The sequence below is a fragment of the Paralteromonas sediminis genome, from assembly GCF_003820355.1.
Taxonomy (GTDB): Bacteria; Pseudomonadota; Gammaproteobacteria; order Enterobacterales; family Alteromonadaceae; genus Alteromonas_F; species Alteromonas_F sediminis.
Genome location: NZ_RPOK01000003.1, coordinates 114310 through 229652, shown reverse-complemented (window position 1 = coordinate 229652; position 115343 = coordinate 114310). Strand labels below are relative to the sequence as shown.

Below are 115343 nucleotides of genomic sequence, written 5' to 3'. Positions count from 1 at the left end.
GTTCCAGCAGCAATCTTTGGAAAATCAGTTTTTAGATGAGAAAGCACGCCTGTTACAAACGCAACTCGCGCAAGAGCAGCAAATGAAGTCCAGACAGACGGTAACGATTGTCGCGTTATCCGTTTTTGCTGTTGTGGTATTGATGCTACTTATCCTGATTTATCGACTGTATCTCAACAATAAAAAACTGGCTGTCCAAGACCCGCTTACTTTGCTGAGTAATCGCAGAGAAATTCTAGCTCGCGGTGAGCATGCGTTTGCCATGTGCCAGCGATACAAACAAGCGATGTGTGTATTAATGATCGACATCGACAAATTTAAAGCCATTAATGACAATCATGGACATGATGTGGGTGATAAAGCACTCATACTGGCGGCCAACGCGCTTAAATCTGTATTAAGGAATACTGATAGTATTGGTCGGGTCGGGGGGGAAGAGTTTCTGGTTATTTTGCCTCATTGCACCCAAGATAAAGCAGAGGCCTTGGTCAATCGTATATTTACGGCATTGGGCGACGCCGTTGCAAGCAGTGATTTGCCGATAAGCAACATGACGATCAGCGTAGGGTTATCGATGCTCACTTCAACATCAACAAATTTTATTGAACTGGCTAAATTGGCAGACCAGGCTTTATTTAAAGCCAAAGAACAAGGGCGAAACCAGATGCAGATATATGGCCAAGTCGATGATTAACAGACGCTACTAATTTGAGTCTCTGTTAGGTTTACAAATGTCAATAAATTTTACATTAAAAAATCTTAACAAAATAAAATCTATATAAATTAGAGCTTTACCCTTTGGCATTTGACTTGCTTTCTTTTTGTTATCTAATTTATTTATCTTGTTTTGAGGGATTAAGCAGTTATGAAAAATGTTAAACTTACAATGGTAGCGGGCTTGGCTAGCCTGTTGCTGGCAACATCAGCCAATGCCGCATTGGTTTTTTCCACCACAGGCAACGGTGGAACGGATGGCACGGCTAACGGCGACATTACAGCCTCACCGGAAGGTGGCACTTTTAATTACGTTACCACTGATGGTGGTGTAGCTACTAACGGACTCGGGTTGGGTAATACCCAGGATGGTTCAGAGACGGTTGGATCAGTTATGACCTCTTCACTGTTTGATGTAGAAGCTGGAGATGACCTAACCTTTTTCTTCAACTATATCACTTCGGATGGTGCTGGTTACGCCGATTATGCGTGGGCGCAGTTATTGGATAACAATAACAATGTGGTAGAAACACTGTTTACTGCACGCACTACAGAAGGCGGTGACACGGTTCCTGGCTTCAATATGCCTCCTATTAGTGTTAATTTGAATCCAAGCTCAACGCCGATACTCGCCAACTTGACCACTTTTGATCTGTTGGGCGGAGATTCGGGTCGTTGTTATGATGATGGCTGTGGTAACACTGGTTGGATAAAATCTTCTTATGTATTTGCTGCAGCTGGCTCATATTCATTGTCATTTGGTGTCGTGAATTGGAATGACGGGCTTTTTGATTCAGCCCTATTATTTGACAATATTGCCCTTAACGATGTTGTAATCGACAAACCCCAGGTTGATGCGTCAGCACCGGGTATGATTGCACTATTGGGCTTGGGCCTTGCGGGCATTGGCCTTCGTCGCAGAATGAAATAAGCAATATTTTTAAAACGAAAAAGCCGGTATCTACCGGCTTTTTTTATGTCTGCGATACGTTAAACCTCTCGTTATCCTGAATTACATTTTGTATCACATTGCCTTTCAATCACTTGTTACTCTTTCGTTGGTTGCTTATTAAATCATCATAAGGGAAAAGGAAGTGAAAACTCGTTCTAGGTTTTATGTCATTGCAATAGTGCTGGCATTAGTCTACACCTGCACAATGAGTGCTGTGTTGGCAAACACAAAAGTGCTGGAAAACCGTTATATAGTGGAACTGCAAACGCCCGAGACTAGCAGTATGGCCGCTGGGATAAGTCAGAATGTTGCAGCGAAGCGCACCAGTATAGAAAGTATGCAGCACGTGTTTTTGCAATCTATGCAATCAAGCTTGCCCTCTGTCGCAGTGAAAAGGCAATTTTCCACTTTGATCAATGCGATTGAAGTAAAGGCTGAAAAGGACGATGTTGAAAAGCTATTGGCCCGTCCAGAAGTCAAAAACATCTACCCAGTAAAACTGAGGTATGGCCATCTCGATGCCAGTCACCAGATTATCAATAGTGTTGAAGCCTGGACGCTACTGGGCGGACAAAGTGAAGCTGGAAAAGACATAAAAATCGCCATTATTGATTCTGGTATAAGGCCTGAAAACCCCATGTTTGACGACAGTGGATTTACCGAGCCTGATTTGTCAGACAATCTTTGGCTTCAGCAAAACCCTGACTACTGTCGCAAAGACGGCGGCGACCCCAACTTCTGTAACAACAAGGTGATTATTGCCAGAGTTTTTGTGCCGACTGACGACGCGATATTTCCAATCGGGCCTGATGACATGACGCCGTTAGATATTAACCGCCATGGAACCCATGTGGCTGGGATCGCGGCAGGCAATCCGGTTTCCATCACTTATGAGGGCGTAGATGTGGATATTTCCGGTGTGGCACCGGGAGCGCGCTTAATGGTGTACAAAGCCCTATTTGATAACAGTGGCATAGTGATTGGGACGGATGCCATGCTGCTAGAAGCGTTAGAGGCCGCGGTTAAAGATGGGGCCGATGTGATCAATAACTCCTGGGGCTCTATTCAGACAGGGACGCCAGAAGACTCTGTGTTTGCCAGTGTGTTTGCAGAAGCAGAAGCGCAAGGTGTGGTGATTGTTAGCTCAGCGGGTAACAACGGCGGTTTTTCAACGGGCATTAATTGCCCTGGTTGCATAGAAGCCGGACTCACGGTGGCTAACAGTTTCCATGGTCGTGTTTTTGGTCACCAGATTTCGTATGGTAACAATTCGTTGGTTGGCTCAGCGGGAGAAACACTGCAAGTGTTTAGTGATTTGACCGGCCCATTAACCAGATTGTCAGCATCCGATTTCCCCATGAATAACGTATGCTCACCGTTACCGCCTCTGGCCCTGCAAAACCAAGTTGTGCTGATGGAATACAGTAACCAGTGCTTCTTTTTTGATTTTGTTAGTAATATCGAACAAGCGGGTGCCAAAGCATTACTGCTTTACGAATCGCCCTTGTTTGCTGGCAATAGCATGCGACCATTCAGGCAGTTTTCGCATACCGGGGAGTTACCTGTACTGGGTTTGACTCAAAAAGCGGCAAATGCGCTCATTGCACTTGATGGTAATACGGAAACCCAGATTTCGATTACCGGTACCCGTGAGGCGCTTGTCGATGCAGAGGCCGTCAACCAGCTCAATCCAGGCAGTTCGACAGGCCCAAATCTAAATCCTAATGTACTAAAACCAGATATCACGGCACCTGGCACGGATATCCTTTCCGCCGCCGCACCTGAGCCCGACATTGGCTTTCCATTTAATTCCCCTGCTTTACCACCAGGTTCGCCTCCGGTCGCTAGTGGCGAACCTGCTTATGCCATGCTTTCGGGTACCAGTATGTCTTCGCCTCAAGTTGCGGGAGCAGCGGCTTTGCTAAAGCAAGCCTTCCCGCAGTGGGATGCTGTGCAGATTAAAACAGCACTGACATCCACATCAGACAAAGTCGTACTGTCAGGCGATGGCTCAGCCACGCCATTTCAGCAAGGCGCCGGGCTTATGAATATTGCTGCAGCCATGAATACAAAGATGACGTTTGCACAGAGCTCCCATGCCAATGGTGCGTGTATAGGATCCTGCAGCTTTACCAACACCATTAAAAACGTAACCGATGAACCGCTTGAAATTAGTCTTGATGTTACGTTGGATACACCCGAAGCCGCGGTTTTTGTTGCCAATGGTTACTTAGCGCTAACTGAACAAAATGGCACATCGCCATCCGCAGATATTGCATTCACAATCGATACATCAGATGTGGCCCCGGGCACTTGGGTATTTGGAGACGTGACAGTGTCTGCCAATGGGCATGAACAAAGACTGCCGATTGCCGTGTTTGCCAATGATAATAGCGATACAGGGATACTCAGTACCAGCCTAACAGAGTTATCTAATGGGGAAGTAGAGGCCCGCACCCGCATCCGTAATTTAGGTTTTGAAGAGGCGCCGCGTCTTAACGTGACAGTGCCAGACTTTGCGGCAATTGATGCCTCTAGTCTCAATGTCACGCTAGAGAACGGCGAGTCGTCTGAGTTACGACTGTCTGATTCAGGTGAGTTGATATGGCAAGGGGAGTTAAACGCTGGGCAATTAGCACTCAATTCCACGTTACCATGGGGCAATCAAACACTCAAAGACAAGGGTGTTAGCCCTGTACAATGTGCAGAAGGCTGTATGAATTTTTCAAAGAACGTGTCGTTTTCTTTTGAATATTTAGGTGATACTTACTCAGGCCTTACTGTGTCCAGTAATGGTTTTATCGTGGTCGGTGAAACACCTCTTACACCGTTTGATATGGTTCCGCCTAATGCCTTTCCATCTGAAGATAATGTGAACAACATTATTGCGCCTCTATGGGCAAATTTTGATTTGAAAGACCCGCAAGATCCCTTTGACCAAGGCAATGGTGCGCTTTATATCGATACTGTTATACGAGACGGAAGCCGCTATTTGATTGTTGAATGGCATGGCGTTTCCCAATTTGGTTTTGACGATGCAGGCAGCGCAGAAACCTATACATTTCAGGTCATTATCAAAGAAAATTCCGACGAAATTACGTTTAACTACATCAATGTTAATACGCTGCCCTATGCCATTATCGGCGCTGAAAACCATGATGCCACCTTGGGGGTAACCTATTACAATGGTCAAGATAATAGCAACCTGCCTTTACCTATAGTACAGGACAGTGTATCGCTTGCTTTGTCTGGTCAACCTTCCGGCAGTGCGGAGATTAATTACATTATCTCATTGCCTGAGCAGCTTGTCACAACCGCGACCGATCAGTTCTTAATGGAAGAGGACACGATAGCAACATTTGATGTACTGCAAAATGACGGCACGCCATTGGATGTGGTGGTATCGGCGAATTTGCAGGCGTTGGCATTACCGACTACGGCTAAACGGCTTTTCAAGCGAACGTCGCCCACTCCGGATGAGAGTAAACTCACCGTTGTTGATGGTCCACTCAGCGGCACAGCAACCGTTGAAAGCGGGAAAGTTCGTTACCAACCTAATAGCCAATTTTTCGGTACAGACAGTTTCTGGTACCAGGTGAGTAGTGCAGACGATGTGCTCTCGTTGCCAACACAAGTGTTTGTTACAGTGACCCCTGTTAACGATGCGCCGGTTATTTTGCCTGTTGAAACACAAACCGTCGCGTTAGGAGATAGCGTGACGATCACGGTAAACGGGCAGGATTACGACGGTGATTCACTGACGTGGGGCTGGCAACAAACAGGCGGCCCTCAAGTCACCTTAAGTGCAAATGCCAATACGCTAAACGTGAGCACCGCTAACCTTGATGAAAGTACCACTTTGGTATTTTCGGTCACCGCTTCTGACGGTCAGGCTACAAGTAGTGCCGTGACAGCACAGGTGAGGGTGGAGTCACAAATTAGTGGCGGCGGATCGTCGTTCTGGATTCTACTTTTATGTATTGTAGGTTTCATTTTTGGCGTAAAGAAGGGCTTGAGCGAGTAATGTGATAGCGCTGGCGAGGATGCCAGCGCTATGTTGTGGTTATTATTCGAAGAACATTCTGACAGTCACACCGAAAGTGCGAGGCTGATTGGTTCGATACGCCAGTCTTGCACGCCCGCCCCTTTCTCTGTCGAATGATAATAGTGCATTCTCATCGAAGGCATTATTGATGTACACAAGGGCTTCCCACTCGTCGTAAACAAAACCTGCTGAGAGGTTGACAATATTATAACTGCCTAGCTCTAAATCTACATTGGTGACTTCAGCACCAGTTGCACCACCAAACGGCAATCCAGAAACAAATGCACCTGCACCTGGTACTTGATCACTGGGTTGTGTGTATCTATCTCCAACATACTGCCAAGACGCTGAAAGGTAGGATTCCTCTGAACCAAACAGCGGCGTGGACAGATTGTATGTTGATGACAGTGCGAACTGCAGCTCAGGAACAGAAGCAAGTCTATTGCCTGACTCAACACCACCTAAGACATTGCCAAATCCATCGATAACCGTAGAGTCAAACTCAGACTCTAACCAGCTACCCGCGAATGACACGAAGAGGTTTTCTGTCGCTTGGCGGGTGATTTCAAATTCGACACCACTACTGGTAGCTTCGGGTACATTGAAGACTACGCGTGAAGAGCATGAACCGGCATCTAGCGTTACCTGAAGGTCTTCAATATCGTTATAGAAGGCAGCGAAGTTTGCAGTCCAACCCCGAGAAATCGACTTTATGCCAACCTCATAATTGATTAGCTTTTCATCGTCGTAATCTTGGAACGCACCGAATACGTCGACGTCTTCTGGCTCACAAAGATTGACGTTTAAGGGGTCATTTACACCACCGAGCCTGAAGCCCTGAGAGACCTGACCATTAATACTCACAGTATCATTCAGCTCATAATTGGCGATAAGCCTAGAGTTAAAGCCATCTGAGGTGGTGGAATCTACCTGATCATCGCCCGCTGAAAACAGACCGCCCGACGTAAATCGTCTAGACTCTTCATAGTCATACCAGCGGCTGCCGAATGTAACGTCCAGTTTGTCGGTCATTTCATAGGTAAGCTCACCAAATACAGACATTTGTTCGAGATCATAAGGTAAATCCGCTGCATATGGAGAATCTGCTGGTGCGACTCCGTTTCTGATAGACGCAGAGAAACCTTCGCCAAAAGATGCATCAACCAATGCATCGTATCCAGGCGTGGGTAAGCGTTGGGTGTATGTGCGCTGTGTATCTGAATAAAAGGCACCAAATAACCATTGCAGTTCGTCGTCACCAGTAGATGCCGCTCTTATTTCAACAGTGTCTTGTTCTACTTCTGTGCGGTCTCGCAAATTGGAAGGTCTTACAACTTGGGCGGCGTCTGTAGTAAACAAATCAACGGTCACACTGCCTGTTAGGGCACTGGCGTCACGACTTACCAAGATGTCTCTGTCTGTATAGCTGTATACAAACGTATAATCAACATTATCGGTAGACAAAACAGCCGTCACATCCGCAATAAAAGTATCATCATTAAAGCCTTCGCGTTGCAATAGGTACTGCTCGCGTTCGCCGAGTTGGATCGCCGGTCGGGTAGTTGTATATGGGTTCGCTAACAGGTTATACACTTCTTGGCGGTTATAGCCGTCCATATCCAGCTCTTGGAAAACAATTCTTGGCGTGATAACTAACTCGTCGGTGGCCTGCCATACCAAGGCGATTCGTCCACCTGTTCTATCTCCCCCATTTACGTCTTCGACACGCGCACCATTCTCACCGAGAGCGTCAACAAAACCGGCATAATCGGTGCGATAAACCACCGCCCGCATGGCCAGTTTATCCTCTACTAAGGGACTATTAACCATGGCTTTGATATGCCCACCTGTATCGCCGTCGCTTAACGTGTTGAGATTTGCCTCGACCGATGCTTCGAAAAAATCTAATACTGGTTGATTGGTGATGTATCTCAACGTACCACCGATAGAACCTGAGCCAAATAGCGTGCCTTGTGGACCACGCAAGGTTTCCACCCTTGCCAAGTCATAAAGGTCCAAATCAGGTGTAAACAAAGATAACGAGATAACACTCTCGTCGAGGTACACACCTACTTGTTCTTTTACGCCTGGTTGGTCACGGATAACCTGCCCAGCTGACACACCGCGTATGGCTACTTGGCTTTGCCCTGGCCCTAAGTTTTGAATAGACACCCCCGCTACGTTGCGGGTTAAATCCTCAAGGCTATTTGCGCCCGAGCGTTCGATGTCTTTTTGCGTTTGTGCATTAATGGAAAAAGGCACATTTTGAATGCTGGTAGCCCGCTTAGTTGCGGTTACCATGATGCGCTCTAGGTCGGGGTCATCTTCAGCCTCTTCCTGTGCAAATACGGGTGTGGCGATCAGACCGCTTACTGCCAGCGCAAGCAGAGACTTTGAATATTTGTGTGGTAAGGGAAATGTAAGCATAGTGTTTCCTTTTTATTGGGCTAGGCCCTTTTTAGTTTTTTATGACACAACACATCACTCACCATCAGGTTAATAAGCTCAAGTTATTGTATGAACACCAAAACACACGATGGAAAGTGAAGAACTTTATTGTTAGTTATAAGGTTTAGTTGAAAAAACAGATTATTCCACTATTCCTGTAAGGTTTTATCTTAAAACTTAAGGGCTTGGCCTTACTTCTTGAGCAAAAGACCAACACTCTGTTTCACCGTTTGCACCTACGTGTAAAGGCCATGATGAAATTTATGAGGTAACGTGTGGCGACAAACTGATAGGAAGCGCGCATGTATGTTTAACCTGGTCAAGCACAAACAGGGTTTGTGCATCGCGAACTTCAGGAAATTCACGCAGTGTCTTAAGCAGAAAATGAGACAATTCTTTATTATTTCTTGCAACCACTTTCATCAAGTGATCGAATTGACCTGACAGTGAATAACATTCCAGCACAAGTGGGTGCTCCAGAACCGCTGTCTTGAACGAATCAAAGGCGGCTTCATTGCGCTGATTGATGTTAACCTGAACATAAGCCATAACACCAAACCCTGCTTTTTCGGCATCCAATAAAGCGGCATAGCCTTTGATGATTCCGCTCTCTTCCAACGCTCTTGTTCTGCGTAAACACGTTGATTCTGACATATTGGTTGCTTTCGCAAGTTCTACTATTGGCATGCGCCCATGTTGCTGCAAGGTTTCAAGAATAATTTTATCTTGTTCGATGGTCATGGTGATAAACGTCACTATCTTGTGCTTTTATGAAGAATAGCATCACAAAAGCTCGATTCAAGTGAGATTGTGATGACTCTCATCACCCTATTTGCAGTAGCATAGTGCCTTGAACAAACGGGAGAAAAACAAGATGTCACAAGAAAAACGTTATCGAGTGGGCGAGCTTAGTGCTGAACAGCCTGCTACTTCTCAGTACACGCCTTCTACTTTCTCAAAAGCGCACCATCCAGAACCCTACCGGTTCGAAGTAAACCTCAGTGCGGAGTCTGGCAATATGCAAAGTAAAACCGGTGTTGTATCAGTTAATATCCCAGGCTTTAGCCCTGTTAAGCTGTATTGTGATGAGCAACCGCCTGTGGGTGAGGATACCGCTCCACCACCGCTAGCTTTTTTTTCAGCCGGTATTGGATTTTGTCTTATGACACACCTCACGGATATTTTGACGGCCAGAAAAATAAAAGTAGACAGCTTAAAGCTGGAACAGCGTATTGTTTTTAAAACGAACCTTGGGCACATGCGAGAGCATGGATATATGACAGACGGCGGCTGTGACTTAGTTGAAACCCACGTCATAATTGATAGCCCAGAGCCTGAAGAGCGTATTAAAGATTTGCTCAATGAGGCTGAAAACGGCTGTATGGCCCACTTTGCCCTGAGAAATCCGATTCCCTGGTCAACACGTCTGGTTTATAACGGTAAAGAAGCTATCAGCCGTTCTGGCAGCTAACTGAGCGTTAGTCAAACAATCAGATGCTTACGTCAGTCGGTTCTCGGCAGCAAATTGTTGTAACTTCGTGAGCATTTGATCCAGTTCGCGCTGTAGTGCCCATTTCAGAATAAAATTGGGCACAGGTGAATTCGATGTGCAGGTGATGCTGTATTCAAAGAGACATCGACCCGTATCGCATGGCGTCCACTTAATTTTGCCCATGTGGTGTTTTACGGGCACGCGATCACCAATTACTTTATAGTGTAGCTCGGTATCGGTAACGAAGACTATTTCTTCTTTAAACTTCGCTATGCCAACGTCAACAAGGCGAATGGCTCCCAGCCCGTTAGGGTTTTCTGAATCAGATTTGCGGACTAATGAGAATTTGGCGTTAAAGAATCGATCTAAATTGATATGGTCCAAAAAAATCTTTTGCAACTGGCGAGGGGGTAGATGGACTTCGCCTTTCGTATACACTTCTATCATGAGGGCTTTTCCGGGCTAATTCCGCTCTTTAGTAACGATTGATGAAAAGGCGATACATTACTCATAGTTAAAACATGCGTATAGACTGTTGGCACGGTTTTTAGCTTCTCGTAAGCTTCCATATCAATTTTAGATATCTGCGCTAAACGTTTTGCGGTTAACGGGGTAGTTTCTGACTGGCATTTAATCGCATTGAGTTGGGTGACACAAGCTTCTACCTCGCCTTTTAAAACAAAGCCTGCAATTTGATGTCTGACTTTGCCAAACAAGAAGTTTTGTTCTGGAACAAAGATAATCTGCCGGTCTTTTTTTCGCATTGCATGAATGACCTGGGCGTCTTGTTCAGCTTGGCTCAGCATCCGATAGAGAATCTCAGATTTAGGTTTGGTCGCATCTTTGTCTGCCAAAAATCCATGTAGCAATACTTGATGATTGGTTTGTTCGAAGGGGTAGAGGTCGGTACACTTATTGTCTATATACACCGTGCGCAAGCGTGAAAATAATTGTCGGTGCTGCGTTATTAATACACACGCACAGGGCAAGTTACGAATGCTCAGTTCCCATAAAAAACGATGAATATTTTTCTGTTGGTTGGCAATGTCTCTCTGCTTGAAGTAGCCAGAATTTGAGCGCATTAATCCGTGTATACCGCTTTGTACATTGGTCGGTACTTTTAGTCTTACTACCTGAGTCGAAGTATCAAAATGAACAACATCATATTTTTGGTTGCGCAGCTTTAACTCTGGCACCGAAACTCTGATCTGCTGATCAAGCTTGGCCATGTTTTCACCTTCCAGTTTAAGCTTTAAACCAGAAATGGATAAATCCTGGAGTACTGCGCTGTGAGCTTTAAAAAATCCGCTTTTGACCGAGGCTTGTTTATTCATTATATATCTTGGCTCAGCGCGGCGGTCCAGCTCAGGTTCCATCACTATGGCAATGGGGTCTAAGCGTTCTTGGTCTATAATGGCCGACGGAAATGCTTTCATTTGGGTTGAGTCCGGCACCTTTAACTTACCTACCCATTGGGTGATATCTTTGCAGAATAAGATATGTGACAGCACACCGAGCGTAGGATAGTCCCGGCTTTGGATATCGTGAATAGAAAAGGCGGCCTCCCTGTGCTCAGCGGATATCTCGCACAAACGAAATTGCAACACCGTGTATTCATTTGACGCCATCACCATTTTAATAAAGGGGGCGAGCAGTTTGTTGGCAACCAGCTCTCTGTGCGTGGCACAGACGGTGACATCGCCTTTTTTAGTATTGAACGTGCCCTTGAGTAAAAATGTCTCACCAAATTTTTTTAGTTCCCGCATGATACGCGTCAGACTCTTCGTATTAGGGAAATGAGATAGCGTTTCAAATCCATGATTGAACTCAAAGTTCACTTTCGTCATCAGTGCCTTACTTACCTGATAAACCCCATTTTTACAGGTTAAAAAGGCCGGGATCCAGGGGCTGTGGGCAAAGATATGGTCGCGGTCCAAGTCCTGTAGTACGCGTTCTACTTCCAGTTCTCGTTCAAGGGGAAATTGGTTAACAGAGCGAGCTACAAATGTCTCAACGCGCTGTACAAGCTTTTTGTCTGTTTGGGGGGCTATTTCAAACTCTGTTTCAAAGCGATTACTGACTTGATTAAATTCACTACCGACTTTGCGAAACTTGAGTATGGTGCCGGCTGAACATAAGCCTTTCACTTCAGGAAATACAAAGGTAAATAAGTCGTCCTCCGGGGCCTCATGGGGCATACGTTTTGACTGCACTTTCATGCGTCGCCCCGACAAGGAAGACAGTATACACGCCTTATTTTTTTCAAAATGACTGGAAGTTACACTGAAGTTGGGCGAAATAGCCAGGTCACTGCCAAAGTCAATATCATCAAAAGATTGTGCTTGAACCGTAAATGCACTGACAATTTTTTTCTGCTGCTCTTGTTTAATATGAGACTGATAATGTTCAGAACTCATCACAGATTCGAAGACGCCAACAGTATATCTGTCAAAATATTTTGCGGTTTCTTGTTCTAGTATTTGCCTGCCCACCTTATCCAGGCGCATAGAAATACCAAAGTGCTTGAATTTTTTAATAGGAAAACTGGCAAACGCTGAATTGTCTGCGGAAGCATCGGTTAGGGAAGTGAGGCGTATCACCTCGTCACGAATAATGTTTCTGACTTTGGCGGGCAACCTTGAAGAAAACTTGTTAAGGCCTTCCAAGAGTTTATTCTCTTGTTGATAAGGAATTAACGCATCAATCAGTTTCTTATACTGTTTGATAATGTCTGCTTCAGAATTCGTGCTCATAGGTGCTTCAACAGTTACTACGTGCGAGATTACGCATTGACAACTCGCTTACATAAACAACGATATCGCAATCACAGTGGCATCACCACACTTTTGTTTGTTGTGTAGTCAATAGTACTTATCGTAGATAATATCCATCTAGACGCATTACGTAGGCGTTAGCCGAGTGTGTTGGTAAGCCCCTTTCATGGGGGACATTCTGTTGATGTGAAAATAGAAAAAACGTACTATGAACCAAGCTGTTTTAGGCTGCCTAATCAGGCCCTAACTATTACCCACTGTATCAGTGCAAGGAATTATCATGCAGATCATACTTCCGTTACTTGTTGGCGGAATACTTTTTTCTTCTACCGCTGTTGCTTCTGACTCACTGGCTGAAGCCGCAAAAAAAGCCGTTAACTGCAGCAACATCAGCGATGCAGATGCCCGATTAGCCTGTTTTGATGCAGCCAGTAAAAGACTCTCCGCGCTTTTGGCTCCTGAGATGGTCGCCAAGCCTGCTGAAACGCCAGTAAAACCCACCACGCCTGTGAAGCCCGCGCCAGCAAGAACTGAAACAGTTGCTGCGAAGCCTGATGTTAAGAAAAAGGCTGAGTCAATCGAGGAAGAAACCTTACCCACTTGGGCATCAGGGCCTCGTCACACTGAAGAAGAGCGAAAGCAGGATTCTGATGACTTTACAGCGACCATTGTACGTATCACCAGTAATAACCTTGGTAGGCACAGGTTTTACACTGAAGATGGGGCTGTGTGGGAACAGACCCAATTGGTAAAAGTAAGAAAACCTCGTTCGCTACCCGCCGTTGCCGAATTCCGCCGGAAAATGACGGGTAATCCAGTAATTTCCTTTGAAAATTCAGGCCGCTCATACCGCGTCAGACGAATTAAATAACGCAAATTGCTACGTTGATAAAACCCGCTATTCAATGGCGTATTCATCACCAAATTACTATTGATTGGTCGGTGAATGCGTCTTGGCGCGGTGCGTCTTTTCCGTTTTATTGATTTTGTGAACAAATAGGCTATTCCTTGTAGATACCAAAACACGAATTAGTGGGTCTATGATTAGCTTAAGCCAGTTATCTATACGCGGAAAGTTTGCTATTCCATTGGTCATCATTACCTTGATGGTCATTATAATTAGCGTGCTCAGTATCAGCAGTAGTCAGCGGCTGTCTGATGAAGCGAGTCAATTGTCTGAAATATTCGTGAGTGGCATCGATTTATCGTTGAATGCAGACCGAGACTTATACCAAGCGTTAACAGCCAGTCAGAGCTTTGTCATTGCCAGTGAAATGAACTCATCGACGTCATGCGTAATATTAGTGACGGTGAAGGTGACCTTAAGAGCCGTTTAGATGCTAATGGCAAGGATGAAATAGCAGAATTAGCTAACGTATTTAATCGGTTAATGGATAATTTACAGCAACTCATCATTGCCATTAAATCTGACTCTACCGACTTAAATAGTGCAGTTACCCAACTCAATGAATCTTCTTCACGAAATATCAACATCGTTAATGAGCAGAATGTAAACCTCGACCAGATTGCTACAGCGATCACTGAATTGACCCATGCTGTTCGCGAGGTGGCTCGTAATTCACAAGATGCTCTCACTGAAACGCGTCATACTAAAGAAGAAAGCGAAAAATCAACCCAGTCGGTGGTCCGGTCGGTTCAAACGATTGAATCACTGTCTAACGTGATGAGCCATGCCTCCGGCGTGATAGCTGAACTGGCTAATGAGTCCAAAAGCATTATTACAGTGCTCGATGTGATTCGGGATATCGCAGATCAAACAAATTTATTGGCACTCAATGCGGCAATAGAGGCGGCCAGAGCGGGTGAACAAGGACGTGGCTTTGCTGTAGTCGCTGATGAGGTAAGAACGCTTGCCAGCCGTACTCAGCAATCCACAGAAGATATCAATCGCATGTTGAGTGGCCTTGGGAACAGAGTTGGTGAAGCTGTCACTGCTATAAAAACCGGCAATGAAGAAGTGGTCCAGGTTGTGGATTTATCCAACCAGCTAAAAGAAACGTTAGATTCGGTTAGCCGCTCAGTGGATTTGGCCAATGAGCGTATCTATCAGATTGCCACTGCTACAGAAGAGCAAAGTGAAGTGACTGATGAAATTAATAATAATATGTCCTCCTTGCACAGTTTAAGTCAACAAGCCACGCAAACGATCAATGGTTCTACATCAGTAATGTCTTCAGTAGAAAAGACGGCAAAAGGACTATTTGGAAATATTGGACGCTTTAACGTTTGATATAAAAACCCCCTCATGCGAGAGGGGGTAGCTTTCTTAATCGGATAGTGTTGTTAATATTTACTAAAAACCACACTTAGTATCAAAGAACTCAAAGAGTTGTGGGAACCACTGCATATTTTGTTCAAACATCAATGGGCTGTGACCCATATCAGGAATTTCAATATACTGGTAATCTTTGCCTGCTTTTTCAAGCCCCTCTACAAAGCGTCTGCTGTGCTCTACCGGAACGGTTGTATCAAAGTCACCGTGTACGATGAGCATGGGTTTGTTCACTTTGTCTGTGAAGTCTACCGGAGATACACCATCAATAGTTGGCTTTTGGAATAAACGCAGGAAGCTGCTTCCTGAAAGGCCACCACGAATGCGTGTTAGGTCAGAAACGCCCGCACCAGAGACGATACAGTTAAACATGTCATTAGCACGAGTCGCGGCCACATAAGCGGCGTAACCACCATAACTCCATCCGAATATAGCAAGTTTGTCTTTGTCAGCAATGCCACGTTCTACCAATGCATTCATGCCATCTTCAATGTCATCCTGCATTTCATGGCCCCACTTTTTATCACCAGCCATCCAGAATGATTTACCCAATTCTGTCGAGCCACGGTAGTTAGGCTGGAATACGGCATAACCGCGGTTAGCAAGCATTTGCGCCCAGCGGTCGTAACCATATTCATCGCGAACCCAAGGGCCACCATGGGGCATAGCGATGGTGGGAAATGGTCCTTTCATATTGTTTGGCAAGGTAACGTATCCGGATACTTCTAAGCCGTCTCTTGCTTTGTACGTGATCACTTCTACAGGTGATAACGATTTCGCTTTGATTTCGGTAGATGCCGTAATTACAGGGGCAACTTTACCGTCTTTCAACAAGAACCAACTGCCTGGATCTTGCGGACCAGTGGTATAAATCAGAGAGGTTTTTCCATCTTCTGATACACGTTCTATTCTTACAATACGATCAGGGAATGCCTGCTGTAATCCGCGGTGCAGTGGGCCATAGGTCTCATCAATAAAATATTGCTGTGTACCTTTTTTGTCAGCATAGGTATAGCCTACCACTTTTGTACCGTCTGCCAGTCTGGGAGAACGTATCACGCTTAATGCATCAAAGCCTTCGGTTTTGAAGATTAATTCGCGTTTACCGTTGCGAATATCTACTGTGTATATACCTGTGTAGTTGCTTCCGTTCTCGTTGGAACGAATGGTCGCTAAATGTGGCTTGTCAGGATCAAAGAAGCCCAGTACGGCAAAATCATCACGAGCGGTTGCACGTAATCTGCCAACTTCTTTCCATTCATCTTCCGCTGACACACGAGCAAGCGAAACAATATCCACATTACTGGCGTCATACTCTTGTGCGCCGCGAGCATTACCTGAACGATCCCAAATATAGCTACTGAAACGGTCGTTGCCTTTTAATACCAGACTACGCGTTCCATCTTCCAAATTTACTTTATAATAGTTGGCAGGGCTGCCACGCTCTTCATTATGAGCAACCAACACGTGGTCAGGATCGTCGGCAAGAATATTCACCACCCTACCAATTCCCAGTCGGGCCATGATATTACCGCCTGTATCACGAATACTGGTGCGATTCGTAGTGCGAATCAATGACGTCCATTCTTTGGTTTTCACATTGTAAGACGCCGTTCTGCTGAGGTATACAGGGCGCCCGCCATTCTCGGTTTGAAAGTAGAAGTTAACAATTAAGAACGTATCGTTTGCCCATCGCAAGCTCTGAGGTACTAAACCTTCAGGCTGGATAGCTTGCAATGTGCCTCTGATATCGCTGGTTTCAAATATAAAAAGCTCGGGTAGTCCGCCGCGTTCACGACGCATCAGCATGGCCATACGCTCAGCATCTGGAGACATATCCAGATCGCGTACCTGCATAGTGTCTGCCCAGGCTTCAACGGGCACGGGCTCAGGCTTGGCCTGAGAGAAAAACGGCACGCTGCTAATAAGCGCTACCGTGAACAGTGTTTTTAAAATCTGCATTTAAACCTCTGTTTTTTGCTTAATGTTAAATTGCGCCGCATTAACGATTAAAGCCTTCCTTGTTAAATAAGCTTGGGACTTAAATACTGCAATAGGGCGATAAAAAAAAGGCCCACATTAATACGCGAGGCCTTTTGTTCAATCAGTGTACGCGCCCCCGTAAGAGGCGCGCTTGCAAAACGGCTCCTTAGAAGCCTACTGTGATGTTACCAAACACAGTTCTGCCACCTAGGTCGTAACCAATACCACCAATGCTGCTAAGCGCATTGTTGTTGGTGTACGGAGGCGCTTCATCAAACACGTTGTTAATACCAACACGAACAGTCATTTCGTCTCTGCTCCATGTTAGTGACGCGTCGTGCACCCAGTAAGGGTCTAGGTTGTCGTAAGACAAACAAGCTACTTCATCAGTGAAGTCATTCGCTTGACGACATGGGTTGAAGAATGATGTTTGTGCATCTTCTGGATCATCATTGTCTTCAATCATGCGGCTGATGTAGCGCGACTGCCATACGAAGTTAAAGTCACCAAGACTGAAGATGTTAGTCAAGCTAACACGCCATTCTGGGTTACCAAACTCCATCATGTCATTGTCGATAAAGGTTTCAGCAATACGAATTTCTTCTTCTTCGTCTGTTAGCATCTTAGTAGCACGAACAATTAAGCCGTACTCAACACTGTCTTCTAGGTCAAACGCATTAAACTCTGTGCTGAAGTCGATGTTAAAGTCGATACCTTCAACAATTTGCTTACCAAGGTTCAACTGAAGTGCTTCAACGAAGCTAATTTCACCAGACGTCGCGTCACCCGCAATACGTGGGTCACGAACAATGTACTGACATACTTCATCACTTAGTCCAACTGAGTTGTAGCAGCGACCAACGATAGTGTCTGCACCCAACTGGTCAACTTCGTTTTCGATTTCGATTTCGAAATAGGTGGTTGAGAAGTTGAAGTCGATGCTTTCTAACCAAGGCTGCTCGAAAACAATACCGAAGGTTTTAGACTCAGAGGTTTCTGCCTGTAGGTCAGGGTTAGAGCCTGACGCAACTTGCGTAGGTGCACCGAAGAAGATTGGGTTCTGTGTTCCCAAGCCTCGAGTACCCAATGCTTCAGGATCGGTAGCTGCTAGACCGTATGGGCCGCCACCGTTGCGACAATTGTCAAGCACAACCTGTTCACGTGGGTCTAGGTCTGGATTGTACAGACGAATCTCTGGCGTGTTCGGATCGTTGTCGTGGTCGACAAACGGTACTGCGATTCCAGGCACACGACACGGATCACTTGGATCTTCAAAACCAGTAACCTGTCCGCCGAACTGCTCACCTAGGTTAGGTGCACGGAACGATGTACCGATTGAACTACGAATACGGAAGTACTCAACAGGTGCGTACTGACCCTGAATACGGTACGTAGTTTCTTCACCGAAGTTTTCTTCTTCTGTGTAACGTGCTGCCAAGTTGAATGACAAGTCACTGATGAAGTCCATATCGCCTAGGATAGGTAAGTCAAGCTCTACGAAAGCCTCTTTCAATGTACGGTCACCGTTTGAACCTGGGTCACCAAAGAAGCCTTGGAAATCACCTGCAGATGCACCGGCGTCAGTATCAGTACGGATTTCATCTTTACGATATTCCACACCCAACACTAAGCTAGCAGGCGAACCTGAAGGCAACTCAAAGATTTCACCAGCAACGAACGCATTGAACAAAGATTGTTCAACAATAGTGTTGGTCATACGGTTCGGGAACAAGTAGTCGTTGTCTGCTTGATCAGGGAAACGGCCAGTAAGAATAAAGGTCGGATCGAAGAAGTTAAGCGGACGACAGTTAACGGTTTGGCCAACACCTGGTACGGTACGCGGGTCACACACTGCGTTGCCGTTAGCGTCAATACGCGTATTTTCCAATGTCTGCTGTAAACGAGGGAAGAAAGGAATACCTTTAACCTTGTCTTGACCACTAGAGCGCGAGTAGCTTGCATACGCATCATAGGTCCATAGTGAAAGTGAACCTAGCCCTTCAAGGAAAGGAAGATCACCTTTAACACCAGCCGTCAAACGCGTTTGAGCAACTTCTGTTCTGTTTTCAAAACGGTTGTTGAAGTATAGCGTTGCTTGTTGGCCAAAGTTGCCAAGTGCGTAATCGCCAGAAATACGAACGTTACCTTGTCCTGATGTGTTGGTGTATGTGTCACGAATACCCCAAGAAGCTTCGAAGTAAGTCGTTGCATCGCCATACCAACCTTCTGGTGAGTACTCACCATAGGAATAGAAAGTAGTACGTTCAAAGTCAGGGAACATTTGTGCGTTTAGCTCTTCAGGGAAAAGAAGTAGCGCCGCACCATTTGCACTGTCTGGCAATAGTAGGTCTGCAGTTACAGGAATACGGAAGAAACCTGGTGGTAGACCTTCTTCAACACGGCCAGGCTCGAAGCCCAAGAAACCTTGAGGCGCACCACTTACTGCACCCGCACCGAAGCTACCAGTACATGATTCATACAAAGTGCCACTTGCACCTTGTGTTACCGCACTTCGGCAGTTACCCGCATACGGGCTGTAGAAGTCGGCGAAGTCTCTTTCTGTGAAGCCGCCACGTCTGCTGTGCTCTAAAGCAAAGCCCATGAAACCACGGTCAGTGTTCATGCCCCAAGTTGCTGAGAATACGTCACGTCCACCGCCATTTACTGTTTGAGGGCTGGTAGTGAAAAAGTCTAACTGAAGACCGTCGAAATCGGTTCTTAGTACGTAGTTTACAACACCGGCAACCGCGTCAGAACCATAAACTGAAGACGCACCGTCTAGAAGAACGTCAACACGTTGGATAAGTGAACCTGGAACCAAGTTAAGGTCAGGAGCACTTGGCGCGCCACGTACACCAGCTGGTGCAAGACGACGACCATTTACCATAACAAGCGTACGACCTGGATCTAGACCACGCAAAGAAGCGGTTGCAGAACCCGGACCGCTGTCAGATAACAAGCCAGCAGAGGTAGATAACCCCGTGGTAAATTGCTGACCTTGAACAACCGTTGTTTGAGCCAATAAGTCTGCCGCGTCAACCAAACCTAGGTCACGAGCAAACTCGCCATCAATTACTTGTACTGGAGAAGCAGAAGAGAATTCGGCCTTAGCAACACGAGAACCTGTTACGACAACCTTTTCTACGACTTCTTCTTCCTTCTCAACTTCGTTTGTGTTTTCTTCTTGTGCACTGAGGGAACTACTGATCGAAAATGCGCTCAATAGTAGTGCACTTTGAACCGCCTTAGCGATTAAAGTTTTGCTAATCATTAACTTAGTCCTTGATTATGCTAATTATTTTAGTGGTAGCTACTGTGGAGTCTTAGTATATGTTTTCTTGAATAGAACCAAGCAGCACTGTTCTTTTAAACTAATTGGGGTAAGGAAACAATCCTTGTACGACTGAGAGGTCAAAAAATGAACAGTTGTAAATGCGGGAAAGTGTGTATTTGTGTTACAAATCGTAAATCGAAATAGCACATTTGAGATGAAACGACTCAATTTGACGGTCAAACTTGGAAAAAGGCTCTAAAAAATGGTTGTTTCGTACACATCTGCCAAGAGTATTGTCTACTTCTATATAAAAAAATGTCCGGTGTGACGAATTGATTACACAGATAGGAAAAAATTCAAATAATGAAGTAAATTGTTGTACGGGGGTGTAAATTAATATTTACACCCTTTGAAGGCCTGCTACAGTAGCCCTACGCCCTTATCTTTTCAAGGCGTCCTTCAGTGCTGCAAGGCACAATGCAATGTTTTCTTTACGTGCACCATAGCCCATTAGGCCTATTCGCCAAGCTTTGCCTGCAAAACCACCTAAGCCTGCGCCAATCTCGATATTGTATTCGTTAAGCATAATATTGCGGACCTTGGCGTCATCAATGCCCTCGGGAATATGAACAGCATTAAGCTGCGGAAGGCGGTCCTGTTCCGGTACGATGAACTCGATACCTAGTTTTTCCAAACCAGACCTGAGAATGGTGTGCATTTCTGCATGGCGTTGCCAAGATGCAGCAAGCCCTTCTTGATGCAACAAAATGAGTGATTCGTGAAGTGCATAGAGCGCATTGACTGGAGCGGTATGATGGTAACTTCGCTTGCCCTTATTACTCTCTGAAGAACTCCAATAGTCCATAACCAACGTTTGATCTAAAAACCAGCTTTGAACTTTATGTGAGCGGGCCTTCATTTTTTGTACCGCCTTTTCACTGAAGCTAATGGGCGATAGTCCTGGTGTACATGACAAACACTTTTGTGAACCAGAATAAATAGCGTCGATGCCCCATTCGTCCACATTTAATGCTATACCCCCTAAGGATGTGACGGCATCAACAATGCTAAGACAATCATATTGCTGTGCCAATTGACATAGAGATTGTGCATCAGAACGTGCTCCCGTAGACGTTTCTGCATGTACAAAAGCCAAAAACCTGGCATCGGGATGGGCCTTTAGCGCATCCTCGACTTTGTTGACATCGACCGCCCGTCCCCATGGAGAATCGACCACAATTGCGGTACCGCCTATACGCTCAACATTTTCCAGCATGCGAGAGCCAAAAACACCATTTCGGCAGACAATGACCTTATCGCCTGGCTCAACCAAGTTAACAAAGCAAGTTTCCATACCCGCTGAACCTGGGGCAGAGACCGCCATCGTAATAGGGTTGCTAGTTTGAAACGCATATTGAAGCAATGATTTCACTTCATCCATCATTGCCACAAAGAGCGGGTCCAAATGGCCTATTGTAGGTCGAGACAGGGCTTGCAGTACACGAGGCGAAATATCTGATGGGCCTGGCCCCATTAGGGTTCTAGCTGGTGGGTTAAAAGATGTATATTGCATGTTGCTACCTCAGTGTGCTGTTTTTTAAAATTTCAACATAGCAAGGCAATAAAGGCCAATAAAAGGCATTTATATTCGGGATGAGTGGAAGGCGTTTAACTTTGGCTTTAGCAGTAAATAGACGGTATCATAAAGAATTCAATCATCATTACATTTCATGCTATGTCTTTACCACCTTGCCCACAATGCCAATCTGAATACGTTTATCAGGACCAAAGTCAGTTAATTTGTCCAGAATGTGGGTTTGAATGGAATCCTCAGGAAATGGCTGAAGAAGCGCAACTGAATATCAAAGATGCAAATGGTGCATTACTTGCTGAAGGTGACAAAGTCACCTTTATCAAAGATCTAAAAGTAAAGGGAAGCTCTTTAGTCCTAAAAATTGGTACAAAAGCGGTAATCCGTCGTATGGTTGAAGGCAAAGACCACCAACTCGACTGCAAAGTAGATGGCGCAGGCGATATGATGATCACCGCGCATTTTGTCAAAAAAGCGTAAGGCCTACGACTGCGCGGTTTTACTGGATTGCGATACCGCGGCGTTTATTTGAGCCAGTTCTCGTTCGGTTAAATCACGCCACTGACCGGGCTTTAGCCCTTTAAGCGTGACGTTCATGATCCTGACGCGCTTAAGTTTAACCACCTCATACCCTAAAAATTCGCACATTCTGCGAATTTGCCTGTTAAGACCCTGAGTGAGAGTAATTGAAAAGGTATACTTACCGATTGCTTTGGTCTTACATGGTTTTGTAACTGTCCCGAGTATGGGGACACCTTTACTCATTTTACCGAGAAAGCGCTCACTGACCGGCTGATTAACGGTCACCTCATACTCTTTTTCATGCCCATTTTCTGCACGCAAAATTTTGTTCACAATGTCGCCATCGCTGGTCAAAAAAATAAGGCCTTCCGAAGGCTTGTCCAATCTGCCGATAGGAAAGATTCGTGCAGGATGTTTAATGGCATCAATAATATTACCTTTTACCTTTCGTTCAGTTGTACAGGTGATTCCTATTGGCTTGTTGTAGGCGATGTATATTCGGTCGCCCTTGTCTCGTGCGACGGCACTGATCACCTTGCTATCTACTGCAACGGTATCACCGTCTTCTACCTTTGTTCCTAGCTCAGGCACTGTGCCATTAATTGTGACGCGCTTTTGCTCTATGAGTTTGTCAGCTTCACGACGCGAGCAGAACCCAGAATCACTGATGTACTTATTCAGACGTTTTGACAAGTTTTTGTGCCCACTGCGAGGTTAAAGTTGAGATTGTATGAGGATTTTTCCTGAGATGGTAGTGATGATTTTTTTGAGATGGCCCAAGAAGCAGGGTATTGTGTTAACGAAAAAATAACAAAAGTAAAATGGGAACAATTAGACGTGTACTCGCTTATTAAACGCGTGGCAATTACTGCTATTTCATTAACAGCAATGCTGTCATTGTCTTCATATGCATGTGGTGCAGACAATACTCTGACAAAAGAAGAGGAAGAGGGCGGCTGGGAACTGCTTTTCAATGGTGAAGATTTGGGGCATTGGCGAAATTTTAAGAAGAATAGTCTCAGTGAAAAGTGGGTCATTGACAATGGTGCGATGCATCTGTCAGCCGCGGGTGGCGGCGATATAATGACTAAAAAGCGCTACCAGAACTTTGAACTGAAGCTGGAGTGGAAAATTTCAAAAGCGGGTAATAGCGGTATTTTTTTTCTTGTTTCAGAAGAAGGTAAGTACATTTACTCGCGCGCTCCCGAGGTGCAAATACTCGATAACGAACGCCATTCAGATAACAAAGTCGACTCACATCTTGCAGGGTCTGTTTATGGGTTGGTAGCCTCTCACACTCGTGCACACAAGCCAGCGGGAGAATGGAATCAGGTCGTTATTCGGCTACAGGACAGACATCTTCAGGTATGGCAAAACGGAGTGTCAACTGCCAGTGTTGTGATAGGCAGCTCAACCTGGAAGACGTTAGTTGCTGATAGTAAATTTTCGACCTGGGAAGGGTTTGCATCGGCACATGACGGGCATATCGGTTTACAGGATCACAGCGACCCTGTGTGGTTCAAAAATATCAAAATAAGAGCCTTATAAACATGGATGAAACTCAGCATGCTGTTCTGGTAGTGGGCCTCGCTCACGAGCTCAATACGCCATTAGGCACGGCGATTTGATCCTCAGTGGTGGTTAAAGTTACTCTGAACGAATTTGAAGACTACTATTCGGTTACCGTAGAAGACAATGGTGTAGGGATCTCCAGTGAAGAACAACATAAAGTATTTAACCCCTTCTATACACTCGCTAGACATAAAGGCCATGTCGGTCTTGGTTTGAACATCGTTTTCAATTTGGTATCTCAGGTTTTAGGCGGCACGATTAGCTACCAACCATCATCACTGGGTGGGGCAAACTTCAGGTTCACACTCAGCAAGACTCGCGAAGAAGTCGACGTATGACAATTGTCATCTTTGTTTGATGACAAAACACTCTTACTTGTATTGTTAGCGTAAGTCACACTGGTACTCAATCTTAAAGGGGGTGCCATGTCCGAAATCATTTCCGTTGTTGGTGTTAGTAAGAAATTCGATAAGGTTGCAGTATTAAAGAACATCAGCTTTCAACTGAGAAAGGGGGAGTTGCTGGCTTTACTGGGCGAAAACGGAGCCGGTAAAACGACATTGATTTCTATGATTCTAGGTCTGCTCAAGCCCGACCAAGGCAGTATAACAATACTAGAGCATCGCCCTGGCTCTTTTCAGGCTAAGCATCGAATCGGTGTTATGCTTCAGTCTGCATCCTTACCTGATAAGTTAACAGTTATCGAGCAGCTACGCTTATTTTCTGCCTACTATACTCATCCACTCGAACTTGAAGAGGTTATTGCATCAGCCAAAATTGGTACATTTTTAGAACAACCCATTGGCGTGTTATCGGGAGGGCAGAAACAAAGGCTATTGTTTGCCCTCGCCCTCTTAGGTAACCCAGACGCCCTTATTTTAGACGAGCCCACGGTCGGACTGGACGCTGAATCGCGACGTGTCTTTTGGCAATGCATCAACGATCTGAAGTCTCAGGGTAAATCCATTATTCTGACGACCCATTATCTGGATGAGGCAGAGGCCTTAGCAGACCAGGTTGTATTGCTCCATCGCGGCTCAGTGGTGTTAAACGACACTACGTCTTCAATAAAAGCGCAAATAAAGTATCGCGAAGTGCAGTTTGTTTCTGAACACACCCTTGATGCGCTCATAACCGCAATAGGTGAACAATCAATACAACAACAGGGAAAAACATTTAGCGTGCAAACCCTTGTCCCGGAGACACTGATAACGAACCTAGTCAAACATAAGGTCCCCTTTAACGATTTAGTAGTCAAACCGATTTCACTTGAAGACGCGGTTGATAGGGTTTCAAAATTAACGTTGGGAGTTGCTGTATGAGCCAATTAACTCACCGTATGAAAATAGTATATTTGGAAACTAAGACTGAAAATCTGAAAACATGGCGTACTTTGGGATTTGTATTGCCTAGCCTGTCGTTTCCTCTGATGTTTTATTTATTTTTTGGTGTGATATTTGCCGGTATGAATGGTGAAAACGACGCCGAGAAAGTGTCAGGTTATCTTTTGGCAACCTATGCAGTCTTTGGCGTTATTGGCCCCGCATTGTTTTCATTCGGTGCCGATATGGCGACAGAAAAAGATAAAGGCTTGTTAACACTGAAACAAGTCAGTCCAATGCCCGTGATTATATATTTTATCGCCAAAGCGTTAACGGCCATGGGTTTTGCATCAATCATAACATTAGCTATGTTTCTGATAGCGGCATTGCTTGGTGGTGTTTCCTTGTCTGCAGGGCAGTGGATAGGCACCTGGTTGGTATTAATCGTGGGTACTATACCCTTTTGCGCAATGGGCATCTGTTTGGGTTTAAAAGCCAAAGCTCAGGCTGCAGGTGCGCTTGTGAATGTAATCTATTTGCCGATGGCATTTCTCTCTGGCCTTTGGTTGCCCATTCAAATGATGCCTGCGGTCATACAAGATTTCGCAGGATTCATGCCGGCTTATCATTTGTCTCAATTGGTGTTAAAAATTCAGGCATTTGATGTGGGGCAAAGCCTGTGGTTACATGTCATGGCCTTGCTGTGCTTTACTCTTTTGTTTACGGCCTTGGCTTTGAAGTGGTTTAACTGTAATGATTAATCAAGGCGAATTACAACCATGAGTAGTCAATCAATGTGGCTCAAGATTCACCATAAATTGCTACCTCAGGACTCAGGGCAAGGTTATCTGCCCTATGTCTTGCTAGTCTATATGTGGTTCTTGTTTATTCCTTTTTTCTTTTACGCGCCTCCGCTGAGTACTTGGTTGATCACGTTGATTGGTGCTGGTTGTTTCCTTGTCATTTATTTCTGGACTCACTGGCAGCATGATGTGAGACGGAATTTATTGTCCATCATGCTTATATGCGTGATTGGTTCAGTGGTAGCACTTGAAAATACCGGTGCGTCGGTGTTTTTTGTTTATGCTTCTGCATTTGCATTTAAAGTGGGACCACCTAAAACCGCCATGTTAGTCATCGGCGTTATTGTGAGCTATGTGGGTGGGTATGCTTACCTCAATAGTCTGAGTTGGTATTTCACTTATCCGACCATGTTTTTTTCCACAGTCATAGGTGGAATTAATATCTATCAGACTGAAATTAACCGCAAAAACCGATTGCTCAAATTGTCTCAAGAAGAGTTGAGTAAAGTGGCGGCTATGGCTGAGCGAGAAAGGATTGCTCGTGACCTACATGACCTGATTGGTCATACGCTATCAATGATCACAATGAAAACGCAATTAGCCAACAAGCTTATCGACAAAGACATTGAAAGAGCAAAGAAAGAATTAAAGGAGCTCGAGACGATAAGCCGTGAGACATTAAGTGACGTAAGGGATGCGGTAACGGGATTTAAAAACAGGGACTTTACGTCAGAGTTGGCCAATGCCAAAGTCGTATTTCAGAATGCTGATATTGCGCTCAATACAGATATGAGAGCACAGGTCCCAAAGGGAGAGGTGAACAAGACGCTTACGCTAGCTTTACGAGAAATGGTGACCAATGTTATGCGTCACAGTAACGCGTCTGAATGCACTATTAATTTATTTGAAGAAGGAGATGACATTGTGCTGTCATTTTCTGACAACGGAAAAGTCGAATCATTGACCATGGGGAATGGCCTCAAAGGGGTGCAAGAGCGTGCCGAGTCCTGTGGAGGGAGCCTACGTTTGACATTTGAACATGGATACCAGCTAATCTTAAGGGTACCCGTATGACGCAACAAACAGTTAGCATCATTATCGCAGAAGATCAAAATATGCTAAGAGGCGCATTGGCATCGTTGCTTGAACTTGAAGACGATTTTCAGATCATTGGGCAGGCTAGGGATGGTGCTGAGGCGCTTGAAATGTCAAAGGCGACACTGCCAGATATCGTTGTGACTGACATAGAAATGCCAAATATGACCGGTATTGAGTTGGCAGAACACCTTCAAGTCGCGGGTTTGAAAACCAAGGTCATAGTGCTGACAACGTTTGCTCGCGCTGGTTATTTGAAACGAGCAATGCAAGCTGGCGTAAAAGGTTACTTGTTGAAAGATGCATCCAGTGATGATTTAGCTATGGCGATACGGAAGGTATTTCAAGGTAGAAAAGTCGTCGACCCTGAATTGGTCATTGACGCCCTAGAACACATAGACCCGCTCAGTGAAAAGGAACGCAAGGCACTTAAGCTTGCAAGCGAGGGAATGAGCACAGAAAAAATAGCAGATAGCATGTTCTTATCATCGGGAACTGTGCGCAATTATTTGTCAAATGCCGCAAGTAAACTGGGTGCAGAAAACCGTATTGAGGCAGCGCGAATTGCAAGAAGTAAGGGTTGGCTGTAGGCTGTTAAAAAAAGAAAGAGTAACCCCTGATGAAAGAACGCATTTTGTTAACTGCAGAATTCAACCCTTCGGTAAAGACCTATTGGGTGCTAATGGTCGTCATTGTATCTGGCTTTACGGTTATTGGTATTCCTTTACTCATCGTTACGTTACCACTGGCTTTCTTCATAAGTGGCCGTGTATTGAAAGCCATGTCTGCAAACCTTTATGAGAGAAAGCTGGTCGTTAAACGGGGCGTCTTTAATAAAGTCGAAAAATCTATTCCGTTAGAAAAAATTACTGATGTAGCCTTGATTCAGGGCCCCATAATGAGAGCGTTTGATCTTCAGCAGTTGAGTTTCGAAACCGCAGGGCAATCGGGAGAGGGGGCACTAGTATCATTGCTTGGCATAAAAGACGCTGAAATGTTTAGAGAGACCATATTGCAGCAAAAAGATGCGCTACTTTCTGTTTCCTCGCCTGTGGTAAGTGACTCGACAAATCGTGATGGTGATATAGTGGCGCTAACAGAAAGTGTACATAGGATTGAGCAGCTGCTGCAAAAATTAGTGGAACACAAAACCGCGAAATGATTTTTTGATATATCATTTTAATGACAGCCATAGACGTGTATCTGTCGGGTTTTTTTCACTCAATAACGGGTTGTTTAAACGAAAAATAGTGGCGTGCTGCCACTGTGATAAAGGATACAGGTATTGCATTGATGCGTGAGAACGGAATAGGGCCTGATAGCTGCCATCTTCGAGTGCAAGGTAAAGTCCCTTCTCAATTTCCTCAGCTAACTTTTGGTCAGACTTGCGCAGAAAAAAGTAGATTGGAAATTGGTATGACAGCATGACATGTCGAACTAATCGAATGTCTGGGTATTTGTCCTCGAGCCATTTAATTTCATTTAACCCTTCATACACGGCGCGGGGGAAGTAGTCACATCGTTTAATGTTAATTAGCCTTACTAATTGCAAATACTTGCTTGCTGTTGCAACTGTATAGCCATTTTCGGTCAGGATGTCCGTGTCTGGCCAACTGGTCCCCTGACAAGCGACCATACTCTTTAAGGTGTTTTCGGTGATGTTTTGAAACATCGGCAGATTATCTTTATGAGTTAAAAAATTTCGATAGCCCAATAGACCCCTAACTAACGGAAATCGAACAGCCGCATAATTACGCTGCCTTTGGTCAGATGCACCCTCCCAGAATATATCAATAATATTCCTGTCTAGCAGGGACAAGGTTCGTCCCTCGTTATTTTCAACATGATGCAGTGTTTCGACGTGAACGTCAGAGAGAGTAGGGTTTTTTTCTAACGCCAGCTTAAGGACGTCGGTGACGAACAGAAAGGTTTGTTGATCGGCAGCAAAATATCGCAGAGTCCTTGGGTGTTCTGGCGTTTGGAAGGGCTGTTGTGCCAGTGCGCTGACGCTTAAAAAAAACAAGAAAACGAAGAGATTGCGCACAAAAACAATACCAAATGAAGCATCAATAACACATTGGTTTAGTCTATCAATGCGCTTTTCTCAACTTTTTTGTGCGCCGGATTCAGTGTTTTTAAGCTTTTTAATCTTAGCGTCTAGGACTTTTTCCACATTTTTTCTACCTAGATATGCGATGGGCGCATAGGGATAACGACGTTTAAAAAAGCGCTTTAGAAACATGGTCTTCTCCTTTATGCCACTATATTATTGCCGTGTGTTAATTTGCGTGCTGAAGGAAGAATTTAGCGATTAACGCTGTCACGAGTACAGCCGCGATCGTTAGTCTGATTCCGCAGGCTTTGTAGTAAGATATGGTGCTCCTAACAGGGGAGCTTGAATGAAGCGTATTCATTGTTTTCATGTTTTTTCCTCCATTGGAGGGTTGCTTAAATCTTGATGTCAAGATAAATATAATGCAAAACTATCTTGATATCAAGGTAAGCGTTTTTTGGAAGTTGATATAATTTAAGGTTTTTATGGCTAAGTCGGCTGATTTTTTTGTTCAAACTGCTCTGCTCCAGGGTTTGCTATTTGGTAGTAAAATTGTTTCCAAACAGCTCGATGACGTTTTTTCAGAGATTGATCTTAAGAAATCCAGTTTTGACGTGTTAGCCGCGCTTTATCACGCACAACCTGACTGCGCATTGACGCCCAATGAGCTCATTGAACTGACACATGTTACTTCGGGTTCCATGACATCTAGAATTGACAAGCTCGCCAAGAAAGGCTGGGTTAACCGAGTGAGCAACAAAAGGGATAAAAGAAGTGTAAAGGTGTCATTAACCAAAAGCGGTAAGAAGGTCATAGAAGAGGCCTTGAAAACGCATGAATCTGCTGTGAATAGTATTCTGTCTTGCCTTACAGAGAAGGAGCAACATCGTCTAGCTAAGCTACTAGGTAAAATCGCAAAAAAAAATTAGTCACACTTTTATCGTCTGTGGTTACTAAGTAATAACACTAAGTACAAAGGACATTAATCACATGACAACTATTAATCAACACCTCGCTAAACACTATCACAAGTATCAGTTAATTGGTCTGTTAATTGGCTTTCTTATTGCCAGCTTTTCTATTGCAGCCCAGGAGACCTTCACGGCTTCACAAAAAGGAAAGGGGCCCGCTATTCTTTTTATTCCTGGGCTGATGTCAGATAGCTCTGTGTGGGACGATTTTGCAGAGCAGTTTGAACAAGCACACCAGGTGCACCAGATATCAATAGCCGGTTTTGCCGGTTCAGCGCCGATAGAGAACTGGTCTATTGACCGGGTAGTGGGCGAGGTAGCCCGCTATATTGCCGAAAACGACTTACAAGCGCCACTAATAGTAGGACATAGCCTTGGCGGGTTTATTGCTCTCAAGCTCGCTGTCGATTATCCTCAAGCCGTGGGTAAAGTGGTCTCGGTTGATGGGTTGCCATTCCTATCACCTATTTTCACCCGTGATCCTCAGACTAAGGCAGAAGATATGCGACAACGTGCTGAACAGATGAGACAGTATTATGCCGCACTCTCGCCAGGACAGGTACGGGAAAGCACCCGCAATGGCGTGTATATCCAAGCTAGGAACGAAGAGGCTCAGGAAAAAATATTGGCAATGGCAGAGCGTTCAGATCCACGTACCGTTGGTATTGCGATTAGTGAGTTAATGACCACTGATTTACGGGAAGATCTTACGACAACGCAAACACCTATATTGGTGTTAGGTGCCAGTGGCGCATTTTCCAGCGAGCAAGAACATCAATTTGCTGAGCGTTTATATCAACAACAGGTTTCTCAGGCGCCTACAGCAAAGCTTGTGATGAATAGAGATGCCAGGCACTTTATGATGTGGGAGGCGCCAGAGTGGGTGGCGTCACAGATAGCAAGCTTCATGTAATCTAAGGAAAGGAGAGAAGGCAACATGAATACGCTCGCCGCCGATGTTATCGAAGCTAAGACTGGCAATCTCAAAGCGTTTGAACGGTTAATTAATCACACGCGAAATATGGTTAGCAGCTTGGCCCTTACTATTATCAAAGATGTAGATGCCAGTGAGGAAGTGGCACAGTTGGTCTACATTAATTGTTGGCAAAACCTGAGTTCTCTCAAAAGTGAAAATAGCTTTTTACCTTGGGTTAGGCAATCTACCCGCTATACAGCGCTTAACTACATAAGAGACAACAAGCTTTCCAAACGTATTGGAGGTGACGAGGCCGATGAGTTACTCGCCTCTTATTGCGCGCAGGATCAAGATCCTCAAGAGTACTACGAAACTGATACGATGAAAAAAGTGGTAGCACAACTCGTAGACAATCTACCCGAAGAGACCAGAGAAGTGGTTCTTTTGTATTACCGGGAGGAGATGTCCAGCAAGCAAGTTGCTGAACTGCTATCAATTTCAGAAGCTGCAGTACGTAAGAAATTGTCGCGGGCAAGAGAGGTGTTGAAGCAAGATGCATTAACCAAGATGGGAAGCGCCATCTATGCAACGGCGCCAGCGGTGACCTTTACCGCAATGACGTTGGCAAACCTAACGATGAGTGCACCGGCTTCGGCTGCAACAGGCGGTGCAACTGCAACGGGTCTGACAAAGTGGAGTTGGTTGCTGAGTGGCGCGGCTATTGCGTCAGCCTTTGCGGCTGTTGTGGTCTTTCTAAGTGCGCGATTTCCACTTAAGAACATGCACTCCGAGAGCAAAAAGAAGCAGTTGCTCAAACTGCGCAACTTAACCATAGTTTGGATTTTATTAAGCGGTATACTTCTGTCTACGGCTTATGAATTTACCAAAGGCGCCGCAGCGCCGATTAGCGCGTTTACCGTTTTTTCTGCAGGGCTTTATGTTCTGAGCAGACGTTCTCAGTTGCTTATTGAATCTGACGAGGGAGTGAAATCCCGCGGGAGATTTTGGCACGCTAACTTGAGTAGAGCGTGCCTTATACTGGGGATAGTCGCGGGCTATGCTGGGCTTTTTATCGGCCTTATCAATACTGGACGGCTAGTGCTCTAGCACTGGCCCAGCATGTTGTCCGAATTTTACTCAGTGAACGCCTGAAGACAAATGCCAACGCCAGTGCAATGAGTAGAATAGTCGGTGCTTCGGACACGTGCTCAACATCGGTAACTGGGTCAAACGGATTGTAGTTGATTTGTGTTTCACCTTGCCATGATTTACCAATTACCTGGCCATAAATAGGCACAGTATTTGACGTAATATCGGCGGTAGGCGCTAACACAGTACCGTACAAATCAGAGGTTATGGTTAGCTCACTAACATTGTGGAAGTTATACAATACTTGAAACCCGGGGTCCTGGTTGTCACTGCCCGCAGTGAAGTAACTACTAAAGGGATCAGTGTAGTCATTGATAAAAATTGACGACTGTGACAGGTCAACCGAATTACTACCCGGGTTTGAGATGTTAAATACGATAGTGGCGTCATCAGCTAGTCCTTGGCTGTTGATGTACCAGTCTGTTCTGAACATATCCTGCGTAACGTTAAACACATAAACGCCGTCTTCTGGCACAAGATTAGCGTCGAATGAGAAGTCTAATTTCCAGTTTTCTACGCCAACATCGCCATACGCAGTGCGATTTGCCAATGATTCAGAGAGGTTTTCGAGGTGGGTAAAAGCAGAATCAAAATTGACTGGCAGGTCTGTACCTGTATCAAACTGACTTTCAATTGAACCGCCAGACAAATTCACCTCACCGCCTACTACAGTGGTGCCCGCCTGGTTCCATGAATGTGACTGATAGACGTTCAGCGAGCCAGGGCCTGACTTATTAATATCTCCACCAACTACAAGGTTAGGGCCATCACCCATTCCGAAATTAGCCGTGTGCGTGCCAATATCGTAACCACCGACAACATTTAAGTCACCACCCACGGCAACTCGCCCTTCAACATCTGACGATTTAACCGTGTAGTTTTGTTTAATAAAAGCGTTGTATTGACTGGCTTGGCCCAAATCAATGCTGTCAGCCATAGCACAAGTGCTAACTACCAAGGCTGAAAAGAGTACAAACAGGCGCATCATATCCTCTGTCAATAATGTGGTTTGGTTAAAAATCCGGCGGATTCTATCAGACTTTTAAATAAAATGACAACGTTGTCTGGTTATTTTTTCTTCATGGTAGGTGTTAAAAGGTATCGCGCATCGTCAGTGTCTGAGAATGGCTTTGGCTTCTTCTGCCAATGAATGGGTTTGATTAAGCGATAATGCAGTTGTTGCTGACGTTTTGGCCGAATCCATGCGGTTAAGCTTCGCCAACGCAATGGCCAGATGGTAGTGATAAGTCGGATTGGTACTGTTCTTAGCTAGTGCTTGCCGCAACAGATCTAAGCCTTGCTCAGGGTTTCCTTGTTGCACCAGAATCCAACCTAAGGTGTCGTTAATCGGGGCGAAGTCAGGCGCAAGTTTATAAGCCTTATTTGCGAGTTCAGCTGCTTTGGTAAGATCGTCCGCCTGATACAAGGTTGCAAGGTTATTCAAAAATAACGGCTGAGCATTTAGGTTGGGATAAGCTTCTAATACTTGCCTTGCTGCCGCAATATTACTTTGTTTTTCAAACAGTGCTGATAATTGCGCGACAGCCCATGTGTCATTTTTATTGTCAGCTAACCAGCTTTCCAATAACAAAATAAGCGAATCCGTTTGCTGTGTTGTGGCGTATAGCTGTGCCAGCAACTGGAGGTGGGCTCTTTTGGGGTAGTGGTTAAAGAGTGCTTTGACAACGGGCAGGGCTGCATCAACCTTGTTTTGGGCAAGCAAATTCTCTGCGTTTAGGGTCTGCCATGCCTCTGATGGCGTATTTTCCAAGGCGTTTTCTATCGCTTTGTTTACTGAAGCATAGTCGCCCAATGCAAGGTTGAGCTTTGCATTTAAGTAAGGCGAGGGGGCTTGTCGGAGGGTTGATAACCTTTCGAGAGTAGTGCTGCATGCTTCTGTGTCGTTCAGTTCAAGCTGCAGCAGTGCAAGTTTTTCTAACTCATCTGGCTGGTCATAGATAAGCCCAAATAATAGACGTAATGTTTTTTTTGCTGTTTCTGGCTTACCTATTTTTGCTTCTAATTGACTCCGAGCTAAAAGAAAATCCTGATTGAAAGGCGCAATGTCTTCGAGCAAAGCTGCTGTCTTTTCTGCCTGTTCAAACTGTTCAGTCGCGATATAGAGCGACAACAATGCCATGGCATTTTCCCGGGTGGCATTTTGTGGCGCAGGCAAACTTTCCAAAAGCTTAATGGCAAGCAAATACTGATTTGTGGATACTGCTAAATCTGCATACAGCTGCAGCACATCAACATCGCGGGGGAAAGCATCCAAGATTTGCCGGTAGTAACTTTCTGTCTTATTGCGTTCTCCCTGTTGTAGGTGCATGCCCGCCAGCGCCAATAAAGCCGGTTTAAACCTTTCGTCCAGTTGCAGTGCATGATTAAAAAATTTCTTGGCATCGTCTTTTTGCCCTAACTTGAGCGACAATTCTCCCGCCAATTGCAGTACTTCAACTTTACTCGGTGCTCGCTGTAACAGCGATTGCGTGACTTCTGTCGCTTTTTCAAGCTTGCCTTGCTGTAGTAATAAATAACCAAATAGCAACTGATTTGGAAGCGATGAAGCTGTTTGGCCATTGCTCAGCAGTGCTTCTGCTTTGCCCAATTCGCCCGCGGATAAAAGGGCATGTAAGTAAGTATCTCTTACCAGTGGAACCGAAGCGTGTTTGCCAAATAACCCTTCAGCAAACTGCAAATAATCTCTTGGTTTCTTTGTTTGCTTGAAGATAGCGCTAGCAAGCAGCAGTAGTTCAACTTCGTCAGACTGGTTGCCCAAGGCATGCTGAATATGCATTTCTGCTTGTGCAAAATCGCCGTCTCGCAGTGCAATCGCAGCAAGATTTCTGCGTGCCAGAGGATTTTCTCCGAATTGTGTAATGTAGCGCTGTAACTTGGTTCTGGCCTGCTCAAAATGCTGGTTCATGAAATCTACTACGCCTGCCAGTAATAATGCCTCTTTGCTCATTCTTTTGTCATCAGGCAAGTTAGACAGTTGTTTTAACAGGCTTCTCAGCACCTCTTTACCTTCTTCCACATCACCCTGAAGGGTTAACAGAGAAGAATGAAGTAGCTTCGCATAAGGATTGTCTGGCACCGCTTTTCGCAGCTGTGTCGACAATACCAAAGCCTGGGCTATCTTATCCTGAACCAAAAGTACACTGGCCAACCCAAACAGTGCGTTATGATTATTGGGTTCTCGTTCTAGTATGCGCTGATATTGCGCCGTTGCATGGCCATAGCGTGCTTCGGCTTTTGATAACTCTGCTTGGAGTAATAGAGCTGGAATGTGATTGGGCGATTGTATAAGTGCTTGTTTGACAGTGGATTGTGCTTTTTCAGGCATGCCCTGAGCTTTATGAAGCGAGGCCTTGGCGGTTAATAGCGTCACTAGGTTTCCGTGTGCAGAGAGTCCTGTCTGGTAGGCTTGCTCTGCTAAAGTATAATTTGCCTGGGCTGTGTAGGCATTGCCCATTAATAAATAGTAATCGGGCTCAGTGTTTAATGGGGCATACCGCGCTAGCAAAGCGATGGCTTCTTCCGGCTTGTCTAGCAATAGTTTTACTCTAACAAGGGGGAACACGGCAATCTGACCATCTGCGCCCATATCCAACGACACAGAAAGCTCTTTTTCAGCAGCGTGGACTTTACCTTGCTGTAAGAGTGTTTTGCCTAATAATAGCCTTGCTGGAAGGTATTCGGGGCTAACCTGAAGACTGTTTTTAACTATGATTTCTGCCTCGGAATACTTTCCTTCATCATACAGCGACAAGGCTTTTTCATAATCATTCGACCTTGTTGTCGCGAGGCAGGAAGCAGAGTACAGCACGAATGCTAATACTAATGTGATAAGTGTTTTCATTGGTACCTTCTGGAGCAGTCAAAGGCAATCGCCTTTGCATTTGGCTGCGGCATTATACGGACGAGGACATCTTTAACATAGCGCATTACGTGTCTTAGTCATTTGCGATTCTGGTTTTTACTGGTACCTGGCATATATCCAATACGGGCGGAGGAGGTTTGAAAAAGAAGGGGGCAGTCCTGTGTCGTCTTTCTGTTAAAAATTGTTGATAAGCGGCTGTCTCGGTATCCTCTATTTCCAGATGAATTCTTTCGTCTTCTGGAATATCTGACATCATACGCATAGATACGATGCGGATATGCTCATCCGGTTCAACAGGAGTATCCCCTTCGATAACCTGCGTACGTTGAATTGCATGGACGTGTTCCATTCCATAAACTACACGACCGAATATTGACATGAGCCGGTCTAAATATCGCGTCGCCTGTCCAATGGTAATATAAAAGTGACTTGTCCCTGAGTCCGGGTCATTCCCTCTTGCCATGGCAATAACACCTGGGCAGTGCAACAACCAAGCTGTTTTATTTGCGGGATCATGGCCCAATGCAAACCCCTTTATGAAACCTGTTACAGGGGCAAACATATCATTCTCTTGTATCGGGGTGAATGTGAAGGTGCTATCTGTTGACCACTCGCCCTCAAGCGTTAGAGTCTCAGTAGCCTTTTTGTGCGTAGACTCGTCTTGTGGCCCACCCTGAGCGACAAACCCGTCAATAACCCGATAAAACGGTTGATTGTCGTAAACACCCAATCTGATCAGTTCCTTCATTTGGTTAACGTGATTTGGGCTGAAGGTAGGGGCTAGCTCAATGACAACGTCACCGTGGGGTAATTGCATAAGCACACTGTTTTGTGGGTCAAGCGAACGCCAAACAGGCTCGGGTTGATCGCTAGCAAATGCCTGGCAATGTGGAATAAAAATCAGCGTAAGCAGTAAGAATAAACGGTTCACAATAAAACAGCCGGTTAACTTGTTATGACAGCATCATAACAAGTTAACGACGATTAGCGAACGTGCAGTGACTTATTTGCGCGGGATAACCTTGTAGATACCGGCACCGTCTGTACCAATGTAAACGTGGCCGTCGGGGCTAACGCTCAGGCTTCTTACCCGGCCAATGCCTTCAAACAGTTTACTGTGACCCGTGATTTTCTCGTTATCCATTTTGACCAGCACAACATGGCCAAACTTTAGCGAGCCTACTAGCATGTGCCCTTGCCATTCAGGGTAATTGTCACTAGTTATAAACACCATACCCGAGGGAGCAATAGAAGGTGTCCATTGCCAATTTGGCTGCACCATTCCTTCTTTAGCGGTCATGTCTGTAAAACTAGTGCCGTTGTAATTGATGCCGTATGAAATGACTGGCCACCCGTAGTTATTACCCTTTGCGATCTTGTTCAGCTCGTCGCCTCCCCGTGGGCCATGTTCATGCGCCCACAATGCACCTGTTTCGGGGTGCTTTGCCATACCCTGAGGGTTTCTGTGGCCAAACGAATAGACGGTGGCATTAGCGTCTTGCTTACCAACAAAAGGGTTGTCATTCGGAACACGGCCATCGTCATGAATTCGGTGCACTTTACCGCCATCCATATCAAGACGCTGAGGCGTATTATCTCTGTCCCCTCTGTCACCCACTGTGATGTAAAGGTAACCTTCATTATCAAATTCAAGCCTACTACCATAGTGACGAGAGTTGTCCGTATTGGGAGCGCCTTCAAATATTACTTCAACATCCGTTAGCGCCATTGCATTTTTGTCGAGCCGCGCACGCACAACTGAAGTATTGCTTCCATCACCTTCACCCTCAAATCCAGAATATGACAAATAGAGCCAACCATTATTCGCGTAGTCGGGATGCTTTTCTATATCCAGCAGACCACCCTGATTTCTTGCATCCACTTGGGGAACGCCAGTGATAGGGCTTTCGATTAAGCTACCGTCTTTAATCATTCTTAGCTCACCTTTGCGGTCAGTGACCAATAATTCGCTTTGGTTTAACCACACCATGCCCCATGGAATTGATACGCCATCTGCTACTTTTTCAAGTTCATAGTTTTTATCCAGGCCATCATCCGCAATGGGGAAGGATTCAACCTGACTGAAAACCTGAAAACTAAAGCCAGCCACCAGAGCCGCTACAAGTGAACGCTTTAACATTTGAATAAACCTCTGTGAATTTTTATAGGGTCATTACAGCGTCAATTCTGTGGAAGATCAATGTAGTTGGATGAATGTTACCTACTATGCTTTTGTTTCGTTGTGTAACGATATTTTCAATACCTTTAATCTAAATCAAAGCAACTCAGTCTCAAACTGCTAGGATGCCGGCAAAATAGGGTAGTGAAGTAAAAAAATGAAACCTGAATTATTGTCGCCGGCAGGGTCATTGAAGAATATGCGTTATGCGTTTGCCTATGGGGCAGACGCTGTTTATGCGGGGCAACCCCGTTATTCATTGCGGGTAAGGAACAACGAGTTCAACCTGGCTAACTTGCAAGTTGCCATTGATGAAGCGCATCAGCAGCATAAGAAGTTTTATGTCGTCAATAACATTGCCCCGCACAACGGAAAGCTGAAGACCTTTTTAAAGGACCTTGCTCCTGTAGTAGCAATGAAACCCGATGCGATGATCATGTCTGACCCTGGTCTTATCATGATGGCCAAGGAGGCCCACCCTGAACTTACTATTCACTTATCTGTGCAAGCCAATGCGGTGAACTGGGCTACCGTGAGGTTTTGGCAACAGCAGGGCATTTCCAGAGTCATCTTGTCTAGGGAATTGTCGATAGATGAGATTAAAGAAATTCGACAACAATGCCCTGAAATGGAATTAGAAGTATTTGTGCATGGCGCACTATGCATGGCCTATTCTGGACGTTGCTTGTTGTCAGGTTATATCAATAAGCGCGACCCGAATCAGGGCACCTGCACCAATGCCTGTCGCTGGCGCTATCAGATCAATGAGGCCACTGAAGATGAGGTTGGCCAAATTAAACTGGGTGAGTGTGTTCATGAAGGCAGTAGTGAGCCAGACAATTCACCGTTATTTATGTTGCAGGAGGGGGGCCGTCCAGGAGAGTTGATGCCTACTTTCGAGGATGAATTTGGCACCTATATTTTCAACTCCAAAGATTTACGCGCGGTTCAGCATGTACAAAGCCTGGTCGAAATTGGCGTAGATTCACTCAAAATTGAAGGCCGAACCAAATCATTTTACTACTGTGCGCGTACCGCAAAGGTGTATAGGCAGGCTATAGATGATGCGTGCGTCGGTAAACCGTTTAACCCAGCCCTTATGCAGGAACTAGAACATCTTTCAAACAGGGGATATACCGAGGGGTTCTTGCAGCGACATGGCTCGCATACTCAATACCAGAATTACGACTATGCACACTCAATCAGTCATAGCCAACAACTGGTGGGTGAAGTGACTCAAAAAAGCGAAGACGGCCTCTACCTTATTGAAGTGAAGAACAAATTTGTGCTCGGTGATAATTTGGAACTGGTGACGCCGCAAGGTAATTATTCTTTTCAGCTAAAGGCACTTTTCGACAAACGGGGATGCGCACTGAACGAGGCTAAAGGATCCGGCCATTATGTTTGGACTAGGTTGCCCATAGAAGTCGAACCCGAATTTTGTATTTTGATGCGAAATTTACCCAAGCATCAGACAACCCGAAGTGGTTTTACCTGCGCTTCGGATACTTTGATTGACCATGTTTAATAGTGAGAGAACATCATTATGGCACTTAAAATAGCGGATGATTGTATTAACTGTGATATGTGCGAGCCTGAATGCCCCAATCAGGCAATCACAATGGGAGAGGAGGTTTATCAGATTGACACCAGTCGCTGCACGGAATGCATCGGTCACTATGATGAACCTCAGTGTGTTGCCTGCTGTCCAATTGATTGTATTGAGCCCGACCCAGAGCACATTGAAACAGACGATACCGTGAATGCAAAGCTGGAAAAGATCATAAGCGAAGCGCGGTAATCGACGTAAATCTTAAAAATTCGTAACTTGGCACGTACGTCCATTTTCTATTACTTTGCGTAATACTGACTAAAGCAATAGTGCGAAGCCAATATGAAGTATTATGCAACCTTGCCTGTAACCGCGATTGTGGCATTTTCTGTGATGAATTTGCTGGTGTACTGGCAAATCATTCCGCCCGGTTTGCAACTTCTCAACACCATACAGTCAGGTATGGGGGATTACTTCTATCTTTTAATCATGGCGATTATTTTGTTGGAGTCCATTGTGTATGTGGGCTTTTACTTTCCTGGACAGTTTTTTGCTGTTTTGCTAGTTATAGGCGCCAAACCCACTTTTACTGATGTGGTCATGTTAACAGTGGCTATGGTTGTGGCGGCTACACTCGGTTCTCTAATTAATTATGGTTTGGGTAGAATTAACAAGTCTGAGGAAAGTGAGCATTCACCAACAAAAATCAAGCATCTTTTGCTGGCGATGATCCACATGAACTCCCTTGCCTTTTTTATGTTTGCTCAGGGCGCAAACCATAAACCCATTCGAGTTGTCTGGCTTGCTGGTGTTCTCAACCTGCCTTATTACCTAGCACTGATTGCTGCTACCGCTTTTATGAGTGAACAGGTGATGAAAGTCGCTGAAAATACTGCGTTGTTATTTTCGTTACTGGCCATTTGGCTGGCGGTTGCGCTTACATTGGATGTAAAACAACGCAGAATCAATTTAATCGATAAAAAGAACACTGTTTGATACAGGCTCTCTCACAGTTCTGGCCTGATTGGCATCGGCTTTACTATCGGCATAGCCAAATGACATGCCAAACAAAATACCTCTTTCCTCAGGCAATTCGCACAGGCTTTTAATGGGATTAGGAAATTGTCCCAGTGCGCCTTGCATGCAACTGGAAATACCTTCTTCGTACATTAACATGCTGAGGGTTTGTGCATAAATGCCAATATCTACCGCCCCCATGATATCGAGGTATTTGTCCATAGTGAAAAATGCCACGTGTGGGGCATCGAAAAATTGCCAATTGCGCAGCATGGCTTGTTGTCGTTTAACCTTATCTTGCCGTTCTATGCCCATTGCAGAATAAAGTGCATTTGCGGAACCAAACTGGCGTTCTCTGTGCACGCCCTCGTAGGCAGGAAGCCAGTTAAAGTCTGGGTAGGGCTTTTGAACTTTGATGACCTCTTCGACCAGCTGCTGGGCAAGCTGAGTTTTCTTTTCTCCTGACACGACTATCACTTGCCACGGTTGCACATTGCAGTTAGAAGGGCTGCGTTGCGCTTTTTCAAAAACACGCTGTAAAACAGCCGAATCAACAGGTTTATCTAGAAATGCCCGGCAGGAATACCGTTTGTCAAGCATGGTGGAAAATGTCATAAGCCGTCCTTAATGTCTGTCTTGTGAAATTAAAAGTAATCGGGTGCGTTGCCTGGCTTCCATTTGATATTACAACCCATAGAAGGCACTTGTGGTTCTGGTATAGGAGTGTTAGCCAATAGTGCATTTAACGCACTTCGCAAATCTTCACCTGTTGAGAGGGCTTGCGAAGAGTCGTAGTTGCCCGACGACACTCGATGGGGACGGGTACTGTCAAACTGGCCACGGTAAACAAGTTTTCGCGTGTCATCAAATACGTAAAAATCAGGTGTGCAAGCGGCATAAAATGCTTTGGCAACATTTTTCGTTTCGTCAAACAAATAGGGGAAAGGGTAGCCTCTCCTGGCCCTTTCGAGTTGCATATTATTTAAATCATCCTCTGGGTAGGCAGTTACATCGTTACTGTTTATCGCAACGAATGCTACGTCCTGACTGGCGTATCGCTTGGATAGTTCGGACAATGCTGGTGCAATATGCACAACATAAGGACAATGATTACAAATGAAAGCCACAACCAGTAATCTTGAGTGTTGAAAGTCACTCAATTCAATCATTTTACCTTCGGTATTGGGTAAACTAAACTCTGGAGCCGGACTGCCTAATGCGAGCATGGTTGATTCTGTGAGTGCCATATTGTTGATATTCTATTAGTTTGTTCACGACTCTAGATTCTGACAGTTAATTTGTCTACCCGCAGTTAACTTGCTACCTTGGCTTTTTAAACAGTAACTGACCTTACCTTATGAGAATTCTTGTTTTAGTTGTTGTGCTGACCTTAGCCGCAGGTTTCGCGGCTGCCGCAACTGGCAGCAAAGAAGATACACACATACTGCCTGCTTATACTTATCAGCCTGTTAATGACCCTATGCAAGCGGTTTCGCAAGCGCTTTCTAAAGCGAAAGAAACGAACAAACGCTTACTTGTTGTGTTGGGTGCGACCTGGTGTCATGACAGTATGGGGTTAGCAAAACGTTTTTCGATGGAAACCTTGCACCCCATTATACAGCAGCACTATGAGACGGTATTTGTTGATGTTGGCTTCTTGAATGATCGAAGAGACATCACCCAAAGATTTGGTTACGCCACGTACTTTGCAACGCCCACAGTGTTGATTGTTGAGCCACAAGAAGAAAAACTGATCAATTTTGATACGGTTAAAAAGTGGGGGTTTGCTGACAGTGTTGACCTGCAGGAATACATAGAATACTTTTCGGGGTTTACAACGACTGAGCATCAGCACCCACTTGTGCAGCCCGACGCAGCAGTTCTTGCGTTTGCTAATCGTGAGGCGGCTCGCCTTCAAAACGCCTACGACCTGTTAGGTCCCTTATTGCAAGAAGACGAACAGGGTATCCAGAACGAGGATTTTATGCCGCTTTGGCAAGAGGTGAGACGTTTCCGTTTTTCACTACAAAATGACATCGTTGATCTGGCCAAAGAGCCGACAGACGAAAAGCAGCATGTGTTTCCTGAATACGGTCCTTTTAGCTGGGAAAGTATTGAAAAATGAATTTGCGTCCTGACATTACTGCCATCTGCAGCAAGTATTTTAGAGCTAAACCTTGACGCTTTCTTTTCGTCCTTCATTTTCTCAGGAAGCCAGCCGATGGCTATACTCCGGTTTGTTATTGGTATTATCGCCAATTGTTGTGATGGCCTTGTTCATTTTGGCCATCAAAAAGAAGCAGCAGGGCCGCTTTCGCATTCGGGAAAGGTTTGGCTTCGGAAGTCCTTCATTACGCCAAGGCGGTTACCTGTTTCACTGTGTGTCAGTGGGGGAAGTTGTCAGCGCATCATCCCTTATCAAGTTATTGATGGATGAGCAGCCCGCGTTGACGATTACTATCACTACTACTACGCCCACTGGGGCTGACAGGGTGAAGGCACTATTTGGGAACCGGGTACAACACCTTTTTTTGCCTTATGATCTGCCGTTTTTGATGTCTGGCTTGCTGAACAGGCTGTCGCCTCAAAAAGTGATTATTACAGAAGTTGAATTGTGGCCTAATATGATCCACACCTGCTGGCGTAAGCGCATCCCTGTTTGTGTGCTTAATGCGAGGATGACCGAAAAAAGTGCGAAACGCTACAGCAAATACCCACGTCTTTTTGGCGCTATGCTACAAAAAGTCACGCATGTTTGTGCCCAGGGTGAGCGTGATTACAATAACTACCTGTCGCTGGGTGTGCACACCGATAAACTTACGTTAACCAATAATATTAAGTTCGATCAGGCCAATGAGTTACTGCGTGCATCTACCTCGAGTTTTAAAGGTCTCGATGCCGGACAGCGCGCTATTTTTGTTGCTGGTAGTACCCATGAGCCAGAAGAAAGTCTGATTTTGGCGGCATTGCAAGCTATTCCTGCCGACATTCGCCCTTTACTTATTTTAGTACCGCGTCACCCTGAGCGTTTTGATACGGTAGCCGCCCTATTATCACAGCAGTCTCTTCCATGGTGCAGAAGCACAGAGGTTGACGTCATTCCTGAAAACACAGCTATCGTGCTCTTGGACGAGATGGGCCAATTGACTCGGGCTTATGCTATTGCCACTGTCGCGTTTGTTGGCGGAAGCTTGGCAAATAAAGGAGGGCATAATGCCCTTGAACCTGCGGCTATGTCTCTGCCTGTGTTAATGGGTCCTCATACATACAACAATCCGGTCATCTGCCAGACGCTGATAGAGGCAAAGGCGCTGCGCATTGTTAGGGACAGTGAGGCGCTTACTCATGCCCTTACGGGATTATTACAAGATCCCGATGCAGCTCGTGCACAGGGACAGGCTGGCAAACAGGTGTTACTAAGCAACCAAGGGGCAGTGGCTAAGTCATTAGCTATTATTGAACAGTTGTAAATGTTTCGCTTAAGGTAATCCTGAATCTTTAGGCGTGATTAAGCTAATAAGTCGCCAGCCTGCAGCAGGTTCAAAATCATTGTTGGCAAGCACCACGTGAAAAACGTTATGCGTATCAATATAAACCAAAGGAATAGCCCTTTCTCCGTAGGTTTCCTGATAATCTTCAAAGCGAAATGCATCGGTTAAACGGGTGGTTTTTACCGTGGCACCTTTGGCCACGGCTGAGGCAAGATAAGCATAGGTTATACCTTCGCCAAATAAAGTGAGTTTATTTGCATAGTGACTGGACACCTTGTGGCTGGGGCGGCTAAGTTGTTCATTGTTCGACAGTCCCCACACTTTGCCTTTGCCCAAGGCATCTTCAAAATGAAAACTGACTAGAGGGTTAAGTTGCCTGTAGGGAGACAGGATTAAGACATTTCCAAAGCGATTCAGCTCAAGGTGCAATGATGCATGCTCAGACATAGGGTTGCCAAAATAAACGGGAATGTCCTGCATTCTACAATCGCTAATCGCGTTCCAGTTGGTATCCGCAATGCAGGTATAAATACCTTGTTCCTGCAACTCTTTTGCCAAAAGCTGACTAAAGCGGTTGCCACCAAATAGTAAAAATCCATTCGGAATGGGGGCTCTTACACCCAATAGTTTTGCTACTAGCTTGGCGGTTAGGCTTTGCACCACTACGGTCGTGATGATCACCAAAAACACCATGGGAACGATGATTTCGGATTGAGGAAAGCCCTGCTCTTCTAACTTAAGAGCAAACAAGGCTGACACTGCAGCGGCAACAATACCTCGCGGAGCAATCCAGCTGATCAGGGCAAGCTCTTTTAAGGTCAGACTGGTCCCCCAGGAAGAGATAAATACTGATATTGGACGCGCAATGTACATGATGGCGAGAATAACAAAGGCGGCTGCCCAGCCCAGTTGTGCGATGGCGTTTAAGTCGAGCCGGGTGGCCAGTAATATAAATAAACCTGAAATAAGCAATACGCTGAGGGTTTCTTTGAATTCCAATATACCCTCGATATTCACCCCTTTCATATTGGCCAATATAATGCCTGCCACCGTGACCGTTAACAGTCCTGACTCATGCGCAATGACATTCGACGCAGCAAATACGCCCAGTATGACTGTCAGAACAGCGGTATTAACTAAGTATTGTGGGATCCAGTTGTTTTTGAGTGAGATGCCAAGGCCTATACCCGCGGCCGCGCCAAAGCCTAATCCCGTTAAAAGTGTGATACCAAAAGCATAAAAAGTATGACTCAGTGCCCCTTGCGCTGAGACAATGAACTCAAATACTAATACGGCTAACAATGCACCAACGGGGTCAATAACGATGCCTTCCCAGCGCAATATATTGGCCACTTTGTGATTGGGCCTGACACTGCGTAACATGGGCACAATAACGGTGGGGCCAGTCACCGTTACGATGGCGCCAAATAAGAACGCGATACTCCATGAAACACTGAGCAAATAGTGTGCTGCAAAAGCCGCAATCAGCCAGGTAACAACAACGCCAACACTACAAAGGTTTCGCACCATTTTGCCATGCCCAGCAATGTCGTCTTTCTTAAGTGTGAGGGCACCTTCGAACAAAATAATGGCCACAGACAGGGAGACAATGGGGAACAAAAGCTCGCCAAAGAGGTCATCAGCATTCAAGGCCCCAAAAACCGGGCCGATAAGAATACCAACAATGAGCAAGGGAAGAATTGCTGGTAATTTTACTTTGTAAGCAAAAAACTGACAGGCTATGGACAGTAAACCTACCATAACCAAGAGTACTAGTGGGTCGTTCACAATCATAGAACCAGTGGTTTTTTGTTCACTCTAGCAGGGCAATTGAAAAGTTGTAAGCAAAAAGGGAAAAGCTGTGTCGTTAAATCGTTTCATTTTCAAAGTATCAATTATTTTTATGGTAAGTGCTTTAGCAGCCTGTGCGTCAAAGGCAGAGCAGGGTAAAGGGTATACCGTGACAAAGCAGTCAGTATTGTCTGACAGGTTAGGGGAAACATCAGGGTTATATTGCACTGAAACGGGTTTTCTTACGCTAAATGATTCTGGAAATGCCCCCGTGGTGTATGAAATAAATCACAATGGGGAGATTGTCGCTGAGCCCTACGTATTGACTAAAAACGTTGATTGGGAAGCAATAACTGCAGACAGGACGCATGTTTTTGTCGGTGATTTCGGCAATAACGCAGGGAAGCGGGAAGATTTGGTGATTTACAAGTTAGATCAAGAGGGTAATGCAGACATCATCGGTATTACTTATGAGGGCTATAACCCATCAACTAATGCCTATTACGGCCATGATTTTGATGCCGAGGCCCTGGTGGCAAAGGGTGAACACCTTATTTTGTTTTCTAAAAGCTGGAACACGCAAGTGTTACGAGTGTATAAGATTGACAAAGACTTGGCAGAGCAAAAGCTTTCTCCCATTAGTTTAATTAAAGGGTTGCCCGGCGTTGTGACTGGCGCAGATTGGGATGACAGTCAGGGGCACTATGTACTTACCGGCTATAGCGTGTCGACCATCGGCTTAATGAAGCCCTTTATTGCGATATTGGGTGAAGATTTTGCTCTTCAAAGAATCGAAAAGCTCAGTGGATTGAATCAGGTAGAGGGTGTGTGTGCCAAAGATGGGCATATCTGGTTAACTCAGGAGGCAGGCAAGTTTTCAACGGCGAAGCTGGTCAATCTAAAGCTCAATGACTGACAAGGAATATGAGGGTGCGTGACGGACCGACATAGCCTCATCTTTGTTTTTGGCTGCAGACCTGACGAAACGTGGGAGTATTCGCCTCATGCATCGCCGTTGAAACAACATAAAACACTCTCAGATAAAGTGATAACAGAATCTGTTTTGTGTAGCTCCTATTGTGGTTTTAATGCAAACGTGTATTTAATTCGTCTATAACTTCTGCCCATGCAGCGTCTTCGATGATAGCCTCTTTTAGAAAAGCGACTTGTGCGCCATTCCAAAATGATGCTTTATGCAGATAAGTAGTTTGGTTTAACCCTTTATGCTGCTCGATGAACGCATCTATTCCATCTTCGGAATTGTCTAAACCCAATTGAGTAAATAAGTCTGCGAGAGTGGGTTGTTGCGTAAACATACAGTTCTCCTTTAAGACGAGTAGGTAATAATTCAAACGTAGAGACGCGTGATTAGATCATTCGGTCACCAGGATTCACTTCTAATAAAAGCACACATGTCACACTCTCAGGATTCCACTAGTATCTAGCTCTAACTCGAATGCGTTTTATTATCTGCGAGTTTTATTGGATCGAGTAATTTGAGCAGTTTCTCTCTAGAGAGATTCGTTTCTTGCTCCGCTATGTCGAGGATAGGCTTGTTTTCAGTATACGCTTTTTTGGCTATTTCAGCCGCTGCTGAATAACCAATGATAGGGTTCAAAGCGGTAACCAACACAGGGTTTCTAGACAATGTCTTGTTCAGCATATCTGTGTTAACAGTAAATCCTTTTACTGCTTTATCGGCTAACATACGACACGCATTTGCTGAGAGAGTCAAACTGGATAATAGATTATTGGCGATCATCGGCAGCATAACATTAAGTTCAAAATTGCCCGATTGACCACCAACTGTTATTGCCGTGTCGTTTCCTATAATTTGTGCAGCCACCATAGTGACTGATTCAGGCACAACTGGGTTAACTTTCCCGGGCATTATAGACGAACCAGGCTGAAGTGAAGGAAGTGAGATTTCTGCCAGACCTGCCAGTGGGCCAGAGTTCATCCATCGTAGATCATTGGCGATCTTCATTAGCGTAACAGCCAATGATTTAATGGCTCCAGATAGACTGACGCTCGAATCTTGCGAGCTAATCGCGGCAAAAAAATTATCGCTTTTGACAAAGGATAACCCTGAAGACTTGCTGAGTAGGTTATTTACTGTGTCTGCAAACTGTGGGTGTGCATTAACGCCAGTACCAACCGCAGTACCTCCTAGAGCGAGCTGGAATATTAATGGTTTCAAACTCGCCAAATGGCGGTGATGTTGTTTGAGTTGGGAAGACCAACCGGATAGGCATTGACCAAAAGTTATCGGCATCGCATCCATAAGATGTGTACGGCCTGTCTTACAAACGTTATAAAGCTCTGTTCCCCGCTCATCAATGACTGTTATTAAATGAGAGAGCGCCGGCTCTAGTTCTTCAACTAATTTAAAAGCTGCACTTACATTTATTGTTGAGGTAATAACATCGTTACTGCTTTGCCCATAATTAACATGATCGTTTGGGTCGACTTTGACATCAATACATTTGCTTGCGAGATTGGCTATAACCTCATTTGCATTCATATTTGAGCTTGTACCAGACCCAGTTTGAAAAATATCGACGGGGAAATGTTGTAAAATATCGCCCATATCAAGCAACTGATTGCACGCCTCAATGATGGCATTAGCAATGCCGTCATTGAGGCATCCCAGTTCGGCATTTGCTTCTGCGGCAGCACGTTTTATTTTAATAAGTGCGCGTAAAAATGCGTCAGGTAACGTTTGGCCGCTTACTTGAAAATTGTCGAGAGCACGCTGAGTCTGTGGGCCGTACAGCGCATCTATTGGCACTTCGATATCACCCAGAGAATCACTTTCTATTCTATGCTTTGTCATTGTCTCTCCTTACATGTCGCCGCCTACCTATAACTTATCGAAACAGTTACAGGTAAATAGGCTGTGAATCTGAAGACTTGGGACAATTGTAGGATAGCAATAACAAAATTCTAGTCAGTCATAGGGTGGGGCTATTTCTTAATCTCGACGTACACTGGCTACCATTCTGAGTTTGCCATTAAATATATTCCACAAAGACTATTTTTATGGGGGATAATTATGTGCGGACTTAGCTTGGTTAACCATCTAGTCTTTCATTCAATCGAAAAAATGCTAATCGACATCAATAAGCAGAATAGTCCTACCAATTAAAACGAGTGTCACAAAGATCAGGTCGTGACGGCATTTTTTAAGCAAACACAACTGTTTTGTTTTCATGAATGATTACGCGATCTTCCAGATGATAACGCACGCCATGTGCTAACGCGGTTACCTCACAATCTTTGCCTTTTCTCACCATGTCTGTCGCTGAATCACTGTGGCTAATTCGTTTGACACTTTGCTCAATAATGGGGCCTTCGTCCAAGTCTGCGGTGACATAATGACAGGTTGCTCCAATGAGTTTTACACCTCTGTTGTAGGCTTGCTGATACGGCTTGGCACCAGCAAAAGAGGGCAAAAAGCTGTGGTGGATATTAATGACCTTTCCCGCTAATTTGCTGCACAGCGTGTTGGGTAGTATTTGCATGAAGCGGGCAAGGACTGTCAGGTCAATGGCATACTCCTCAAGCAGGGTCTCGATTTGTGCAAAGGCTGCCTCTTTGCCCATGGCTTTAAAATCGACCCAGTGAAAAGGCACCTTGTACCAGTCTGCAAACTGTTTCATTTGCGGGTGGTTGGCGATTATGCAGGGTATATCACAATTCAATTCACCGGTGTGCCAGCGGTGTAACAAGTCGACCAAACAATGTGATTCAAGGCTTGCCAGTAAGGCAACCTTAGGTTTTGTTGACGAGTCCGACACTTTCCAACGCATATCAAACTGCTCTGCAATGGGCGTAAACGCTGTTTTAAACTCTTCGTAACTAGTCGACAAACTATTTGCATGTATTTCATGACGCATGAAAAAGCGACCTGTCTGCAAGTCGGTATGATGGCTAGCTTCTGTTATAGACGCCCCGTGATCTGCTAAAAACTGTGACACGCTGGCGACCAGGCCGATTTGGTCTGGACAGTCGATAATAAGTCGGAAAGTTTGCTGCATAGTGATAGTCGAATACTGAGTAGACCGTTGTTGTAACGTCTCTTGTGCGCAATGTAAAGCCCGCTTTATTCTCTGCGATGTGCAAAGCTGGGGGAAAAGTCCCAGCTAAAGCGTATAGGGTATGTTACACCAGAGGGTGTTGATACAGACTCAAATAAGTGCCACTGGTTTACCACAAACTTGATGTCAGGCATTAATAGCGGTGGGGCAATCTGATCTCCCTGAACTTTCCGGTACAGGGTCACGTGCGGCCTATAACTGCTGCTTGGGTGCTTCACCTGAATTTTTGCTTCACTTGCTACCTGTAATGCCAGTTTGTGTAGCGCTAATAGTGTAGGGTGTACCGAGAGTGGAATGGCGGCCATGATCTTGGGCTTTTGCCAAAATACAATGTCGTTCAGTGCAATTTCAAATGCGTGCAAAGGTGTACGTTGCTCCTCTATCATGTTGGCGCAGGCGGTCACCACAGTTTCAAGTTGAGACGAGGTAAGATGGCCTAAAAATAAAGACGTAACGTGATAGTTTGCGGGCCTTACTTTCACTGGTCCGGAAGCGGACAAGCGTGCAAAGTGTTCGCACCATTCAGAAAGAGCTATTTTTGATTGCGGAGTTAAATCGCAACCCAGAAAACATCGCACGTAAATTTCCTTGTGTGATAAGCAAGTACTGTTGCTTTATACTTTCGCACAAATTTGTAAATCAGCAAGCTAATGCCGGTATTCCCTGTCGATGAAGTTATTCCCTCTTTGGTCCGTCATTTCGAGACAAATGACCTGATCTTATCCGCTCCCCCTGGGGCCGGTAAGTCTACACGAGTGCCCATGGCGCTGATGGAACACTTTCCTAATAAACGCTTTTTGCTTCTGCAACCCCGGCGTGTTGTGGTTAGGCATTTGGCAAACTTCTTAGCGAGTTTGCTTAACGAAAAGGTGGGGCAGACCATTGGCTATCGTATGCGTGGCGAGACTCAGGTTTCGTCTAACACAAGGCTAACCCTGGTCACCGATGGTGTATTAACCCGGATGTTACAACAAGACCCAGAGCTGACCGGAATTGACGGCGTACTGTTTGATGAGTTTCATGAGCGAAACGTGCATGCAGATATGGGGCTTGCGCTTGCGATAGAAAGTCAACAGGGCCTTCGTGACGACCTGAGGTTACTGATCATGTCGGCGACATTGGATGTCGGAGCAATACAAACACTATTGCCTGAGGCCAAAGTATTTTCAAGCCAAGGCAAAATGTTTGACGTTACTGAGCATTATCTTGGTGACTGTAACACTCAGGAATTAGCCAAACGGGTTGCCAGCGCCATTCAGCAGGCGATAAAGAAGCACCACAACGGTGATGTGCTGGTGTTTTTACCCAGTGTAAAACACATCAGGCAGTGTCAGCGTCTTTTACATCTCTCTCATTGTGACGTGCACCCCCTATTTGGTGGTCTCTCACTGGACGAACAGTCATGCGCACTTGCGCCCGCCCAACAGGGTAGGCGAAAAATAGTATTGGCAACCAATATTGCAGAAACAAGTTTGACCATAGACGGAATAACTGTGGTCATCGATTCTGGCAGAGAAAATCAGGCTAGGTTTGATCACGGGAGTGCCATGACCACGCTTGATATAAGGATGATATCGCAAGCGTCTGCCACACAAAGAATGGGACGAGCCGGAAGAACAGCGAGTGGTGACTGTTACAGGTTATGGTCGCAAAGTGCACATGGTCGTCTTGCCAAGCATGCCAAGCCTCAAATTAAAGAGGTTGATCTGACCTCGCATTTACTCGATGTATGCGCCTGGGGCGCCGACTTCGACACCCTACCACTGCTGGATAAACCTGATAGTGCGCAAGTTGAACGGGCTCAGAAACAGCTTGAAAGCATTGGTGCTTTATCTGTTTCTGGCCAGATAACACAATGGGGCAAAAAATTGGCTAATGTCAGTTTACACCCGGGTGTGGCAAATATGTTACTGACAGTGGCATCTGAGACACCGCAGCAGTTGCCAAATGCGGTTATTGGGGCGGTATTGTATGAAAGTATTGGTTCATTGCAGTGGGAAGGCTTTGACACTACAGTCGCAAAGCAGTTATCACAGCCTTCAATAGGGTGGAAAAACGCGCTGGGCAGGGTGCAGCGGTCATTGAAGCAAGCGCCAGCACTAAGCATGACGCACCTAGACAAACATCAAATTGCTGCCTACATTGGCCAAGCTTTTATGCAGCGAGTGGCCTTTCGAGTAAAAGATGACGAATGGAAAATGGCGAGTGGACCGAGGGCAATCATCGACACTATGCCGTCTTACGTCAACTGGTGCGTGGTGCTTCACGGCCAAGCGTACAAAGAAGGCAAAATAAAGGTGTTCGCTGCAATAGAAACCTCACTAGATGCGCTAAAAACACTAATGCCGCAGCATTTTATTTCCACGCAAAGTCTTTTTCTAGACAAAGCAAAACAACTCAAAGCACAGTCAGAATTGCGCTTTTTTGACATCGTCTATGAACGTGCGCCCTTGGAAAGCAATCAAAATATTAACTGGTCATCGGCCTGGCTAACTATGATTAAACAAGGGCAGCATGGCCTTCCTTCTTGTCGCCTGCCCCTCAATCAAGACGCGTTGCAATGGTTGGAAAGAGTAAAGCTACTGGTACATATCAGTGGCGAAAGTGACAGAGAGTGGGAGCATGAAGTCCTGTTGGAAAAAGCAGACCAATGGTTGACGCCAGCACTAGACAATTGTCGCAGCATCAAGCAACTGGAAAGCTTGCCTTGGCAATCGTTATTGCAATCACTACTGCCTTGGGATCAAAGCCAACAATTAGCGTCGTTATGCCCATCAAGCTTGGAGGTCGCGTCTGGCCGTACTATCCCGATCGTCTATTCGTTTCTAACCGATAGCGCAGGCAAAAAGACATGGCGAGCCCAGGTGTCAGTAAAAATGCAAGAGTGTTATGGCATGACGTCACCTGTCTTTGTTGCCAGAGGTGCGTGCAGGGTCACATTTGCATTACTGTCTCCCGCAAACAGACCCTTGCAAACCACTGATGACTTGGCCGCGTTCTGGCAGGGGAGTTATCTGGACATCGCCAAGGAAATGCGCGGACGCTATCCAAAACATTTCTGGCCTGACAACCCTGCCAACAGCCCTGCTACCACGGTAACTAAAGCTAAAATGAAAGGTGTTAGTTAGTGCTTACACCAGCCATATCCATTAACTCCTTCGATGGGAAGCCATCAGCAGTCATGCTGTTTCGGCGCTGCGCTGTGCGAATACCTTCACGCGTCATGGGCCCCAGAATGCCGTCAGGTCGTCCTACATCAATGCCATTCTCATTCAAAAATGTCTGTAGTTTCTTAATTGACGCCAATGAATAAGTTGGGAGTTCTGGTAGGGGCGTTACCAGATCAACGGCTCCCGCTATTTTGTCTGCTAAATGCCCTACAGCAATGGCATAAAACTCTGAATTGTTCCAGCGCATGATGGTGCGGAAATTGTCGTAAACCAGAAATTTGGGACCAGTATGGCCTGAAGGTACCACCAAATAACCTTTGATATCTGCTTGGCCCAATGACGAACCGTCGGCCTTGCTAACACCCAGCTTAGCCCACTCAGACACAGACCGTTTGTTACTTCTGCCGATCAGAGCATAATCAAACCCATTTGCCAGCTGGACTTCTCTCCCCCATCTAAATCCGGGTTTCCAACCTAGCTGCGACAAAAAGTTAGCCGCTGAGGCCAACGCATCCTGTTCGCTTTGCCACAAGTTTATTGTGCCATCACCATCGCCATCGATGGCGTAGTTCTGATAGGCAGATGGCATAAACTGTGTGTGCCCCATAGCGCCAGCCCAAGAGCCGAGCATGTCGGAAGGGCTTAAGGATTCCCTGACCATCAGGCCTAGTGCTACAACCAGCTCTTGTGTGAAGTATTGAGTGCGTCTTGGATCACAGGCCAGTGTTGCCAACGAATCCAAAACGGGCATTTTACCCTTGTACCCACCATAGTTCGTCTCAAGCCCCCAAAAAGCGAGCAGGTAGTGGGGAGGAATTCCGTATTGATTATTCAGTTTTTGTAAGAATTCTTTGTGCTTCGCGTAGTGCTCACGTCCCTTGTTAATACGCCACGCATTCACCCTTTTGGAAAAGTAGTCGGGGAAGGTTTGTACAAATTCTGGCTGACGCCTATCTAGTTCTATTACTCGTGCTTGATATTGCAGCGCATCAATGACAGCTTTCATCTCTGTTTGCGCTAGCCCCGATTCGACAGCTCGCTGAACTAGCGATGGCTTGCAAGCTTCAAAAGCTTCTGCCGCAGAAGGTGCTTCGGAAGCCATCGTATGGATAGAAAAAAATAGAAAGGCAAAAAAATAACAACAACGAAATAACATAGAAATCCCTGAGTACTGACAGTCACCCTATCATAAGGCAAAATAGGCAGAGCCGTGAAGCAGTTAACGGCATCAATTGTGAGGAAAGTGCGTGAATAAAAAGCCTTGGAAACGGCGATTATTACTTCAGCTGACGCTGGTATGTACTGTTGTACTATTAGCCTACATGTTGTATTTGGATGCACAGATCAAACAGCGTTTCAGTGGCAGTATCTGGCAGGTACCAGCACAAGTTTATGCGCGTTCGCTGGTACTAGAAGTCGACAGAGAAATTACCAAAAAAGAGGTAACGGACGAACTGAAATTACTGGGGTATCGCCGCACGAGTGATTTAGAAAAGAGCGGGAGCTACTATTTTACCCAAAATTCGCTGGTTTTGTTTAAACGGGCTTTTCACTTTCCAACAGGCTACGAGCCTGCACGACGTGTAAAGATTGCCTGGAACGGCAACCGTATCGTTGATATTGCTGATTTGTCTAATCAGCAAACACTGCGCACAATTAGCCTAGAACCCTGGCTGGTTTCCAGGCTAGTGAGCACCAACAGACAAGACAGGATGCTGTTGGATAAACAACAAATCCCTGACATTCTCATAGACGCCTTAACGTTAACTGAAGACAGAGATTTTTATTCTCACCATGGTGTGGCGCCACTTGCTATTGTTCGCGCACTTGCTGCTAATGTGGCCGCTGGCAAAACCGTGCAGGGGGGCAGTACGCTTACGCAGCAATTGGTTAAAAACGTGTTTTTAACCAGAGAACGCTCATTGAGCAGAAAAGCCAAAGAAGCACTGATGGCTCTGGTGATTGATGCCAGATATAGTAAAGAACGCATAATGTGTGCTTACTTAAATGAAGTGTATCTTGGTCAAAATGGCGATATGGCTATTCACGGTTTTGGGCTTGCCGCGCATTATTATTTCGATCGGCCACTCAATGAACTTGACGTACCCGAGCTTGCATTGTTAGTTGGCATGGTAAAAGGGCCATCTTATTACAACCCGTTACGCCATCCCGAACGGACTATTGAAAGGCGCAATCTAGTCCTGCGAATTCTGCTGGAACACAATAAAATAACGGCTGACGACTATCGTGCTATGGTTGAGGCTCCTCCTAAGCTGAATACGTCAGGCAACCTTGCTAGTGGTCAGCACCCAGCATTTATGGACAAAGTCAGGCGGGAGCTGGCAGATATTCTTGCTGAACCATCATTGCGGGAGTCGGGGGTAAAGGTCTTCACCACCTTGGATGTGAATGCGCAGCGACGCGCAGAGCAAGCATTGACTCGAACACTCGACAGACAGCAAAAGGATCGTCAGGTGCCGTTAAATGCAGCCATGATGGTCACAGATATACAAAGTGGCGGGATTCGCGCCATTGTAGGCAGCCGGCGAACCGACTTCAGGGGATTCAACAGAGCACTGGATGCTTATCGGCCTGTGGGATCTTTGGTGAAACCCGTCGTGTATTTGTCTGCACTTGAAAACCCTGTTGAATACAATCTGGCTAGTCCGTTAGTTGATATGCCATTGAGCCTGCCTGACAAAGACGGTTTGCAATGGCAACCACAGAACGCTGACAAAACATTCAGAGAGCAGGTCCCCATGATCACGGCGTTGGTTGACTCATTGAATGTGCCAACTGTTAGGTTGGGCATGGAAATTGGCTTGGACGTTATTACGGATAATTTAAAAAGAATGGGTGTCACGAGTCCGATTCCACAAGTACCCTCAATAACACTTGGCGCTTTGTCGTTAAATTTATTGCAAGTCAGTCAGGTATATCAGAGCTTGGCCAATTCTGGCTTATATACGCCCTTACATGCTGTTGAAGCGATTGTTTCTCCCTCCAATCGCCTGCTGTGGTTAAGAGACAACTACACTGAACAAGTGGCAAATGAAGATGCGGCGTATTTGGTCAACTATGCACTGCATCAGGTAACGCAAACAGGTACTGCAAAAGCGGTAGGACGTCAGTTCGGCAACGTATTTATGGCAGGTAAAACGGGAACAACCAACGACTACAGAGACAGTTGGTTTGCCGGTTTTGATCGGTCGACACTCACAACCGTTTGGGTTGGAAATGATGACAATGAACCTGTGAATTTGTCTGGAACGTCTGGCGCCATGCCCGTTTTCCAGGCTTATCAGGCATTACAGGAGCCAAAGTCACTCTCAAGGCGCTTTCCTGATACGCTCAGTATTGCACATTTCGATAAGACTACTGGCAGACCCATAGTGCCTGGTTGCCAGAATATTTTGAGTGTACCTGCTATTATCGATGTATTACCGCCGCCTGTTAAAGATTGTCTGGGGCGGCCGGTTGAACGGAAAAAACGACAATCAGAAAAGTCTTGGTGGGAGCGATTGCTTGGAATGTAACGTGAACGGCAAAAATACTGGGCGCAGGGTAACTGCTGTAGTTAGTGTATTTTTTGTGTTTTTTTCAACGTGGAGCCAGGCTAACGATATACTGGTACCCATGCCGCGCTCTCAGTTTGATTTGTCGCACAGTTACCACGTACAGCTATTGGAAAAGGCGTTGGCGAAAACTGCTGACGAGGGCGAAATTCCAACCATTCGCTCAACGGTAAGTATGGTTGAGAGCCGAGCCATGATGGAGCTAGAAAAGGGCGAGTTGCTCACACTTAGCTGGTTAGGGACCGATGATGAAAAGGAAAAAAGGCTTTACCCTATACCTATTCCTACAACCAAAGGGTTGATAGGCTTTCGAAAATTTTTTGTTCAGCGCAACAGTGCCTACCGTTTCAGGCGAGTGAGTACCATAGCGCAGCTTACATCTTTTGTAGCATGCCAGGGAAAGGACTGGCCCGATACTATTATTCTTAAGCAAGCAGGGTTGCCTGTGGCCACAACATCGCACTATGAAGATTTGTTTGCAATGTTAAATGCAGGCCGTTGTGACTATTTTCCAAGAGGCCTACATGACTTTGAACAGGAGTTGGTAGCGCGCCAGGCCACCTACCCCAATTTAGTACAGCTCGAAGAGTTGGTCCTTCATTATCCTTTTGCTGTGTACTTCTTTACCAGTAAAGACAAGGCTGCACTTGCTCAACGTATTCACAGGGGGCTTGTCGCGTTGCATCAGTCCGGTGAGTTTTTAACCCATATGCGAACCCATGCGCTGACTAAAATGGCATTCCCTCTCGCGCAGCCAAAAGGTACGCAACTCATTCAAATAGCCAACAGCCAATTTTCAAACTCACCACTGAGACAGCAAGCTACAGAATACATGTTTACTGTGGATGTGTTGGAAATAAAAAAAGCGGGTGAGGCCACCCGCTAAATAATTCCCCGTAGACTCACAGGGGAGGGACCAAGTTAATCGGTAAACTGGTTCAGTTTAGTGTTTAATACCATGCCGACTAATCCCCACCCTGCGAAAGCGATAGCGGGCATTAGCGACATTATCAATACAGCGGGAGGGGAAAATAACATAGCTTTATCCTTTGCTTTTTATATCTACTATTTCAACTTTAGTAACCAGCGTTGGCTCTACTGTTTCCATGTCGAGATGTACGTTTGCGGTAAGTACCTCTTTCATGGTGGCGCGATTTAATTCTGTTACTGTTGACTTTACCGCGGCTTTGACAAAGCCCGCTGCCATATTGCTGATTGCGCTTTGTGTCTGACTATTCTCTGTTGAAGCCGACGCGCTGAATGAAACTGCTGCTGCCAAGGCTGCTGAGGTTAATAAATGACGAACTTTCATAATTTTCTCCGGTGTGTGGTTAACTGCATGTCACTGCTTGGCAGTCAATAACTAAGTCGCTTTAACTATTGCGATAGTTGTGCCAATTGGAGAAAAATTTTTATCTCATTGATATTAAAGAGCTTTATATTTTTTTGATTACTTACTCGGTTACTGAGATGAAAATATTTAAATATATAGTGGTCAAATTCACTATATATTTAGTCTTTTTCACCACCTTCTTTGGTTGGATCTTGCGCACCCGGCAGCCGGTTTTGGATAAACTGGTCTATACCAGGCTTCGGCCCGCATCGCATCGTACCCTTCATTAAGCCAGCGATTGTCATAAACCACTTACCCGCCGTGCTATCGCAATTGACATCGACAGTAATAGACTCAATCAACTTTTCATCCTCTGTGAGTTCAGGTTGAGGGCGCTCTGGTCGCCAGAGCGTATTGAGGGCCGCTTGTCTTCGCCTGACCTCGTCTATGGCGACTGAATTTACGGCATCTTCGCGCATACTCGACAACACTTCCTGAGTGATGGCATTAAGGTTTAATCGCGCAGTAGCTTCAGGAGCGGGCAGTGCAACCCCAGCAGGTTCTGTAACCTTGGTCACTGTTTGATTGTCCTCTTGAACATCTTGATTTGCGACAGTTTCTTCAATCGATACTGTCTCAATCTGCTGTGGCGGGCCGGGATCCTCTAGGATTGGCTCTTTCTCTTTTTCTGGTGGTGGAAGTGGGGGGGAAACCAATGTTGCTTTGATCGGCTTATCAGTCCGCATTCCCTCGTTAACGTCATCATAAGTAAACTGAAATGTCAGCTGGATCAACAAAAACAGTCCTGCATGAGCAAGCAGCACACCTGCAAAGATAGGCCCAGTTTCTTTTGCTTTTATACTTCCTTTGAAAAGCGGCATGACTTCTTACCAAACAAAACACTAGAACAACAGAAAATGCTTTCTGGCAAAAGTTCAAAATACAGCATCATTGTTGCTGCACCTTTTTTGTGCATTTGTTTAATGGTGCACCTTTGTAAGGCGAAAAAGTGTACGTTTTTAGTGTGCTATTAAGCTAATGCACTGAAAAATATAAATAAAAATTTGTGGCATAAAGATTGTGTTGCATATGCATGAGTAAAAAAATAAATCGTGCACACGGGAGCAACACATGAAACTAGTCACAGCAATCATCAAGCCTTTTAAGCTGGATGATGTCCGTGAAGCCATTTCAGAAATCGGTATTGAAGGTCTTACCGTGACTGAAGTCAAAGGCTTTGGACGTCAGAAAGGTCATACAGAGCTATATCGCGGAGCAGAATATCAAGTTGATTTTCTACCTAAAGTGAAGCTTGAAATCGCCGTTCAGGATGATCAGGTCGATCGTTTAGTCGAGGCCATCGTCAATGCCGCTAAAACCGGCAAGATTGGCGACGGTAAAGTATTTGTTTTCGATTTGGAAAGCGCTGTACGTATTCGTACCGGCGAGTCCGATAGCGAAGCCTTGTAATTGACACAGTTCCGAGCGGAGAGTAGTGATGGAAATAACATTTGAACTTGGGTATGCACTAGATACCTTCTATTTTTTGATTTGTGGTGCGCTGGTCATGTGGATGGCTGCGGGCTTTGCCATGTTGGAAGCGGGGCTTGTTCGCTCCAAAAATACCACTGAGATTCTTACTAAAAATGTCGCCTTGTATGCTATTGCCTGTACCATGTATATGGTTTGCGGATACGGGATTATGTATGGCGGTGGTGATTGGTCACTGTTCTTAGGAGGCATCACCGGTGACGGAGCGACAGGCGTAGCTGAGGACCCAGCCACGTATGCGCCTTCCGCTGATTTCTTCTTCCAGGTTGTATTTGTTGCAACTGCAATGTCAATTGTATCAGGCGCCGTCGCTGAGCGTATGAAGCTATGGGCATTTCTCGCATTTGCTATCGTCATGACTGGCTTTATCTATCCGATGGAAGGCGCCTGGACGTGGGGTGGTGAGGCAGTATTTGGCTTATATACACTAGGCGATCTAGGATTCTCTGACTTCGCGGGCTCAGGCATCGTTCACATGGCAGGCGCTGCTGCGGCACTTGCAGGTGTGTTGGTACTAGGTGCGCGTAAAGGCAAGTACACCGCTGACGGTAAGGTAAATGCGATTCCTGGTGCAAACTTACCATTGGCAACCTTAGGTACCTTTATTCTGTGGATGGGTTGGTTCGGTTTCAACGGCGGTTCTGTACTTGCAACAGCATCGGTTGAAAGCGCTAACAGCGTAGCCGTAGTATTTATGAACACCAATGCAGCAGCGGCTGGTGGTGCTATTGCAGCACTTGTACTTGCACGTCTTATGTTCGGTAAAGCTGATTTAACTATGGCTCTTAATGGTGCATTAGCCGGCTTGGTTGCGATCACAGCAGAGCCATCAACGCCAACACCCCTACTGGCCACATTGTTCGGTGCGTTAGGCGGTATATTGGTTGTGTTCAGTATTGTTGGCTTAGATAAGTTGAAAATTGATGATCCAGTGGGTGCCATTTCCGTCCACGGTACTGTAGGTTTACTAGGTCTTATTCTTGTGCCATTCACCAATGATGGTGCCAGCATGTCAGGTCAACTTATTGGCGCAGCAACCATATTTGGGTGGGTATTTGTCACCAGTTTAATTGTGTGGATTGCACTGAAAGCTGTAATGGGTATTCGCGTCAGCGAAGAAGAAGAATTCGAAGGTGTGGACATGAGTGAATGTGGATTAGAAGCTTATCCTGATTTCACTAGTGGCCGTTCTTAATACCCAAATAAGACAGTAATGATAAAAGCCCTGCTATGTGCAGGGCTTTTTGGTTTATAAACGGACTACTTCAAAGGCTGTTAAAAGCACGCTATGCTTACAAATTGATTGTCAAATCAGAGGCCTAGCCATGAATAGAATTGTTCTTACTCTCTTGTTCGCACTTTTTGTACTACCCAGTCTTGCTTATGACAGAGTAACCGGACAAGCATTTGCGACCCGTTCTGAAGTCATTGCGCAGAATGGGATGGCAGCTACCAGTCATCCTTTGGCCACTCAGGTCGCTTTAGACGTATTGAAAAACGGCGGTAACGCTATAGATGCTGCTATTGCGGCCAACGCCATGTTGGGACTGGTAGAGCCTACAGGCTGCGGTATAGGCGGTGATTTGTTTGCCATCGTATGGGATGCCAAGAATAAGCAACTGCATGGGTTAAATGCATCGGGTCGGTCACCGAAAGGCCTAACATTGACCGAGTTCACAAAGTTGGGCCTGACAGAAATACCTAAATTTGGTCCTTTACCCGTTTCAGTCCCTGGCGCTGTAGACGGCTGGTTTATGCTGCATGAAAAATTTGGGTCTTTACCAATGACCGATATTTTGACGCCGGCTATCACTTATGCCAAAGAGGGCTTTCCTGTTACCGAGGTTATTGCCTATTACTGGCAAATGAATTTTGACAGAGTTGGTCACTACCCTGGTTTTAAGGAAACCTATCTTGTTGACGGTAAAGTGCCCAAAAAAGGCGATATCTTTAAAAATCCCTATCTTGCTGCAACCTATGAAAAAATTGCGACGGGTGGCAGAGACGCATTTTACAAAGGGGATATTGCCACTAAAATTGCACAATATATTAAAGAGCAAGGTGGATACTTAACCGCAGAGGATCTTGCGTCTCATCAATCAGAATGGGTGCAACCTGTTTCAAGTAATTATCGCGGTTATGATGTGTGGGAGCTACCACCAAATGGGCAAGGTATAGCAGCGCTACAAATCCTCAATATACTAGAGCACTATGATATTGAGGGTATGGGATTTGGTAGTGCTGATTATGTACACACGTTTGTAGAAGCCAAGAAACTGGCATTTGCAGACAGGGCCAAGTTTTACGCAGACCCTGATTTTAACACCCTCCCTGTTGAAACGCTTATTTCTAAAGCCTATGCCAAGGAGCGGCAGGCGCTTATCGACCCAAACAAGGCTGCGAAACGCGTTGATGCAGGCCTCGTTGAAGGCGATACCATCTATTTGACGGTAGCGGACGCAGAGGGAAACATGATTTCGCTGATCCAAAGCAATTACCGGGGGATGGGCTCGGGTATGACACCCACCGAGCTCGGTTTTATGTTGCAGAACCGAGGCGAGAGTTTCACATTGCAGCCGGACCATTTTAATACTTACGCACCGGGAAAACGTCCGTTTCATACGATTATTCCAGCGTTCGTAACGCGAAACGGAGAGCCTTGGTTGAGTTTTGGTGTTATGGGGGGCGCAACACAACCGCAAATGCATGCACAAATCGTGGTCAACCTTATTGATTTTGGTATGAATTTACAGGAAGCTGGTGATGCACCACGTATTGTTCACACGGGTTCAAGCGATCCAACAGGCGCGCTCATGTTAACAGGCGGGGAGGTGCACCTAGAATCGGGGATCGGTATGCCAGTGCGCAGAGCCTTAGCCAAAAAAGGCCATAAAGTGAGTCAGCGAGTGGGCGTGTATGGCGGTTATCAGGCCATTATGTTTGATGCTAAACGCGGCATCTATATTGGCGCCTCTGAAAGTCGTAAAGACGGACACGCCGCGGGGTATTAAAATGGCACAGCCGCAAAAGGGTATTTGTGCGGAGCCCAATCTTCATGCTTTGTACTTAATGCTGAATGTCACAGACGACGACGCGCAAACGATTCGCGCCAAGCTGGTGAGGATCCTCGATCTCTTTGACCATTACGACGAAGAGCACTACGAGGCGATGGTCACGGGGGTGATTGGCGTGAGTAGCGGCTATTGGCAGGAATTGTATCCTGGACCTGTGCCCAGTCAGCTGGGGGCATTTCCTGATGTGCAATGTGAGGATCGCAGTGCGCCTGCCTTGCAAACAGACTTATTTATTCAAATCAGAACTGACCGCATGGATGTCTGCCACGCTATGGGCATAGACGTTATGGAGCTTTTGCGTCTGCACGTTGAGTTGGTCGAGGCGATCAGTGGGTTTCGTTACTTAGACGGTAGAGACCTAAATGGTTTTATCTATGGCGCAAACAATCCTCGCGGCATGCTAAGAAGGGAGGTGGCCATAATTAGTGACGATAACCCTGAATTTGGCGGGGGGAGTTATATCCACACGCAACGATACCGGCATGATTTAAGACGTTGGAACACGCTCTCTGAACGTCAGCAAGAACAGGTTATGGGCGTGACAAAAGAACATAATCTTCCCAGTGCTGAGCAGTCTGCATCTTCACATGTAGTAAGAGCTTCCACGCAGCACAATAACGATAACCAGCCACAACTGCTATTACAGGGAATGCCCTATGGCGACATGCAGCATCAAGGGTTGTTCTCTGTTGTTTGTAGTGCTAATGCCCATGCATTTAAAGACATGTTGTACTCCCAAGTCGTTGGGACTAACGAAGGTGACTATGACCGTTGGTTAGATTTTACCAGTGCCGAGACGGGCGGCGCCTTTTTTGCGCCTTCTATTGATTTTATACGGGAAAATGTCAACTAAGCATTGGACGACATGGCACCGTCCCAGTCGTCGGGCAGTGCCATCTTCTGACAACGGTGGCACATTTCAATATGATGAATGATAAGTGGGTCATCAGGCGTGACTCTCAGGGCAGCCTGAAATATTTCTAACGCATCATCCCATTTTTTGGTGATCCTGCATGCTAAGCCTTGTTCGATAAGCCTCTGAGTTTGCAAATAATATTGCTTTTTAGGATCGGGCAGGTAATCTAGCACTTCATAAATTTTTACGGGTTTAGAGCGGCCTTTTACGCGAACAAAGTCCAGCATTCGCGTCGCTATTTGAAAATCTTTCCCAGCGATACTAAGTACTTCCTCACTGATAATGATACCCGCTGAATATTTTGTCGACAGAGTTTCCAGTCTCGCCGCTACATTAACATTGTCTCCAATAACAGTAGTGTCCATTCGGTCATCAGACCCTACGGTACCTATTGTCACCATACCAAAGTGAATACCAATACCTATAGAAACGGGTTGGTAGTCACAATTTTTACGGTGCTCATTGTACAGGATCACTGTTTTCTGCATGGCAATAGCAGCGTTAATTGCGTCACGGGCTTTGTCAGCATCGGTGCCGTTGGGATGATCAAAAAGTGCCATGATGGCATCGCCGATGAATTTATCGATAAAACCATTGTTTTGATGAATGGGGCCATTCATGCGCAAAAAGTAAGAGTTGAGAAAGCGTATAAGATCACTGGGTTGAAGTTCTTCTGACATGCCAGTGAAACCGCGGATATCACAAAACAGGATTGCGACCTTGTCTTCTACAGCATGTCCGAGTTCCAGACCATCCGCATCTGAGCTTTGCAGATGATGCATGAACTGTCTGGGGACAAACTTCTGTATGGTTTGGTTTAGACGGACTGCCTCATCGGCTTTTTGAGCTAATAACCTGTCTTTTTCTGACGGAGCAAGAGACGCGGCTAGCGTTAGTTCTTTGCGGGCTTGTCTGGCGCGTCGTCGCTGTTTTGCTTTGAGCAAAATTACGGTTAACACAAGCGCGTACATACTTAACGGTATGACGACAAATATAACCAGCGGTGATGATTCCATCCAAGCCCTTATTATTACATCGTACTGAACACCTTCTCGGCTGCTGCGAGTGTGTCTTTCACTATCTCAGCAGTATGCGCTTTTGATACAAAGCCAGCTTCATAAGAGGCTGGGGCAAGATATACCCCCTGCGCTAACATACCGTGATAGAACCGATTAAATTGTTCAGTATTACAGTTAATTGCTTGCTGGTAATTGGTTACGCGATTGACGTCTGTGAAGAACAAACCAAACATACTACCCGCTACATTAATACTCATGTCTATGCCACTACGATGGGCTAAATCGCGAATGCCTTCGGCTAAAACCTGAGTATTTTCAAAAATACTGTCATATAACGTAGGATCTTTCAATTGCTCAAGAGCAGCTAAACCCGCAGCCATGGCAACGGGGTTTCCCGACAAGGTACCGGCCTGATAAACCGGACCTGTTGGTGCTATGTGAGTCAGAATCGCCTTCTTTCCACCAAATGCACCTACTGGCATGCCGCCACCAATCACCTTTCCTAAGCAGGTTAGGTCTGGCATGACACCATATTTTTGTTGTGCGCCACCTTGGGCTACACGGAAGCCCGTCATCACTTCATCAAAAATCAGCACGGCACCGTATTCATCACAAAGGGTGCGTAAGCCTTCTAAAAAACCCTCTACGGGTGGGATACAGTTCATATTACCAGCAACCGGTTCAACAATAATGCAGGCGATATCTTCACCGTGCTCGGCAAAAGCCGCTTTCACTGACTCTATATTGTTAAACTCGACGGTGAGTGTGTGTTTTGCGTAATCGTCTGGTACACCCGGTGAGCTTGGTACACCCAATGTGAGTGCGCCCGAACCTGCTTTTACTAACAAAGCATCAGCATGACCGTGATAACAGCCCTCAAACTTCAGTATTTTATTTTTACAGGTATAGCCCCTGGCGAGTCGAATGGCAGACATGGTAGCTTCTGTGCCTGAATTGACCATTCGCACCATTTCCATGCTGGGTACAAGCGATTTAACTGTTTCAGCCATAATCACTTCTGCTTCGGTCGGCGCGCCGAAACTCAGCCCATTTTGAGCGGCTTCGCAAACGGCATTTCGGATAGCGTCATTATTGTGGCCCAGCACCATTGGGCCCCAGGATTGAATGTAGTCGATATACCGATTGCCATCCGCATCCCAAATATAGGGACCATCGGCTTTTGAAATAAATCGCGGAGTACCGCCGACAGCTTTAAATGCCCTGACGGGAGAATTAACGCCACCGGGAATAGTTTCCTGAGCGCGTGCAAAAAGAGTTTCTGATCGTGTCATAGTACTGCTCTAAAATTCTGATTTATTGGAGAACCAAACAATGTCTCTCTCGTATTTTTTTAGTAAATTTTCCACACCTAAGGTCAGGGCAAACAACGCCATCCTAACAAGGACGCCATTGTCGGTTTGCCTAAAAATGGCGAGGTTGGGATTAACGTTTAGATCGTTATCTAATTCGTTCGCTTCTGTACGTGAATCTCTGGGCAACGGATGCATGATCACCGTTTTTGACTGAAAGTGACGTGTATAGATAGCTTGATTTAAACGAAACTTTCCCCGGTATTTATTCGCCTCTTCCTGCGTGGGGAAGCGCTCTTCCTGTATACGCGTTTGATAACAAATGTCGGCATCCAGATTACCTTCTAACTGATCTGTGACCTCGTACCTGTGACCGGCATTTTCAATTTCTGCAATCACTTTATCAGGCATCGCTAATTCAGCCGGTGAGATGAGGGTAAATCGTATGTTTTTGAACAAACAAAGGAGTTTAGATAAGGAGTGAACCGTTCTTCCGTATCTGAGATCACCAATCATGGCAATGTGCAAACCATCGATATCCTGCCCGTGAAAAGCCAGTTCGCGTTTTATAGTAAATAAATCGAGTAAGGCTTGCGTGGGGTGTTCATTCGCGCCGTCTCCGCCATTGATTACGGGGACTCTGCTACCAGTAGCAAATTCAGCAACAGAACCGGCATCGGGGTGACGCATGGCGATAATATCGGAATAGCCACTCAAAACACGTGCCGTATCATAGAGGGATTCGCCTTTGGCGAGTGCAGAGTTTTCTTTACCAACGGTTTCTCTTACTTCACCACCCAATAAATTAAACGCCGTGCCAAAACTCACCCGAGTACGGGTACTGGGCTCAAAAAACAAATTACCCAGTATGGCACCGTCCAGAACTTTAGTCTGACGCTCTCTTTTCGCATAGGGCTCCATACTTGTTGCAATATGGAACACCTGCTGAATAGCGTCTCTGTCGAATTGATCGACTGATAAGATATGCTGGCCTTTGAAGCTTGTCATCGTTAACCGAGTGAAAAATAGATTTTCTCTAGTCTAGCAAAAAGCGGGGTTTAGCCGATAGCATCTTAGGATCAAAAAGCATTAAATTTAATTAATAGACTAGACGGTTTAGTATTTATATTCTACTCTCTGCAAAATAGTGGAATAAGTGTTTGAGGTTTATGGCTGTGCATGCTTCGTTTAGTAAACTACTGGCGGTATTTCTAGCAGGTTTTTTTGCACTTGGGTTGTTGCTGATCGCAGCGGGAAAAGGGGCAGCTTTTAATGACGCTGAGCCGTCTATGACGCAAGTAGTCAATGTTGAACCTATTTCTTTGCAGACCAGTTATGCATTTATGCAGATGGCGGTTGGTCGCGTGGAGCCAATGCAAACGACTCAGCTTAGCTTTGATCGCGGTGGTCAGTTGAGTGAATTACTGGTTGAGGAAGGCAGTCTTGTACAAAAGGGGCAGGTGCTGGCGCGGCTGGAACAGTCGAGGCTTAATGCACAGATAGCGCAGGCAAACAGTACGGTTGATAGAACTAAAGCAGAAGCCAGACTAGCAGACATCACAAGGAATAGGGTTGCGGAGCTTGTTAGTAAGGGCTTGGACTCAAGTCAGGCACTAGACGAGGCGAATGCACGGCTCGACGTAGCGAACGCTGTTTATGCACAGGCCCTGGCTTCACTAGAGGCGCTTGATGTGGAGAAACAAAAATCTCACATCTATGCGCCATACGATGGCTTTATCGTGAAACGGTATCACGATGCTGGTGCAGTTTTGGCTGGCACCGAGCCTGTCTTCACGATAAAAACAGATAAAATGCCTGAAATTCGTGTCGCCCTGTCTGAAAAACTAGCTTCACAAGTATCTATTGGTGACACTGTCGCTTTTGACAACAATACCTTCTCGGCAGAGCTCGTCAGGTTTGTGCAACGCCAAGATGTCAGAACCCGAACTCAAGACGCTATCTTTATTGCAAATTCCGAGGCATGGCAGCCCCTAGACGGGGAGATGGTCAACTTGATCTTTCGCCGGAATATTGAAGAAGTCGGTGCATGGATTCCGATTTCAGCATTAAGCAGTGGTATCCGAGGCATGTGGATGGTATATGCAGTTAATGGTGAAGGTATTATTGAATCACGCATGGTTTCACTATTACACACTGATGGTAATAGCGCTTACGTGTCCGGTGCGTTAAAGGATGGCGATAAGATAGTGACGGCGGGCACACATAAATTAGTGCCTGGTCAGCAAGTACAAATATCCAAAGGTTAAGACAATGGGACCTTACTTGTTTTTCCGTCATGGCCATTTGTTGGCGTTGAGTATTTTAGTGATCTTGGTAGCTGGCATATCCGCGCTGACCAATTTGCCCCGATTAGAGGACCCGCGCATTGATTTGCGTTTTGTTATTGTGCAAACCGTTTATCCTGGGGCATCGGCTGAACGTGTTGAAGCTTTGGTGACAGATGTTATTGAAGACGAACTGCGAGAAGTGTCCGAAATAAAGGAACTAAGGTCTACATCGCAAGCGGGTTTCTCTAGCATAGTCGTTGAGATGCAGGACTGGGTAGACAACAGCACGAATCAGCAAATATTCAGTAAAGTCAGGGATAAAGTCGACCAAGCTGCACAGCGCTTCCCTGAAGGGGTCGGAGAGCCGTTTGTTGATGATAAACGCGACCCAATAGCGTATACCCTGCTCACTGCGATAAAGCCTAAGGCGAGCAGTGCCATGACGCTGCCAATGGTTAGCCGTTTATCAGAAGAACTCGCCGACCGCCTTCGCAATGTGCCGGGCACGGAAGTGGTTCGCTTTTTTGGTGCGCCCGTTGAAGAAGTTAAGGTGGCGATTGATGTTAATCAGCTAGCCATGGCTGGTCTCACTATCAATCAGGTTAGTGCGATGATTGCGCAAGCTGATCCTAAATTGCCAGCCGGGGCAATTTACAGTGAAGACTACAATATTCGCATACAGGTCTCAGATACACTGGATGCCGTCAGCACGATAAAGTCTATACCGCTTATCAATAATGCGGGCCAAGTCTTGCGTTTGGGCGATATTGCGGTAGTAGAAAAAGGCTGGCAAACCCCCGAAAGCGAGATCGTTCTGGTAGACGGGGAGCGGGCTATCAATGTGGCTGCGCGTATTGTTACCACAGTACGTGTTGACGTCTGGACAGAGCAGGCGTTAGCGGTTGTAGAGGCATTTAATACAGAGTTTTCGGGTAGTGTCGACGTTGACGTCATATTCGAACAAAGTCAGTACACGGAAATGAGGCTGGCTGAATTAACCCAGAATCTACTCATGGGTTGTGCCGTAGTGATGGCGGTTATTTTTCTTTTTATGGGGTTAAAAGCGTCACTTATCGTTGGATTGGCATTGCCCTTGTGTGCATCATTTGCGCTTTTTTCTCTGGGCTTTTTTGGCGAACAGATACATCAGATGACCATATTCGGCATCATCATTGCCATTGGTCTTTTGATCGACAATGCCATTGTTATCACCGATGAAATTCGACTTAACTTGCTGCGGCCGGAGCTATCCCGACAAGAGGCGATGTCAAAAAGTGTGTCGCACCTTTTGGCTCCGCTAACAGCATCGACATTAACAACAATTTTAGGCTTCATGCCGATTTTTCTTTTGATTGGTAATATCGGTGATTTTGTTGGGCCTATCGCAGTGAGTGTCGTGATGGCGTTGCTGGGGTCTTTATTTATTTCCCTCACTATTATAGCGGCGTTAGCGGCATTGTTTTTACCTAGACATCGCAATGAACAAGTACATTGGCTGTTTAAAGGCGTAGATACACCGGGACTTTCTGCAGCCTTTAAAAAAGCACTTCTGATTGCAGTTCAAAAACCAAAGCGGGTCACGATGAGTATCGTACTGTTTTGCTTAAGCGGTTTCATTTTATCGTCGCAGTTGGGTAATGTGTTTTTTCCTGCCGCTGATCGCGATCAATTTGAAATTTACTTATGGACAAACGACGGCAGTGCCATTGACAAGACCTTCAAACGGGTTACCGCTGTTGACAATATGATTGGTGAATATGATGGTATTAAGCAGGTTACGTGGATGTTGGGAGGGTCGACAGCTCCTGTCTACTACAACCAAATTCTGCGTGTCAAAAACAAAGCTAACTATGCCAATGCCGTTGTGACAGTCACCGATCCAACAAGGGCTGAAAGCTTGGTCAGAACACTTCAGGCTGATTTACAACAAGCATTTCCAGACCTGAAACTCGTGGTAAGAGAGTTTTCTCAAGGCCCACCCATAGAGGCGCCCATAGAAATAGAGATTTTCGGGCCTGATCTTGAAGTACTGGATCAGCTCGGTAAACAAGTGAGATTAGCCATGTCGCAACTGCCTGGTATTACGCAGTCTGTGGCAAGTGTCAGCTTTTCAGAGCCTGAGTATTCTCTCGATGTGACCAGGGATGTTGCAGCACAGGCGGGTACGAGTCTGACAGGTGTCGCTTCACAGCTACAGTCAGCATTGTCTGGTAAAGTTATGGGCTCGATTCTGGAGAATACTGAGGAAATACCCGTTCGTGTGCGGCTTGGTGATGGTCAACGGGCAAACCTCGCGGTCTTAGGCAGTCTTCCTGTATCCGGCTATTCAGAAGATGGCCAGAGCCACTACTGGGCTACTGTTGATAGTATCGGTGAGTTGTCGCTCCAGCCCTCTGTCACCAGTATAAGTCGTGAGGATGGTGCAAGGCTTAATCGGGTTCATGCCTATTTACTTCCTGATTATCCGGCCATCGATGTGAGCAATCAATTGCGCGAAATACTCAATGAAACCCTTGAGTTACCCGCAGGGTACAGGCTCAAGTTTGCCGGTGATGCCGATGAACAGCAGCGAGCAATCGGTCAGTTGGCAACTTACTTACCCGTTTTGTTGGTATTGATGGTTACCACTCTTATTCTCACTTTTTCCAGCGTGCGCCTAGCTACTGTTATTGGTTCTGTGGCGATGTTGTCTGTGGGGTTAGGTTTTTTCAGTCTTTGGTTGTCGGGTTTGCCAATTGGATTTAATCCTTTGCTTGGAAGCGCTGGGCTCATCGGTGTGACCATTAATGGTTCTATTGTTGTTATTGCCGCTATTAAAGCCAACAAACGCGCGCGAAGGGGAGATCTTAACGCAATCGTTGAAGAAACGATGAGCTGCAGTCGTCATATATTGTCTACAACACTGACCACGGTTGGCGGTTTGGTGCCGCTACTGCTGTTTTCTGAAGGATCGTTTTGGCCACCACTTGCAGTGGTGCTTGCAGGTGGTGTGGGCTTTTCAGTTATCTTATCGTTACTGTTTACGCCTGCCGTGGTTGCCTGGTTGGCGAACAGCAAAAAAGGGCTATAATCTCAAACTACTATTTTACCGTATTCACTGTTATGAAAGACGTTATTTTGCGCCTGTGGCACACGCAGTGTGAGCGCTGCAAGCGCATGCGGTTGTACATTGTTTGGGCCCTCGTTATGTTGCTGGTTGTGTTGTATGTCTGGTTTTGATTCTCAGGTAATAAAGGTACGTGCCAACGCCAAGAAAAATGGAATAACAACCTTGTTTGTCGGTGTGGGAATTATGCTCTTGAGTGTTGTCTGGCTGTCTTTAATGCCAGATTATCTTACGCTTCCGGGCTTTTTTCTTACCAGTGCTGCTATTGTCACTTTGCTTATTGGGTGGTTTAAATTAAGAGAACCAGAGCACAGTATTCTCATTACGCCTGAGCAAATACAGTACACCCATAGGTTAGGTAAATGGCAGCTCGCCTGGAGTAATATTCAGCGTGTTGGCCAACCTAGGGTCGTGCACGGTATTGAACACAAAGACCTAGAAATGATTGGATTGAAGATCAATGACTACTACGACTTTATCTCCACTATTTCACCGCGCCTGGCGACGCACCTTTTAATGGAGCAAAGGCCGCTTCTGCTTCAGTCGATGGATAAAAGCTGCACTACTGGTATGTGCTCCGGAAATGGTTTTTTGGAAGATACTCGCTTTAAACTCCCTTCAGGTAAAGTGTTAACTGGGGTGCAAGCAATGCTGGCCAATCGGATGAATCAATTGCGTCAAGGGTTGGGGTTCGATATCTATGTATCGGGAACAGAGTTAGATAGAGAACCCCATCAATTTGTCACGCTTCTCAAAGAGTGTCAGCAGAGCCAAGCAGTGCTTAAGCGCGAGGACTAGGCCATGCCTTCAAGGGCCTGTTTGCCTTCTTGTTGAAAACGGTTCAATGCGTCAAGTAAACTTGGGACTAGTCTATTTGCAGCTTCAATTTCCTGTTTTTTCAGGTTGATTTCAATCTGGTTTGCCAACGACTGAATCTCGGGTGCCCCTGTATAGCAACTGGCACCATGAAGACGATGAATTTCATGCAATAAATTGGTGTGGTCTGCTTTAGCGTGCAGTGACGTAATGACTTCAACGGTGTCTGGAATAATAGATAAAAATTCCTGTAGCATCATTTTACTGGTATGTGCGTTGTTATTTGCCCTTGTTGAAGCTAAGTCCAGATCTAATACCTTGTGGTCACTGACCGTGTTTGGAGTGTCGGTTTCACACCATCGATACATGGTTTCTATTAATTCTTCCAAGGATATCGGTTTCGGTAAATAATCATCCATGCCAGAGGCTAGTAGTCTGTCTTGCTCTTCCTTAAAAGCATGTGCTGTTACCGCAATGATTGGGGTGCCAATGTTGAGTTCAGTCTTTCGGATTAGCTTACTTGCCGAGAGTCCGTCCATATTTGGCATTTGCACATCCATTAAAATAATGTCAAACGCCTGCTGCTGACATAGTTCAACAGCCTGTTCTCCACTGTACGCGAGTGTGATGTCGACCCCTGAATCTTTAAACCATGTTTCTAGCAACATCAGATTCATAGACATGTCGTCTACTGCCAACACTTTTGCGTTTGGAAAGGCGCGTTGGGTATACAGCAGCTTTTGTGGTCTTGGTTTCAATCGGTCTAACAAAATGCTTTCCAAGCGACTTGGCGTTGCAGGTGTTCGCAAGCTTTGTGAAAAGGCATTTTCAAACAAGGGCGACGTCAGTAAAGGGTCGTGCTCGCTATACCACACCACACGTTGTTTTGCTTTAACAGTCATCGCACAATGCATAATGGTCATGGTTGCATAGCGACTGTTCAGTGGCAGAAAGACCAAGAGAAAATCAGGGTTGCAACGAGTAGCTTCAAGTTGTTCAAGGCTGTCGCAACTGTAGACGTTTGCTCCCAGGTTGCAAAGCATACTTGCAGTAGCATGGCGAGAGACAGGGAACGGATCAAACACAACCACCGTTTTATCTTGCCATTGCGAAGCAGCCGCCACCAAAGAATGTTGGCTAACTTGACTGGTTCGTACAACGACAGAAAAGGTACTACCCTGACCCAATTTACTTTTTAGGGTAATAGTCCCATTCATCATGCGCACTAGCTCTTGGCTAATCACCAGCCCCAGTCCTGTGCCCTGATAATTCCTATTTAACGCATCATCGACCTGTGAAAAGGCAGAAAAGAGCTTTTTACGGTCTTGCTGACTAATGCCAATCCCTGTATCAGTGACGTCAAATGTCAGATCAATCACACCATGCGCCCGTCTGATGCAGTCAACCCTCACGCCAATATAGCCCGATGATGTAAATTTTAGTGCGTTACCAATTAGATTTGTAAGTACTTGTTTTAGTCGAGTCTGATCACCAATAAGCTTGTCGGGTAAAAGTCCGGGCTCAAAGACAAAATCAAGATCTTTTAAATGGGCAGACTTCGCCATTATGGCAACCATTTCTTCAAACAGCGTGATGGGAGAGAAGGCCTGATTGTTGATTTGCAGCTTACCTGCTTCTATTTTAGAGAAGTCTAGAACATCATTAACGATAGTCAGCAAATTATCGGCAGCTGAGTTAATAATTCTCACCTGTTCTAGCTGCTCTTGCGTGATGTTGTTGTGCTCAAGCTCTCGACTAAAGCCCAATATGGCGTTTAATGGCGTTCGAATTTCGTGACTCATATTGGCCAGAAACTGAGACTTAATATTACTCGCCTTGATGGCGTCTTTCCGAGCAATATCCAAGCGAACATTCTGTTCTTCAATCAGTTCCATATTGTTGCGTAGGTCGTTGGTCGCTACCTCAACCTCTGTTTCAAGTTGTAACCGACTTTTTTCCATGAGCGCCACTGAAAATAGTCCTGATTGGAAAAATACGCCAACCTGAAAGCAGTACATGGTGTAGGGGGTCAGTGGTATCACGCCTAATACGGTGAGTGACGCAATCACACTGCCGGTAGAGAACAATATCCATGCAATCAGGAAGTAGCGCGCTGCGTAAAATCGGTTGGTGTAGGCTTCTAAACCTGCACCAAGGTAAACAAAATTGGCGATCACACAAACAAGTAATACCAGTACATTGATAACAATTTCATTGAGTAAACTTGTGAGCGAGATCGCAGTGACCATTACAAGCAGGCTCAGTACGCATAAAATTAGTGTATGGCTGCGTTTGGCGTGCGTTCTTGTCTCTAAAAACAAGAGGGTAAATAGACCAGCTGTCATGCCGAGCAATGTAAAAATTAATTCTGTATGTAATGCCAGCCAAACCGGCACACCTTGAGGGAAAAACAACTGTATGTGCCCGCCCCATACCACTTGAAGCAGTAATGCACTGGCCACAAAACCTATGTAGGCCACTAAGCTGAAATGCCTGACATTAAAAAAGATAATCAAATTGTAAATCGCCAGGATCGTCAGGCCGCCATAAAACAATCCCCATGCAATGCTGTCGAGTTGAGAGGTAAAAAGATGGCTTTGCGCGGGCTGAATAAAAGCAGGGGATATCAAACTGGAAGAGGTGCTTTGTATACGAATATACAAGTCCATGGGCCTGTCTACGGGCAGGGCGATATTGAAAGTTGGAAAGCGATAACGCTGATGACCTTGGAGTTTGCCCTGCTCACTGAAAGCCAGAACCGTTTGGTCAGCCAGTAAATAGAAATCCACATAATCGTTTTGGCTCGCACGAACATCAACGACCCAGTCTTCGATATTAGTCAAATTATCAAGACTGACATGCAACCACACTGCTCTGTCTTTAAAACCAAAATTAGGGTCGTGAGATCGACCAGGTATGAATTGCGTCCGCTGACGCAAAATCTCTTCAATGGACAACGGCTGCCCTGATTCCTCGAGAATCGAAAAGTGAGGGGCCAGAGAATAGGTCTCTTCATCACTTAACAACTGCAATTGTCCCGAGGCGTGCATGGGCAACAGAAACCCAAAGGTGAACAAAAAAAGTGCTAAGTATTTATTCAAAAAACACATTCTCACTATGTGATTAAGACGTGGCACGCTCAACCATACCCCAGTTTCTCAATTCAGCGCAATGCATGCGCCGTATACATTGCGTCGTCCGCAGCTTTGTTCCACAATGGGGTTCAATAATAATCGATAATAATACTGCGCAACGAGTATGAGTGAAACTACCATTAGTCGCGACGGCACTGAACAGCTGCCAATGCGTCGCTTCACAGAAGAAGCCTACCTGAACTACTCCATGTACGTGATTATGGACCGTGCGCTGCCTCACATTGGCGACGGCCTGAAACCTGTTCAACGGCGGATTATTTATGCCATGTCTGACCTTGGACTCAGTGCCACAGCGAAGTATAAGAAATCTGCGCGGACTGTCGGTGACGTGTTAGGTAAGTTTCATCCTCATGGCGACTCAGCGTGTTACGAGGCCATGGTGTTAATGGCACAGCCTTTTTCATACCGGTATCCGCTCGTTGACGGCCAAGGTAATTGGGGGGCACCAGATGACCCTAAATCGTTTGCTGCAATGCGTTACACCGAGGCCAGGTTAAGCCGCTTCAGTGAAGTGTTGCTCAATGAATTGGGGCAGGGTACGGTCGATTGGCAACCTAATTTTGACGGTACGTTACAAGAGCCAAAAACACTGCCTGCCAGGCTTCCGCATATTTTGTTAAATGGTGTCACTGGTATTGCGGTCGGTATGGCAACAGATATACCGCCACATAATGCCAGAGAACTTGCCAATGCTTGCGCCTTATTGCTGGACAACAGCAAGGCTGAGTTGGCCGACTTGCTGGAACTTGTGCAAGGCCCAGACTACCCTACTGATGCTGAAATCATTACGCCAAAATCTGATATTGCGAATTTGTATCAGACTGGCAGAGGGTCGATTAAAATGCGTGCGACTTATGTGGATGAGAGCGGTGATATTGTGATCACAGCATTACCACATCAGGCCTCGGGCGCAAAAGTTCTGGAACAAATCGCTGCGCAAATGCAAGCGAAAAAGCTGCCGATGGTGTCGGACTTACGCGATGAGTCTGATCATGAAAACCCTACGCGCTTGGTTATCACGCCGCGTTCAAATCGGGTTGATGTCGAGCAACTTATGCAGCACCTTTTTGCCACAACAGATTTGGAAAAAAGTTATCGAGTTAACCTGAATATGATTGGTCTTGATGGCCGACCTCAGGTTAAAGATTTGCGCCAAATATTGACCGAATGGTTGCAGTATCGCAGGCAGACGGTGGTTCGCAGGCTGCAACACAGATTAGATAAAGTACTGGCTCGCTTACATATTTTAGAAGGCTTGTTGATCGCCTTCTTAAACATTGACGAAGTTATTGCGATCATTCGATATGAAGATGAGCCCAAAGCAGAACTCATGTCGCGGTTTAATCTATCCGACAAACAAGCTGAAGCCATCTTGGAGCTGAAGTTACGGCATTTAGCAAAACTTGAAGAAATGCGTATTCGGGGAGAGCAGGATGAACTCGAAGAAGAACGCCAGAAACTTGAGCAGTTATTAGGCTCAGATCGCCGTCTTAAGACGCTGATAAAAAAAGAAATTCTAGATGATGCTGAGAAGTACGGTGACGACAGACGCTCGCCAATAGTCGCGCGTGGTGAAGCGAAGGCGTTGAGTGAAAAAGAACTCATGCCCTCAGAAGCAGTAACGGTTGTGTTATCAGAAAAAGGCTGGGCACGTTGTGCTAAAGGGCATGATGTGGACGCAGAAAAGCTCAGCTACAAAGCCGGTGATGAATACCTTGCCAGTGCGACAGGGCGCAGTAATCAGCCTGCCGTTTTTCTGGACAGTTCTGGGCGGGCTTTTTCTTGTGATGCTCACACGTTACCCTCTGCGCGAAGTCAGGGGGAGCCTCTTACCGGCCGGTTTACGCTGGTGGGCGGTGAGCGCTTTGAGCATGTCTTAATGGCTAACGACGAACAGATGTATTTGGTGTCGTCCGATGCTGGCTACGGCTTTGTGGGTAAATTTTCCGATATGGTAAGTAAAAATAAAGCCGGTAAGGGGTATTTGTCCTTGCCCACAGGTGCCAAGGTGCTCGCGCCTAAGCCTGTTAACTCACTAGACAATAGTGCGTGCTTGTGTATCTCAAACGAAGGGCGAATGTTATTGTTTCCACTTAAAGACTTACCGCAGCTAGGCAAAGGTAAGGGCAATAAACTGATTAACATTTCAGCCGCTAAAGCAAAAAGCAGGGAAGAATATGTGACCCAGGTTGCAGTTGTACCTGAGGGAGCGTCGGTAAAAGTCTCAGCAGGTAAGCGGGCAATGACACTGTCGGCGTCTGATCTTAGTCACTATATGGGTGAACGCGGACGCAGAGGCAACAAGTTACCCCGAGGATTACAGCGGGTGGACGACATTGAAATAATTATACTCAAAGGGGCATCTGAAGTAGCTGAGCAAGACACTGATACGGAGTCGGATTAATCACTTTTATGGGCCAGCTTGTGGGCATTGCGTTCCCAGTTCTGGCCATCAAACTCAACTATATTTAGCTCGGGGCCTGGTGTGTCCAGGCACCTTGCATTCACGCTAACCCCGGTAGGGTTTGAACGCGGAACGTAAAAAGATTTAATACCGCACGTGGTACAAAAGCGATGTTTTGCGATACCTGTATTAAAGGTGTACTCGGTTAAGTTTTGCTCACCCTGCACCAAGCGAAACCGTCTTTGCGGCACAATTAAATGCAGAAAACCCGCTTTTTTGCATACAGAACAATTGCACTGCTCTACGTCTATATGCGATTCACATTCAACCGTGAAGCGAACCGCACCGCAATGACAACCACCCTGGTAAGATTGCATGGTTACTCTTACATTCCAGCGTTTGTGCTTTCAAAGATTTTATCTGCAGAGGCGGCAACAAAGCCTTGATACAGGCCACCTTCGGCCATTTCAAACCGCTCAGCAAATTCGTAAAAACAGCTTGGAATAGCGAGCTCTACATCACTAAATGCAACGGGCATTTTGTCGGCCATGGTGGAAGACTGAGCAAGGCAGACATCTCTGCCGCCCTTGATCTCACCGCCGGAGGTGTTAAGCACATAACCTGCGTCTTTTAGCGTTTGATTGACGTCTTCCAGTGTGGCTAAGCCATTTAAATGATTGACGCTCACAGTGAAATGGTTGGCGCGATATCCCCAAGCGGCCATCCAGGCTGCATACTCTGACTCTTCAAGCAATGTTTCATACTCTGCTTTGCTTACATTCCAGTGCGTGCCAGAGTAAAGATAGTTTTCTTTATTCACAGCGTCAGCTGGCATTTGTTCTACCAGCCCATGGATAATGTCCTGTGCTGTGTCAGAGAGTTCTTCTACTCGCAATTCACTGATAAAAACCTTGGGCTTAGTGGGGTCAGGGTGCTGATAGTGTTTAGCACTGAGTTTTTTTGCGTCAAAGTTGTAATCACCCTGCGCAGTGTAGCCGAGAGCTTCAAAGTGCTGAGCCAGTGTTTGCAACCCCGTTTTAGGTAAATTAAAGGTTCTAAATGCCACATGGTCATTGACGATGTCGCTGCTGTTAGTTTGCTGCTTCAATAGCGCATGGATCTTTTCAGCCGAAGGCGTAATTGAAACATAGTCTTCCCACAGGTGTGAGAATAGGGTATCGATATTATTGTGCATGTTTTTAATCTTTATAATGTTAGACCAGGGCTTAGGTTTGCGGGTAAGGTTACTTCACCCAGCTCAACAGACGCAACCGGATAGGCGCAGTAGTCTGCAGCGTAATACGCACTGGCTCTGTGGTTTCCACTCTCACCTATGCCACCAAAAGGTGCTGCACTGCTTGCGCCAGTAATTGGCCGGTTCCAGTTCACAATACCTGCTCGTATATGCTGGAAGAAGTGTTTGTAGTCATCTTCACTGTCAGCCAGTAAGCCAGCAGACAATCCAAAGCGCGTGTTGTTTGCCTCTGCAATAGCGTCATCGAAATCATCATAACGAATCACTTTCAGTAGAGGTCCAAAATGTTCTTCGTCAGGGAGTTGAGACAAACAAGACGTCATATCGATGATACCGGGTGTTACGAATCCTGTATCTTTTTGCTCGTGAGTCAATCTTACTAGCACTTCGCCACCAATGGACTCAAGTTCGTTTTGAGCGGCTTCCATCATCGCCGCCGCACGAGCAGAAATCATGGCGCCAATAAAGGGCTGTTCGTCGGCATCATAATGGCCAACAGCTATGTTCTTGGTCACTTCACACAAACGTTCTATCAACCTATCACCGGCTTCACCTTTGGCAACAAATAAACGTCTGGCACAGGTACAGCGCTGTCCTGTAGTGATAAAGGCAGACTGAACAATATCGTGTACTGCTGCATCAGTATTAGAAACGTCTTTAACGATTAGTGGGTTATTACCACCCATTTCCAAAGCCAGAATTTTGCCAGGGTGACCTGCAAATTGCTCGTGCAACAACTTACCTGTGCGTGAACTGCCAGTGAAGAATAAACCGTCAATGCCGTCGTGAGACGCCAAGGCCTTGCCAGTGTCTACTTCGCCTTGAACAAGGTTGAGGACACCTGAAGGTAAACCGGCTTTTTCCCACAGTTTAACCATATGTTCGGCAACTAATGGGGTTAAATCACTGGGCTTAAACACAACAGTATTACCCGCAATTAATGCTGGGACGATATGACCATTGGGCAAGTGTCCCGGAAAATTGTACGGGCCAAAAACCGCGACAACACCATGGGGTTTGTGCCGGATGAACGCCTGGCCAACTGGCATAGCATTTTCTACTGTGCCGGTGCGTTCGTGATAGGCCTTTTCTGAAATACCAATTTTACCAATCATGGCGCCCACTTCTGTGGCCGTTTCCCATTCAGGCTTACCGGTTTCACGCGCAATGTCTTTAGCCAATGCTTGTTTGTTTTCAGTGAGCAAGTCACCGTATTGTCTAATGATATTAAGGCGGGCTTCTACAGTGAGGGCCGACCACGCGGGCAGCGCCTGTCGTGCGGCTTTAATGGCACTGTCTACCTGCGCCTCAGAGGCCGACTTCGCTTGCCAAATGACAGCATTTTTAGCGGGATCAACTGACTGGATGGCATGCCCTTCGCCTGCGACCCAATTGCCATTAATAAAGTGAACTGGTTGCATTTTTAATTCCTTAATCACAAAAGGATACCGGTGAAAATCTCACCATATCGCCTTGTTTAACGTTAAGCGCATCGGCTGCTTGCTGACTGATAATTGCGATATGCTCATCTTCTTTAATTAAGACTGCTGTCGTAACCGCTCTAAAGTTTACGACTTCTGTATTAATGACAAAATGTGAGCTACCGTATTTAACCTGCTGATCATCAATTCTTACAGGAAGTTTGCGACTGGCCTGTGCCGTGCGAATGTGCGCAAGATTTGCTTCAACCGTAGGACCCGCGTCGAAGATATCAACATAGCCACGGCAATCAAAGCCTTCTTCTTTGAGTAAACGCAATGCGGGTTTGGTTTTTTCGTGAACCTGGCCAATGACAGCCTGCGCTTCTTCACTTAGCAAGTTGACGTATATCGGGTATTTAGGCATCAGCTCTGCAATAAATACCTTATTGCCTATGCCGGTAAGATAGTCAGCGGTTGGAAAGTCAACAGAGAAAAAGTGCGTTTCCAGCCATTCCCAAAAGGGAGAACGCCCTTCTTCGTCACTCACACCACGCATTTCTGCAATTATGGTCTCTGAGAAACGCTGGCGGTGTTCCATCATGAACAAGAAGCGCACTTTCGACAAAAAGCGCCCATTGAGCCCCCGTCGGGCCTCCTCGCGAAGAAACAGGGTACATATCTCAGTCACACCCGTGTAGTCGTTGCAAAATGTAAGAAGGTCAACTGTGTTGTGCACATTTAATTCGCGGGAGGCATGCACCACTTTGCTCAAGTGATAGTGATAAAATGCATCTTCTAATCCCACGGCGGCTTCAATACCACTTGTACCAACCACTCTTCCTGTATTCGTGTCTTCCATAACAAACAAGTAGGATTCGGAGCCAGGTTGCGTGACCTGGCTATTGAATGCCGACTCAGCATTGTCAATCTTCTTTTGTAGTAAGGCTTCATTCACTGGCAATGACGTAAAACCAATGCCTGATTCTTCAGCAATCTCGCGCAATGCTGAGAAGTCTTCTTGCCTGATTGGACGAATAATCATCATGACGATTTACTTTGCGTTAACGACTGCAGCAACGCCACGCTTGAAGCGAGCAAGACCTTCAACAATGTCTTCATCCGGAATGACTAGCGATGGTGCAAAACGAATAACATTCGCACCAGCTACCAAACACATAAGGTGCTCTGCTGTAGCTGCCATCATAAAGTCACGTGCTCTGCCGTGGTATTCAGGTTTTAGCGCGCAGCCGAGTAACATGCCTTTACCGCGTATTTCTTCAAACACATCAAACTCTTCATTGATGGCTTCAAGGTGTTTGCGGAATAAGGCTTCTTTTTTTACCACTCCGTCTAAAACTGCTGGATCATTGACAATATCCAAAGCGCGTTCAGCAACAGCGCAGGCCAATGGATTGCCCCCATAAGTGCTACCGTGAGTACCTGGTTTTAAGTGCTCACCAATTTCTGCAGTTGTGAGCATGGCACCGATTGGGAATCCACCCCCCAGCGACTTAGCTGTGGTTAAAATATCAGGTGTGACATTCAAACCCATATAGGCATACAGATGACCCGTTCGGCCTACACCAGACTGCACTTCATCAAAAATAAGCAGTGCATTGTGCTTGTCACACAGTTCTCTTACACCTTTTACAAAGTCAGGATCAGGAGAAATGATGCCGCCCTCACCTTGCAGTGGTTCCATCATAATGGCACAGGTACGGTCTGACATCATGGATGCCAACTGCTCAAGATTATTATAGTCACAATGCTCTATCGCACCAGGCTTAGGACCAAAACCGTCTGAATAGGCCGCTTGTCCACCCACCGTCACAGTAAAGAAAGTACGGCCGTGGAAGCCTTTATTGAAGGCAATGATTTGATCTTTTTCAGCGCCAAATTTATCTAGTGCCCAACGTCTGGCCAATTTAAGCGCCGCTTCGTTAGCCTCTGCACCTGAGTTTGCAAAATAAACGCGCTCAGAAAACGTTGCATCATTTAACTTTTTGGCTAGACGCAATGCTGGCTCATTAGTATAGACATTGCTCAGGTGCCAGAGTTTCTGACTTTGTTCCTGAACTGCTGCAACCAACTCAGGGTGACAGTGACCGAGGACATTTACGGCAATACCGCCGGCGAAATCGATATATTCGTTTCCTTCCTGGTCCCACACGCGTGAACCTTCACCTCGAACCGGCACCATGTTGGCGGGGTTATAGTTGGGAACCATTACGTCATCAAAGGTGGAGCGAGTTACGTGCATTACTATTACCTCTTTTAGGATCACAGCTAAGTAAAAAGTTAGCCAGACATTAAAACGAAGCGAGAGTATGCCAGAAAAAAGTGTGAATGTCTCTTATGAGTTCTCTGAAGCCCTTTATTTTCAAGGGGTTCGGCTGTTTTTGCAGAAAAAGTGAATAACTATTACGGTGGGGGTGACAACGTGTTTAGCTGTGTAAATGCTATTAGGTGCAGTGTAGGTGACAAATAGGTTGAATGATTATCCAGAGAATTTCTTTATTTGGAGTGTGAACATTTCCGAGTCGTTCAGGTGCTCAAGCTCGTGGCGCGTTATATCTAGTGCTCTCAACGCCACTCTCGCTTCGTCTTTTTCTACTAAGCGAAAGCGAGTGAGCAATTTTAGCTCTGCATATGCTTGTGCACTGGCTAGCGTTTTGGCTTCGGGGAGTGCGTCATCAGTCCATGTGTCTAAAATGGTAAAGCGTTTGAACACCATAAATTCCAAAATACGCTGAGTGGTTCGCCTTTCCAGCGCTTGCCTGAATTCAGACAAATACACGGGGGAAGGTTGAATGAGTTGCAGCGCATTGTAAGTTCTCTGATCTCGCCTTTCTAACGCGCCGCCAATTGCTTCGCGGTGCATTTTTTCATAAATGCGAAAAAACTGGCGCCACACGGCAGATAACCCTAAACCACTCAACAAACCTAGTAAGTAAGCCTGAAACACCGGTTGATTGCGCGATGTGGCCAAAGCGGCTGATGCATTTGCCACGGCGAGAAAGTAATCAGAAATCCGGTGTTTTATCTGTGGGTATGGGTCTGTCACTTGCGGGATGCCATGTTTGAGTACCAAAAAAGGCATTATTTTTCGCAAATTTTCGACCCCAAGATAGCTAAGCGCAGTTCTGACCGTTTCAACTATTATAACTTTACCTCGCGCATCCACACGTCTGTGTTCCGCGGAGTTCACCAGCTTTAGCAGATCGTCCTGTAACCATGGTGAGGTTGCGAGCAAAGGCTCTAACCGTGACACAGAACAGGCTTTTGTAGATAGCATGTCTAACAAGGCAATAATATCTTCGTGCAAATTCACTACGTTATGAAACAACTTAAAGCCATTATCCAGGTCTTTGTCTAATTCTTTGAATACTTTGGAGTGAAAGGCATTGGAGACTTTTTCCACTTCGGCAGCGTGGGCTTTGGCATCACTGACTTTTTGTTTAATGGCCAGTTTTTCCACGTATAATAGTCTGCGTCTGGCATCGCCTTGTTCAGATTCTTCATAAGTCACTTCTCCTGGCAGCCGCTTACCCACAAGTTTATTGGCAAGTTCAGTGGAGAGTAATAAGGCGTCAAACCTCTCTTTTAACTTAATATCTGAAGCGTCGATTTGCATAGCCCTACTTTATTTTATACTTCACTTGCCACTTTGTTGCTGCATTGAGAAAGTTCTCAAGTATTTTATGACCATATTCTGTCAGCAAAGACTCCGGGTGGAATTGGAGCCCCCACGTGGGGTGGGAAACGTGGCTGATGGCCATAATCTCTCTGTTGCCGTCTTTCGTGTCACACCATGCGTCACAAATCAGTTCTGGAGGTAGTGAAGCTGGTTCCAAAACCAACGAGTGATAACGGGTTACCTTATATCGGCTGGGTAAGGCCGAAAATAAAGGGCTAATTCCAGTATGCATTAACTCTGACACTTTACCATGGTGGATTTCCAGCGCGCGGCTCACAGTTGCACCGAACACCTGTCCTATTGCCTGGTGTCCCAGACAAACACCCAATATCGGAATAGTACCAGAAAAATGCCTAATTGCAGCCATCGAAATACCAGCACTGTCAGGCGTGCAGGGGCCGGGACTAATGACAATTTTTGCAGGTGCAAGTCGTTCAATGTCAGCGATACTGAAGCTGTCATTGGCCACTACTTTCACCTCTTCACCAAGCTCAACAAAATAGCGGGCTAGGTTATGGGTAAAGGAATCAATATTGTCAATTAGGAGCAACATGGCTGACTGTTATGGGCGAGGTATAAACCCTACAGCATCATAAACTCTTGCCACGGTTTTTTCGGCTTTAGCTTGCGCTTTTTCAGCCCCTTCTCGCATTACCTTGTTCAAATAGGCCTGGTCGTTTCTGAAGGCCGCAAATTTTGTTTGGATGGGCTCCAGTAAGGCAACAACCGCATCCGCAACGTCAGATTTCAGATGTCCATACATTTTATCTTCATAGGCCGGCACCAGCTGCTCAACTGGGGTCTGCGTCGCAAGTGACAACAATGACAGAAGGTTAGACACGCCAGGTTTTTCCGTTGGATTGAAGTATATACGTGCCTGCTCGTCAGAATCAGTCACGGCCCGTTTAATCTTTTTAATCAGTTTCTTCGGGTCTTCCAGTAACCCAATAAAGTTATTTGGATTGCTGTCTGACTTTGACATCTTTTTCTCGGGCTCTTGCAAGCTCATAATACGTGCACCCTGCTCAGGGATATGTGGCTCAGGCAGTGTGAAGATGTCTCCATAGAGGTTATTGAAGCGGGTAGCAATGTCTCGGGTCAGCTCCAGGTGTTGTTTTTGGTCTTCGCCAACGGGTACTTCATTCGCTTGATACAGAAGAATGTCAGCGGCCTGTAGTACTGGGTAACTGTACAAACCAACATTGATGTTGTTTTCGTTTTTGGCCGACTTGTCTTTGAACTGGGTCATGCGATTGAGCTCACCCATTTGGGCATAACAATTTAGCACCCAGCTTAACTGCGCATGCTGTGGTACGTGAGATTGCAAAAAAAGCGTGCTTTTTTCTGGGTCAATACCACAGGCCAAATACAAAGCAAGTCCATCAAGCGACGCTTCATGCAGGGCTTTGGGTTCTTGTCTTACCGTTATCGCATGCAAGTCGACCAACATGTAAAGGCAGTCATGCGTACTTTGCATTGAAACCCATTGCTTCAGTGCGCCCATGTAGTTTCCAAGAGTCAGTTGGCCAGAAGGTTGGCAACCACTTAAAACAATAGGTTTTTGCATAATACTACCTTTTACTGTGCAAGCGCCTGACGAAAAGCATGAATGGCCTTTGCATAATCGGGCTGATTGAAAATAGCAGACCCGGCAACAAACATAGTTGCACCGGCATCGGCAACGTGGCGGATATTATCGGCTTTTATGCCCCCGTCAACCTCAATAACTGTATTAAGCCCTTTTTCATCAATATATGTGCGTAATTGACGAATTTTGTCCTGCATTTCAGGAATAAATGCCTGCCCTCCAAAACCTGGGTTTACCGTCATAATGAGGACGTGATGTAAAGACTCAATAACATGATCCAACACAGATAACGGCGTCGCTGGATTCAACGCCAGTCCTGGCTTACAACCTTTGTCTTTTATGAGTTGAATACTTCTGTGTACATGGCGTGAAGCTTCAGGGTGAAAGCTAATCATATCAGCCCCTGCATCGGCAAAAGAGCCTATAAGCGTGTCAACGGGCTCTACCATCAGGTGAACGTCTATCGGTGCCGAAATGCCATAGTTTCGAAGCGCTTCACATATCATGGGGCCAAACGTCAGATTTGGGACGTAGTGGTTGTCCATTACATCAAAATGCACCACATCGGCTCCGGCTTGCAAAACCGATTCGACATCTTGACCCAGTCGGGCAAAGTCAGCGGACAGAATGGAAGGGGCAATTAAGTATTCCTGCATGGAAACTCCATGGATGTAGACGATTCTTGGAGTGTATATGAATCCGATCTTTGACTAAAGCCACATAGCTGCACTCTATTGGTGAAGCTGCACACAATCGGTGCTATTTTGACCAGCCCACTGTCATAGTCAACATCAAATTTCGATGGTGATGTGTTTTTAATAATCAATAAAAACATAGAGTTGTGAAAGTTTAGGTGCAAATCTGCAGTACTTGGCAAAGGCGGCATCAACCTTGCGAAACAAGTACAGAAACAATACCGGCAGAAATCATTATAAAACCAAGTATTTAGTTTCAATAACGGAGAACACACGTGAAATTTAGCAGAAAAACAACCGCAGCTTTAGCTGTATTTGCAGCACTTTCTTCCAGTGCCCCAGCGTTCGCAGAAATAGAAGCGAACTTTGGCGTAACCAGTAACTACGTATGGCGTGGTGTGTCACAAACAGGTAACGATCCCTCGATATCAGGCGGCCTGGATTACTCTCACGAGAGTGGTTTCTATGCAGGAACTTGGATCGGCACCGTGGATTTCGGTAGCGGCGGCGGTACCGAAAATGATTATTACTTAGGTTATGGTGGTGAAACAGACGGTGGGTTTGGCTATGACATCGGCTACGTCTATTATAATTATCCCGCATCTGGTTTCGAAGACTCGGATTTTGGTGAGGTTTACTTTAACGGTAGTTACGGCGCCTTTGGTTTCGGTCTTGCTTACACGGTAAACAGTGAAGTGGCAGAGGGAAGTCTGTTTGATACCGGCGACATGTTCTACAGTGCTTCATATGGCTTTGAGCTACCCCAAGAATATTCATTGGGGCTGACCGTGGGGTATTATGACTTTGATGCAGGAAGCGACGGTGACTATTCATACGTACAAGCGGATTTGTCAAAAGGGGATTTCACGTTGTCTGTGTCAAAAGCGGAAGAGGATTCTGGTGACGATGACACCAAAATCTTTGTAAGTTGGGGCACCACGTTCTAATACAGAACGAACAATAGCTCTGCTCTACGATAAACGCCGTAATTTTTGCTATGAGTTACGGCGTTTTTATTCGAAAGATATCTGTTTATCCATTCAGTATTCGGTTATACTTTGCACAATTAGTAATCGGCATTGAGGATCCCGCATGTTCAGGAACGAACAAACAAACGTGATGAAACCATCCGCCAAATTTGTGGTGATAGCCATCGTTTGTCTTTTGCTATTTGCCGCTGCACACATCCAGACATCCAGCAAAGCTCACTCTAATGTTAGTTGGTACAGTTGGTTGACCGGCACAACCCTGTCTTACGATTTCCATTATCTTGATTTACTTGAGCTGCTATATCGAGGTCATGACAGCACCTCGGAATAGTCATTCTGAAAAGCGGCCTCTCAGTCTTTGGCATGTGCTTAAGAGTGTATTAGCGGGGGCGTTTGGTGTTCAGTCTGATAAAAACTATCACCAAGACTTTAAACAGTCTTCTCCGGTCCCCTATATCGTTGTCGGTATAGTGTTCGTCGTTGTATTTGTATTGAGCCTCGCGTTTTTGGTCAGCTTGCTCTAACAATGAGATGAAAACAGTGCAAGAATTTCTTTTACCGGTTTTCGGTTCTTCCCATTCTGGCTAATTGACCGTTTTACATTGAAACTTTTGAAAGACGCACCGTCATACAGTTCCCTGATTATTGGCAAATCATGGTTAGAAAGAAGCACAGAGATCTTTTTGTCGTTTGCTGTGGTCCGCGCAAGTGTGGCAAGTGCCTGCTGATCGTCAAAGTTAAAGCCGTGTTTTGCATAACTGGTAAAAGAAGCACTTGTGCTGAGAGGTACGTACGGGGGGTCACAATACACAACACTATCAGCTTGTAACTGGGCAAAAACGCGCTCAAAGGGCAGACACGAAAAGGTTGCTTTTTTAGCCTTTTCAGCAAAAAAGAGCATTTCCTGCTCTGGAAAATAAGGTCGTTTATAGCGTCCGAAAGGTACATTGAACCTGCCTTTTGAACTGTACCTGCATAAACCATTGTAGCCATGGCGATTGAGGTAAATGAATAACGCTGCTCTTTCTAACCCTAATGAGAGGCTGTTGAAATCTTCTCGTAATTCATAATATTGATTTTCATGATTATTGTGGGTGGTGAAAAGACGCGCCGCCTCACTAATGACTTGGTCAGGTTTATCTTTCAAGTAGTTATACAAGGATATCAAATCAGGATTAATATCATTGAGCTGATACGATTCAAAATGTGTGTTTAAAAAAACGGACGCGGCCCCAACAAAGGGCTCAACCAATAATTCGGCCTCGGGCAAGACGTTATTGATTTGCTCAACGATACTGTACTTGCCCCCTGCCCATTTTAGGAAAGCGCGATTTTTTTTTAATGTCACTGGCGGGGTGCCTTGGGTGTACTTCTTATTCTGTGAGTTTATCTTGTGCTGGCGGTGCACTCAACTCTTTGCGAATAGCTTCTCCACTTTTAACAAATGCCTGATTGCGAATCTTATTGTTATCGAGTTGTTGTATACCGTCTTTGGCTTCATTGACCGTTTTATAATGTGTCTTCATGATGACCACATGCCAAGGCCCACCATAGCGAACAGTTTGATAAGTTATGGTGTCGTCAGATAAACCGTTATCACGCAGAAACCGTGTAAGCAACGAGGCGTCTTTAAGTCCTGCAATTTGTATGTAAAAGCCAGTATTGGCTATTTTGGGAGCTTCTAGATGCTGTTCATTTTGTTTTTCTGGTTCAATGGTTAAAGCATCAGTCGTGTCTGACGCTTCAACTTTTGATAACTCAATAGGCGGTAAGCTCTCTTCTTCCGATAGCATGGCTTCTGATACGGCTTTTGGCGCTGGCCAGTCAATAACAGTAGGTTCTAAAGTGGGCTCTACTGGCTGCGTGATTGTCTGCGGCGGGTCTTGTGTAATGGGTGAAAATAACCGTGAAGTTTGCTCACCATACAACCATACAGCAATCACAACCGATAAGCTGAGAAACAATAATGCGGCGGCAGCCCAAAATGCTCCCATCGATATTATAGGGCGTTGTTCAATGCCGCTGTTTTGTTCACCTTCATAACGCAGCGCATCGTTAGCCTCGTCGCTAGTTGTCTTGTTCTGAGGCGTGAACGAGGTCTGTTGCGTGCTAAGCAGCAGAGGTGTTCCAGTATTGTTTGCCGGCAACCAGCGCTTTGCTTTTGCTGCCCATTGGGTTTCGCCAAATAATATCACGTTAAGGTGTTGTTTATTGCCTGCAAAACGCGACTGCAACACGAGCTCCCACAGCTCCTGCAAGACATCATTAGGCATTTTTTCAGCCCGTGTAATGGCTATCATCACGGGGCCTTCATGTTGATTGAGTGAAGCGAGACATTCATTCAGAGGGCGTGATAAGGAGGGTGATCGTCCAATTAGCTGATTGCAGAGAAGGCGCCTGTAATCGGATAGTTCAAACGTGTCGTCTGCGACAAGGTAGGCAAGCTCAGTGTCTTCATGCTGCTGAAATAGGGTGGCTTCGAGTGCTTGCGTTTGGTCAGCAAGTGAGTTCCCACTCACAAAAATAAGCTGTGAAGAGTAATTAACTAAGTAATTTAATCGTTCCTGAAGTGTTGCTGTCACTAAACCAACCCATGCAATACTAACCCAATACTTGTTGTAGCAGCTGTTCGCTTATCTCGCTAGTTACCACTGCATTGCCTATTCCCGTAGGGATAACAAAGCGGATGCTGCCCGCTTCCACTTTCTTGTCGTGCTGCATGTGCTGCATATACGCGCTAAAGTCCATTGATTCAGGACCTGAAACTGGAAGCTCAAATGATTGTAACAAATTGATAAGACGCCGAACTTCTGACGAATCCATCCAATTAAGCTGCTCAGCTACTCTACAGGCAATAACCATACCAGCAGCGACAGCTTCCCCATGTAACCAGTTGCCATAGCCCATTTCAGCTTCGATCGCGTGACCAAAAGTATGGCCCAAATTGAGCAGAGCACGCTGACCTTTTTCACGCTCGTCATTCGATACAATTTCTGCCTTTATCGCACAGCAGCGATGAATAGCATGATTGAGAGCGTCAGGATCGAGTGAAGTTAACTTCGTGGCATTTGCCTCTAGCCAACAAAAGAAGTTGCTGTCATAAATTATGCCGTATTTGATAACTTCCGCCATGCCAGCAGCGAATTCCTTTGCGGGTAGGGTGGACAGCGTCATCGTATCTATAATGACAGCTTTTGGCTGATAAAAAGCACCAATCATATTTTTGCCTAAGGCATGATTGACCGCCGTTTTACCGCCGACTGATGAGTCTACCTGAGAAAGAAGGGTAGTTGGCACTTGGATAAAAGGAATACCACGTTGATATGTGGCGGCAACAAATCCACACAAATCGCCTACAACACCACCGCCTAAAGCAATAAGTGTCGTGTCTCTGCCACAACCTTTTGCTAACAATTTTCCAATAACCGATTCCAGTTGGGTCAGGTTTTTAAACTGTTCGCCATCCGGAATTATTACCGACTCTACAGGAGCAGAAATAGCGTCACTTAGTCGCTTTAAATAGAGCGGAGCCACCGTCTCATTACTGACAACAACCAATCGGTTATTACCAACAAATTCACTTAACAGATGTTTTGTGTTGAGTATGTCGGCCTGTATCAAGATAGGGTAGCTGCGCGACCCCAGTTCAACATTCAGCTTAGACATGGGCGGCAGCTCCTTTGTGCGTAAAACGTATTACAGACCGATTTTATTAATGATTTGATTGGCAACAGCGCGAGCAGACTGGTCATCTGTCTCTACCACATAGTCGGCAACTTCTTCATAGAGAGGGTTTCGTGACTCTGCGAGATCTCTCAATACTTGTTCTGGATCATCGTTCTGAAGCAGAGGGCGACGCTTGTCTCGTTGTGTACGAGATACCTGCTTATCGATAGTCGTTTGTAGGTAAACCACAATTCCGCGCGCTGACAATCTGTTTCTGACGATTTTGCTCACTACTGAACCACCGCCAGTAGCTAAAACAATGCCTTGTTTGTCAGTTAACTCATTGATGACATTTTCTTCGCGCTTGCGGAAACCTTCTTCACCTTCAAGGTCAAAAATCCAGCTAATGTCTGCACCGGTACGCTTTTCAATTTCCTGGTCAGAGTCAAAGAATTCTAAATGGAGTTCATCTGCTAGATGTCGGCCTATTGTGCTTTTTCCCGCACCCATAGGACCAACAAGAAAGATATTACGTTTTTCAGCCATATTTGCTTAATTCACAACTTATTATGTGGAGGGGGATATTGCTGTCTCTTTCCACCCGATTATGCGCCTGACATCACTATCAAGCACCCATTAAAAACCTCGCTTAAATTTCGAGGACGGGATTATCTCAGTTTCTGTATTCGGTATGCAAGTTTTGTTGCGGTGAGATTTAAGTTCATGAAAAATATTGAAAAAATGCCGGAAAATTAGGTATTTTCCGGCATTATGACTGTTTTAAAGCGATTCTGTCATGATTTTTGGTGTGACAAAAATGAGAAGTTCGCGTTTTTGTACCACATTTGATGAATTTCTGAACAGCGCTCCCACAACCGGTAAATCACCGAACAAAGGTACTTTGTTCACGTCATTGGCGCTGGTTTGCTGGAAAATTCCGCCAAGTACGACAGTTTCGCCGTTTTCAACTAACACCTGAGTTTTGATCTCCTGAGTATCAATGGCGACAGCGTTACCGGTTGATGTAGGTACTGTTTCACCTCTAGTGTCCTGAGTAACGACTAGGTCAAGAATAATCCTGTTATCAGGTGTAATGTGCGGAGTAACGCGCAAACTTAACACCGCCTTCTTAAACTCAACTGAGGTCGCACCACTAGATGTTGCTTGTACAAACGGAATTTCTGTACCCTGTTCGATATAGGCTTCTTGTTGGTTTGCCACTGTTATGCGTGGACTGGCAATAATTTCACCTTTATTTTCTGCCTCTAATGCCGAAAGTTCCAAATCTAAAATGGTTCCATCAACCAAACTGGCAACCTGAAACGCAATACGGCCTGAATTTTCACTAGCGACTGGAAGGTTAACATTCAGACGGTCTGATAAAGGTGCTAGTAAACCCGCATTTGCAGAGTTTGCGCCGTTCAATCCACCCGATGTAGATGCATCATTTTGACGGTCTGTGAACCCCCAACGCACACCCAATTGTTCGTCTACGTTGTCACGAACAGTGACCATTCTGGATTCAATAAGTACCTGCTTCACCGGAATATCAAGTAATTCAACCATATTTCTGGCTTCATCAATAGATTCTTGGGTGTCGCGAATTAGCATTGTATTTGTACGTTCATCGACGGTGACCGAACCGCGGCCACTCAGAATACCACCGTCTTGTGACTTTAGAATTTCAGCCAATTGTTGTGCTTTTGCATAGTTGACTGTAATAGAAGCTGATTTCAGTGGTGTTAAGTCCGCCACCTGTTGCTGCGATTGTAATTCTTGCGTTTCGCGAGCAGTTAATTCCTCCGCTGGTGCAATAAGAAGAATATTGCCTTCGAGACGCTTTCCAAGCCCTTTGATTTGCAAAATCATATCTAACGCTTGATCCCAAGGTACACCAGACAAACTAATAGTTATATTGCCGGAAACCGTGTCAGTAGTAACCAGGTTAAAGCCGTTCACCTGCGCGATGATTTGAAGCACTTGCCGAACTGCTACGTCTTGGAAATCAAGTGAGATTGGCGCCCCTGAATACAGTTGAGCGACTTGCTGAAGCTCTTCTTCTTCCTTGACGATCCGATTTACTGTCACGCGCAGTGTCGTACCTTCAAGACTGTACCGTGCGCTTACTTCACCTTGATAGACAAACTCAATTCTGGCCGCACTTCTATCTTGGAACGTCTCTATGCTGGTAACCGGTGTGCCAAATTGGCTCACGTCCAGTTCAACATACTGTTCATCTTCAAGTTTAACTCCAGGTAAAGTGATGGTCATTTTACCTTTCGCCTCGATGAGCTGGGGTTTCACATTACCAGATGTTAATGCGACATCAGTAATGCCTGCTCCCGTAGCACTTCGAGTGAACTGAATATCAGAGACAAGAGCGTCAAAAGCCTGACGGTCTCCTTTATCGGGATCAACAAGAGGTGGCGGTGTTGTGTCTTCCTGAGCTTCACTGGTGTGAGCCCAAACACTAGCACCTATGCCGAGCATTACTAATACAGCAACCATATAATGGCGCTTCTTATGGCGCGCGAGGCCTTTATTAAAGATAAAACGTTCAGACATTATTGTTTTCTCCCCCACGCGTATCTAACGACAAGACGACTTCTTGTCGCTGCCAGCATCCCGCGCCGTCAGGTAATAGTTCTTCGATTGTCACGCTACTATCACTTATTGCAATTATTTTGCCAAAGAAGAGGCCAAGCCTGCTTCCTTGAGTCGCTTTGTGTAATGCACCATCATTTGTTGAAAACAAAACCCAGCGTACGCCGTTAGTGGTAAAGTTCCCTGTCAGTTTTAATGCATCGATCCCATATTGTTCTAAAGGTTGTTTGGAACGGGCAAAATCAGGTTGCAAACAATTGGTTTGCACCTGAGCCTGAACCGGTGCACTTGCCTTTTCGGTTGGATTAAACGGACTGCGTAAATCCTGCGCACTGTATACAAATACCGGCTGTGGCTCAAATTCCGGATAAGGCTCTATCGTCGAAGGAACCCGTTGCTTCACTTCTTCAGTATAGGCCACCAGATCATCCATTTGAGGTGAGCAAGCACTTAAAGCACTGACTGAGAGAATAGCTAACAAAACGCGTTTCATCATTGTTGCCCTCCCTGACTTGAAGCTGCTTCAGCCAATATATCCGTGTCACTGGCTGCTGTTCGATAAGTTTTAGCCTGCATTTGTAAGGACAAATCACTGCCTTCTCGGCCAACGGTAAAGTCATGCACAGTGACAATTCTGGGCAAGTCTGCCATTTTTGATACAAACTCGCCGAACTCGTGATAACTGCCCGATACCTCTATTTGAATAGGAAGCTCAGAATAAAATTCTTTGGGTATTTCCTGTTGCCAATTAAGGAGTTTAAAGGTCAGACCTGAACTGGTGCCTGCGTAGGTAATATCATCAAGCAATCCCGGTGTTTCATTACTCGTAGGCAGTGACTTTAACATCGATGAAAAGTCATCTTTTATGCGTTCAAGTTGCTCTTGATAGCCTTCCAGGTTAGCAGCGAGCCTGTATTTAGCTTCGTACTGCTGCTTTAGCTCAACTTCCTTTAACTCAGCAGAGTCTAAAACTGGCAACTTGGGCATAATAATCATGTAATAGCTCAAACCACCGATCGCAATCGCAACAAATAGCGCAACGACAAATTTAACCTCAAACGGCCAAATGGAAATCTGTTCAAAATCTAATTCGTTGAGGTCTTTAAGTTTGTTTACATCGAATTTCATTGGCCTGCCCCCTCTTTTTCAGCACCTTTGAGTGCTTTCTCAGAGAGCTGAACCCTCAGATTAAATGCACTCACTGCATCGCTGGCACTGGTATCAGCTACTATGGTAGACAACTCAGCGTTATCAAATACCTCGGAGCGTTCAAGGCGACGCATAAAATCAGACAGGCGATTGTTTGAGTCACTGACACCGTCAATTTCAATGGCGTTGTTGCTGCGACTCATAGTAGTAAATGACACACCGGGAGGCAAAACCCTAACTAATTCGTCCAGCATAGTGGGTGCCAGATTTCTGCTTGACTGTAGTTGTTCAATCAAGGCCATGCGTTTCTCTATTTCATCTTTGCTGTCACGTACCTTCTGAATTTCCGCGATCAGGCTGTCCAGTCTGGTGATCTCAGTTTGCAAATACTGATTTCTGGCATTTTGGTTACCTATTTGTTGGTCGATCGCCTGGCCCACCATCCAAAAGAGGGCGGCTGCCAATGCACCAGTCATGAATAGGACTGCTAGATAATTCTGCTTTTGTGCCTGACGTTGCTTTTCACGCCAGGGCAGTAAATTTATATGTGCCATGAGTAGAAACTCCGACTTGCTAACCCAGCTGCAATGGCAAACTGAGGCCCTATCGACTGAACGTGATCACTATCCAGCTTGTCAGCCAAGGTCATATTGGCAAAAGGATTAAAGGCTTCCACATCCATATCCAGGTCATTGTTGAGTGCATCGACTAATGCAGGAAGTACGCCACCCCCGCCACTAACAACCAGTTTTTTAGGCATCTGAGCATGTGTTGTGCTCATATACATTTGAATAGCGCGATTGATTTGTTGCTGACAGTTTGCCACGAATATGGGTAAGGTATCTTCTTCCCAGGTTCCTGTCATAGTCTGAGTAACTAGCTTATGCTCGATTTCATCTTTTTCCATCATATGCATCATGGAAATGTCCTGAAGGAGCATGTTCATGCCAAAGCTGTGCTCTTTCGAATAGACGACTTCGTTGTTGTCGACAACGCATACCTGCAATAAGGATGCGCCAATATTGATGCAACAAAGTCGCTCGTCTGAATCGTGGTGGTAAAAATGTTTAAGCGCATTGCCTAACGCATAACCTTCAATGTCTACCACCTTGGGTTCGTAGGGGACTTCCCTCACCAGAGTCAACCGACTGTCTACAATGTCCTTGTGAGCTGCGCTTAGCAATACATTGACTTTTCCCACATGGGTATTACTCGGTCCCAGCTCTTCAAAGTCTAAATAGACTTCTTCGAGAGGATATGGAATGAGGCTATCAGCTTCTATCTCAATTTGACTTTCGAGTTCGAAATCAGTCTGATCAGGTTCCATGTAGACGACTTTGCTGATGACGGAAGAGCCCGACACGGCAATGGCAACATCCTTGCTTTTGCTCTTCAGGCTCTTTTGAATTTTTTTAAGCGTGAGACTTACTGCTTCGTAATTCTTGATTTCGCGTTCAGCAAATGCCTCTTTGCCAATAGGCTCGCTTGCCACGCTTTGCAGTACGTAACCATCTTTCTTTTGTTCTATTACGACCGCTTTGATAAAGCGAGTACCGATGTCCAGCCCTATCAAAATTGACGCTTTTTTACCAAGAAGTCCTTGCATAGTGCACAGCCCATTCGTGCTTGGATTAAACCAAGTCTACATTATTATGTGATTTTTATACCATTTTTAGTTCTAATAAATACACATAGGTATAAAATAAAGTCTATTTTTGCAACAATATGAGGCGTTCGTCAATTTTGTGAGGTACTTAAAACGAATTTTTTGGATCAGTGTGATCGCTGGGATCCTCGGATTAGTCGCTTTATTAGGGCTATATTTTTCTATGAGACCCAATCTTCCCAGTGTAGAAGTGTTAAAAGATGTCCGTCTGCAGACACCCATGCGAATTTATACAAAAGACGGCAAACTGATTTCTCAATATGGCGTTCAACGTCGGATTCCCGTCACGTTAGACCAAGTACCTGAAAAATTGAAGCAGGCGATTATTGCCACAGAAGACAGCCGTTTCTACGATCATTTTGGTATAGACCCCATTGGTGTTGTTCGTGCCGCTATCAACCTCATTGTGACGGGTGAAAAACAACAAGGCGCTAGTACGCTCACCATGCAGTTAGCCAGAGGGTTTTTCCTCACCAGAGAAAAAGCGTTTGTGCGAAAGATAAAAGAAGCATTTATTGCTTTGCACATTGAGCAGGTCCTAACCAAAGAAGAAATATTGTTACTCTACATCAATAAAGTCGAGCTGGGTCACCGGGCGTTTGGTATGGGCGCTGCCGCACAGGTTTATTATGGCAAGTCACTCGACGAGTTGACACTGGCTCAGTTAGCAACGTTGGCGGGGTTACCTCAAGCTCCCTCGGTACTTAACCCAATTAGTCGGCCTGAGCGTTCGGTAGATCGCAGAAGAATAGTGTTGTTCCGGATGTTGGACGAGGGGTTTATTACGCGTGCTGAATATGATGAAGCATCTAATGCGCCTGTAACTGCGGAAAAGCATGGGGCAGAAATTGAAGTAGATGCTCCGTATCTTGCTGACATTATCTACAACCAAATGGTAGAAATGTACGGTAAGGAAGAGGCCGAAACTGGGGGCTACCGCGTGTATGCTACTGCGAATTCCGAAACCCAGTTGGCAGCCCAAAATGCCGTGACACAAAACCTACACGATTATGATGAACGGCATGGTTTTAGGGGGCCAATAGGTTTTCTTTGGGGAGACGCTGAGCAGAGTGATGCAACAGTCAGCGATACTAATGAGCCTGAACCCATGGTTACCAACAGACCGTCCTTGGACGATGTGAGAGCTGCTCTGTCCGCGATTGATCCCATAGAGCCTCTGTTTCCAGCGGTTGTGCTTGAGGTTATGGAGCAAGCAGTCAGTGTGATGAAAGCAGACGGCGAGCAGGTCATTATTGAATGGATCAATTTAGACTGGGCGCGGGAATACATTACCGACTCACGGCAGGGATCAGCACCTGAAAAAGCATCTGATATTTTGTCAGAGGGCGCGATTATCTGGATTCGAGAGCACGAAGGTGCCTGGCGGTTGAGTCAGCTGCCAGAAGTCAGTGGCGCGTTCGTTGCTCTTAATCCTTTTGATGGCGCAGTTGAAGCAGTCGTAGGGGGTTATAGTTTTTATCAGAGCCAGTTCAACCGTGCTACACAGGCCAAACGTCAGGTAGGGTCTAACATCAAACCCTTTATCTATGCCTCTGCGCTGGATAGCGGTTACACGGTTGCCAGTGTCATCAACGATGCGCCGATAAATCAGTGGAACGCAGGCAGTGGAACAGCATGGCGTCCACAAAATTCACCTGCGGAGTACGATGGCCCAATCCGTATGCGAGTGGCGTTAGGGAAATCTAAAAACGTGGTTTCGATCCGCCTTCTGCGCGGTGCGGGTTTGCATGAGACCGCTGACTATCTGCGCAACTTTGGCTTTTTGAATGAGGATATTCCTCGCGATGAAACTTTGTCTTTGGGCTCTGGATCGCACACGCCTTTGGAAGTGGCCAGAGCGATGGCCGTTATCGCAAATGGTGGCTTTTTAGTAGAACCGCACTTTATCCATCGTGTTGAGAACGAAGAGGGCCAAGAACTGTGGCAGAGCGAACCCGTATTTGCTTGCGATCCCTGTCAGTCCGAAAGTCAGGAAGGCATTTCAGAGGAAGTACTCGATCGGGAAGCACAACTCGCTGCACAATTAGAGTTATCGGGATTAAGTGAGACGGATGGCCCCCAGCAACAAGTCCAGCGTGCGGCGCCCAGAGTCATGAGTGAGCAAACGGCGTTTCTGGTTGCTGACATGTTAAGAACGGCCGTGCGTACCAATGGAAGTTGGAACAAAAACACGTACTGGATGGGAACAGGGTGGCGCGCCCGTAACATTCTTGGGCGAGCGGATATCGCGGGCAAAACCGGTACAACCAATGATTCAAAAGATACCTGGTTTACAGGCTTTAGCCAAAATATGGTTGCGACTTCCTGGGTGGGTTTTGATGACATGAGTCGTCAATTGGGACGTGCTACACCAAATAGAAATATTATTAATCGCAATCCAGAGAAGTATAATTGGATTGGGAATGGTTTAATCGGGTCAGAAGATGGTGCAAAAGCTGCGCAGCCAGCTTGGATACGCTTTATGCAGCATGTCATGGCCGATTTGCCGGAAACAGAAAGAGAAATGCCACAGAACATAATACGTGTCAGGATTGATCGGACCAGTGGATTGTTGACCCGTCGCACTGACCATACCACAATGTTCGAGTACTTCATTCGAGGCACTCAACCAACAGTCTACATTCAGGAAGATGAGATTATTGATCCCGCGCTTGTTGATGAGCCAAGTACAATTGAACCTGATGAAATTTTCTAATAAATACACCCTACGAGAACTCTATGTCTGATAATGATACGCGGTATTTGTATATTCCCCATGCTGGTCCATCACTGCTGGAAACACCTTTGCTGAACAAAGGAAGTGCTTTCACGGCCAGAGAACGTGCTGCGTTTAATTTAATTGGCCTTTTGCCACCCCGCTATGAAACCATTGAAGAGCAGGTTGAACGTGCCTATCTGCAATATAAAAGTTTCGACGAGCCACTCAATAAGCATATTTATTTGCGAGCGATCCAAGACACTAACGAAACGCTCTACTACAGGTTGATTCAGGAGCACATTGAAGAAATGATGCCCATCATTTACACCCCGACTGTGGGTGATGCCTGTGAGCAGTTTTCTGACATTTACCGCAGCTCGCGTGGTCTCTTTGTATCTTATGATGAGCGTCATCAACTCGACGATATTGTGCGCAACGCGACAAAACGCAAAGTAAAAGTCATCGTCATTACCGATGGGGAGCGCATCTTAGGACTTGGTGATCAAGGCATTGGCGGCATGGGAATTCCGATCGGTAAACTCAGCCTTTACACAGCATGCGGTGGAATAAGCCCTGCATACACACTTCCTGTGATGTTGGATGTGGGCACAAACAATGAAAAGTTGCTCAATGACCCTATGTACATGGGGGCGCGCCATCCAAGAATTGGTCAGGATGAATATAATGAATTTGTTGATATGTTTATCAAGGCAGCACAACGTCGTTGGCCAGAAGTAATGATTCAGTTTGAAGACTTTGCGCAGCCAAATGCTATGCCACTATTGCAGCGCTATCGCAATGAAGTTTGTTGCTTCAATGATGACATACAAGGCACTGCGGCTGTTACCCTAGGTACTATTTTAGCTGCATGCAAAGTGAAGCAGCAGCTTCTTTCCAGCATGAAAATTGTGTTTGTTGGCGCTGGCTCAGCGGGTTGTGGTATTGCCGAAATGCTGATTCAACAAATGATCCACGAAGGGTTGACCGATGAGCAGGCGCGTAGGCAAGTCTTCATGGTAGACCGCTATGGATTACTCACCGAAGGCATGGAAGATTTGCGCGATTTCCAGCAGGCCCTACAGCAGCCAAAAGAGTCGTTGAGCGACTGGCAATACTCAGGTGAATATGCCACCTTGCTGGACGTGATGAATTGCGCTAAGCCCGATGTCCTCATTGGTGTATCGGGGCAGCCAGGATTATTTACTGAGCAAGTGGTTCAAACTATGCAGCAGCATTGTGAACAGCCGATAATTTTCCCATTAAGCAACCCTTCTCGCCAAGTTGAGGCCCGTCCGGAGCAAGTCATCGAGTGGACTGATGGCAATGTTGTTATCGCGACAGGCAGCCCGTTTAAGCCAGTAGAATACAAAAACAAAACGTATCCCATCGCACAATGTAACAACAGTTACATTTTCCCAGGGATAGGTTTAGGTGTGATAGCCAGTAAAGCTAAACTGATCAGCGATGAAATGCTAATGGCAGCAAGTAATGCTCTGGCGGCATCTTCTCCGCTAGCAACCAAGGGGGAAGGCGCTTTGTTACCGTCGTTGCGTGATATCGCTGCGCTGAGTAAACAAATTGCATTTGACGTGGCAAAAGTGGCGATAGCGCAAGGGCTAGCACTAGAAATTTCTGATGAACAACTCCAAGCCAAAATAGAAGCGAATTTCTGGCAGCCCGAGTACAGACCTTACAAGAGGATCAGTATTTAGTGATATAACAACGTGTAGGGCGCGAGTTTGTTATGCAGTAGAGCGTCTGGTTTTTTATTGCTACTTGAGTAAGCGCCTCATGTTGCTTAGATGCTAGACGTCTACGCTGAAAAGCGGTATTGCTTCAGTGCCGCTTTGGCTGCACTAAACAAAGCGCGTATCATATTGCGTGGGGTAGCACGTGGGTATTTAGGCAGGAAATACTTTCGTCAATACCGTGGAGAAGTTGAGTCTTCATTGGATTTTAAAGGCGTTAATTTAAGCTTTAATTCCATTTTTTCCAGTATATTGCCCACGTCGAACCCCAGCTCACTGTACAAATCACGAAAGTGTCGATCTGCGATAGCACAAGCCGCTTCAATTTTTGTTAACTCTGTTAACCCTTGGGGTGTCAGCGTTACCTTATTGGCGCGTTTGTCCGCGTTATTTTTTTGCTTTTCAACAATGCCCAGTTTTTCCAATTTACTGATGCGGGTTGAAATCAGCTGATGTGACTTCTCTAGTTTTTGCGAGATTTGTGCCGTAGACAGGGCTCTATGTTGGGCCAAAAGCAACACAACAGATACACAGCTTGACGGTGTGTCTGCCCCAAGCTCACCGAGTAACTTTTCTCCCTGGATTACAATTAAGTCATAAAGCGATTTTGCTTTGGGAGCTAGGAATGCTTCTCCAAAGTCGCGATATATTTCGTTCATTTTTACCTCTTTCACGGGCTTAGACTAAGTGTTACTGAGGTGCTAGAAGCCCCGTCAATCACACCATATTAATTTAACGGGAAATTTTGCGCAAATATTTGTACAATTATTTGCGCAAACTGTTGTATATTATTTTAAAAGCACTTTTAAATTCGAACTCATATGAATAACGCAACAATACGCAAGCCTGCTGAGAGCAATCCATTCTCACAAATCTCAAAAAAACGCATTCTACTCACTGTCTTGTTATCTGTTGTTTTGTTGACAGCGCTAAAATCAATGTTTTCTATATGGACAGAGTTCAATGCCGGCATACTGTCTCTACTCATTACCTTTGGGGTGATTAGTATCCTGATGAAAAAATGGGAGGTCAGTTGGAATGAACTGGGGCTCAGGTCGCCAAGATCGTACAAATCTTTCTTTTTGTCGCTCACTTTATTAACTATGGCGACGATTGCTGTTGCTTTGCTGTCTGTTTTTATTGCAAAACACTTCTTTGTCAAACCTGATGAGTCTTTAAGGTTTGCACATTTAGCGGGAAACTTGCCCGTTACCCTATGGTATATAATGTTAGGCTGGCTTGTTGGTGGTCTTGTTGAAGAGTTGGTCTATCGCGCTTTTTTTATCACCGCACTGCAAAGGATTTTGGGGCCGCACTGGATAGCAACAGCCATTGCCATTGTTATTCCAGGCCTATTCTGGGCTGCTAGACATGTTTATTTCAAAGGGGCCTATGGTGCTGTTTTTATGTTTTTCAGCAGTCTTGTCTTTGGTGCCTGCTATGTATTGTCAAAACGCTGTTTATGGCCCAATGTCGTCCTGCATGGACTCATTAACACGTTTGGGTTTATCAACAGGTATTAATTTAAATCAAAAAACATCACTTTCACACGTCAAGTGGTTTGAATAGGGCAATTGTCCTGAATTCACCTTCACCAGCGTCATTTTTGTATGAGAGTCTGTCTCTGTTTACTGTAGGGTCGGCGCCGTCCTTAAGTGCACAAACATGCACCGACTTTGACCAGTCTGATACTGTGTTCAAAACGGGAGATACCGGGGTTGCGCCACCAGATTCGTAGTTTATGATTGCCGAGCTTCCTGCTTTTGGGGCTATTGTTGGTGCAGCTTCTAGAACGATAAGGTAGTGTTTACCACTTTGCATAATTAATCTCCCTATTACCTTGGTCTACCTAGCGGTATGTTTGTGTCATTCCTATGACTCGTTGTCAGGCAGTAACAAAACCGTTTGAGTTGTCGCTGAGCATTATGTGCTTCAGTTATCAACTTGACCATAACCTAGCTTAGATTTTGCGGACTGTCCAATAAACGAACTTGCATGATATCAATGAAAGGTCTACAGAGTTAATTCAAAAATCTTTGAATTACGCTGTAAGTTATAGAGGGTCTGCTTTTGTTCTGGCAATGCATCTAGCCCCGCAGGGGTAAAACCCTGCTCTAAAAACCAATGCGCAGTGACAGTGGTCAGGACAAAGAGCTTTTTGATCCCCGCTTCTAATGCGCGGGCGCTGACTGCTTCCAAAATTCGCTCGCCGCGTTGCTTGCCTCGATAATCTCTGTGAGTGGCAACGCAAGCCAGCTCAGCACATCCGTCGTCAGGGTAGAGGTATAGTGCTGCACAACCAATTATCATGCCGTCTCTTTCTATCACCACAAATTCCTCTATCTCGCGTTCAAGACGCTCGCGCGAGCGCGTAACCAAGACACCGCTTTCCTCTAGAGGTTTGATAAGCTTGAGGATGCCTCCTACATCATCGATATTGGCAGAGCGCAATTGTTCGTAGTGATGCTCCATGACTAAGGTGCCAGTACCATCACGGGTAAACAGTTCTTGCAGTAAAGCGCCGTCGTGTTGGTAACTAACGCAGTGAGCACGTACTACCCCTTCAGAGACACTCCTTGCGAGAGCGTAGCCGACGGTCGGCTCAATAGACAGTTGGTTCTTCTTCGCCAGTGCCTGAAAATCGGGCAGCTCTATGGTACGCAACAGTTTGCCGTCATCCCTAAATACGCCTTCTTGTTCAGAAAACGCTATTAACTTATCAGCCTGAAGGGCAATAGCTGCCTCAGTAGCCACATCTTCATGAGATAAATTAAATACTTCTCCGGTAGGTGAGTAACCAATGGGCGATAACAAGACGATAGAACCGTCATTCAAATGATCATTGATAGCTTCAGTATCAATCCGTCTGACCAGGCCAGTATTCTCAAAGTCGACACCATTTTTGACGCCCATCGGTTTGGCTACCACATGATTGCCGCCACACACGCGGATCTGTGCGCCATGCATGGGAGAGTTGGGTAAACCCATAGAAAGCAAAGCTTCGATTTGGGCTCGTACTGAGCCTGCTGCATCTTTAACAGATTCAAGTGTACTTTTGTCAGTGACGCGAATATTGTCTTTAAAGCATGGTTCAATGCCTCTTAATGCCACTCGCTGATCAATTTGGGGTCTGGCACCATGTACCAAAACCAGACGCACACCTAATGAACTCAACAGCGCGATATCATGAATGATATTGGCAAAGTTACTGTGTTCAAAAGCTTCACCGCTGAACATTAGAACGAAAGTTTTACCTCTGTGCGCATTAATGTAGGGCGCAGAGCTTCTGAACAATCTTATACTGTCAGTGTGCGACAACACCATGCCTTAGTCTCCTGAGCGATCCCGCTTTTCTAACTCCCTGTACAAGGCCTCGTTGACGGTTTCCTGCGAAGTACCGCCCAGTGCACAGCGTTTACTGATGCCATACTCCAGTGCTAATACTGCATAAACATCGTCATCAATTTTATTGCACACGGCTTGCATGGCGGAAAGCGGTAAATGCTCTAGCGCACAGCCTTTCTCAATGGCTTCTACCACTAACTGGCCGGTAATATCATGCGCTGTTCTGAATGGAATGCCTTTTCCAACTAGATAGTCAGCGAGCTCAGTGGCATTTGAATAGCCTTGTTGCGCAGCTTCCCGGCAACGTGCAACATTCAGTTCAGCACTGTCTAACACGTCGGCGGCAATGCGGAGACAAATATGCCACTGTGTGACAGCGTCCATAACGCCCTCTTTGTCTTCTTGCATATCCTTATTATAGGCAAGCGGAAGCCCTTTCATAGTGACCAAAAGTGCCTGCAGGTGGCCAAAAACACGTCCGCATTTTCCACGCATTAATTCCAATGCATCAGGGTTTTTCTTTTGTGGCATCAACGATGAGCCTGAAGTAACAGCATCGCCAAGCTGCATAAAGCCTGCCTCACCCGTGTTATAGAAAATCAGGTCTTCAGCCATTCTGGAGATATGCATCATGCTGGTACTGGCGCAAAACAATAACTCCAACACAAAATCCCTGTCGGATACAGCGTCTAAGCTATTCAGACAGGGTTGAGAGAAACCAAGGTCGGTGGCAATACGCTCACGGTTAACCTGATAGGTTGTACCAGCAAGCGCACCACTACCAAGGGGACACTGATTCATTCTGATGACAGCGTCCTCGAGCCGGGAGAGGTCTCGTTTAAACATTTCCACATAGGCCAAACACCAATGTGGCCATAAAATCGGCTGAGCCCGTTGCAAATGGGTATAGCCAGGCAAGATTGCCTGTTGATGGCGTGCAGCGGCTTTGAGCAATGCGTCCGTTAAATGCGTTAGGTCTTGTTGAAGCTGCTTAGCATGACCTCTGCACCATAGTCTAAAGTCGGTGGCGACCTGATCATTACGGCTTCTTCCCGTGTGAAGCTTTCGACCAATATCACCCAATTTGTCGGTAAGCATGGCTTCAACGACAGAGTGAATATCTTCTTCTTCGCTGTCCGACATGTCCAGCTCGCCTGCCTCTACCCGTGCAATAAAATTATTGAGTGTTGTCTCAATTTGCTGCTGTTCATGTTCGGTCAGTACCCCCACTGACAGCAATGCCTGAGACCAGACAATCGAGCCGGTCATGTCTTCGACAGCCATAACATGATCAAACGGCAAAGAGTCATTGACTTGACGAAATAAGTTGCTGCTACCCGACGTGAACCGTCCTCCCCAAAGTGCCATTATGCTTTACCCTGACTTTTTAATGCGGCAATGCGACTGGACAAACTGTACAGACGAATAAAGCCTTCAGCGTGACTTTGATCATAAACGTCGTCTTCACCAAAGGTAGCAAAGTCCTCTGAATACAAAGTGTTTGGTGAACGACGCTGAACAACAGAGGCCTGACCTTTATATAGCTTCACTACTATGTCGCCAGTGACTTTGTCAGCAAGTGTTTGGGCGCCAGCTAGTAACGATTGGCACAGGGGCGTAAACCAGCGACCGTCGTACATAACGTGAGAAAACTCAAGGCCTAAGTACTCTCTGTGCTTCAGAGAGGCTTTGTCTAGCACCATGGTTTCCAGTGCCTTGTAGGCTTTCATCATAACGGTACCGCCCGGGGTTTCGTAACAACCACGAGATTTCATGCCCACAAGACGATTTTCAACAATATCGATCCGACCTACGCCATGTGCTCCGGCAATAGTATTGAGTTTTACCAGTGCCTGATAGGGCGATAAGGCTTCATCATCAACATGCGTAAGCTCGCCTTTATCAAAGGAGAGTTTAACGTGCTGCGGTTTATCAGGGGCCAGTTCTGGTGCCGTGGTCATTGTCCACACCATGTCAGTGGGGGGCTGCCAAGGATCCTCGAGCTCTCCACCTTCGTGAGAAATGTGCCAAGCGTTGCCATCACGGCTGTATATTTTGCGCACTGACGACGTTGACGGAATGTTTTTTTCCTGCAAATACGCCAATAATTGTTCACGAGATACCATATCCCACTCACGCCATGGTGCAATGACTTTTAGGTCAGGAGCTAGCGCTGCAAAGGCTCCTTCAAAGCGTACTTGGTCATTACCTTTACCAGTACATCCGTGGCTGAGTGCATCTGCGCCCACCTTTCTGGCAACTTCGACTTGCGCTTTTGCTATTACGGGTCTGGCCATAGAGGTGCCAAGTAAGTACTCACCTTCATAAACAGCTCCCGTTTTGACGGTGGGGTAAATGTACTCTCGAACAAATTCTTCTTTTAAATCGACAATATGGCATTCAGAGGCACCCGATGCGATGGCTTTGTCATGCAACCCCTCAAGTTCTTCTTCTCCTTGGCCTACATCGGCGGCAAAGGCCACCACTTCACAGCCGTAATTGTCTTTTAACCAAGGCACAATGGCCGATGTATCAAGGCCGCCTGAATAGGCGAGAACGACTTTTTTTATCTCTGACATGCTTTGTGTCCTGCTTAAGCGAATAAGGTTTTTAGTATAGCGTTTTGTGCATACATGCGGTTTTCAGCTTGCTGCATCAATAAAGACGCATCACTGTCGATGATGGCACTGGTTATTTCTAGATCACGGTGTGCCGGTTGACAATGCATGGCATGGGTTGCCCCGGTGTTTTTTAACAGCTCGTGATTAATTTGATAGGGCGTAAAAGCGTCTTTTATTTCAGATAGTGGTGTACTGTCGCCCATTGAAAGCCAAGTATCTGTGTACAGCACGCTGGCCCCTTTAGCTGCGCTTATATCATTCGACTGCACCATATTACAACCGGTCTGATCGGCAATGGATTGCGCTGCATCAAAAATAGCCTGATCGACTTCATGTCCATTAGGTGTAATGACTACTTGGTGGCACCCCAGTAACGCGCCGAGTATTAATAGAGAGTGTGTCACATTATTGCCATCACCAATATATGCCAGCGTGAGTCCTTTGACCTTGCCAAACTGTTCGAAAAGCGTAAGGTAATCAGCGAGTGCCTGGCATGGATGATACTTGTCGCACAGTGCATTGATGACAGGTACGTCTGCAGCGCTAGCAAATGTTTCAAGAGTATTGTGAGAAAACACTCTGGCAATCAGGCCATCTGCCCAGCAGGCTATATTGGCAGCAACATCTGCCGCACCTTCACGGCCATTTAGTTTGCCCGCTTCAGAGTCTACGTAAACTAGGTGACCACCCAATTTGTGAATGCCAATTTCAAAACTCAGACGGGTGCGCAAAGACGGTTTTTCAAATAAAGCGACGATACTTTTGCCTTTTAACACGTCGCCATATTGTTCCATATTGGCTTTCATTTCGACGGCTAAAGCAAGTAATTCGTTTGCCGCTTCAGGCGTCCAATTGGTAAAAGTAAGAAGATCCTGTTTCATTGCAATATTAGCCTTTTTATTCGGGAAGTACATGGGTGCCAGCATCACCAGCCAATATGGCTGACAGGCTGTCACGCCAGCCAGCGATAATGACGGGTTCATGTGTTTTTTGCGCTGTCGCCATAGCTGCATCAACCTTTACCAGCATGCCATCAGTGATGACCTTATCATTCACCAGTGTGGGCAAAGAAGCCGGCGTAATCTCTGTTATTCTTTGCTTTTGTGCATCCAGCACAGAAGGTACATCTGAAAGCAACAGCAAAGGACACTGCAAGGACTCGGCTAGCGTTGCAGCAACGTGGTCAGCATTGATGTTCAGCAGTTCCCCTTCATCTGAAGCTCCAATGCACGCCATAATGGGCAACCACTCTGAACTTATCAGCTGCTCAACTAAAGTGCTGTCAGCGCTGATGGGTTGACCTACGGCCCCTAGCGCGTTATCGAAAACTTCAGCACGGATAGTTTTTCCATCAAGTGCACTGATCCCAACTGCTTTTAACCCTACTGAGTTGGCTTGCGCGACCAGTTTTTTATTTACCGCTCCGGCGAGCATGCCTGTGACATAGGGCATTTGCTCTGGAGGAGAAACTCTAAGTCCATCTTTTTTTATCGTGGTGTAACCTAACTTATTCAGCAAACTAGCCACTTGCGTGCCGCCGCCGTGCACCAGCACCGACTGAATATCGTTTATTTGATACAAGTTGTGCAGAAAGGCCTGCGTCGCTTCGGTTGATTCAAGCAAAGCACCGCCTACTTTAATTACATAAGGCAATGTCATGATAATGCACCTAGCAGGCCAGTAGTTACGTCCCAACCATTGCGCAGGTTGACACACTGGATGGCCTGTGAAGCCGCGCCTTTCAATACATTGTCAATGGCGCTAGTTATTATGATGTGATTGTTTGAAGCTTGAACTTGCCAGTACAAATCACAAAAAGGCGTATTAGCAACATCGTCTACTCTGGTCGGTTTAGATTGAAAACGAATAAGTGGGCAGCGCGCATAACAGGCGGTATAGAGGGCATCAATATCTGCCTGAGACACTCCAGGCGTCAATTTAGCGGTGATGGTTGCCAGTATGCCACGCTTAAAATTGCCTAAATGCGGGGTAAAAATTACCTCTCTATTAAGGTATTGAGCAATTTCTGGCGTATGTCTGTGGGTAAATACGCCATAGGCCTGCAAGCTAACTTCACAATAGCTATTGGCCAAGGAAGCTTTTCTACCTGCGCCCGATACACCAGACGTGGCATTGATCACGGGCAAGGTTGATTGGCAAAGTACATTTGCATCTACCAATGGCATGAGTGCCATCAAAGAAGCGGTCGGATAACAACCGGGCAGTGCTATCAGACTCGCATTGGCAATATCATTAGCAAAATGCTCGGCTAAGCCATACGTCGCTTGCGCCAATAACTCACTGTGTTGGTGAGTAAAGCCGTAGTGAGTTTGGTAAGCATTGGTGTCAGACAACCTGAATGCCGCTGACAAATCATACACAACAGCATTACTCCCCAGTAATGATGCAGTCCAGTCGTGACTTGCCTCATGAGGGGTAGCCAACAAAATCACGTCATTCTCTTTGGCAATGTAGACAAGCTCGTGAGCAGCAGTAGCCTTAACTTTGTGGCCCTTCAGATGCGACAAACCGGGATGAAGCTCGGCGATATCTTTGTCAGCATCAAGGCTGTTAGGCGATACATAGAGACCATTTAACGTTAATTTGGGATGTTGTGAGACCAACTTAACGAGTTCGGCTCCCGTGTATCCACTTGCCCCAAAAATGACTGTCTTAACCATGACTAAAAAACTGTGCTACCGTATTCATGTGAGTAAGCTCGCAGTTTAACTCGAAAGTATAAATATGCAATAAAAATGTATAAATATTTAATATATGGCATTCTGGAGAAATTATTATGTCAACTCATAGGTTGGCCCTGGTGGCTCATGACAATAAAAAACAGGAGCTCATCGAGTGGGCAAGTCGGCATAAAACCTTGTTATCTCAATACGACTTAGTCGCAACGGGAACAACCGGTAAAAAGTTGAATGCGCATACTGGGCTGGCTATTCACAGGTACAAAAGTGGTCCATTGGGGGGCGATCAGCAAATAGGTGCGCTGATCGCAGAGGGCCAACTCTCCGCCTTATTCTTTTTTTGGGACCCGCTCAATGCGCAGCCTCACGACCCGGATGTAAAAGCGCTACTAAGGCTTTGCTCTGTGTACAACACCCCAGTAGCATGTAATCTGGCGACGGCAGATTTACTGGTTTCGTCGCCACACTTTTTGCGTTAGCCACTGCCTAGGCCTTTTTGCGCATATGCTTCATTTTGTGTTTTATCATGCGCTTTAACTTTTTCTGTTGCTCAGTGTCGAGCGCCGTGTATAGGGTATGCAGAGTATTCACCATTTGTGTTGCTGAAGTACGCATATTCGTTTCATGCAGATCGTAAAGGTCCACCCAAGCTGTGGCATCAAACGATGGGGCTTGAATAATATCTCGCTCGGCAACTTTGAAGCTATGTAATAGTGTTTGCATGTTTTCGCGGTTGTCGGTCAGTGCTGCGGTCAACTCGTCGATTTGGATTTGCTGCTCACTGGTCAGGTCAAGTTTACTAAACAGTTTAGCTGGGTCTCGTCCTACACGGGCATTTTGCATGTTTTCAGACATTCTTGCTTCCAGCTTGTCTCTTTGCGTCTCATCCAATATTTGACCCAAAACATAACGGCGTTCTGCCATTGCAAGCCCTTTTGCTCTGCGTTGCGATGACAAGGCGTCGAGTGCTAATGAAAGTTTTAGGGGGTCAAGTTCATCCGCAAATGCGATTGGCATCAGTGCTATCATGGGGTTGCTGTGTGCCTGCTTGTTTATTGAGGGCATAATCTCACGCATTTTTTCCCGTTGCGCATCCGTTAAATTCAATGACTGAATAAACGCTTTTCTGTTTTCCAAACCGTCTTTGTGAGGACCAGAAATCGCCAATGTCGACGTTGCCAGTAAACCCGCTGTTACGGCACCTAGTAAAAAAGGAGTCAAGTTAATCTTAATCTTCATTTGTATTCGCTCATGTTTGTTAACGTTCGATAGCAGTATAAGAAGTACAATGCAAAGAAGTGGCAAGTGTATGTAAAGGTTTCGTAAAGGTGCAGCTCAGACTTTGCCTCTTGGCAATCCGGCAGTAAGCTATAGCAACCATGTATAGTTATTTGATGAAATGACACATTCACACGTATTGATCATTGACGATGATAAGCAACTGACCACAATGCTTGACGAGTTCCTTCGTACCAACGGGTATGAAGTGTCTGTAGCCAATGATGGGCAAGAAGGGCTCGACAGGTTGAATCATGCAAACCATTACGATGTGGTACTACTCGATGTCATGATGCCCGTCAAAGATGGCTTTGATGTGTTGAGAGAAATGCGCCATTTCTGTTTTACCCCTGTAATTATGCTCACCGCGCGCGGTGATGATTATGACCGTATATTGGGTCTTGAGCTGGGCGCTGATGATTACCTGCCAAAACCTTTTAATCACAGAGAATTGATGGCGCGAATCAAAGCATTAATTCGGCGCCGTACCCACTATGACGATTCCAATCAAGCTCTCAGCATAGAAATAGGTGAAATCAGCATTCATGCCTCCTCACAAAAGGTGACCTATTGTGGTCAGCAACTTGAGCTCACTGGAACAGAATTTGCGACACTTTTTTTGTTAGCTAAACAGGCCGGTCACTTGGTTAGTAAGGCAGCGATTAGTGAGCAGGTATTGGGCAGAAAACTTATGGAGTTTGATCGCAGCATAGATATGCATGTCAGCAATATTCGCAAAAAACTCGCTGCGATCAATGATCAGCCGACCATCAAAACAGTCAGAGGGGCGGGGTATATTCTGTTATGTCCATAATCTCACGCGTAAGACATTCCGTTGGATTGCGACTACTTATTGGCTTTTGGGCTACGTTACTGGCGGCCATTCTGTGTATTTGGCTGGTTGCACAATGGCAAAAAAGTGACGTTGAGATTGCGCGGGTTGATTCTCAGGACATCCGCCTTTTAGATGCTGCAAAACAAAGGACGCTTCGCGCTTTTAATCGTGTAGGTACTATTGAAGGGATTAAGGACCTACTCGCGAATAGTAGAAAAGGCAGAGTCGTGCTCTACGATGTTGGCAAGCAACGAGTATTAAGTCCCCCGAGTCGTTTTAAACGTCGCCTGGATCGCGATGTTAATGAACTTATCGAGCAGAGTACGCCCATTAAAATATCACGCCCTCCTTATCAACTCATCGGCCCAGTGCCTTTGCAGTTGGCAGGAAAAGATTTTCTGCTGTTTGTACAGCGCCCAGGAAAAGAAGGCCTGTCCAGTTACCCCAATGCGCCTTATTTCATCATTTTGGTCCTCTTGATCATGTCAGTGCTATTTAGTGTTTTTTTTACACGATCAATAGTGACGCCCATAAGAGAGCTATACAAAACTAGCCAACAATTAGCCAACGGAGACTGGCGAGCTAGGGTGAGTGAGAAGCAGTGTAAGAAAGACGAGATTGGGCAGTTAGCGACGGGCTTTAATACAATGGCAGATAAACTAGCTCAAAACTGGCAGGGACAGCAGCGTCTGCTGGCCGATGTATCCCATGAATTGCGTTCACCATTAACGCGTTTAAACATGGCCGTTGCATTAGCCGAACAAGCAGCCAAAGACAATGCGGTTATTAAAACGGCGCTGCTGAGGATTGAACAAGAAACCGCTGTTATGGAGGAAATGATTGGCAAAGTACTTACGTTGTCTCGCGCTGAAGCAGCAATGGCAAAAAAAGAGGATTTATCTTTGCTAGAATTATTGGAGCCCGTCCTGAGTAACGCAGAATTTGAAGCGTCGCAATTGAATAAGTCGTTTACTGTCAGCGCAATACCCAATATAACGGTGCACGTTCAGCGCGACGCAGTGCAAAGTGGTATCGAAAATGTGATCCGCAATGCAATTCGTCACGCAAAAGGTCGAATTGACGTGCAACTCAGCGAAGTGGCGAACGAGCATCAACCGTGCTGGTGTGTAACGGTAACGGACGACGGTAGCGGGTTGGCTGAGGATGACTTACAGCATATCTTTTCGCCATTTTATCGAGCTGAGCGGGCCCGAGATAGAAAATCAGGTGGGGTGGGATTGGGTTTAGCTATTGCGAAAGCCGTTGTGACAGCGCATCATGGCAATATCGAGGCAACTAATCACAGTGACGGCGGCCTGAAGGTGTCACTGTCATTCAGTAAGCGGTCTTAATGAGCTGGAACTTAACTGAAGAACAAGCACTGGAAAGCGGATACTTTTCTCACATCAATGCTTTTTGGCAGAACCATGTGGTTCTTGGTCAATTTATTGGTGAAGAAAATATTGAACTTCACTTTGCTTATTGTATACCGGAAAACCCGAAAGGGGCGATAGTACTGTGTAATGGTCGGGTAGAAACCTTCCTTAAGTATAAAGAGGTCATCTACGACTTCTACCAAAATGGATTTGCCTGTTTTACTCTTGATCACAGAGGCCAAGGGCTTTCTGGACGAATGACACAAGACCCTCAGCACGGATACGTAAAACACTTTGCACACTACGTTGATGACCTGTGTACATTTGTCAGTAACATTGTGCAACCGCAATGGAAGGGTGACCTCAGTCTGGTCTGTCATTCCATGGGAGGGGCTATTGGTGCCTTGACCTTGCTTCATCGACCTGAGCTTTTCGAGCGGGCAGTATTTTGTTCGCCCATGTTTGGCATAAAGCCATCACTACCGGATTGGGCAGCGACTGCGATTGTTGAGGCTGGTTTAAAAATCAATCGAATCCGCAACAGGGAAAGTGGCTATTTCTTTGGTCAAAAGCCGTACACAGTTTATCCATTTCAGGTAAACCCACTCACACACAGTAAAGTGCGCTATGAATGCATGGTAGAGCTCTATAAAGATACACCGGCGCTGCAACTGGGCGGCGTGACGACAGAGTGGCTCGCTGCGGCAAAGGATGCGATGAATGAAATTGAGTTGCGCGCCTTTGAAATTTCCCAACCTGTATTGGTGTTCAGCTCTGCTAGAGACATCATTATCGACAATAAACGGCAACGAATAGTGGCGGCTACCATGCCCAGTGGCGAATTGGTAAAAGTGGCACATGCACGCCACGAATTACTGATGGAGCGTGACGATATCAGGAACCCGGTACTTGCGCGTATAATGGATTTTCTGTCGCAATAGCTCTGCTATTTTTACATTTTCAGTTCTACAGAGGTAAGCAATACACAATGTTAGACATTGTTTTATATCAACCCGAGATCCCACCAAATACGGGCAATATTATTCGGCTTTGCGCCAATACCGGGTTTTCACTTCATCTAATCGAGCCTCTTGGATTTGTGTGGGATGACAAACGCGTTCGTCGTGCTGGACTGGATTATCACGAATTTGCAGAGGTAAAACGGCACAAAAGTTTACACACCTATATTGAACAGTATTTGCAAGGTAGGCTCTACGCCATCGAAACCTGTGGTGCCGTTTTTCATTCTGATGTGGATTATGCGCCTGGTGATGCCTTGTTGTTTGGTCCGGAAACAAGAGGCTTACCGCAAGATGTGATCGATGAGTTACCTGCACAACAGTGTATTCGAATACCCATGTTAGAAGGTAGCCGGAGTATGAATCTATCTAATGCGGTTTCTGTATGTGTTTATGAATCTTGGCGCCAGCTGGGGTATGTAAAATCAGTATGAATCTGTACCATAAAACCAGTTTCGAACCGATTTTACAGGTGTACTATCCAATTATCATACACTACACAAGTGTTCAGAGCGTCAATGGCTCTCTGGACTAACCCTTAGAGTTATACGATGAGAAAAGCCGCTTATTTTTTCTTGGGCATTGTTACCAGCCTTCTGCTATCGCACTTTTTTAACTTCTCACTATGGCTAGAAGCATCAATCGCGGTGTCGATTGCTGTTTGTATCTTGTTCTTGGAGTACGCATACAAAAGAGCGGTGGCTTAGTGCTTTTAAGCACTTATCGCTAGTGCAAGCTTATTCGGCTTTCATATCCCTGCCAAGCAGTGCCATTGCAGCCTCTTTTGCAGTTTTGCCTTCATATAAGACCGCATAGATTTGTTCGCAAATAGGCATTTCTACCTTGTGCTTTTGCGCCAGGACATGCACTTCTTCGGTGTTTCTGTAGCCTTCAACAACCTGACCAATATCGCTTATCGCCTGTTCAATGCTTTTCCCAGCACCCAGTGCCAGTCCGAAGCGCCGATTACGTGATTGATTGTCTGTACAGGTCAGCACTAAGTCGCCGAGTCCGGCCATACCCATAAAGGTTTCAGGCTGTGCCCCCAGACAGGTTCCTAGTCTGGCCATTTCGGCCAAACCTCTTGTGATCAGTGCTGTTCTGGCATTGGCGCCAAAGCCCAGTCCATCGGCCAAACCCGCGCCAATCGCAATAACATTCTTGATGGCTCCACCAAGCTGAACGCCGACGATGTCTGCATTTTTGTAGACCCGAAAAGTGCGTTTACAATGTAGCTTAGCTGCCATTCTCTCTACTAAAGCTTCGTTATCTGA

The 115343-nt window shown here is 45.8% G+C and carries 99 protein-coding genes and 1 pseudogene (2 of these 100 only partly in view); 45 read left to right on the top strand and 55 right to left on the bottom strand.

Annotation, left to right across the window (positions count from 1 at the left end; all coding sequences use genetic code 11):
* The 3 genes from DRW07_RS10140 to DRW07_RS10130 all read left to right on the top strand — a co-directional run.
* A protein-coding gene (locus DRW07_RS10140) for a GGDEF domain-containing protein (protein ID WP_124027805.1) crosses the window boundary here: on the top strand, positions 1 to 694 show its 3' portion. The gene continues 1169 nt to the left of window position 1, outside the view; 694 of the gene's 1863 nt are visible here — the last part of the coding sequence; its start codon lies off the left edge, out of view; its stop codon occupies positions 692 to 694.
* A gap of 171 nt (positions 695 to 865) precedes the next feature.
* Positions 866 to 1645, top strand: a complete 780-nt coding sequence (locus tag DRW07_RS10135; protein ID WP_124027804.1) for an NF038132 family protein — start codon at positions 866 to 868, stop codon at positions 1643 to 1645.
* A gap of 163 nt (positions 1646 to 1808) precedes the next feature.
* A complete protein-coding gene (locus DRW07_RS10130) occupies positions 1809 to 5690 on the top strand; it encodes a S8 family serine peptidase (RefSeq protein WP_124027803.1) in 3882 nt (1293 codons plus the stop codon).
* A 42-nt stretch (positions 5691 to 5732) separates the two neighbouring features.
* Here the strand turns inward: DRW07_RS10130 and DRW07_RS10125 are convergent, their stop codons facing one another.
* Both DRW07_RS10125 and DRW07_RS10120 read right to left on the bottom strand, forming a co-directional pair.
* Positions 5733 to 8138 (bottom strand): TonB-dependent receptor, encoded by a 2406-nt coding sequence (locus DRW07_RS10125; protein WP_124027802.1) that lies wholly within the window; start codon positions 8136 to 8138, stop codon positions 5733 to 5735.
* Positions 8139 to 8420: 282 nt separating this feature from the next.
* On the bottom strand, positions 8421 to 8915 hold the full coding sequence (locus DRW07_RS10120) for an Lrp/AsnC family transcriptional regulator (protein WP_205665389.1): 495 nt from the start codon (positions 8913 to 8915) through the stop codon (positions 8421 to 8423).
* A 118-nt stretch (positions 8916 to 9033) separates the two neighbouring features.
* Between DRW07_RS10120 and DRW07_RS10115 the strand changes: the two genes are divergently transcribed.
* Complete coding sequence (locus DRW07_RS10115; protein ID WP_124027801.1) at positions 9034 to 9630, top strand: OsmC family protein; 597 nt, start codon at positions 9034 to 9036, stop codon at positions 9628 to 9630.
* 27 nt (positions 9631 to 9657) lie between these two features.
* Here the strand turns inward: DRW07_RS10115 and DRW07_RS10110 are convergent, their stop codons facing one another.
* Both DRW07_RS10110 and DRW07_RS10105 read right to left on the bottom strand, forming a co-directional pair.
* On the bottom strand, positions 9658 to 10098 hold the full coding sequence (locus DRW07_RS10110) for an SRPBCC family protein (RefSeq protein WP_124027800.1): 441 nt from the start codon (positions 10096 to 10098) through the stop codon (positions 9658 to 9660).
* The gene (locus DRW07_RS10105) at positions 10095 to 12404 is read right to left on the bottom strand and encodes a PilZ domain-containing protein (RefSeq protein ID WP_124027799.1); all 2310 of its coding nucleotides are present in this window, start codon (positions 12402 to 12404) and stop codon (positions 10095 to 10097) included. The genes DRW07_RS10110 and DRW07_RS10105 overlap by 4 nt, the downstream gene beginning before the upstream one ends.
* Positions 12405 to 12705: 301 nt before the next feature.
* Here DRW07_RS10105 and DRW07_RS10100 point away from each other — a divergent pair, with 301 nt between their 5' ends.
* The 3 genes from DRW07_RS10100 (at position 12706) to DRW07_RS10090 (ending at position 14676) form a co-directional block, all read left to right on the top strand.
* Positions 12706 to 13296 (top strand): hypothetical protein, encoded by a 591-nt coding sequence (locus DRW07_RS10100; protein WP_124027798.1) that lies wholly within the window; start codon positions 12706 to 12708, stop codon positions 13294 to 13296.
* Positions 13297 to 13465: 169 nt separating this feature from the next.
* On the top strand, positions 13466 to 13762 hold the full coding sequence (locus DRW07_RS10095) for a hypothetical protein (RefSeq protein ID WP_124027797.1): 297 nt from the start codon (positions 13466 to 13468) through the stop codon (positions 13760 to 13762).
* Entirely contained in the window at positions 13717 to 14676 is a 960-nt protein-coding gene (locus DRW07_RS10090) for a methyl-accepting chemotaxis protein (protein WP_124027796.1), read from the top strand. The genes DRW07_RS10095 and DRW07_RS10090 overlap by 46 nt, the downstream gene beginning before the upstream one ends.
* 63 nt (positions 14677 to 14739) lie before the next feature.
* Here the strand turns inward: DRW07_RS10090 and DRW07_RS10085 are convergent, their stop codons facing one another.
* From DRW07_RS10085 to DRW07_RS10075, 3 genes are all read right to left on the bottom strand, one after another.
* The gene (locus tag DRW07_RS10085) at positions 14740 to 16680 is read right to left on the bottom strand and encodes an alpha/beta hydrolase family protein (protein WP_124027795.1); all 1941 of its coding nucleotides are present in this window, start codon (positions 16678 to 16680) and stop codon (positions 14740 to 14742) included.
* Between the two features lie 187 nt (positions 16681 to 16867).
* Complete coding sequence (locus DRW07_RS10080; protein WP_124027794.1) at positions 16868 to 19972, bottom strand: TonB-dependent receptor domain-containing protein; 3105 nt, start codon at positions 19970 to 19972, stop codon at positions 16868 to 16870.
* 442 nt (positions 19973 to 20414) lie between these two features.
* Positions 20415 to 21548 carry a pyridoxal-phosphate-dependent aminotransferase family protein gene (locus DRW07_RS10075; protein WP_124027793.1) on the bottom strand — a complete coding sequence of 378 codons (1134 nt, stop codon included), beginning with the start codon at positions 21546 to 21548 and terminating at the stop codon, positions 20415 to 20417.
* A gap of 162 nt (positions 21549 to 21710) precedes the next feature.
* On the opposite strand from DRW07_RS10075, the gene DRW07_RS10070 reads away from it, so the two are divergent.
* Positions 21711 to 22046: a zinc ribbon domain-containing protein YjdM gene (locus DRW07_RS10070; protein WP_124027792.1), complete on the top strand. Its 336-nt coding sequence runs from the start codon at positions 21711 to 21713 to the stop codon at positions 22044 to 22046.
* 3 nt (positions 22047 to 22049) lie between these two features.
* Here the strand turns inward: DRW07_RS10070 and rluF are convergent, their stop codons facing one another.
* Positions 22050 to 22781 (bottom strand): 23S rRNA pseudouridine(2604) synthase RluF, encoded by a 732-nt coding sequence (rluF, locus tag DRW07_RS10065; RefSeq protein WP_124027791.1) that lies wholly within the window; start codon positions 22779 to 22781, stop codon positions 22050 to 22052.
* Between the two features lie 78 nt (positions 22782 to 22859).
* On the opposite strand from rluF, the gene DRW07_RS10060 reads away from it, so the two are divergent.
* The 7 genes from DRW07_RS10060 to DRW07_RS10030 all read left to right on the top strand — a co-directional run bounded on the left by DRW07_RS10060 (position 22860) and on the right by DRW07_RS10030 (position 28042).
* On the top strand, positions 22860 to 23636 hold the full coding sequence (locus DRW07_RS10060; RefSeq protein WP_124027790.1) for a 3-keto-disaccharide hydrolase: 777 nt from the start codon (positions 22860 to 22862) through the stop codon (positions 23634 to 23636).
* 89 nt (positions 23637 to 23725) lie between these two features.
* Entirely contained in the window at positions 23726 to 23998 is a 273-nt protein-coding gene (locus DRW07_RS10055; protein WP_205665388.1) for a sensor histidine kinase, read from the top strand.
* An 87-nt stretch (positions 23999 to 24085) separates the two neighbouring features.
* On the top strand, positions 24086 to 24982 hold the full coding sequence (locus DRW07_RS10050) for an ABC transporter ATP-binding protein (protein WP_124027788.1): 897 nt from the start codon (positions 24086 to 24088) through the stop codon (positions 24980 to 24982).
* Positions 24979 to 25743: an ABC transporter permease gene (locus DRW07_RS10045; RefSeq protein ID WP_124027787.1), complete on the top strand. Its 765-nt coding sequence runs from the start codon at positions 24979 to 24981 to the stop codon at positions 25741 to 25743. Before DRW07_RS10050 ends, DRW07_RS10045 begins: the two co-directional genes overlap by 4 nt.
* Before the next feature lie 18 nt (positions 25744 to 25761).
* A complete protein-coding gene (locus DRW07_RS10040) occupies positions 25762 to 26859 on the top strand; it encodes a sensor histidine kinase (RefSeq protein ID WP_124027786.1) in 1098 nt (365 codons plus the stop codon).
* Complete coding sequence (locus tag DRW07_RS10035) at positions 26856 to 27470, top strand: response regulator transcription factor (RefSeq protein ID WP_124027785.1); 615 nt, start codon at positions 26856 to 26858, stop codon at positions 27468 to 27470. The genes DRW07_RS10040 and DRW07_RS10035 overlap by 4 nt, the downstream gene beginning before the upstream one ends.
* A 29-nt stretch (positions 27471 to 27499) precedes the next feature.
* Complete coding sequence (locus DRW07_RS10030) at positions 27500 to 28042, top strand: PH domain-containing protein (RefSeq protein ID WP_124027784.1); 543 nt, start codon at positions 27500 to 27502, stop codon at positions 28040 to 28042.
* 12 nt (positions 28043 to 28054) lie between these two features.
* Here DRW07_RS10030 and DRW07_RS10025 read toward each other — a convergent pair whose 3' ends face one another.
* Positions 28055 to 28924: a type 2 periplasmic-binding domain-containing protein gene (locus tag DRW07_RS10025; RefSeq protein ID WP_124027783.1), complete on the bottom strand. Its 870-nt coding sequence runs from the start codon at positions 28922 to 28924 to the stop codon at positions 28055 to 28057.
* Positions 28925 to 29418: 494 nt separating this feature from the next.
* Here DRW07_RS10025 and DRW07_RS10020 point away from each other — a divergent pair, with 494 nt between their 5' ends.
* From DRW07_RS10020 to DRW07_RS10010, 3 genes are all read left to right on the top strand, one after another.
* A complete protein-coding gene (locus tag DRW07_RS10020) occupies positions 29419 to 29862 on the top strand; it encodes a MarR family winged helix-turn-helix transcriptional regulator (RefSeq protein WP_124027782.1) in 444 nt (147 codons plus the stop codon).
* A gap of 61 nt (positions 29863 to 29923) precedes the next feature.
* Complete coding sequence (locus DRW07_RS10015) at positions 29924 to 30817, top strand: alpha/beta fold hydrolase (protein WP_124027781.1); 894 nt, start codon at positions 29924 to 29926, stop codon at positions 30815 to 30817.
* A gap of 24 nt (positions 30818 to 30841) precedes the next feature.
* Positions 30842 to 31927, top strand: coding sequence for an RNA polymerase sigma factor (locus DRW07_RS10010; protein WP_124027780.1), 1086 nt, complete (start codon positions 30842 to 30844; stop codon positions 31925 to 31927).
* On the opposite strand, the gene DRW07_RS10005 is transcribed toward DRW07_RS10010, so the two are convergent.
* The 4 genes from DRW07_RS10005 to DRW07_RS09990 form a co-directional block, all read right to left on the bottom strand.
* Positions 31902 to 32906 carry a choice-of-anchor A family protein gene (locus DRW07_RS10005; protein ID WP_165870465.1) on the bottom strand — a complete coding sequence of 335 codons (1005 nt, stop codon included), beginning with the start codon at positions 32904 to 32906 and terminating at the stop codon, positions 31902 to 31904. The genes DRW07_RS10010 and DRW07_RS10005 overlap by 26 nt on opposite strands.
* Before the next feature lie 174 nt (positions 32907 to 33080).
* A complete protein-coding gene (gene prsT / locus DRW07_RS10000) occupies positions 33081 to 35831 on the bottom strand; it encodes an XrtA/PEP-CTERM system TPR-repeat protein PrsT (RefSeq protein WP_124027778.1) in 2751 nt (916 codons plus the stop codon).
* Positions 35832 to 35925: 94 nt separating this feature from the next.
* On the bottom strand, positions 35926 to 36783 hold the full coding sequence (locus DRW07_RS09995) for a peptidylprolyl isomerase (RefSeq protein ID WP_124027777.1): 858 nt from the start codon (positions 36781 to 36783) through the stop codon (positions 35926 to 35928).
* A gap of 72 nt (positions 36784 to 36855) precedes the next feature.
* Positions 36856 to 37992, bottom strand: a complete 1137-nt coding sequence (locus DRW07_RS09990; protein WP_124027776.1) for a PQQ-dependent sugar dehydrogenase — start codon at positions 37990 to 37992, stop codon at positions 36856 to 36858.
* A 196-nt stretch (positions 37993 to 38188) separates the two neighbouring features.
* Here DRW07_RS09990 and trhP point away from each other — a divergent pair, with 196 nt between their 5' ends.
* The 3 genes from trhP to DRW07_RS09975 all read left to right on the top strand — a co-directional run bounded on the left by trhP (position 38189) and on the right by DRW07_RS09975 (position 40579).
* Positions 38189 to 39559 (top strand): prephenate-dependent tRNA uridine(34) hydroxylase TrhP, encoded by a 1371-nt coding sequence (gene trhP, locus DRW07_RS09985; protein ID WP_124027775.1) that lies wholly within the window; start codon positions 38189 to 38191, stop codon positions 39557 to 39559.
* An 18-nt stretch (positions 39560 to 39577) separates the two neighbouring features.
* Positions 39578 to 39832, top strand: coding sequence for a YfhL family 4Fe-4S dicluster ferredoxin (locus DRW07_RS09980; RefSeq protein ID WP_124027774.1), 255 nt, complete (start codon positions 39578 to 39580; stop codon positions 39830 to 39832).
* A gap of 93 nt (positions 39833 to 39925) precedes the next feature.
* Entirely contained in the window at positions 39926 to 40579 is a 654-nt protein-coding gene (locus DRW07_RS09975; protein WP_124027773.1) for a hypothetical protein, read from the top strand.
* Here DRW07_RS09975 and DRW07_RS09970 read toward each other — a convergent pair.
* On the bottom strand, positions 40553 to 41215 hold the full coding sequence (locus DRW07_RS09970) for a nitroreductase (RefSeq protein ID WP_124027772.1): 663 nt from the start codon (positions 41213 to 41215) through the stop codon (positions 40553 to 40555). The genes DRW07_RS09975 and DRW07_RS09970 overlap by 27 nt on opposite strands.
* A gap of 29 nt (positions 41216 to 41244) precedes the next feature.
* Positions 41245 to 41847: a thioredoxin family protein gene (locus DRW07_RS09965; protein WP_124027771.1), complete on the bottom strand. Its 603-nt coding sequence runs from the start codon at positions 41845 to 41847 to the stop codon at positions 41245 to 41247.
* Positions 41848 to 41957: 110 nt separating this feature from the next.
* On the opposite strand from DRW07_RS09965, the gene DRW07_RS09960 reads away from it, so the two are divergent.
* On the top strand, positions 41958 to 42725 hold the full coding sequence (locus DRW07_RS09960; RefSeq protein WP_124027770.1) for a thioredoxin family protein: 768 nt from the start codon (positions 41958 to 41960) through the stop codon (positions 42723 to 42725).
* Between the two features lie 52 nt (positions 42726 to 42777).
* Complete coding sequence (gene waaA / locus DRW07_RS09955) at positions 42778 to 44070, top strand: lipid IV(A) 3-deoxy-D-manno-octulosonic acid transferase (RefSeq protein ID WP_124027769.1); 1293 nt, start codon at positions 42778 to 42780, stop codon at positions 44068 to 44070.
* Between the two features lie 9 nt (positions 44071 to 44079).
* Here waaA and DRW07_RS09950 read toward each other — a convergent pair whose 3' ends face one another.
* Complete coding sequence (locus DRW07_RS09950) at positions 44080 to 45879, bottom strand: cation:proton antiporter (RefSeq protein ID WP_124027768.1); 1800 nt, start codon at positions 45877 to 45879, stop codon at positions 44080 to 44082.
* 73 nt (positions 45880 to 45952) lie between these two features.
* Between DRW07_RS09950 and DRW07_RS09945 the strand changes: the two genes are divergently transcribed.
* Positions 45953 to 46798, top strand: coding sequence for a hypothetical protein (locus tag DRW07_RS09945; RefSeq protein WP_124027767.1), 846 nt, complete (start codon positions 45953 to 45955; stop codon positions 46796 to 46798).
* Between the two features lie 169 nt (positions 46799 to 46967).
* Here the strand turns inward: DRW07_RS09945 and DRW07_RS09940 are convergent, their stop codons facing one another.
* The 4 genes from DRW07_RS09940 to thpR all read right to left on the bottom strand — a co-directional run bounded on the left by DRW07_RS09940 (position 46968) and on the right by thpR (position 50560).
* Positions 46968 to 47198 carry a DUF2789 domain-containing protein gene (locus tag DRW07_RS09940; RefSeq protein ID WP_124027766.1) on the bottom strand — a complete coding sequence of 77 codons (231 nt, stop codon included), beginning with the start codon at positions 47196 to 47198 and terminating at the stop codon, positions 46968 to 46970.
* Positions 47199 to 47329: 131 nt separating this feature from the next.
* Positions 47330 to 48718: a class II fumarate hydratase gene (locus DRW07_RS09935; protein WP_124027765.1), complete on the bottom strand. Its 1389-nt coding sequence runs from the start codon at positions 48716 to 48718 to the stop codon at positions 47330 to 47332.
* A gap of 349 nt (positions 48719 to 49067) precedes the next feature.
* A complete protein-coding gene (purU, locus tag DRW07_RS09930; RefSeq protein ID WP_124027764.1) occupies positions 49068 to 49922 on the bottom strand; it encodes a formyltetrahydrofolate deformylase in 855 nt (284 codons plus the stop codon).
* 65 nt (positions 49923 to 49987) lie between these two features.
* Positions 49988 to 50560, bottom strand: coding sequence for an RNA 2',3'-cyclic phosphodiesterase (gene thpR / locus DRW07_RS09925; RefSeq protein WP_165870464.1), 573 nt, complete (start codon positions 50558 to 50560; stop codon positions 49988 to 49990).
* A 72-nt stretch (positions 50561 to 50632) separates the two neighbouring features.
* On the opposite strand from thpR, the gene hrpB reads away from it, so the two are divergent.
* Positions 50633 to 53110 carry an ATP-dependent helicase HrpB gene (gene hrpB / locus DRW07_RS09920; protein WP_124027762.1) on the top strand — a complete coding sequence of 826 codons (2478 nt, stop codon included), beginning with the start codon at positions 50633 to 50635 and terminating at the stop codon, positions 53108 to 53110.
* Here the strand turns inward: hrpB and DRW07_RS09915 are convergent.
* Complete coding sequence (locus tag DRW07_RS09915; protein ID WP_240630560.1) at positions 53103 to 54254, bottom strand: lytic murein transglycosylase; 1152 nt, start codon at positions 54252 to 54254, stop codon at positions 53103 to 53105. The two genes, hrpB and DRW07_RS09915, sit on opposite strands and share 8 nt — an antisense overlap.
* A 145-nt stretch (positions 54255 to 54399) precedes the next feature.
* On the opposite strand from DRW07_RS09915, the gene mrcB reads away from it, so the two are divergent.
* The gene (gene mrcB, locus DRW07_RS09910; RefSeq protein WP_124027760.1) at positions 54400 to 56688 is read left to right on the top strand and encodes a penicillin-binding protein 1B; all 2289 of its coding nucleotides are present in this window, start codon (positions 54400 to 54402) and stop codon (positions 56686 to 56688) included.
* A gap of 1 nt (position 56689) precedes the next feature.
* Positions 56690 to 57613 (top strand): type 2 periplasmic-binding domain-containing protein, encoded by a 924-nt coding sequence (locus DRW07_RS09905; protein WP_124027759.1) that lies wholly within the window; start codon positions 56690 to 56692, stop codon positions 57611 to 57613.
* 156 nt (positions 57614 to 57769) lie between these two features.
* Here DRW07_RS09905 and DRW07_RS09900 read toward each other — a convergent pair whose 3' ends face one another.
* Together DRW07_RS09900 and DRW07_RS09895 are read right to left on the bottom strand one after the other, a co-directional pair.
* A complete protein-coding gene (locus tag DRW07_RS09900; RefSeq protein WP_124027758.1) occupies positions 57770 to 58039 on the bottom strand; it encodes a hypothetical protein in 270 nt (89 codons plus the stop codon).
* Between the two features lie 200 nt (positions 58040 to 58239).
* Positions 58240 to 58941 carry a hypothetical protein gene (locus DRW07_RS09895; RefSeq protein WP_124027757.1) on the bottom strand — a complete coding sequence of 234 codons (702 nt, stop codon included), beginning with the start codon at positions 58939 to 58941 and terminating at the stop codon, positions 58240 to 58242.
* A 250-nt stretch (positions 58942 to 59191) separates the two neighbouring features.
* On the opposite strand from DRW07_RS09895, the gene glnK reads away from it, so the two are divergent.
* From glnK to DRW07_RS09875, 4 genes are all read left to right on the top strand, one after another.
* Positions 59192 to 59530, top strand: coding sequence for a P-II family nitrogen regulator (gene glnK / locus DRW07_RS09890; RefSeq protein WP_124027756.1), 339 nt, complete (start codon positions 59192 to 59194; stop codon positions 59528 to 59530).
* 28 nt (positions 59531 to 59558) lie between these two features.
* A complete protein-coding gene (locus DRW07_RS09885) occupies positions 59559 to 60806 on the top strand; it encodes an ammonium transporter (RefSeq protein WP_124027755.1) in 1248 nt (415 codons plus the stop codon).
* A gap of 130 nt (positions 60807 to 60936) precedes the next feature.
* Entirely contained in the window at positions 60937 to 62622 is a 1686-nt protein-coding gene (gene ggt / locus DRW07_RS09880) for a gamma-glutamyltransferase (protein ID WP_124027754.1), read from the top strand.
* 1 nt (position 62623) lies between these two features.
* On the top strand, positions 62624 to 63538 hold the full coding sequence (locus DRW07_RS09875; RefSeq protein ID WP_124027753.1) for a Dyp-type peroxidase: 915 nt from the start codon (positions 62624 to 62626) through the stop codon (positions 63536 to 63538).
* On the opposite strand, the gene DRW07_RS09870 is transcribed toward DRW07_RS09875, so the two are convergent.
* The 3 genes from DRW07_RS09870 to DRW07_RS09860 are packed head-to-tail and all read right to left on the bottom strand — an operon-like array spanning position 63535 to position 66938.
* Positions 63535 to 64617, bottom strand: a complete 1083-nt coding sequence (locus DRW07_RS09870) for an adenylate/guanylate cyclase domain-containing protein (protein ID WP_124027752.1) — start codon at positions 64615 to 64617, stop codon at positions 63535 to 63537. The two genes, DRW07_RS09875 and DRW07_RS09870, sit on opposite strands and share 4 nt — an antisense overlap.
* Before the next feature lie 14 nt (positions 64618 to 64631).
* Complete coding sequence (hemL, locus tag DRW07_RS09865) at positions 64632 to 65912, bottom strand: glutamate-1-semialdehyde 2,1-aminomutase (RefSeq protein WP_124027751.1); 1281 nt, start codon at positions 65910 to 65912, stop codon at positions 64632 to 64634.
* Positions 65913 to 65921: 9 nt separating this feature from the next.
* A complete protein-coding gene (locus DRW07_RS09860) occupies positions 65922 to 66938 on the bottom strand; it encodes an aspartate carbamoyltransferase (protein ID WP_124027750.1) in 1017 nt (338 codons plus the stop codon).
* Positions 66939 to 67099: 161 nt separating this feature from the next.
* Here DRW07_RS09860 and DRW07_RS09855 point away from each other — a divergent pair, with 161 nt between their 5' ends.
* The 3 genes from DRW07_RS09855 (at position 67100) to DRW07_RS09845 (ending at position 72122) form a co-directional block, all read left to right on the top strand.
* On the top strand, positions 67100 to 68197 hold the full coding sequence (locus tag DRW07_RS09855) for an efflux RND transporter periplasmic adaptor subunit (RefSeq protein WP_124027749.1): 1098 nt from the start codon (positions 67100 to 67102) through the stop codon (positions 68195 to 68197).
* A 4-nt stretch (positions 68198 to 68201) separates the two neighbouring features.
* Positions 68202 to 71288, top strand: a complete 3087-nt coding sequence (locus tag DRW07_RS09850) for an efflux RND transporter permease subunit (RefSeq protein ID WP_124027748.1) — start codon at positions 68202 to 68204, stop codon at positions 71286 to 71288.
* Positions 71289 to 71423: 135 nt separating this feature from the next.
* Positions 71424 to 72122 (top strand): DUF2982 domain-containing protein, encoded by a 699-nt coding sequence (locus DRW07_RS09845; RefSeq protein WP_124027747.1) that lies wholly within the window; start codon positions 71424 to 71426, stop codon positions 72120 to 72122.
* On the opposite strand, the gene DRW07_RS09840 is transcribed toward DRW07_RS09845, so the two are convergent.
* Positions 72119 to 75250, bottom strand: a complete 3132-nt coding sequence (locus DRW07_RS09840) for a hybrid sensor histidine kinase/response regulator (protein ID WP_377923155.1) — start codon at positions 75248 to 75250, stop codon at positions 72119 to 72121. The two genes, DRW07_RS09845 and DRW07_RS09840, sit on opposite strands and share 4 nt — an antisense overlap.
* Before the next feature lie 148 nt (positions 75251 to 75398).
* Between DRW07_RS09840 and parC the strand changes: the two genes are divergently transcribed.
* Entirely contained in the window at positions 75399 to 77699 is a 2301-nt protein-coding gene (gene parC / locus DRW07_RS09835; RefSeq protein ID WP_124027745.1) for a DNA topoisomerase IV subunit A, read from the top strand.
* 89 nt (positions 77700 to 77788) lie between these two features.
* Here the strand turns inward: parC and DRW07_RS09830 are convergent.
* The 9 genes and pseudogenes from DRW07_RS09830 to rpe form a co-directional block, all read right to left on the bottom strand.
* Positions 77789 to 78076: pseudogene (locus tag DRW07_RS09830) on the bottom strand (GFA family protein); the annotation flags it as partial.
* Between the two features lie 8 nt (positions 78077 to 78084).
* Positions 78085 to 78894 carry a DUF1338 domain-containing protein gene (locus tag DRW07_RS09825; protein WP_124027743.1) on the bottom strand — a complete coding sequence of 270 codons (810 nt, stop codon included), beginning with the start codon at positions 78892 to 78894 and terminating at the stop codon, positions 78085 to 78087.
* 11 nt (positions 78895 to 78905) lie between these two features.
* Positions 78906 to 80375, bottom strand: a complete 1470-nt coding sequence (gene astD, locus DRW07_RS09820) for a succinylglutamate-semialdehyde dehydrogenase (RefSeq protein ID WP_124027742.1) — start codon at positions 80373 to 80375, stop codon at positions 78906 to 78908.
* Positions 80376 to 80385: 10 nt separating this feature from the next.
* Positions 80386 to 81420: an arginine N-succinyltransferase gene (astA, locus tag DRW07_RS09815; protein WP_124027741.1), complete on the bottom strand. Its 1035-nt coding sequence runs from the start codon at positions 81418 to 81420 to the stop codon at positions 80386 to 80388.
* 6 nt (positions 81421 to 81426) lie between these two features.
* Complete coding sequence (locus DRW07_RS09810; RefSeq protein WP_124027740.1) at positions 81427 to 82635, bottom strand: aspartate aminotransferase family protein; 1209 nt, start codon at positions 82633 to 82635, stop codon at positions 81427 to 81429.
* A gap of 237 nt (positions 82636 to 82872) precedes the next feature.
* Positions 82873 to 84009 (bottom strand): HDOD domain-containing protein, encoded by a 1137-nt coding sequence (locus DRW07_RS09805; RefSeq protein ID WP_124027739.1) that lies wholly within the window; start codon positions 84007 to 84009, stop codon positions 82873 to 82875.
* A gap of 4 nt (positions 84010 to 84013) precedes the next feature.
* Complete coding sequence (locus DRW07_RS09800) at positions 84014 to 84625, bottom strand: anthranilate synthase component II (RefSeq protein ID WP_124027738.1); 612 nt, start codon at positions 84623 to 84625, stop codon at positions 84014 to 84016.
* 9 nt (positions 84626 to 84634) lie between these two features.
* A complete protein-coding gene (trpS, locus tag DRW07_RS09795) occupies positions 84635 to 85639 on the bottom strand; it encodes a tryptophan--tRNA ligase (protein WP_124027737.1) in 1005 nt (334 codons plus the stop codon).
* Between the two features lie 11 nt (positions 85640 to 85650).
* Positions 85651 to 86316: a ribulose-phosphate 3-epimerase gene (gene rpe / locus DRW07_RS09790; RefSeq protein ID WP_124027736.1), complete on the bottom strand. Its 666-nt coding sequence runs from the start codon at positions 86314 to 86316 to the stop codon at positions 85651 to 85653.
* A gap of 314 nt (positions 86317 to 86630) precedes the next feature.
* On the opposite strand from rpe, the gene DRW07_RS09785 reads away from it, so the two are divergent.
* Positions 86631 to 87302: a TorF family putative porin gene (locus DRW07_RS09785; protein WP_124027735.1), complete on the top strand. Its 672-nt coding sequence runs from the start codon at positions 86631 to 86633 to the stop codon at positions 87300 to 87302.
* Between the two features lie 353 nt (positions 87303 to 87655).
* A complete protein-coding gene (locus DRW07_RS09780; protein ID WP_124027734.1) occupies positions 87656 to 87868 on the top strand; it encodes a DUF2970 domain-containing protein in 213 nt (70 codons plus the stop codon).
* Here the strand turns inward: DRW07_RS09780 and DRW07_RS09775 are convergent.
* From DRW07_RS09775 to pilM, 9 genes are all read right to left on the bottom strand, one after another.
* Entirely contained in the window at positions 87865 to 88692 is an 828-nt protein-coding gene (locus DRW07_RS09775) for a Dam family site-specific DNA-(adenine-N6)-methyltransferase (protein ID WP_124027733.1), read from the bottom strand. The two genes, DRW07_RS09780 and DRW07_RS09775, sit on opposite strands and share 4 nt — an antisense overlap.
* 25 nt (positions 88693 to 88717) lie before the next feature.
* Entirely contained in the window at positions 88718 to 89926 is a 1209-nt protein-coding gene (locus DRW07_RS09770; RefSeq protein ID WP_124027732.1) for an SPOR domain-containing protein, read from the bottom strand.
* A 19-nt stretch (positions 89927 to 89945) separates the two neighbouring features.
* Positions 89946 to 91010, bottom strand: coding sequence for a 3-dehydroquinate synthase (gene aroB / locus DRW07_RS09765; protein WP_124027731.1), 1065 nt, complete (start codon positions 91008 to 91010; stop codon positions 89946 to 89948).
* Positions 91011 to 91040: 30 nt separating this feature from the next.
* Positions 91041 to 91556, bottom strand: coding sequence for a shikimate kinase AroK (gene aroK, locus DRW07_RS09760; RefSeq protein WP_124027730.1), 516 nt, complete (start codon positions 91554 to 91556; stop codon positions 91041 to 91043).
* A 234-nt stretch (positions 91557 to 91790) separates the two neighbouring features.
* Complete coding sequence (locus DRW07_RS09755; protein WP_124027729.1) at positions 91791 to 93575, bottom strand: type IV pilus secretin PilQ; 1785 nt, start codon at positions 93573 to 93575, stop codon at positions 91791 to 91793.
* Positions 93568 to 94110 (bottom strand): pilus assembly protein PilP, encoded by a 543-nt coding sequence (locus DRW07_RS09750; protein WP_338067759.1) that lies wholly within the window; start codon positions 94108 to 94110, stop codon positions 93568 to 93570. The genes DRW07_RS09755 and DRW07_RS09750 overlap by 8 nt, the downstream gene beginning before the upstream one ends.
* Complete coding sequence (locus DRW07_RS09745; protein ID WP_124027728.1) at positions 94107 to 94742, bottom strand: type IV pilus inner membrane component PilO; 636 nt, start codon at positions 94740 to 94742, stop codon at positions 94107 to 94109. Before DRW07_RS09745 ends, DRW07_RS09750 begins: the two co-directional genes overlap by 4 nt.
* The gene (locus DRW07_RS09740) at positions 94739 to 95317 is read right to left on the bottom strand and encodes a PilN domain-containing protein (RefSeq protein ID WP_124027727.1); all 579 of its coding nucleotides are present in this window, start codon (positions 95315 to 95317) and stop codon (positions 94739 to 94741) included. Before DRW07_RS09740 ends, DRW07_RS09745 begins: the two co-directional genes overlap by 4 nt.
* Positions 95305 to 96369, bottom strand: a complete 1065-nt coding sequence (pilM, locus tag DRW07_RS09735; RefSeq protein WP_124027726.1) for a type IV pilus biogenesis protein PilM — start codon at positions 96367 to 96369, stop codon at positions 95305 to 95307. The genes DRW07_RS09740 and pilM overlap by 13 nt, the downstream gene beginning before the upstream one ends.
* A 139-nt stretch (positions 96370 to 96508) precedes the next feature.
* Between pilM and DRW07_RS09730 the strand changes: the two genes are divergently transcribed.
* Together DRW07_RS09730 and DRW07_RS09725 are read left to right on the top strand one after the other, a co-directional pair.
* The gene (locus DRW07_RS09730) at positions 96509 to 99145 is read left to right on the top strand and encodes a penicillin-binding protein 1A (protein ID WP_124027725.1); all 2637 of its coding nucleotides are present in this window, start codon (positions 96509 to 96511) and stop codon (positions 99143 to 99145) included.
* A gap of 23 nt (positions 99146 to 99168) precedes the next feature.
* Positions 99169 to 100860 (top strand): NAD-dependent malic enzyme, encoded by a 1692-nt coding sequence (locus DRW07_RS09725; RefSeq protein WP_124027724.1) that lies wholly within the window; start codon positions 99169 to 99171, stop codon positions 100858 to 100860.
* A gap of 209 nt (positions 100861 to 101069) precedes the next feature.
* Here the strand turns inward: DRW07_RS09725 and DRW07_RS09720 are convergent, their stop codons facing one another.
* Positions 101070 to 101555, bottom strand: a complete 486-nt coding sequence (locus tag DRW07_RS09720) for a MarR family winged helix-turn-helix transcriptional regulator (RefSeq protein ID WP_124027723.1) — start codon at positions 101553 to 101555, stop codon at positions 101070 to 101072.
* Between the two features lie 162 nt (positions 101556 to 101717).
* On the opposite strand from DRW07_RS09720, the gene DRW07_RS09715 reads away from it, so the two are divergent.
* Positions 101718 to 102419 carry a CPBP family intramembrane glutamic endopeptidase gene (locus tag DRW07_RS09715; protein ID WP_124027722.1) on the top strand — a complete coding sequence of 234 codons (702 nt, stop codon included), beginning with the start codon at positions 101718 to 101720 and terminating at the stop codon, positions 102417 to 102419.
* A gap of 22 nt (positions 102420 to 102441) precedes the next feature.
* On the opposite strand, the gene DRW07_RS09710 is transcribed toward DRW07_RS09715, so the two are convergent.
* From DRW07_RS09710 to argC, 7 genes are all read right to left on the bottom strand, one after another.
* Positions 102442 to 102717 carry a hypothetical protein gene (locus DRW07_RS09710; RefSeq protein WP_124027721.1) on the bottom strand — a complete coding sequence of 92 codons (276 nt, stop codon included), beginning with the start codon at positions 102715 to 102717 and terminating at the stop codon, positions 102442 to 102444.
* A 192-nt stretch (positions 102718 to 102909) separates the two neighbouring features.
* Complete coding sequence (gene argA, locus DRW07_RS09705) at positions 102910 to 104220, bottom strand: amino-acid N-acetyltransferase (RefSeq protein WP_124027720.1); 1311 nt, start codon at positions 104218 to 104220, stop codon at positions 102910 to 102912.
* 3 nt (positions 104221 to 104223) lie between these two features.
* Entirely contained in the window at positions 104224 to 105609 is a 1386-nt protein-coding gene (argH, locus tag DRW07_RS09700; RefSeq protein ID WP_124027719.1) for an argininosuccinate lyase, read from the bottom strand.
* Entirely contained in the window at positions 105609 to 106820 is a 1212-nt protein-coding gene (locus tag DRW07_RS09695; protein WP_124027718.1) for an argininosuccinate synthase, read from the bottom strand. Before DRW07_RS09695 ends, argH begins: the two co-directional genes overlap by 1 nt.
* A 14-nt stretch (positions 106821 to 106834) precedes the next feature.
* The gene (locus DRW07_RS09690) at positions 106835 to 107743 is read right to left on the bottom strand and encodes an ornithine carbamoyltransferase (protein WP_124028169.1); all 909 of its coding nucleotides are present in this window, start codon (positions 107741 to 107743) and stop codon (positions 106835 to 106837) included.
* Between the two features lie 16 nt (positions 107744 to 107759).
* A complete protein-coding gene (argB, locus tag DRW07_RS09685) occupies positions 107760 to 108521 on the bottom strand; it encodes an acetylglutamate kinase (RefSeq protein ID WP_124027717.1) in 762 nt (253 codons plus the stop codon).
* Positions 108518 to 109543 carry an N-acetyl-gamma-glutamyl-phosphate reductase gene (gene argC / locus DRW07_RS09680; protein ID WP_124027716.1) on the bottom strand — a complete coding sequence of 342 codons (1026 nt, stop codon included), beginning with the start codon at positions 109541 to 109543 and terminating at the stop codon, positions 108518 to 108520. The genes argB and argC overlap by 4 nt, the downstream gene beginning before the upstream one ends.
* Positions 109544 to 109659: 116 nt before the next feature.
* Between argC and DRW07_RS09675 the strand changes: the two genes are divergently transcribed.
* Positions 109660 to 110040, top strand: coding sequence for a methylglyoxal synthase (locus tag DRW07_RS09675; RefSeq protein ID WP_124027715.1), 381 nt, complete (start codon positions 109660 to 109662; stop codon positions 110038 to 110040).
* Between the two features lie 7 nt (positions 110041 to 110047).
* Here DRW07_RS09675 and DRW07_RS09670 read toward each other — a convergent pair whose 3' ends face one another.
* Positions 110048 to 110800 carry a Spy/CpxP family protein refolding chaperone gene (locus DRW07_RS09670; protein ID WP_124027714.1) on the bottom strand — a complete coding sequence of 251 codons (753 nt, stop codon included), beginning with the start codon at positions 110798 to 110800 and terminating at the stop codon, positions 110048 to 110050.
* Positions 110801 to 110960: 160 nt separating this feature from the next.
* On the opposite strand from DRW07_RS09670, the gene DRW07_RS09665 reads away from it, so the two are divergent.
* From DRW07_RS09665 to trmL, 4 genes are read left to right on the top strand one after another with little or no spacing between them, the layout of a single operon-like run.
* Positions 110961 to 111653 (top strand): response regulator, encoded by a 693-nt coding sequence (locus DRW07_RS09665; protein WP_124027713.1) that lies wholly within the window; start codon positions 110961 to 110963, stop codon positions 111651 to 111653.
* Positions 111644 to 113026 (top strand): ATP-binding protein, encoded by a 1383-nt coding sequence (locus DRW07_RS09660; RefSeq protein WP_124027712.1) that lies wholly within the window; start codon positions 111644 to 111646, stop codon positions 113024 to 113026. The genes DRW07_RS09665 and DRW07_RS09660 overlap by 10 nt, the downstream gene beginning before the upstream one ends.
* The gene (locus DRW07_RS09655) at positions 113026 to 113991 is read left to right on the top strand and encodes an alpha/beta fold hydrolase (protein WP_124027711.1); all 966 of its coding nucleotides are present in this window, start codon (positions 113026 to 113028) and stop codon (positions 113989 to 113991) included. Before DRW07_RS09660 ends, DRW07_RS09655 begins: the two co-directional genes overlap by 1 nt.
* A gap of 47 nt (positions 113992 to 114038) precedes the next feature.
* A complete protein-coding gene (trmL, locus tag DRW07_RS09650; protein WP_124027710.1) occupies positions 114039 to 114503 on the top strand; it encodes a tRNA (uridine(34)/cytosine(34)/5-carboxymethylaminomethyluridine(34)-2'-O)-methyltransferase TrmL in 465 nt (154 codons plus the stop codon).
* Between the two features lie 303 nt (positions 114504 to 114806).
* On the opposite strand, the gene gpsA is transcribed toward trmL, so the two are convergent.
* A protein-coding gene (gene gpsA / locus DRW07_RS09645) for an NAD(P)H-dependent glycerol-3-phosphate dehydrogenase (RefSeq protein ID WP_124027709.1) crosses the window boundary here: on the bottom strand, positions 114807 to 115343 show its 3' portion. It continues 477 nt past the right edge of the window; 537 of the gene's 1014 nt are visible here — the last part of the coding sequence; its start codon lies off the right edge, out of view; the stop codon is at positions 114807 to 114809.

Bases quoted from the DNA above. Each gene is read 5' to 3' on its own strand.
- DRW07_RS10135 (WP_124027804.1), top strand. From the start codon at position 866: ATGAAAAATGTTAAACTTACAATGGTAGCGGGCTTGGCTAGCCTGTTG.
- DRW07_RS10125 (WP_124027802.1), bottom strand. From the start codon at position 8,138: ATGCTTACATTTCCCTTACCACACAAATATTCAAAGTCTCTGCTTGCG.
- DRW07_RS10115 (WP_124027801.1), top strand. From the start codon at position 9,034: ATGTCACAAGAAAAACGTTATCGAGTGGGCGAGCTTAGTGCTGAACAG.
- DRW07_RS10110 (WP_124027800.1), bottom strand. From the start codon at position 10,098: ATGATAGAAGTGTATACGAAAGGCGAAGTCCATCTACCCCCTCGCCAG.
- DRW07_RS10105 (WP_124027799.1), bottom strand. From the start codon at position 12,404: ATGAGCACGAATTCTGAAGCAGACATTATCAAACAGTATAAGAAACTG.
- DRW07_RS10100 (WP_124027798.1), top strand. From the start codon at position 12,706: ATGCAGATCATACTTCCGTTACTTGTTGGCGGAATACTTTTTTCTTCT.
- DRW07_RS10095 (WP_124027797.1), top strand. From the start codon at position 13,466: ATGATTAGCTTAAGCCAGTTATCTATACGCGGAAAGTTTGCTATTCCA.
- DRW07_RS10090 (WP_124027796.1), top strand. From the start codon at position 13,717: ATGCGTAATATTAGTGACGGTGAAGGTGACCTTAAGAGCCGTTTAGAT.
- DRW07_RS10085 (WP_124027795.1), bottom strand. From the start codon at position 16,680: ATGCAGATTTTAAAAACACTGTTCACGGTAGCGCTTATTAGCAGCGTG.
- DRW07_RS10080 (WP_124027794.1), bottom strand. From the start codon at position 19,972: ATGATTAGCAAAACTTTAATCGCTAAGGCGGTTCAAAGTGCACTACTA.
- DRW07_RS10075 (WP_124027793.1), bottom strand. From the start codon at position 21,548: ATGCAATATACATCTTTTAACCCACCAGCTAGAACCCTAATGGGGCCA.
- DRW07_RS10070 (WP_124027792.1), top strand. From the start codon at position 21,711: ATGTCTTTACCACCTTGCCCACAATGCCAATCTGAATACGTTTATCAG.
- DRW07_RS10060 (WP_124027790.1), top strand. From the start codon at position 22,860: ATGGCCCAAGAAGCAGGGTATTGTGTTAACGAAAAAATAACAAAAGTA.
- DRW07_RS10050 (WP_124027788.1), top strand. From the start codon at position 24,086: ATGTCCGAAATCATTTCCGTTGTTGGTGTTAGTAAGAAATTCGATAAG.
- DRW07_RS10045 (WP_124027787.1), top strand. From the start codon at position 24,979: ATGAGCCAATTAACTCACCGTATGAAAATAGTATATTTGGAAACTAAG.
- DRW07_RS10040 (WP_124027786.1), top strand. From the start codon at position 25,762: ATGAGTAGTCAATCAATGTGGCTCAAGATTCACCATAAATTGCTACCT.
- DRW07_RS10035 (WP_124027785.1), top strand. From the start codon at position 26,856: ATGACGCAACAAACAGTTAGCATCATTATCGCAGAAGATCAAAATATG.
- DRW07_RS10030 (WP_124027784.1), top strand. From the start codon at position 27,500: ATGAAAGAACGCATTTTGTTAACTGCAGAATTCAACCCTTCGGTAAAG.
- DRW07_RS10020 (WP_124027782.1), top strand. From the start codon at position 29,419: ATGGCTAAGTCGGCTGATTTTTTTGTTCAAACTGCTCTGCTCCAGGGT.
- DRW07_RS10015 (WP_124027781.1), top strand. From the start codon at position 29,924: ATGACAACTATTAATCAACACCTCGCTAAACACTATCACAAGTATCAG.
- DRW07_RS10010 (WP_124027780.1), top strand. From the start codon at position 30,842: ATGAATACGCTCGCCGCCGATGTTATCGAAGCTAAGACTGGCAATCTC.
- DRW07_RS10005 (WP_165870465.1), bottom strand. From the start codon at position 32,906: ATGGCTGACAGCATTGATTTGGGCCAAGCCAGTCAATACAACGCTTTT.
- prsT (WP_124027778.1), bottom strand. From the start codon at position 35,831: ATGAAAACACTTATCACATTAGTATTAGCATTCGTGCTGTACTCTGCT.
- DRW07_RS09990 (WP_124027776.1), bottom strand. From the start codon at position 37,992: ATGTTAAAGCGTTCACTTGTAGCGGCTCTGGTGGCTGGCTTTAGTTTT.
- trhP (WP_124027775.1), top strand. From the start codon at position 38,189: ATGAAACCTGAATTATTGTCGCCGGCAGGGTCATTGAAGAATATGCGT.
- DRW07_RS09980 (WP_124027774.1), top strand. From the start codon at position 39,578: ATGGCACTTAAAATAGCGGATGATTGTATTAACTGTGATATGTGCGAG.
- DRW07_RS09975 (WP_124027773.1), top strand. From the start codon at position 39,926: ATGAAGTATTATGCAACCTTGCCTGTAACCGCGATTGTGGCATTTTCT.
- DRW07_RS09970 (WP_124027772.1), bottom strand. From the start codon at position 41,215: ATGACATTTTCCACCATGCTTGACAAACGGTATTCCTGCCGGGCATTT.
- DRW07_RS09965 (WP_124027771.1), bottom strand. From the start codon at position 41,847: ATGGCACTCACAGAATCAACCATGCTCGCATTAGGCAGTCCGGCTCCA.
- DRW07_RS09960 (WP_124027770.1), top strand. From the start codon at position 41,958: ATGAGAATTCTTGTTTTAGTTGTTGTGCTGACCTTAGCCGCAGGTTTC.
- DRW07_RS09940 (WP_124027766.1), bottom strand. From the start codon at position 47,198: ATGTTTACGCAACAACCCACTCTCGCAGACTTATTTACTCAATTGGGT.
- DRW07_RS09935 (WP_124027765.1), bottom strand. From the start codon at position 48,718: ATGACAAAGCATAGAATAGAAAGTGATTCTCTGGGTGATATCGAAGTG.
- purU (WP_124027764.1), bottom strand. From the start codon at position 49,922: ATGCAGCAAACTTTCCGACTTATTATCGACTGTCCAGACCAAATCGGC.
- hrpB (WP_124027762.1), top strand. From the start codon at position 50,633: ATGCCGGTATTCCCTGTCGATGAAGTTATTCCCTCTTTGGTCCGTCAT.
- DRW07_RS09915 (WP_240630560.1), bottom strand. From the start codon at position 54,254: ATGGCTTCCGAAGCACCTTCTGCGGCAGAAGCTTTTGAAGCTTGCAAG.
- DRW07_RS09900 (WP_124027758.1), bottom strand. From the start codon at position 58,039: ATGAAAGTTCGTCATTTATTAACCTCAGCAGCCTTGGCAGCAGCAGTT.
- DRW07_RS09895 (WP_124027757.1), bottom strand. From the start codon at position 58,941: ATGCCGCTTTTCAAAGGAAGTATAAAAGCAAAAGAAACTGGGCCTATC.
- glnK (WP_124027756.1), top strand. From the start codon at position 59,192: ATGAAACTAGTCACAGCAATCATCAAGCCTTTTAAGCTGGATGATGTC.
- DRW07_RS09885 (WP_124027755.1), top strand. From the start codon at position 59,559: ATGGAAATAACATTTGAACTTGGGTATGCACTAGATACCTTCTATTTT.
- ggt (WP_124027754.1), top strand. From the start codon at position 60,937: ATGAATAGAATTGTTCTTACTCTCTTGTTCGCACTTTTTGTACTACCC.
- DRW07_RS09875 (WP_124027753.1), top strand. From the start codon at position 62,624: ATGGCACAGCCGCAAAAGGGTATTTGTGCGGAGCCCAATCTTCATGCT.
- DRW07_RS09870 (WP_124027752.1), bottom strand. From the start codon at position 64,617: ATGGAATCATCACCGCTGGTTATATTTGTCGTCATACCGTTAAGTATG.
- hemL (WP_124027751.1), bottom strand. From the start codon at position 65,912: ATGACACGATCAGAAACTCTTTTTGCACGCGCTCAGGAAACTATTCCC.
- DRW07_RS09860 (WP_124027750.1), bottom strand. From the start codon at position 66,938: ATGACAAGCTTCAAAGGCCAGCATATCTTATCAGTCGATCAATTCGAC.
- DRW07_RS09855 (WP_124027749.1), top strand. From the start codon at position 67,100: ATGGCTGTGCATGCTTCGTTTAGTAAACTACTGGCGGTATTTCTAGCA.
- DRW07_RS09850 (WP_124027748.1), top strand. From the start codon at position 68,202: ATGGGACCTTACTTGTTTTTCCGTCATGGCCATTTGTTGGCGTTGAGT.
- DRW07_RS09845 (WP_124027747.1), top strand. From the start codon at position 71,424: ATGTCTGGTTTTGATTCTCAGGTAATAAAGGTACGTGCCAACGCCAAG.
- DRW07_RS09840 (WP_377923155.1), bottom strand. From the start codon at position 75,250: ATGTGTTTTTTGAATAAATACTTAGCACTTTTTTTGTTCACCTTTGGG.
- parC (WP_124027745.1), top strand. From the start codon at position 75,399: ATGAGTGAAACTACCATTAGTCGCGACGGCACTGAACAGCTGCCAATG.
- DRW07_RS09825 (WP_124027743.1), bottom strand. From the start codon at position 78,894: ATGCACAATAATATCGATACCCTATTCTCACACCTGTGGGAAGACTAT.
- astD (WP_124027742.1), bottom strand. From the start codon at position 80,375: ATGCAACCAGTTCACTTTATTAATGGCAATTGGGTCGCAGGCGAAGGG.
- astA (WP_124027741.1), bottom strand. From the start codon at position 81,420: ATGATGATTATTCGTCCAATCAGGCAAGAAGACTTCTCAGCATTGCGC.
- DRW07_RS09810 (WP_124027740.1), bottom strand. From the start codon at position 82,635: ATGCACGTAACTCGCTCCACCTTTGATGACGTAATGGTTCCCAACTAT.
- DRW07_RS09805 (WP_124027739.1), bottom strand. From the start codon at position 84,009: ATGCAAATCGACGCTTCAGATATTAAGTTAAAAGAGAGGTTTGACGCC.
- DRW07_RS09800 (WP_124027738.1), bottom strand. From the start codon at position 84,625: ATGTTGCTCCTAATTGACAATATTGATTCCTTTACCCATAACCTAGCC.
- trpS (WP_124027737.1), bottom strand. From the start codon at position 85,639: ATGCAAAAACCTATTGTTTTAAGTGGTTGCCAACCTTCTGGCCAACTG.
- rpe (WP_124027736.1), bottom strand. From the start codon at position 86,316: ATGCAGGAATACTTAATTGCCCCTTCCATTCTGTCCGCTGACTTTGCC.
- DRW07_RS09780 (WP_124027734.1), top strand. From the start codon at position 87,656: ATGACAGCACCTCGGAATAGTCATTCTGAAAAGCGGCCTCTCAGTCTT.
- aroB (WP_124027731.1), bottom strand. From the start codon at position 91,010: ATGTCTAAGCTGAATGTTGAACTGGGGTCGCGCAGCTACCCTATCTTG.
- aroK (WP_124027730.1), bottom strand. From the start codon at position 91,556: ATGGCTGAAAAACGTAATATCTTTCTTGTTGGTCCTATGGGTGCGGGA.
- DRW07_RS09755 (WP_124027729.1), bottom strand. From the start codon at position 93,575: ATGTCTGAACGTTTTATCTTTAATAAAGGCCTCGCGCGCCATAAGAAG.
- DRW07_RS09750 (WP_338067759.1), bottom strand. From the start codon at position 94,110: ATGATGAAACGCGTTTTGTTAGCTATTCTCTCAGTCAGTGCTTTAAGT.
- DRW07_RS09745 (WP_124027728.1), bottom strand. From the start codon at position 94,742: ATGAAATTCGATGTAAACAAACTTAAAGACCTCAACGAATTAGATTTT.
- DRW07_RS09740 (WP_124027727.1), bottom strand. From the start codon at position 95,317: ATGGCACATATAAATTTACTGCCCTGGCGTGAAAAGCAACGTCAGGCA.
- pilM (WP_124027726.1), bottom strand. From the start codon at position 96,369: ATGCAAGGACTTCTTGGTAAAAAAGCGTCAATTTTGATAGGGCTGGAC.
- DRW07_RS09725 (WP_124027724.1), top strand. From the start codon at position 99,169: ATGTCTGATAATGATACGCGGTATTTGTATATTCCCCATGCTGGTCCA.
- DRW07_RS09720 (WP_124027723.1), bottom strand. From the start codon at position 101,555: ATGAACGAAATATATCGCGACTTTGGAGAAGCATTCCTAGCTCCCAAA.
- DRW07_RS09715 (WP_124027722.1), top strand. From the start codon at position 101,718: ATGAATAACGCAACAATACGCAAGCCTGCTGAGAGCAATCCATTCTCA.
- DRW07_RS09710 (WP_124027721.1), bottom strand. From the start codon at position 102,717: ATGCAAAGTGGTAAACACTACCTTATCGTTCTAGAAGCTGCACCAACA.
- argA (WP_124027720.1), bottom strand. From the start codon at position 104,220: ATGGTGTTGTCGCACACTGACAGTATAAGATTGTTCAGAAGCTCTGCG.
- argH (WP_124027719.1), bottom strand. From the start codon at position 105,609: ATGGCACTTTGGGGAGGACGGTTCACGTCGGGTAGCAGCAACTTATTT.
- DRW07_RS09695 (WP_124027718.1), bottom strand. From the start codon at position 106,820: ATGTCAGAGATAAAAAAAGTCGTTCTCGCCTATTCAGGCGGCCTTGAT.
- DRW07_RS09690 (WP_124028169.1), bottom strand. From the start codon at position 107,743: ATGAAACAGGATCTTCTTACTTTTACCAATTGGACGCCTGAAGCGGCA.
- argB (WP_124027717.1), bottom strand. From the start codon at position 108,521: ATGACATTGCCTTATGTAATTAAAGTAGGCGGTGCTTTGCTTGAATCA.
- argC (WP_124027716.1), bottom strand. From the start codon at position 109,543: ATGGTTAAGACAGTCATTTTTGGGGCAAGTGGATACACGGGAGCCGAA.
- DRW07_RS09675 (WP_124027715.1), top strand. From the start codon at position 109,660: ATGTCAACTCATAGGTTGGCCCTGGTGGCTCATGACAATAAAAAACAG.
- DRW07_RS09670 (WP_124027714.1), bottom strand. From the start codon at position 110,800: ATGAAGATTAAGATTAACTTGACTCCTTTTTTACTAGGTGCCGTAACA.
- DRW07_RS09665 (WP_124027713.1), top strand. From the start codon at position 110,961: ATGACACATTCACACGTATTGATCATTGACGATGATAAGCAACTGACC.
- DRW07_RS09660 (WP_124027712.1), top strand. From the start codon at position 111,644: ATGTCCATAATCTCACGCGTAAGACATTCCGTTGGATTGCGACTACTT.
- DRW07_RS09655 (WP_124027711.1), top strand. From the start codon at position 113,026: ATGAGCTGGAACTTAACTGAAGAACAAGCACTGGAAAGCGGATACTTT.
- trmL (WP_124027710.1), top strand. From the start codon at position 114,039: ATGTTAGACATTGTTTTATATCAACCCGAGATCCCACCAAATACGGGC.